Here is a 111,759-nt window from a genome sequence, read left to right as displayed (position 1 = left end):
CAGCTGGGCGGGGCGGGGGTCGCGGGCAACCTGGACCTGTTGCAACGGGTGCGGCGGGCCGAACCCGACGCTCACATCATCTACCGCCCTCATCCCGATGTGCAGGCGGGGCTGCGGCGCGGACACCTGAGCGATGCGATGGTGCATCGGCATGCCGACGTCCTGGATACCGGCGCGCCACTGATGACGCTGGTTCAGACGGTGGACGAGGTGCATGTGCTGTCGTCCCTCACCGGGTTCGAGGCGCTGCTGCGCGACCGGCCGGTGACGGTGCATGGCATGCCATTCTATGCGGGCTGGGGCCTGACGCGTGACCTGGCCCAGCCGAATGAACGGCGCGGGCGCACGTTGACCATCGACCAGCTTGTCGCCGCCGCCTTGATTCTCTATCCTCGCTATCTGGACCCGGTAACCCGGTTGCCCTGCGGCCCCGAAATCATGGTGGAACGCTTGGGCAGCGGATCGACGTCACCTATTTCATGGCTCATCCGGCTACGGACGCTACAGGGGAAAATACAAAGATTTATGACATTGTCCGCCGAGTATCTTCATGGCTGACAGCCAGACCAAGACCTTCCTTTTCCTGCAGGGCCCACACGGACCGTTTTTTGCGATGCTGGCCGACGCGCTGCGGATGCGGGGGCATGCAGCGCTGCGGATCAACATCAATGGCGGCGACAAGGTCGATTGGCCGGGGGAAGCGACGGACTATCGCGGCTCCTTCCGCAACTGGCCGCTCTTCTTCGACGATTTCATCGTCCAGCATGGCGTCACCGACCTGATCCTCTATGGCGACTGCCGCCCCTATCATGCGTCTGCGCACAAGATGGCGCGGTTGCGGGGCCTGCGCGTCCATGTGCTGGAGGAAGGCTATATCCGCCCGGACTTCATGACGTTGCAGAAGGATGGCGTGAACGGCAACTCCACCCTCCCGCTCGACCCGCAATGGTATCTGGATCAGGCGCGCGACCTGCCGCCGGAAGGCGGACGGGAACCGCAGGTTCCATCGACCTTCCGGCAACGTGCGGTCAACACCACGCGCAACGGGCTGGCGTCGGCGATGATGTGGCCGATCTTTCCCTTCTACCGCACGCACCGGCCGCACAGCTTCCTGCTGGAGGCTGCCGGATGGTTGAAAAAACTGATGCTGCGCAAGAGCGACGTGCGCGCCTCGCACATCGAGTGGGAGAAGGTGAAGGACAAGGCTTTCTTCACCCTGCCGCTGCAACTCGATTCCGATTACCAGATCCGCGTCCACTCGCCCTTCGGCAATATGCGCGCTGCGCTGCGCTTCGTGATCAAGAGCTTCGCCCGCTATGCGCCGGAGGGCACATCCCTGCTCGTGAAGCGGCATCCGCTCGATTCGGGGCTGGTCGCTTGGGAGCGGCTGACCCGCCGCCTTGCCGCTCGCTATGGCGTGGAAGACCGCGTCTATTATCTGGCTGATATGGACATTGCCCAGGTGGTGGGGCGGTCACTCGGCGTTGTCACGGTGAACAGCACAGTGGGCACACTGGCGCTCAACAAGGGCAAGCCGGTGCTGGTGCTGGGCCATGCGGTCTACAAGGTGCCGGGCGTCGTCTACAAGGGCACGTTGGACGAATTCTGGATCAATCCTGGCGCTCCCGACCAGGCGCTCTATGCCGCTTTCCGCCGGGTGCTGATCGACCGCTGCCTGATACGCGGCGGGCTGCTCAGCGATCAGGGCCTTGCGATGCTGGTGAGCAATGCGGTGCAGCGTCTTTGCGCGGAGCCGCCGTCTGCGGAAGGGGCGTGGCAGGCGCGTGTCAGGCGCGGCAATCTGGCCAGCGTCAGCTGATCGTTGGCAGCCCGGCGCTGCGCAGCGCCTTATTCAGATAGCGGTGAAAGGCGGCGGCGCGGACTGGCGGCCGCGCCCTCATCCAGGCGAGCGCGACCACGGGCCGCCACAGGCGCAACTCATCCTCTCCGACACCGCTTTCCCGGCGATAGGCTCTGCCCAGATAGCGCGCCGCCCAATCGCGCCATAGCGTAGTGATCGGATCGGCAGGTCCCTCGCCAAAGCGCATCAGCATCTCGCTACGCACCGCATCGGCGGCAGGGGCTCCCGTCGCGGCCTTCGCCCAATCCAGGATGACCAGATCGCCGTTGCTGACGAGAATATTGTCGATATGAAAATCGCCATGCAGCAGCTGGCCGGCGTCGGGCAGGCGATGCAGATATTCGATCGCCGCCCGCTTGATGGCATCGGGGGCCGGGCCATAGTCGATATCGGTCCGCAGCACCGATTTCACGCTCCGCAATCCTGACACGGGCTGGCGATGGACGGCGTGGAGAAGGCTGGCCATGCCGCGCAGCAGGCTGGCCGCCGACAGCGGTTTCCTGCGGATCGCCGCTGCAACCGACACGCCGCTGACCTCCGGGTAGATCAGCGCTGGCTTCTGCCCGACAGTGACGCGGATACGCGGCGCGGCGGTCGGCAGGCGCAGCGATGCCGCCATTCCTGCCGCGGCCATTTCCCGCGCTATCATCTCTTCGGACACGGCGGCGTGGAAAATCTTGATGACCTCTCCCCCGCCGATCCTGAACACTTCGGAGCTTTTCCCGCGGCCCAGCAGCGTCCAGTCGCTCCCTATCTCATCGAACATGCGCTGCGTCATTTCCTTGGGCCTATGGATTTGCCGATCCGCCAATTGATGGTAGCTGCGGCCGACAAGGATTCCAGGAGCTTGCCCCCATGAAAGAGTTGATCGCCTTCGATCTCGACGGAACGCTGGCGGAAAGCAAGCAGCCTCTTGAGCAGGAAATGGGCGATGCGCTCGCCGATCTGCTGACGGTTGCCCATGTCGCGGTGATTTCGGGCGGCGACTGGCCGCAGTTCGACAAGCAGGTCGCCAGCCGCCTTCCGGCCCGCGCGGATCTGGCGCGGCTATGGCTGATGCCGACCACGGGCACGAAGCTCTACACGCATCGGAACGGCGCATGGTCGCCGGTCTATGCCGAACTGTTCGACGACGCGCAAAAGCAGAAGATTCTCACCGCCTTTGACGAATCGCTCGAAGCGACCGGCTTCGTTCCACAGGAAACCTGGGGCGATCGGATCGAGGATCGCGGCAGCCAGATCACCTTTTCCGCATTGGGACAGCAGGCGCCGGTCCATGCGAAGGAAGGATGGGACCCGGACTTCGCCAAGCGCCGCATCATCCAGGCCGACCTGCGTGAACGCCTGCCCGGCCTGTCGATCAACATGGGCGGCGCGACGTCGATCGACATCACGCGGGAAGGGGTGGACAAGGGCTATGGCCTCAAGAAACTGCGCGACGCGAGCCGCATCGCGCTGGACGCCATGATGTTCATCGGCGACGCGATCTTTCCCGGCGGCAATGACTATCCTGCCAAGCAGATTGGCCTGGACACCGTGCGCGTGCGTGATCCGCAGGAAACGCTGTCCGTCGTCGCCGCGATCGTCGCGTGCCAGAAATGACCCGGCCCGGCTGACGCAGGCTGATGGCTATCGTCCGAACGCTTTGCGGTCAGTGCGCGGTCGGTTGTGGCGTGCGCGCCGTGACGGACGAAGGGCGCAGCCTGTCCTTCGAAGGCGATCCGGTGCATCCGGCCAATGGCGGGCTGCTGTGCCCGCAAAGCGATGCGCTCGCCGCGATGTCGTCCCTCGATGGACGGCTGCTTCACCCGATGCTGGATGGCCAGCGCATCGGCTGGCAGCGCGCGATCGGCCATGCGGTCCGGCGCCTGAAGGATGTACTGGCCAGGCATGGCCCCGACAGCGTCGCGATGCATGTCGCAGGCAATCTGCTGACCGAAGACTATTATGTCGCCAACAAGCTGATGAAGGGCTTCGTCGGCTCTGCCCATATTGACGGCCCCAGCTGGCAGGATGGTGGCATGGAGGCCGCCTATCGCGCTGGGCTGGGCGAAGATGTCGTGCCCGGAAGCTATGAGGATGTGGACCGGGCCGACCTGATCCTCGCCGTGGGCGCTTCTACGCTGCTGCGGCATCCGGTGCTGGTTGATCGCATTCGGATGGCGCGCGAGCATGGGGACGCCAGGCTCATCCTCTTGACCGATGGGCAGGATGCGCCGGAAGTTGCGGCGGATTTGCACCTGTCCATCGTGCCGGGCAGCGCCGCCGCCATGCTGTCCGGCCTGCTGCTGCACGGCCATGACAGCGGTCTGCTGGCGGTCGATTTTCTGTCGCGCCATGTGTCCGTATCGGAGGATTTCTGGACCCGCTTGCGGCCCGATCATGATCTCTGGTCGGTGGGCCGCCGCTGCGGACTGGCCCCTGCCGACGTCCGCGCCTTCTACGATCTGTTCGCCTCAACGCGGCGCGTAGTGACGCTATACGGCCCGGCTGCGGGGGAGGAGCATGACCAGCGCCTGCCCCAGGCGATCCTGAACCTGTATCTGGCGATGGGCTGGATCGGAACCCCCGGCGCCGCGCCGATCGGCATCGCCCGCGCGCCCAATGCGATGGGCGAGCGCGAAGTGGGGTGCGACAGCGGGCAACTCGCCGCGCATCGGGACTTTTCCACCCACTCAATCGCCCAGGCCGCGCGCTTCTGGGGCGCGCAGCGGATGGCGGAGCAGCCCGGCCTGACTGGCGCGGCGCTGGCTGGAGCGATCGGGGATGGGCAGATAAAGCTGCTCTGGCTGCTGGGCGGTCTGCCGCCCCTTGGCAATCCGCTGCGCGCGACGCTGGGCAAGCTGCCCTTTGTCATCCTGTCCACGCCCTGGCTTGAACCGGGCCTGCCGCCGGAGGGCCTGCTGGCTCTGCCTTCGCCCGTCTGGATCGAAAAGGATGGCACCGTAACGGGCGCCGACCGGCTGATCAGCCGTCAACGCCGCCTTTTCCCCCTGCCTGGTGAGGCAAGGCCGGACTGGTGGAGCCTGACCCAGGTCGCGCGGTCGATGGGATGGCATGACGCCTTTCACTATGAGCGGCCCGCCGAAATCTATCGTGAGCATGCGCGGCTGACCGCTTATCGGAATGAGGGCGAAAGGCTGCTGAACCTGCGCCGTCATGCGCCGATCTCCAACCCGGCCTATGATGAACTGACGCCATGGCGCTGGGGCGAGTTGCCGTTTGACGGCGGGCATTTCCTTAACCCCGATGGCAAGGCCCGGCTGCTTATCTAGCCGCCCCGCGCGATGCCCTTCAGGTGGTGGAGCAGCAGGTCGCCATTCGCTTCCCAGGTGAAACGCAGCGCCGTGTCGCGCACCGCTTCCCGTTCGGGCGGGTGCGTCAGAAGGTCGCCGATGGCCGTCGCGATGGCATCCGGATCCCGATCGACGATATGGCCCGCTTCCGGCCGGTCGAGCAGTTCGCGCGCTCCGCCCACATCCGTAATGACGATCGGCGTGCCGCAGGCGAGCGATTCGACCCAGGCATTGGCCAGCCCTTCGGACGAGGAGGGGAGGGCCATGACATCGGCGGCGGCGTAGATACGTGGCAGCCGGTCATGCGGAACGGATCCCAGAAAGCCTATGCGCCGATCGACGCCCAGTTCCTCCGCCTGTTTTTCCAGCGCGCGGCGATATTGCCCCTGTCCCGCGAACAGCAGCGTGACGCCCGGCAGGCGGGGAAGCGCCTGCACCAGCAGTTCCTGGCCCTTGCGAGGGATAAGCGCACCGACGCAGAGGATCACCGGCCCTTCAAATCCCAACGCTTCCTTGGCCGCGGCGCGATCGGCGATCTCGAAGCGGTCCAGATCGACCCCGGTATAATGGACGCGGATTTTTTCGGCATCCATGCCCATCTTGATCATCGACCGGCGCATCGCGCTGGATACCGCCAGCAGGCCGGACGCGCCGTCCCCGGCTCGCTTGACCAGGCCGCGCGTGTCCCTGCGCCTGCCCCAATAATGGATGTCCGCGCCGCGCGCCTTGACCGAATAGGGGATACCGAGCGCGCGCGACAGGCGCTGCGCGACCGGGCCATCGGGAAAGAAGAAGCTGGCGTCGATGACGTCGAAGGGCTGCTGTTCGTGCAGATGCTGGATCAGCGGCAATATGGCCCGCGTCATGTTCCGCACGTTGATGCGCGCGCCGATCTTGGGAATGGTGGAAAAAAGCGGGCGATAGACGGTCAGGTCCTGCCATCTTTCCTTGCGCGGCAGGGCGCGGAGGGCGGCATAGTGATCGGAAAGCCCGATCGGCCAGATGGGGACGCCCAGCGGCGCTACGACCGTCACCGTCACATCCGGGCGGCTGGCTAGCTCGCGGGCTTGGCGCTCGACGAACACCCCGAAATTGGGCCGGCTCATGTCCGGGAAGAGCGTCGATAGCGTAAGGACATTCAGCGTCATGCCGTCTCCCTTATGGCATCGCGGTTAATTGAGAGTTAGGGCTGAAGCATCGCCTTGGCTATAATTGTCTCACCAACTGCACTGCGACTGCGCCCCAGGGTGGGTCGCTGATCACCTGCTGGCGGCTGCCGCTGCCCAGCGGCAGGATGTGCAGCCTGTCGCCTTCGCGGCCGATCAGCCTGCCGAACAGGAAGCGCCCGGCCTGTCGCGGCAACAGGATGTCGCGGTTGAGCGCGCTGGCAAATTCATCGGGGCCGATCCGGCGGCACCAGATTTCGTCGCCGCTGCGATAATCGCCGATGCTCGCCGACACCTGCACGCCGATCATGGCGTCGGCAGGCACGGGCGGCGGAAAGGACAGGCTGCGGGTCGGCGCTCGCGCGCCTTCCGGGCCTAGAAGCGCGGCGACCGGCACGATGCTTTGCCCCGGCAGCGCCACCAGTTCGGATGATCCCACGCCCAGCGCCTGGGCTATGCGGTTCAGCCAGTTGACCGATACGGTTCGCGTGCCCGTTTCCAGCCTGCCGATCGTCTGCGCCGTGGTCGGCGGCTGGCAAAGGGCAGCGACCTGCTCCAGCGTCAGCCCCTTTGCCTTGCGAACCTCTCTGATGCGGGTAATCATGCCTGTTCCAGATTTTACCTATTTGGTTTTTCGACTTTCCTACAAATGGTTCGTCATGGCAAGGCGATTCCTGTCATTCGTCTATCAGGAGGGCCAGATGCGGAATCAGTGCGTGGAGCAGAAGATCGAGGACCCGGCCGGACATGTCCAGACAGTGGCCATCAATATCGGCGAATCGCCGATCTCCTGGCTTCACGCTCGCGGGCATTTGAGCGAACGCCAATATCGCGCGGGCGAACTGCTGCGCGCGGACTGGGAAAGGGCGGGACTTGGTCCTCGCGTCACGATGCGATGGGATGCCGCGCCCGCCAGCGGCAGCCGAAGGGGCGGGACAGGTGCGCCCGACCCGACGGTGGCTCAGATGTCGGCCCGCGAACGCTTCCACGCCGCCATCGCTGCGGCAGGACCGGGGCTGAGCGACATATTATGGCGCGTCGCCTGCGCGGGCGAAGGGCTGGTCGCGGCGGAACGCGCGCTCGGCTGGCCCAGCCGGGCGGGCAAACTCGTGCTGACCCTGGCGCTGGATCGGGTGGCGAACTGGTACAGGGTGCCCTAAGCCGCCTAACGCGCTATTTCAGCGCCCAATAGCAGCAGCAGCTTTACGTCGATCGCAAAACCCTCGGCGCGCCAGGCGGCGATCTGGCTGGTGATGTTGGCGAGGGGCACGCGGTGGACGCGAATATCCTCACCATCCACGCCGCCGCCTTCGCCGGTCTTGCGCAGGTCGTGGGCGCGGAACAGGCAGAAGCTTTCCGACACCATGCCGGGCGAACTGTAGAAATCGCCCGCCGCTTCCATCCGCCCCGCGCGATATCCCGTTTCCTCCTCCAACTCGCGCGTTGCGGCCAGGGCGGATTCCTCGCCTTCCTCATCATCGCCGACAAGGCCAGCGGGCAGTTCGATGCAACGGCGGCCCAGCGGCACGCGGAACTGATCGACCAGCAGGACATGGCGCGTGCCGTCCGCGTCCTCGTCGATCGCCAATATGACGGCGGCGTGGATGCCACGTGCGCGTCCGACATATTCCCACCTGCCGCGTCGCTTGGCAGTGATGAAACGGCCCGACCACATGATTTCCTCTGCGGCGGCCATGTCCTGTTCGCTCATAATTCGATCAGCCTGTCTGGCAATTCATTGGGATTGTCGGCGCTGCGCGGGAAATGGCGGGCCAGCACGGCGCCCACCTGCCGGACGGCTTCCGCCATGCCATCGCCAGTGCGGCCGTCGCGCACGGCATCGATCATCGCCGCCATCGCATCGCCCCAGACGTCCGGGGTCACTTTCTGATTGATCGCCGCGTCCGCGATGATTTCGGCGCGGTGCTCATCAAGGGAAAGATAGATGAGGACGCCCGTCTGCGCCTTGGTCCGGCCCAGTGCCACCGCACGGAACAGGGTCATCGCCCGTCGCCGCACCCGCCGCGCCTTGGTCGTCCGGGGCGTGAGCGCAAGCCGCAGCGGCATCCAGGCAAGGATGTAGCGCACGGCCAGGAATGTCACGAGGAGCAGTCCCAGCAGGACCGTCAGCAGTTTCCAGTCTTCAACCTCATGCTCCCAACTGAGCAGCAGCCAGGAGCAGAGTGCCCGGAAATGCGCGGGGAATGCGGCCGCGATGGAAAGCGCCACGAATACCGCGCCGATGGCCCAATGCAGTCCGGCGTCATGATAGGCGTCGGATCGCCGGGCGACGATCGTCACGATCTCGCCATCGGTTTCCTGTTCCGCCTGGGCCACCGCATGGGTGACCAGATCATGGTCGGCCTGGCTCAAACGAAGACGCATCACCATCCCCCCGACGCGCCGCCGCCGCCGCCACTGCCGCCGCCGCCGGAAAAGCCACCGCCTCCCCAACCGCCGCCACCGCCGCCCCAGCTGTCGCCCGATCCCCAGCCAGATCCGCCGACGCCCGGGCCCCAGATGACGATCGGCCCCGCGCCGCCGCGATAACGCCTGCCGCCGCGCCGCCCGAAGATCGTCGGCACGATGATGAAGGCCGCAATAGCGATCCAGAAGATCAGGATGAGGGGGCTGCCGCTGCCCCGGTTGCCTTGCTGTGCCTTTTCCGCCGCCAGCGCCTGTGCCCGTGCCTCATCGGGTGGCAGGCTGAGAAGGGTTATGAGAGCATTGGTCCCGGCCTCAATGCCACCCGCCATGTCGCCCGCCTTGAAGCGCGGCGTGATGGAATTGCGGATGATCTGGGACGACAGGGCGTCGGTCAATATGCCCTCCAGCCCATAGCCCACCTCGATGCGTACCTTGCGCTCCCTGGGCGCGACGATCAGCAGCGCGCCGTCATTGCGCTCCTTGTCGCCGACGCCCCATGCACGGAGCAGGCGGTAGCCATAATCGGATATGTCATAGTCCTGCAGGCTGGGCAGCGTGGCGACCACCACTTGTCGGCCGCTTTCCTTTTCCAATGCCGCCAGCCGTTCCGTCAGCGCCTGTTCCTGCGCGGGTGAAAGCAGCGCGGCGTCATCCACCACCCGCCCCGTCAGCTTGGGAAATGTCTGCCCTTGCGCCGCCGGTATCCACACCAGCAGTGCAAGGATCAGGATCAGGCGGCGGATCATGCGCGCTTCAGTTGCCGAAATCGACCTTGGGCGCTTCATCGGCTCCCGGAGTAGTCGCCTGGAACGGCGTCATCGGTTTTGCGCCATGGATGATCTTGGCGCCGATCGCGTCAGGGAAGGTGCGAATGAGCGTATTATAGGCGCGAACCGCTTCATTATAGTCCCGGATGGATACGGCGATGCGGTTCTCCGTTCCTTCCAGTTGCGACTGGAGGTCGAGGAAATTCTGGTTTGCCTTCAGGTCTGGATAGGCCTCCACCGAAGCGAGCAACCGGCCCAGCCCCTGACCCAGTTGCGCCTGGGCCTGCTGGAACTGCTGCACCTTGGCCGGGTCCGACAGGTCGTCGGCGCTGACCTGGATGGAGGTCGCCTTCGCGCGGGCCTCGGTCACGCCGATCAACGTGTCCTGCTCCTGCTTGCCGGCCGCCTTGACGGTTGCGACCAGATTGCCGACCAGGTTGGCGCGGCGCTGATATTGGGCCTGGACATCGGCCCATTTCGCCTTGGCCTCTTCCTCGGCCGCCGGAACGCTGTTGATGCCGCAGGCGGACAGCGCGAACGCCGACAGCAAGGGCAAGAGAAACGCAGGGGAAAAACGGCGCAGGATCGTCATGGAACATCCTCGTCTTGTTACGAGGACGGAAATAGGTGGTTGTGGATGCGGGCGCAACGGCTCATCCTGTTAAACATGCAATCACGACAAGGGGTTCGTAAATGGGGCTGATTTCCGAATTCAAGACATTCATAAATCGCGGTAATGTCATCGACCTGGCGGTGGGTGTCATCATCGGCGGGGCCTTTGCCACCATCACCAAGTCGGTGACCGATGATCTCATCATGCCGTTGATAGGCTTCCTGTTCGGGGGTGCCGACTTTTCCAGCTACTTCATCCGGCTCGGCGATATTCCGCCTGAGTTCAAGGGCGATCCCGGCAGCTATGCCGATTTGAAGGCTGCTGGCGTCGCCATGCTGGGATGGGGCGAGTTCCTGACCGTGCTCGTCAATTTCCTGATCCTGGCGTTCATCATCTTCCTGCTGGTGAAGGCGGTGAACAGGCTGATGCCGAAACCCGGCGAAACCGCGCCCGCAGCCACGCCGGAAGACATATTGTTGCTGCGGGAAATTCGGGACAATCTGAAAAAATAAGTCGTTTCTGCGACGAAAGGAGTCCTGCGATGGGAACCATCTGCCGTGCGACCAGTTGATCGCGGTCAGAGTTCCGGGTGCACTGTGCTGCCGGGCCTCTTGCCGAATGACGTCAGCCCCTGGGGGGCGCAACAGGAGAAAACGCCGTGAAAACCATCGTCTCAGTTCTTGGCCTGGCCAGCTTGATCGCGCTTGCTGCATGCGATTCCAAGCAGGAAAACCAGGTCGAGAACGCATACGAGAATCAGGCGGACGCCATCGACAACCAGGCCGATAATATGGAAGAGATGGCCGATAACCTGTCCGGCAACGCCGAAGAGGCTGCTGAAAATGCCGCCGACGCCCTTGAAAACAAGGCTGACGCGACCCGCGAAGCGGGCGAGGCGGCCGGTGACGCCGTTGAAGACAAGGTCAACTAAGCCTTCGCATAACAAGCAAAAGGGCGTCGCGATAAAGGTCGCGGCGCCCTTTTTGCTGCCGGGGCAACGTCTTTAACGGGCCTTTAACCACGCTCTCCCCATGGTGCCGACGCGCGCATCCGTGAAGGCCAAGGGAATGGACGAGTTACTTCAGGAATTCATAGCTGAAACGCAGGAAACGCTGGAAGCCTTGGCAAGCGAGGTCGTCGCGTGGGAAGCGGACCCCGGCGATCGCGACCGGCTGGACGCCATTTTCCGCTTCTTCCACACGGTCAAGGGTAGCTGCGGCTTCCTGAACCTGCCGCGCTTCGAGCGATTGAGCCACGCGGCTGAGGATGTGCTGTCGGAAATCCGCAATGGCAATCGCACTGCCGATCCCGGCACCGTCAGCGCCGTGCTGGGCATCATGGACCGCATCGCCGAACTGGCTGAAGCGGTGGCGATCGGTGCGGCGCTGCCGGACGAAAATGACGATTATCTGATCGGCGCCCTGACGCAGCCGGTGCAAGGCGCAGCGCCCGAGGCGGCGGCCCCTGCGGTGGAAACCACGCGGCAGGGCGGCGCGCAGGCCGTGCCCCGCACCATTCGCCTGCCGCTGTCGCTGATCGACCAGTTGATGAATGGCGTGTCCGACATGGTGCTGGCCCGCAACGAACTGTCGCGCAAGTTGCGGGAGCGGTCGGGCGACCCGGAACTGGAAAGCGCGTTCGAACGGCTGTCGACCTGTGTGGCCGACATGCGCGACGCCATCTCCAAAACCCGTATGCAGCGTGTCGATCGCCTGTTCACCGCCATCCCCCGCATGGTCCGGGATCTTGGCCGCGAACTGGGCAAGAAGATCGACCTGGTCCTTGAGGGCGGCGACGTCGAGATGGACCGCGAAATGGTGGAGATGGTGGTCGATCCGCTCACCCATATCGTGCGCAACAGCATCGACCATGGCATCGAAACGCCCGAGGAGCGCCGTGCGCTGGGCAAGCCGGAAGCGGGCACGCTGAGGTTGCAGGCCCGGCAGTCGGGCAACCAGATCGTCATCGAGATCAGCGACGATGGCCGTGGTATCGACACGGCTCGGCTTGTGGAAAAGGCGGTGGGCGGGGGCAGGCTGTCGCGCGACGCGGCGGTGAAGATGAGCGAGGCCGAAAAGCTGGACCTTATTTTCCATGCGGGCCTTTCGACCGCGCAGGCAGTCACCGCGATTTCGGGCCGTGGCGTCGGAATGGACGTGGTGCGCGCCAATGTCGAACGAATCGGCGGCGTGATCGCACTTCATAGCGAATTTGGCCGCGGGTTGCGCATCATCCTGCGCGTGCCCCTGACGCTGACGATCATTCCTGGCCTCATCATCCGTTCGGGTGGGCTTCATTTCGCGATACCGCGCGCGGCTGTCGTGGAAATATTGCACGATAATAATGAAACGCTGCACGTCGCCGAAGTCGGCGGTGCCAAGATCGCGACGATCCGGTCCGTGCGGCATTCCATGATAGATCTGGAAGATGTTCTGGGGATGCAGAAGCTGGCGCAGGCTGGCCCCCGCGCGATCATGGTCGTGCGTTCCGCGACCGGCGTTCCCTTCGCGCTGGGCGTTGCCGCCGTCGATAATCATGAGGAACTGGTTATCCGGCCCGCTTCGCCGCTGGTGATGGCCACGGGCGTCTATGCCGGCATGACGCTGCCGGACAATGGCAAGCCGATGCTGCTGCTGGATGCGGCGGGGTTGGCGAATGCCGCCTGCCTGCCGAACATTGCCGACGACCGGGCCGACCGTCAGGCGGAAGAAGAGGATGTGCGTGCAGCGCGGACGGAGATGGTCTCCGCGCTCCGCTTTGAAGAACTGTCGGGTGAAAAGCGGCTGATCAAGCTGTCGCTGGTCGAGCGGGTCGAGGATGTCGATGTGACGCTGTTCGGCCGGTCGGGCGCGCGCGCCTTCGTGCGTCTCGATGGCAGGCTGGTGCCTGTCGTCAACGGCGTTCACGCCTTTGCAGCGGACCATGTATCGGCGCTGCGCCTGCGCGATGGCACGCGGGAAGCCTGCTATCCGGTGGCAGCGGTGCTCGATATCGTGGAGATGCCCGCCGTGCCCGACATGGTCGCGATGCACGGCTTGCTGAGCGGCGTTGCGGTGATCGACGGCGAACATCTGGAAGTCATCAATCCCTTCGCCCTGTTCGCCGCCTTGCCCGACGGCCCGCTTGTGGAGCGGACGCGCGGACGCTGCGTGCTGGCGGACAGTCAGGATGGGTGGACGCGCGAGATATTGGCGCCGCTGCTCCGGCAGGCCGGGCACGAGGTCATTCTGGGGCTGCCGCAGGATGAGGCGGTCGATCCGGCCGACATCGTGCTGTGTTCGGACGGCGATTCGTCTCAGGCGGCGGAGATATTGGGTTGCCGCGTCGTGCAGTTGCGCGCCTCGCCACGGCCCACGGGGCCGCAGGACAGCAGCATTTACCGTTATGATCAGGATGCGCTGATGGCCGCCATCGCTGGCGCGCGGCGTTAAGGAGACAGTCGATGGAGCAGCTTTATCTTCTGGCGACCCTGGCCGGCACCCGCGTCGCCGTTGCTGCGCAAGAGGTGGAGGCGGTGGTGAAACTCGCCGATATTTCGCCTGTGCCGGGCATGCCCGCCCATGTGGCGGGGCTGTCGGCACTGCGCAGCCGCGTCCTCACGATCATCGACGTGCCCGCCTTGATACGCGGCACGCCCACGCCATCGGCCCAATGCGGCCTGGCGATCATCGCCGACATCAGCGGGCACAGCTATGGCCTGATGGTCGATGCGGTCCACGACATCTGCCAGGTGCCTGAAGGCGAGCTGCCCCTGCGCGGCCAGCTCGACCGTGCATGGTCGCCCTATGCGCGGGCAATCGTCGAACAGGACGGCCAGCCGCACCTTCTCGTATCGCTCGCCAGCTTCATCGAATCCGGTTTCCTCGCGCAAGCGGCATAAATTTCCGGGCCGTTTACGAATTACTCGGCTTTGGCGGCTAATCTCTTCTTCGCAGGAAGAAAAATCAAAGGGACGCTTCATGAAAAACTGCCTGGTAGTCGATGATTCCAAGGTTATCCGCAAAGTTGCGCGGCACATATTGGAGTCGCTGGACCTGACGGTGACCGAAGCGGTCGATGGACAGGATGCGCTGACCCAATGTGAGGCTTCGGCGCCCGATGTCGTGCTGCTGGACTGGAACATGCCGGTCATGAGCGGCATGGAATTTCTTCAGGCGCTTGCCACGGCGAAAGTCACGGCCCGGCCCAAGATCATTTTCTGCACCACGGAAAATGGCATCGGTCACATCAAGGCGGCGGTGGAAGCAGGGGCCGACGAATATGTCATGAAGCCTTTCGATCGCGAGACGCTTGAAAGCAAGCTGGCGATCGTCGGCGTCATTTAGCGCCTGTTTTTCTCCATTCTCGCTCTTCGTTTCCCATTTTCGTTCGAAAGTCCCCAGATGACCGCCGTCATGCCGATCATGGCCAGCCACAGCAGACCACCGGTCCGCACGATGGTTGTCGATGATTCGGTCGTTGTGCGGACGGTCATCGAACGGATATTGAACGGCGATCCCGCCTTTTCCGTGGTTCACAAGACCAGCAGCGCCGAACAGGCGTTGGGCTTTCTCGCCGGGAATGATGTCGATCTGGTTCTGCTGGACATCGAACTGCCGGGGCAGAGCGGGCTGTCGGCTCTGCCAGCCTTCCTGCGTGCCAATCCGCGTGGGAAGGTGGTCATCCTTTCGGGCAATTGCCAGGAAGGCAGCGCGGCGGCGATCGAGGCGCTGGCGCTTGGCGCAAGCGACATTCTTGCCAAACCCGGCAGCGGCAGCTTTGGTGAGACGTTTCCCCAATCGCTGATCGAACGCCTGTCCCGCCTGTTCGGCGGCAATACCGCTACCCAGGGCGACGCGCAGCCCCTTCAGATGGCTGCGGCGCAGGCGAATGCGCCGCTCGCCTGCCTGGGTATCGGGGCATCGACCGGGGGCATCCACGCGCTCAGCCAGCTGTTTGCCGGCATGTCCGCGCCGCTCGGCGTGCCGATCCTGCTCACGCAGCATCTGCCGGTCAGCTTCACATCCTATTTCGTTCAGCAGCTTGCGCGGATGACCAGCCTGCGGGTGAAGGTCGCCGAACAGGGAGAGATTCTGAAGCCCGATACGGTCTATGTCGCGCCGGGCGACGCCAATCTTCAGGTGCGTCGCGGTCTTTGTGATCGCGTAATGGTCGTCTTGAGCCCTCAGCGTACGGCCGCGGGCAATCTGCCCGGCGTCGATCCGATGTTCGCCAGCATGGCGGAAGCCTATGGGCCAGGTGCGGCGGGAGTCGTGCTTACCGGCATGGGGCGCGACGGCACCGTGGGCGGACGCGACATCGTCGCCGCGGGCGGCTGGATCGTCGCCCAGAATGAAGCGAGCAGCGTCGTATGGGGCATGCCCGGATCGGTAGCGACGGCGGGGCTGAGCTGCGCGCTGCTGGACCCCTATGCCATCATGGATTTCGTCGCGAGACGCGGAAAGAGCAGAGGTTTGACACATTGACCCTTTCGACCGATTCATCCTCGCGCGGCTCGGCTCGTATCTTTTCCGCCCTGCTGGAGGCGCGTACGGGACAGATTCTGTCCGAAAACCGCGCCTGGCGCATGGAAACCGCGCTGAAGCCGGTCATGCGCAGTCGCGGCATGGCCGACATGGACGAACTGGCCGCCGGGCTGCTGGGCAATCGCGATCCGGCGCTTGAGAATGAAGTAGTCAATGCGCTGCTCAACAATGAAAGCAGCTTTTTCCGTGATCTCCAGATTTTCGACATGATCCACCGCAGCATCCTGCCCGCCTTTCATGCGGATCGGCGGGACCGGGTCCTGCGGATCTGGAGCGCGGGTTGTTCGACCGGCCAGGAAGCCTTTTCGCTCGCCCTTCAGTTGCGCAACGACATGGCGCGCTGGCGCGGGTGGCGCATAGAGATACTGGCGACGGATATTTCAGGCGCAGCCATAGAGCAGGCGCGCAACGGCATCTTTTCGCAGATGGACGTTCAGCGCGGCCTGGCGGTCGGCGACCTCATCAAATGGTTCGAGCCGGTGGGCGATAATTGGCGCGCCAGTCCCGAATTGCGTCGGATGATTGATTTTCGCACGGACAACCTGTTCGACGCCAAGGCGCCGTCGGGCGAATATGACCTGCTGCTCTGCCGCAATGTGCTGCTCTATTTCACGCAGGAGCGGCGGCAGCAGGTGTTCCACTTGCTCACCCGCCACAGCAGCGAACGATCGGTGCTGCTGCTGGGGGCGGGCGAGACGGTGATCGGCCATAGCGACGATTTCATCCCCCATCAGGAATTTCGCGGCGCCTATGCGCGTCGCCCCCAGGGTAGCCGGATCGCGGTCACGCCTCTTCGCCGCGCAGTCTGACGCCGCCCATCGCGGCGCATCTGTTCATCGCATAGCCCACATGAAACGCGCTCGCGCTTGATCGGCTGGGCGCTCTCGGCCATTGTCCGCCCTGCGGCTGTGCGCCCTGCCGTGGCGCGACGAATATATGTGGTGGTGATTGCTTTTCCGATGACCGATATGCCGATGATCGACACGCCGTCGCCCAATTTCGACGACCGCAAGCTGCCCATATCCATGCTGGTGCTGCACTATACCGGCATGCCGGACGCGCCGAGCGCGATAAACTGGCTGGCCAGCGGCGAATCCAAGGTGTCTGCCCATTATGTCGTGACCGAGACGGGCGAGATCGTCCGCATGGTCGATGAAGGCAAGCGGGCCTGGCATGCGGGCCGGTCGCACTGGCGCGGCATCAACGACGTCAATTCGGCGAGCATCGGGATAGAGATCGTCAACCCCGGCCATGAATGGGGCTATCGACCCTTCCCGGACGCGCAGATCGGATCGCTTGTCCCGCTGATGCACGACATCGTGCAGCGCCACGGCATCACCCGCGGCAATATCGTGGGCCACAGCGACGTGGCGCCAGCGCGCAAGCAGGATCCGGGCGAGCTTTTCCCCTGGTGGCAACTGGCCAGGTTGCGGCTTGCCCTGCCGCGCCCGACCCGCAATCTCATGGACCCGCATTGGAGCGACGGGGGCTTCATGCTCGCGCTGGAGCGTTTCGGCTATGACATTACGGAGCCGGAGGCGGCGGTCGTCGCCTTCCAACGCCGTTTCCGCCCCGAACTGATCGACGGGATCATTGACGGGGAATGCCGCGCGATCCTGCTCGCCCTGCTGCTGCCCAAGCCGAGGGGGGATGACTAAGGCGGCAACCCTGTGTATAGCGCGTGACGCCAGAGGGCCGGGCGGCCGCGGCGTGGCGGGTAACTTCCACGGCGAGGAAAGTCCGGGCTCCACGAAATGACGGTGCCGGCTAACGGCCGGCTGGAGTGATCCAAGGGACAGTGCAACAGAAAGCAGGTCGCTAAGGCTTAGGCCCAGCGAAATTGAAAGGGTGCGGTAAGAGCGCACCGCGTCTCCGGCAACGGAAGGCGGCACGGTAAACCCCACCGGGAGCAAGACCGAATAGGGGCGGCGCGCAGCTCGACTGCTAGGCTGATTTCGGCTGAGACCGCCCGGGTTGGTTGCTTGAGGGCCGGAGCAATCCGTCCCCTAGAGGAATGGTCGCCACTCTCCGTCAGGGGAGGACAGAACCCGGCTTACAGGCCCTCTGGCAATGAAGATTCCGCCTTTCCATGTGACGATGGAAAGGGCCAGCAACCGGCTTTCAACGCTTTGCGTAAGCTGAAAAATCAACCGCCGGGGTGGCGTTCCGCCTGCGGCCTGCCTAATTTGGAACCATGGCAAGAAGCAGCCGATCAAATGACTGGGGTTTTCCGCGCTGGCGCAGCTACGGCGCTTCGCGAGAGGCGCAGCAGGTGCGCCTGTGCGACCGGCACGGTTGCGACAAACCCGGCGGCTGCCCTGCGCCAAAATCGCCCAACAGCCCTGAGCGCTGGTATTTCTGCACCGATCATGCGGCCGAATATAACCGCAACTGGGACTATTTTCAGGGCCTGGACAAGGAAGAGCGGGAACAGCGCGAGCGGGATGAACGTCGCGATGCGAACGGGTTTCAAAGCAGCGCCTATCATGGATGGGGCGGGCCGGGCGACGGCAGTCGATCGCGCGACGAACTGCACGCGCTCAAGGCGCTGGAGCTTGAGGACGACGCCGATTTTGAAGCGGTGAAGAAAAGCTGGCGCCGTCTGGCCAAGGAAAATCACCCGGACGTCAAGCCGGGTGATGCCGATGCCGCAGTGCGTTTCCACACGATCCAGGCCGCTTACGAAGTCCTGCGCTCGGCGGAGGAACGACGCAGTTGGAAGCCGCGCGAGGCGGCCGATTGAAGGATCATGTCCGCTCCAACTGGCACCATGCCGTGCTGGTCTGCCGCAAATGCTCAAAAAAGCTCGACGGGGGCTTTGGTCCCGATGGTGACGAGCGGCTGGCCAAGGCTCTGCGCAAGCATCTTTCCCTGAAAAAGGGGCGCAAGGCAGCCGCAGGCATCATCGAGGTCAACTGCCTGGGCGTCTGTCCCAAAGGGGCGGTGACGGTCGTCAACGGTGCGCAGTCGCGGGACTGGCTGCTGGTCAAGCGGCACGCTGATCTGGCCGAACTGGCCGCGATGCTGGGCCTCGCCCCGGCGGACAGTGGCGTCAGCCCGCCCGCCTGATCTGGGGCGCTTTCAGCGCCGCCTCGGTCGACAGGGCCTTGAGCAGCCGGTTTTCCTTGTCGATGCGACGCATGATCGCTTCGATCATGTCGCGGGTTTCGCGACAGAAACTGCGCCAGTCGCGCGCGATCCGGTCGTCGTTCCACTGCGCCATATATTGGGAAAATAATTGGGCCAGCGGCGCCACCTCGACCTGCAACTGCGCCGCTGTTTCGCGCAGTGGATCATCAGGTCGCCGCTTCATGGAGGGGTAGAAGATGTGATCTTCCAGGGCGAGGTGCGCCATCAGTTCGCGGGCAAACTGCCAGCGCAAGGTGCCTAGCGGCTGGGGATTGCCATCATCGGCAACGGCCAGGAGGAGCTTTTCCGCCAACGCGTGAAGCGCGTGATGCTGGCTTTGCAACAGCTCGATGTTCATGCGACGCTTCCTCTTTTTAGGAAGCCTTGTCCGCCAAACGCGTTAAGAAACCGTTGGGAAAGAGGCAGAATTTTTTCAGCGATGCCGCCCGCCGCACATTTGCGGCGGCGGGCGGCGGCACGGATCAGCCCGGCTGGTCGGCGCGGCTCACGCCTTCGCCGTCCAGATTCTGCGCGACGAAATCCCAGTCGATCGCTTCCTTGAGCACCCGGTCGGCATAGCTGGGGCGCAGGTTGCGATAGTCGATATAATAGGCATGTTCCCACACATCGAGGATCATCAGCGGCGTATGGCCATGCGCGACGGGGGTATCGGCGTCATGATAGCTGGTCACTTCCAGCTTGCCGTCCTTCAGGATCAGCGCGGCCCAGCCGCTGGCGAAGTGCCCCACGGCCTCGGCCTTCAGCTTTTCGATCAACCCATCGACAGAGCCGAAGCCCTCATTGATGAGGTTGAGCAGCGTGCCGCTCGGCTGCTTCTTTTCGGGTGAGAGCGACAGCCAGTAGAATGTGTGGTTCCAGATCTGGCCAACCTGGTTGAACAGCCCGCCCTTGCTGGTCTTGATCAGTTCGACCAGCGACTTGCCCTGCAAGGCGGGATCGGCGGCGACCAGTTCATTGGCCTTCGTCACATAGGCATTGTGGTGCTTGCCATGATGATAGTCGAAGGTTTCGGCGGAAAGAATGTCGCCAAAGGCGTCCTTGGCATAGGGAAGGTCAGGCAGAACAAAGGCCATGTCGGAACTCCTCGGGTTCTTGGATGGATGGCCGCATAACGAGGGTGCGGCCGGAAGGCTCCCTGCCCCTAGCAGTCTTATTGCACCGCAGAAAACACGATATTTTCTTTTAAACGCACGGAAATATCCATGTGACAGGTGCGAAATGATGACCTAGCATCATCGGTCAGGCAACCCGCAAGCGGTCGCCGGACATGGGGGTAGGATCAATGGCAAAATTCTTCGGTAATCTGCATCTTGTGCTGGCCGCGGGGCTGGTGCTGTCACTGGTGGTAATTTTCGCGGTTCCCGCCAACACGATCCCGGAACAGGCGATCCTTCGCTGGCTGCACCTGTTCTTTGGCGTCACCTGGATCGGCCTGCTTTATTATTTCAACTTCGTCCAGATCCCGACGATGCCCAAAGTGCCGGCGGAACTGAAGCCGGGCGTGTCGAAATTCATCGCGCCGTCCGCTCTTTTCTTCTTTCGCTGGGGCGCGGCGTTGACGGTGCTGACCGGCGTCATCATCGCATGGCGCAGCGCTTATCTGGTGGAATCGCTGACCTTGACGCCCGGCTTCGTGCTGATCGGCATTGGCATGTGGCTGGCCCTGATCATGGCCTTCAACGTCTGGTTCATCATCTGGCCGAACCAGAAGAAGGCGCTGGGGATCGTGCCCGCCGAAGACGCGGCAAAGGCAAAGGCTGCGACCACCGCGATGATCTTTTCGCGCACCAACACGCTGCTCTCGCTGCCGATGCTGTATTGCATGATCAACTTCAACGGCGGCTGAACTTCGCATGCGGGCGGGGTCGGGCGCGTCCCAGCTTCGCCCGCCTAGCCCTGCGGCGGGGTCGTTTCGCCGATTTCCTCGCTGTCGAGCTTGTTGCCCAGCGCAAGCCCGTGCCGCATCAGCATGGGAATGTTCGCGGCGGCAAAGACGACCGACACGACCGTCACGCCCCACACCTTGATCGCCAGCCACGCGTCGAAGCTCATCGACCGGCGCATAGCCTCATTGGCGATGGCCATGCCGACGAAGAATATGGCCCAGTTGCGCGACAGCTTGCGCCAGCCTTCGTCGCTCAGTCCGTCATAGGCCGCCTGCAACAGATATTTGAGCAGCGCCTTGCCGCGCATCAGCCCGCCAAACAGCATCAGCGCGAAGAAGCTGTAGATGATCGTCGGCTTGATCTGAATGAACCGCTGGTCGTGGAAATAGATGGTAAGGCCGCCGAAAAACAGGATCAGCATCGCCGAAAGCCACAGCATCGGCGACACGCGGCCCAGCTTTACCTTGGAAATGATGACGGCGATGATGATCGCGGCCATGAAGGCGGCGGTGCCGATCGACATGGCGGTGATCGGATTGCCGCCGCCCCATATCCAGCCGACGCCCTTGTAGGTCAGGAAAAAGACCAGCAGCGGGCCGAAATCGAGCGCGAGGCTGAGATTGCCGCCATGGGCGGGCTTGGTGTCGGCCATATGAATTTACTCCGTCATCCCGGCGCGAACCGGAATCTCGTGCGGCAGGACAGTGCCAGACAGGCACAAGGCCCCGGTTTCCATCGGGGCGACGAAAATGGATTCAGCGCGCATAGGCCGTCCCCGCGATCGCCCGCGCCATGTCGCGAGCGTCGAAGGGCCGCAAATCCTCGATCTTCTCGCCCACGCCGATGGCATGGATGGGCAGGCGGTATTTCTCCGCCGCCGCGACCAGAACGCCGCCGCGCGCCGTGCCGTCCAGCTTGGTCATGACCAGCCCCGTCACCTGCGCGACTTCCTTGAAAACCTCGATCTGGCTCAACGCATTCTGTCCCGTGGTGGCATCCAGCACCAGAACAACGTCATGCGGGGCCGCCGGGTTCAACCGGCCAAGCACGCGGCGGATCTTCGCCAGCTCGTCCATCAACTCGGTCTTGTTCTGAAGCCGCCCCGCCGTATCGACGATCAGCACGTCGATGCCCGTTTCCGTCGCCTGCTTGACCGCGTCGAACACGATGCCCGCCGCGTCGCCGCCTTCCTTGCCCGCGACGATGGGGATGCCCAGCCGCTCGGCCCAGACCTTCAGCTGCCCGATCGCCGCCGCGCGGAACGTGTCGCCCGCCGCCAGCATCACGCCATAATCCTGCTCCAGCAGCAGGTTGGCGAGCTTGGCGATGGTGGTGGTCTTGCCCGAACCGTTGACGCCGATGACCAGTATGACCTGCGGACGCGGAAAGGCTTCGATTTCCAGCGGCCGGGCCACCGGGGCCAGCACCTTCTCGATTTCCTCCGCGATGATCTCGCGCAGATATTCCTCGGTCAGTTCGCGATTGTAGCGACCTTCGGACAGGCGGTCGCGCACGCGGGCGGCCATGGCGGGGCCAAGGTCGCTGACGATCAGCGCCTCCTCGATCTCGTCCAATGTCTGGTCGTCGAGCGCGGCCTTGGAGAAAAGGCCGGTCAGATTCTCGCCGAGCTTGTCGGATGTGCGCTTCAGTCCGCCGAACAGGCGGTCGCGCCAGCTGTTGCCGGGTTCAGTCATCAGCCGCCTCTTGCGCGATCAGGACGCCATTCTCAAGCGCCGTGATGCGCGCGCGGATGATGGAGGAGGGGGATTGCGGCGCGGCGAAGCGAACCGGGGCGAAATTTTCGGCATGGCCGGTCGTCGCGTTACGCTCGACCAGCACCGACTGCGATGATCCGATCAGGCCCCGGAGCCAGTTCTGCCGCTGCGCCTCGCACGCTGCGCGCAGGCGGGCGGCGCGGGATTTGATGATGGCGCGATCGACCTGCGGCATGCGCGCGGCGGGCGTGCCCTGACGCGGCGAATAGGGGAAGATATGGCCGTGGACGATGTCGCACTGCTCGACCAGCTTCAGGCTGTTTTCGAACATCGTCTCATCTTCGGTCGGGAACCCGGCGATAATGTCCGCGCCGATGCTGATCGCCGGCCGCGCAGCTTTCAGCCTTTCGACGATGCCGATGGCGTCGGCCCTGCCATGGCGGCGCTTCATGCGCTTGAGGATCATGTCATCGCCAGCCTGTAGCGACAGGTGCAGATGCGGCATCATGCGCGGCTCGTGCGCCAGCAGGTCGAACAGCCGTTCGTCTATCTCGACGCTGTCGAGGGAGGAAAGGCGCAGGCGCGGCAGGTCCGGCACGGCCTTCATCAGCCGCTCGATCAGCAGGCCGAGCGACGGCGCGCCGGGCAGGTCGGGACCGTAGCTCGTGACATCCACGCCGGTCAGCACGATTTCCCGATAGCCCGCATCGACCAGCTCGCGGGCCTTCTCGATCACCGCGCCTGCCGGGACGGATCGGCTGTTTCCCCGGCCATAGGGGATGATGCAGAAGGTGCAGCGATGGTCGCACCCATTCTGCACCTCCAGAAAGGCGCGGGCATGTTCGGCAAAGGCGCTCGCCATGTGCGGCGCGGTTTCGCGCACCGCCATGATATCGGACACGCGGACCTTGTCCGTCACCTCAAGGCCGTTCGCCACTCCGGCCGCGCCATAATCCGCCACCCCGGCAACGTCATCCGTCACCCCAGCGAAAGCTGGGGTCTCATTCCCCACCCCGCACCCCATGGCGGCAGATCCCGCCGTCCGCCGCGACGACGAATAGTGACGGGCTTCCATCTTCTCCCGGTTGCCGATCACCGCGTCGACCTCCGCCATCGCCGCGAAGGTCTCCGGCTCGGTCTGCGCCGCGCAACCCGTCACCATGATTCGCGCGTCGGGTCGCTCGCGCCGCGCCCGCCTGATCGCCTGGCGCGTCTGCCGCACCGCCTCTGCCGTGACCGCGCAACTGTTGACGACGATCAGGTCATCCTGATCGCCCGCCATCTCGCGGATCGCCTCGCTTTCCGCGATGTTGAGGCGGCAGCCCAGGGTGATGATCTGCGGGCCACTCATCGTCAAAAGCGGGCCCAGTCAGCCTCGCCATCAAAGACATGGGTGGCAGGCCCGGTCATCAGGATATGGCCCCCCGGCGTCCAGTCGATCACCAGATCGCCGCCGGGCAGGGTGACGCGGGTGGGACCGCTCACCAGCTTGCGCCGCACGGCGGCCACAGCGGTCGCGCAAGCGCCTGTGCCGCAGGCGCGCGTCAGGCCAGCGCCGCGTTCCCACACGATCAGGCGGATTTGATTGTCACCGACGACCTGCGCGAAATTCACATTCACCCGCGCCGGGAAAAGCGGATCGGTCTCGATCATCGGCCCCAACCGCTCGATATCCACTGCATCCAGGTCGTCGCAGAAGAAGATGACATGCGGGTTGCCGACATTGACTGCGGCGGGTGCGGGCAGATCCTCCCAGCTCACCGGCATGGCCAGCGTATCCATGGCGTAGGCGAGGGGGATGGCGTCCCATTCCAGCCGGGGCGCGCCCATGTCGACGCTCGCGCCGCCATCCACGCCTTTTGCGTCCAGCAGGCCCGCCTTCGTCTCGATCAGCACGTCGCGCCCGACGAACAGGGGCACGCAGCGCGTGGCATTGCCGCAGGCTTCCACTTCGCCGCCGTCGCTGTTGAAGATGCGCATCGACACATCGGCGCGATCCGACCGGCCGATCAGGATCAACTGGTCGCACCCGATCCCGGCATGGCGGTCGGCAATCGCCTGCGCGCGCGCCTGCGTCATCGCGACATCGCCATCCCGCGCGTCGATCACGACAAAGTCATTGCCCAATCCGTGCATTTTGGAAAAACGGCCCATAAGGGCGCGCATGTAGGGATTATGCGGGCAAAAGGCCAGCCTGTATGCCTGCTTTCGCGGGCCAGGCTACCGTTTGAGCAGGCGCTCGATGGTCGGGGCGATATTGGCAGGAGCCATTGTGGGGGCGTAACGCACGACGGGCTTGCCCGACCGATCGATCAGGAACTTGGTGAAGTTCCATTTCACTGCATTGCTGCCCATGATGCCGGGCGCAGCCGCCTTCAACCACATATAGAGGGGATGCGCTTGCGGTCCATTGACGTCGATCTTCTGGAACATCGGAAAGCTGACCCGATATTCGTTGGTGCACATGGCCTGGATATCCGCGGCGGCGCCTGGCTCCTGCTTGAAGAACTGGTTGCATGGGAAGCCCAGCACGACAAAACCCGCATTTCCATAATCTGCATAAAGCTGCTGCAGGCCGTCATACTGCGAGGTGAAGATGCATTTGCTGGCTGTGTTCACCACCAGTACGACTTGTCCGGCAAAGCGCGACAGCGGCGTGGGGGCTTCGTTGATATCTACCGCCCAAAAGTCCGATAAAGTAGTCAAAAGCATCCTGCCCTTTGTTTGATGGCGCCGCCCAATAGCGAATAGTGGTGACCAATTCGTCAATGGTCAGCCGTCTGGCGCGCCGACAGCCGCCTGTTCCCGTTGCATCCCGGTCCTCCTTGCGCTAAAGGCGCCCTGCAATCGGACGGTCCGCCGTCTGAATCCTGGCAAATCCATGGCGCTCGACAGGGGCACCGGATGGACGCTGGCCGGCGAGTTTTCGCCCGCCGGCGATTTTGTCGTTTGGCGGGATAGGCAGTATTTCCGGGTCTTTCCGGCCCAAATGAGGTGATAATGTTCGATTCGCTAAGCGATCGTCTGAGTGGGGTATTCGACAAACTGCGTGGGCGCGGTGCGCTTACGGAGGACGATGTCCGCGCCGCGATGCGCGAGGTGCGAATCGCGCTGCTTGAAGCAGACGTCGCCCTTCCCGTCGTGCGCCAGTTCGTCGAGCAGGCAACGGAGCGCGCGGTCGGCAGCGATGTGCTGCGGTCGGTCACGCCCGGCCAGATGGTCGTCAAGATCGTCAGCGACACGCTCACCGAAACGCTGGGGTCGGAAACGTCCGACCTGATGATCGACGTCTCCCCGCCCGCCGTCATCATGATGGTCGGCCTGCAGGGGTCTGGCAAGACCACCTCCACCGCCAAGATCGCCAAGCGCCTCAAGGAAAAAGAGCGCAAGAAGGTGCTGATGGCGTCGCTCGACGTCCAGCGTCCCGCCGCGCAGGAGCAGTTGGCGGTGCTGGGCACCCAGGCCGATGTGGCGACGCTGCCGATCGTGCCGGGCCAGCAGCCGGTCGAGATCGCCAGGCGCGCGTTGCAGGCCGCGAAGCTCCAGGGCTTCGACGTCGTCATGCTCGACACCGCGGGCCGCCTGCATGTCGATCAGGCGCTGATGGACGAGATGAAGGCGGTCGCCGACGTTTCCGATCCGGCTGAAATCCTGCTCGTCGTCGATTCGCTGACCGGCCAGGACGCGGTGAACGTGGCGAGCAGCTTCACCGCTCAGGTGCCGCTGACCGGCGTGGTGCTGACCCGCATGGACGGCGATGCGCGCGGCGGCGCGGCGCTGTCGATGCGCGCGGTGACTGGCCGCCCGATCAAGTTCGCGGGCACCGGCGAAAAGCTGGACGCGATCGAGCAGTTTCATCCCGCCCGCGTGGCGCAGCGCATTCTTGGCATGGGCGACGTCGTGTCGCTGGTCGAACGCGCCGCCGAGACGATCGACGCGGAGGAAGCCGACAAACTCGCCAAGAAAATGGCGAAGGGTCAGTTCGACATGAACGACCTGCGCAGCCAGCTGAACCAGATGCGCCGCATGGGCGGCCTTGGCGCGCTGGCGGGCATGTTGCCGGGCCTGAAAAAGGCGCAGGCGGCGATGGCCAACAGCGGCGCGAACGACAAGACGCTGGTGCATCTGGACGCGATGATCGGGTCGATGACGCCCAAGGAGCGCGAAAAGCCCGCGCTCATCAACGCCAAGCGCAAGATCCGCATCGCCAAGGGTTCCGGCCGCACCGTGCAGGAAGTCAACAAGCTCCTGAAAATGCATCAGGAGATGGAAACGGCGATGAAGAAGATCCGCAAGATGGGCGGCCTGAAAGGGCTGGCCAAGATGTTCACCGGCGGCGGGCTGGACGGCATGCTGGGCGGGGGCGGCGCGCCTCCGCAGGGCCTGCCGGGGCTGGGCGGCAACATGCCCAACCTGCCCCCCGGATTTCAGAATTTCATGAAGAAATAGCCCGTCATCCCAGCGAAGGCTGGGATCTCAGGCACAAGATCCCAGCTTCCGCTGGGATGACGAATTGAAGCTAAGTAGATTACAGTAGAAAGGTCAAAATTCCATGGCAACGTCCATTCGTCTTTCGCGCGGTGGTTCCAAGAAGCGTCCCTATTATCGCATCGTCGTGGCCGACAGCCGCGCGCCGCGTGACGGCAAGTTCATCGAGCGCATCGGCAGCTACAACCCCGTCCTGCCCAAGGGCGATGAAAAGCGCGTCGTTCTGGACGTTGAGCGCGCAAAGCACTGGGTCGCCGCCGGTGCCCAGCCGACCGACCGCGTTGCCCGCTTCCTCGACGCCGCGGGCGTGAAGGAACGCGCCGCCCGCAACAACCCGAACAAGGCTGAGCCGGGCCAGAAGGCCAAGGACCGCGCGGAAGACCGCGCCACCAAGGCCGCTGAAGCTGCCGAAGCCGCTGAAGCCGCCAAGGCCGCCGCTGCCGAAGCCGCCGCTGCTCCGGCTGCCGAAGAAGCTGCGCCCGCCGAGGAAGCTGCTGCGCCTGCCGAAGACGCCGCTCCGGCTGAAGAACAGGCCGAAGGCTGAATCCTTTGACCGACAAGCCCGTCACTCTGGCCGTGATCATCGGCGCTCATGGAGTGGCGGGCGAAGTTCGCCTGAAGCTCTTTGGGGAAGGGGCGGAAACGCTCAAATCCTACAAGAGCTTCGAGGCGGCGGGTAAGGTGCTGACGCTGAAGTCGGTGCGCGCCGGTCCCAACGGGGCTGTCGCGCGTTTCGACGGGATCGGCGATCGCAGCGCTGCCGAAGCCCTGCGCGGGACCGAATTGACGGTGCCGCGATCCGCTTTGCCTCCGCTGGAGGAGGGCGAATATTATCATGCCGACCTCATCGGCTTGCCCTGTTCCTCCAGCGATGGCGAAGCACTGGGCACCCTTGTCGCGGTCGAGAATTTCGGCGCTGGCGACATCATCGAAGTCGAACGGCCACCCGTTGACGGGCAAAAGGCCAAGCGTTTCATGGCCCCCATGCATGCCGTGACGATCGACGAGACGCACGCCGTCATCGACGCCGCCTTCGTGGTCTGACGGCCGGTCGCGCCCATGTCCACGCTCCTTGCCGTGCTCTATCTGCTGCTGATGGCCGCTTTGGGCTGGCGGCTGTTCCTGATGGCATGGTCGCGCGCATTGAAGATCGCTGTGGCGGCCACTCTGGTCCTGCCCGTCCCGGCGTTGTTCCTGTTGCCAGCCTTGACGCACCCTGATCGCCCCTTTGCCGATCTGCTCGGCATGATCGGTGCTGCGCTGGCTATCAGCGGGGTGGCGGCGCTGCTGCTTGGCATGACGGGCGCGCGGCTGAAGGCGGGCAGGGGATGAGCTTCCGCGCTCAAATCCTGACGCTCTATCCTGAGATGTTTCCAGGGCCGCTGGGCACATCGCTCGCCGGTCGGGCGCTGGCCGAGGGGAAGTGGGCCTGCGATCCCATCCACATCCGCGACTTTGCAACCGACAGGCATCGCACCGTCGATGACACGCCAGCAGGGGGTGGCGCGGGCATGGTGCTGCGCCCGGACATTCTGGGCCTCGCCATCGACCATGCGCTGGAAAAGGGGCCGAACCTGCCCGTCATCGCCATGACGCCGCGCGGCGCGCCCATCACGCAGTCCCGCGTCCGCGCACTGGCGGCGGGGCCGGGGGCCACCATCCTGTGCGGCCGGTTCGAGGGATTTGACGAGCGTATTTTCGATGCCCGCCCGATCGAGCAGATCAGCATGGGCGACATCATCCTTTCCGGTGGAGAGATGGGCGCGCTGATGCTGCTGGATGCTTGCATTCGCTTGCTTCCCGGAGTAATGGGCGCGGCTTCAAGTGGGGATGAAGAAAGCTTCGAAAGCGGCCTTCTGGAATATCCGCACTATACCCGGCCCGCTCTGTGGGAAGGGCGCACGATCCCTGAAGTGTTGCGATCGGGGGATCATGCGAAAATCGCCGCCTGGCGGAAACAAAGGGCGGAGGAAGATACACGGCTAAGGCGGCCGGACCTTTGGGAACGTCATGTCGGCGTTCGGGACCAGCCGCCCTCTGGTGCGCAACGCGAAAAGTAGGACTTGAGTAATGAACTTGATCCAGCAGATCGAGGCCGAAAACATTGCGGCCCTCGCCAAGGATATCCCCGAATTCCGCCCCGGTGATACGCTGCGCGTCGGCGTGAAGGTGGTCGAAGGCGAACGCAGCCGCGTCCAGAATTATGAAGGCGTCTGCATCGCCCGCTCCAACAAGGGCATGGGCAGCAACTTCACCGTGCGCAAGATTTCGTTCGGTGAAGGCGTGGAACGCGTATTCCCGCTCTATTCGCCGAACATCGATTCGATCACGGTCGTCCGCCGTGGCGTCGTGCGTCGTGCAAAGCTCTATTATCTGCGTGGCCGCACCGGCAAGCGCGCTCGTATCGCCGAGCGCCGCGACGTGCGCACCGAGTATTGATTCCTCGCAGCCATCGCTGATGGATTACAGACAGGCGGCGCTCACCGGAGCGCCGCCTGTTTTCGTGTGGGCCATTGCTCGGTGCGAAAGCCGGGCCGGACGACTGCCGTTTTGGCGTCGCGCGTGTGTCCTTGAGGCTCAGGCAGCCAGGAACATGTCCGGGTCGATCGCCATCAGGCTTTCCGCCCCGCTCTCGATCTTGCGGCGCAGCGCGCCCGCGTCGGGCATGATGCGCTCGGCAAAGAAGCGCGCGGTGACGAGCTTCGTCTCCAGATAGCGCGCATCGCCTTCGCCCGCCTCAAGCAGGCTCGCCGCCGCCTTCGCCATGCGCAACCACATCAGGCCAGTGGCGACGATGCCCAATATGTGCATGTAATGCACCGCGCCCGCGCCCGCATTGTCGGGATTCTGCATGGCGTTCTGCATCAGCCACATGGTCGCCGCCTGCAATTGCCCGCTCGCCTTCTCCAGCGCCTCGGCGAAGGGTGTGAGCTTTTCATTGCCCTTGGCTTCCGCGACTTCGGTGGCGACCATCTTCAGGAAGGCTTGCAGCGCACGGCCGCCATGCATCGCCAGCTTGCGGCCGACCAGGTCCATCGCCTGAATGCCGTTCGTGCCTTCGTAGATCTGGGCGATGCGGGCGTCGCGCACATATTGTTCGGCGCCATTTTCCCATATGTATCCATGGCCGCCAAAGACCTGCTGGCACATGACCGCGACGTCGAAACCCTTGTCGGTGCCATAGCCTTTCAGGACCGGGGTCAGCAGTTGCGCCATGTCATCGGCGGTCTGCCTTTCTTCCTCGGCCGCGGCATGCTGGGCCAGATCGACCTGCAACGCACCCCATAGCATCAGCGCGCGTAGCCCTTCGGTCAGCGCCTTGGCTTCCATTAGCATCCGGCGAACATCGGGATGGACGAACAGCGTGTCCGCCTTTTCCTCTTTGTCCTTGGGGCCGGTCAACGCGCGGCCCTGCCGCCGCTCGCGTGCGTAATGGACCGCGTTCTGGAACGCCAGCTCGGCCTGGCCCAGCCCCTGCATGCCGACCCACATGCGCGCGGCGTTCATCATGATGAACATGGCGGCAAGGCCCTTATTCTCCTCACCCACGATCCATCCGGTCGCCCCGTCATAATTCATGACGCATGTGGCGTTGCCGTGAATGCCCATCTTGTGCTCAAGCGACCCGCAGGACACGGCGTTGCGTTCGCCCAGCGACCCGTCTTCGTTCACCAGCACCTTGGGCACCACGAACAGCGAGATGCCCTTGCTGCCTTCCGGCGCGTCCGGGGTCTTGGCTAGGACCAGGTGGATGATATTTTCGGTCAGGTCCTGCTCGCCCGACGAAATGAAGATCTTCGTGCCTGTGATCGCATAGCTGCCTTCATCCTGCGGCACGGCCTTGGTCTTGATAAGGCCAAGGTCGGTGCCCGCATGCGGTTCGGTCAGGTTCATCGTGCCGGTCCATTTGCCCGACACCATGTTGGGAATATATTTCTGCTTCAGCGCGTCGCTGCCCTTGGCCAGCAGGGCGGAAACCGCGCCGCTGGTCAGGCCATGATACATTTCAAAGCTGTGATTGGCCGACAGCACATATTCACCCACGGCCGATGCGACGACGTTGGGCAGGCCCTGTCCGCCATATTCGACCGGCGCATGCAGCGTCGTCCAGCCGCCCTCCACATAGGTATCGAATGCCTGCTTGAAACCGGGCGGCGTCGTCACGCTGCCGTCGGGATGACGGATGCAGCCTTCCTTGTCGCCCACCGCATTCAGGGGGAAAAGCACTTCCTGCGCTATTTTCCCGCCTTCGGTCAGGATCGCCTCCAGCAGATCGGGCGTCGCATTTTCGAAACCGGGCAGATTGGTGTAGCGATCGAGACCCACGACATGATCCAGCACGAAACGGGTTTCGCGAAGCGGGGCGGTGTAGCTGGGCATGATCTTCTCTCCGGGCTTATCTTTTCTGTCGGGCGTCGGGGTTCAGGACTTGTCGATCGCCGCTATGAAGTCGGACAGTTCGGCGATCGCGGCGTCGATATCGGCCTTCTGCCGGGTGAGCAGTTCGATCCGCGCCCGGCATTTGGCAACAGTGACGCGCCGCTGCTCCTCATGTTCCTCGTCCGCGTCGTACAGGTCTATCATCTCGCGGATGTCGGCCAGGCTGAAACCCACCCTCTTGCCCCGCAGGATCCAGGCGAGGCGTGCGCGGTCGCGGCGCGAATAGATGCGCGCCAGGCCGTGGCGTTCAGGCGCGATCAGCCCTTCATCCTCATAGAAGCGAAGCGCGCGCGCGGTCACGCCGAACTCTTCGGACAGGTCGGTGATGCTGTAGCTCTGCCGTTCCTCATGATCGGGCAATTCGATGCCCGCAATGCTGCTGCGCTGGTCCATGGCCCCTAGCTAGGAGACGTTTACGTTAACGTCAAGTATGATCCTGCCACCCGCCAGAACCGTTTCATTTCGCTATTTCATTCATTAATTCACAAATCCCGGACAATATGCCCTGATGACATCACCTCCCCCCATCGCTAAGCGGTCCGCATCATGTTGGGGGCAATTAGACAGTCGGAAAGCGCACGTGGCCTGCTCGCCGCGCTGGCTCTGCTTGTCCTTGCCATCCAGCTGATCGCCCCGTCCGGCTTCATGCCGGTACGCACAGAGCGCGGCGTGGTGGTGACGCTCTGCACGGGGCAGGGCGCTATCAACATGATCGTCGATCGCGATCAGGCGCCCCATCGTCAGGATGATGGCGCGCAGGTTCAGCAACATTGCGCCTTCGCCGCGTCCGTCCAACCCGTAGTCCCGCCGTTGGTGCTGGCCGACCTGCCGCTGCCAGCGTGGCAGCTTGCGTCCGGGCCTATCGCCTTTGCCCTCAAGACCGGGTTGATCGCGCGTCTGGCTGCGCCTCCGCCGCCTTCATCCGGGCCGCCTGTAGCTTCCTGAAGATCGGTTTTCCTGCGCGTTCGTGCGCGCGCCCGTTTTCTTGAGGTTTGTCATGTCTGCTATTCTGGTTGCGCGCGGCGTTTCGCTGTGCGCCCTTGCCTGCTCGTTCCTGTCCGTTCCCGCCCTGGCCGATGAAGCGGCAGAACAGAGCGGCATCATTGTCACCGCCAACCAGGTCATCGACGCCGCTGCCGAGCGCGTCCACGGCACCGCAGGGGGGGCGAATGTAGTTTCTGCACAGGAGTTTGACGACAAGCTGGCCGTGTCTCTTCGCGATGCGCTGAGCTTTTCGGCCGGGGTCTACACGCAGCCACGCTTTGGTCAGGAAGTGCGTATCTCCATACGAGGCTCTGGCCTGTCACGCGGTTTCCACATGCGCGGCCTGACCCTGTTGCAGGATGGCATCCCGATCAACATGGCCGACGATAACGGCGATTTCCAGGAGTTGGACCCACAGGTTTTCCAGCATCTGGAGGTTTATCGCGGCGGCAATGCGTTGCGCCTGGGCGGATCGACATTGGGCGGCACGATCAACGCCGTGACGCCCACGGGGAGAACTGCTCCGGGTGCTGAGCTTCGGATCGACGGCGGCTCCTTCGACACGCAGCGCGCCAAGGCCGCCTATGGCTATGCCGATGATCGGGGGGATGCGTGGGCGGCGATCACCGCCGACCGGTCCGATGGCGACCGCGACCATGGGCGACGCAAGGCGCTGCGCTTCAACGGCAATGTCGGCATCAGGATCAGCGACCGCGTGGAGACGCGCTTCTACGCAAGCGTTCAGTCTATTCGGCAGGAATTGTCCGGCGCTCTCACCGAGGTCGATGCGCTGAACAACCCCGCCAAGGGCAATTCCGTCGGCGATCAGGCGCGCGACATCGATTCGATGCGGTTGCAGAACCGCACCACCGTGCAGCTGGAACGCGGCCAGCTGTCCTTTGGCATCTATTATAACAGCAAGTCTCTTGACCACCCGATCTATCAGGTGGTGGACCAGAAGTCGGAAGATCGCGGTCTTTTCGCCAGCCTCGACCTGGCAGGCGAGGTCGGCGGGCTCCCTGTTATGCTGACGCTGGGCAGCCAGGCTCGCTTTGGTCGAGGCGATTTCCGGCAGTTCGTCAATATCGACGGCAAGGCGGGAGCGCTTACCTCGTTCCAGAAGGCGCGCGCCAGGACGATCAACAGCTATGGCGAGGCGCGGGTTGCACCGCTCCGGGGGCTATGGCTGATAGCAGGTGGCATCTACACCCATGGCGAGCGACAGTTGGATAATCGCCTTGCCCCGGCGCGCAGCGGCGAAGCGAAGTTCGATAGCTTCGCACCGAAATTCGGTCTGCTGTTCGAACCGTCCCAAGCCATGCAATTTTATGCGAACTACAGCCGGTCGGTGGAGCTGCCCGGCTTTATCGAGCTGGGACAGCCCGTGATTGGCCCCGGTGGCGTGACGCTGCCTGGTTTCACGCCGCTGGAACCGCAGAGGGCGTGGACGGCGGAGATTGGTACGCGTGGGAACCGGGGCATAGCGCGGTGGGACGTCAGCCTTTACCGCGCGGACATCAAGGGAGAGCTGCTGCAATATAATGTGCAGGCAGGGGTGATTCCGGCCGCCACCTTCAATGCCGGTCACACGCGCCATCAGGGCATCGAAGCGGGGCTGGACCTGACGCTCGCGCCTTGGGCGGTGCTGCGGCAGGTGTATCAGTATAATGACTTCCGCTTTCGGAGCGATGCGCAGTTCGGCGACAATCGGCTGCCGGTGATCCCGCGTCATATGTATCGTGGGGAAATCCGGCTGGGGACTGAGCAGATGCGCATTTCGCCCGCCGTTGAATGGGTGCCACAGGGCGCGTGGGTCGATTACCGGAATAACAAGCGGGCGAACGGCTATGCGACGATCAACCTTGGTGCGCAGGCGCAACTGCAACCGGGTGTGACCCTGTTCCTCGATGCGCGCAATCTGACGAAGAGACGAGCGGTCGGCGACATCGGGGCTGTGGTGAACTACAGCGGTCAGGCGGTTTTCTATCCCACCGAACGGCGCGCCATCTATGGAGGGCTGCGCGCCAGTTTCTGAGGGGGGCGTCTCTGAAAGGCGGCGGCATATCCTCTTGAGGGGGTGGAGCGGGGCGGGGAATAGGGGTAGAGGCGGCGCCATGTTGCGTCTAACTGGCCTGAAACTCCCTCTCGACCACCCGGCCGAGGCAATGCCCGCCGCCATCTGCGAAAGGCTGGGCATCGAGGCTGCGGAACTGATCCGCCATGTCGTCTTCCGGCGGGGCAATGACGCGCGTCGAAAGAACGCCATTCAGCTTGTCTATACTGTCGATGTCGAACTGACTGATGAGCAGGCTGTGCTGGAGCGCCTTGCGGGCGACCATGATGTGCGGCCGCGCCCTGACACCGACTATCGCTTCGTCACGCAAGCGCCGCAGCATTGGTCGGGCAAGCGTCCGGTCGTGGTGGGTGCGGGGCCGTGCGGGCTTTTTGCGGGCCTCATCCTCGCCCAGATGGGATTCCGCCCCATCATCCTTGATCGCGGAAAGGTGGTGAGGGAGCGGACGAAAGACACATGGGGCCTGTGGCGCCGGGGGGAACTCGATCCCGAAAGCAATGTGCAGTTCGGAGAGGGCGGCGCGGGCACCTTTTCCGACGGCAAACTCTATTGCCGGGTGAAGGACCCGCGTTTTTTGGGCCGCAAGGTGCTGGAGGAGTTTGTCGCGGCCGGCGCTCCCGATGACATATTGACCGAGGCACATCCGCACATTGGCACCTTTCGGCTGGTCACCATGGTCGAAAGCCTGCGCCGCCAGATCGAAGCGCTAGGGGGCGAATATCGCTGGCAGCACAAAGTTGAGGAATTGGAACTGGAACGGCAGGGCGATGGGGCGCAGCGTCTGCGCGGCCTCCATTTGTCTGATGGCAGTTTCATCGAGACGGATCATGTCGTGCTGGCGGTCGGGCACAGCGCGCGGCCAACCTTTGAGATGCTGCACAGACGGGGCGTGCATATCGAAGCCAAGCCCTTTTCGATCGGCGTGCGGATCGAGCATCCTCAGAGCTGGATCGACCGCGCGCGTTTCGGCAAATGCGCAGGGCATCCGGGGCTGGGCGCGGCCGCCTACAGCCTGGCGCACCATTGCGAGAATGGTCGCACGGTCTACAGTTTCTGCATGTGTCCCGGCGGCCGCGTGGTCGCCGCCACGTCGGAAGAAGGCCGGGTCGTCACCAACGGCATGAGCCAGTATAGCCGCGCCGAGTTTAACGCCAACTCTGGCCTGGTCGTCGGCATCGAGCCGCAGCGGGATTATCCCGACGGGCCGTTGGCGGGCATAGACCTTCAGCGGCGATGGGAAAGCGAAGCCTTCATCGCAGGAGGAGCTTCCTACTGGGCGCCCGCGCAGAAAGTAGGCGATTTCCTGGCCGGGCGTGCTTCAACCGAATTGGGGGAGGTCGTTCCCTCCTACAAACCCGGTGTTACAATGACGGACCTGTCGCGCTGCTTGCCTCCCTTCGTGATCGAGGCTTTTCACGAAGCGCTGCCAGCGTTCGGGCGTCAGATCGCCAATTACGATCATCCAGATGCCGTCATGACGGGAGTGGAAACCCGAACATCCTCTCCGATCCGGATTACGCGCGGCAAGGATTTTCAGAGCTTAAACGTCGTGGGGCTTTATCCGGCGGGGGAAGGGGCGGGATATGCCGGGGGTATTTTGTCAGCAGCGATCGATGGGATCAAGGTCGCGGAAGCCGTAGGACTGGCGATCACCCGTTGAGGCCAGGAAAGATTCTCACCGATTCGGTCCAGCGTTCAACGAAGATCTTCCAAAAATGTAGCCGCTCCCGTAACTTAGAGGCGGGTCCTCAGGTCAAGCCGAGAATTCTTGAATTGGGTATGTTTACTCGAGAAATTAGGCATTGATGAAATAGTGGTATGTCGATGACATTGCTACGGTATATTTATTACCATCTGACTTCTCTTTGTCATATATAGGCATCGCTGCTCTCGGCCGGCTCGATGCCGCCGCAGCGGCTCTCAGTGAAAATCGAAAAACAGACAGAGGAGGCCTTTATGCATGCCAAGCCTGTGTTAGCGGCGCTTTGCGCCTGCTTGATATTGCCCGTGGCTGCAGTCGCGCGCCAAGGAGCGGGTCAACTGACCGTCGTCGCGTCGGATAAAGACGCAATAAGTCATGATGAATGGACGGACCGGGCAGCTTCAAGGCTTTCACGGAGCATCCGTCAGGCGACGTCTCTCTACCGGGAAAGTGCTTCGACCGGCTATGCCCGCGTCCAGTTCAGGCTGGGAGAGGAGGGTAGGCCGGAGAATATCGCCTTGGCCGGTTCGTCCGTGTCAAGGAACGTCAATCGCATATCGATGCGCGCGATCCGTACCATGGGTTCACTCTACCCGTTGCCGAAGGATGTCCGGCCAAATGCCAAGTTCGAAGCATGGGTCATCGTCGCCAATGATGCGGCGGAGCGAGAAGTCATGTTGACCAGCCTGCGTGCCGAGCACCGGGCGCAGACATTGGCGCAAGCGAAAGAGGATCGCCCGATGCTGCTCGCGCTCCGCTGAACATGGACCGTCAACGGCTGAGATGTATCCCGCGCCTCTCGGTCAACCGTGAAACTTCTGCCAGGGGGCGGCGTTCTTCCCGCCATGCGCCGCCTTCATTTTGACCTCCATAACGGCACCGGCTTCACCGCGGACGAGGAGGGGCGCGAAATGGCCGACCACGACGATCCCCGCACCTTCGCCATTCGCAGCATTCGCTCGATCCTGAGCGAGGAAGTAATGATGGGCGTCGTCGATCTTACGGGTTGGATCGACATCAGGAGCGAGACCGGTATACAGTTTGGACGAGTTACTTTCAGCGAGGCTGTGTGTCTCCGGCTCGACCCAGGAGGCACCGATGATAGAGGCGCATCTCGCCAAGCTTAGGTTCCGGCACCCGGTTTCCGATGAGGAAGAGCAGGCGATCCGCGCTATTGTTCCCCCTGGGCGACATGTCGAGCGCAACACCACCGTAGTGCATGAAGGCGAACGGTTGGAAGCAAGCACCCTGCTGCTCGATGGCATGATGTGCCGTATGAAGGATTTGGCAGACGGAAAAAGGCAGATCACGCAAATCCATGTTGCGGGTGACTTCGTCGATATTCACGGGTTCACGCTGAAGCGCCTTGAACATGAAGTAATGGCGCTGACCGACTGCAAGATCAGCCTCGTTCCCCACGAACATATCCGTCAGTTGATTGAACGATGGCCCCGCCTGGGCCGGCTCTATTGGTTCAGCACCAATCTGGACGCATCCATGAACCGCGAATGGGAATTGTCCTTAGGGCAGAGATCGGCGGTGGAGCGATTGGCCGCGCTGTTGTGCGAACTCCATGTCCGGCTGGGCGTGGTGGGCAAGGCTAATGGGCGTTTTAACCTGGGGATGAGTCAGGCTCAGCTGGCCGATAGCCTGGGAATGACGGCGGTTCACGTCAATCGCACATTGCGCATGTTGCGCGACCAGCGCCTGCTTGCCTATCGGCGGGGAGAGGTGGAGATACTCGACCTAGAAGGGTTGAAAGCCGTGGCGGAGTTTGACGACCGCTATCTTTACCTGAACCCGGATCCACTTTGAGGCGGACGAGTAAGCGGGAGCGTTCGATCTGAGAGATGCCCATCGGCAGGGATGTAGTCGCCGAGCCCCGGGCGATGCGGTCGTTTCCCGGAGAATGGAGCGAGCGGCTTGGGCTGACGCGACGGATGCGCAGAAAAAGGGCGGCATCCGAAGATACCGCCCCATTCCAGCTGTGCTGGATCGGTCAGCTCCGCACGAGGCGGAGCCGGGCCGATTACTTGAGCTCGACGGTCGCGCCGGCTTCTTCAAGCTGCTTCTTGAGCTTCTCGGCTTCGTCCTTGCTGACGGCTTCCTTGACAGCCTTGGGCGCGCCTTCGACGAGCGCCTTGGCTTCGGTCAGGCCCAGACCGGTGATGGCGCGGACTTCCTTGATGACGTTGATCTTCTTGCCACCGTCGCCGGTGAGGATCACGTCGAATTCCGACTGCTCTTCAGCGGCCGGAGCGGCAGCGGCAGCGGCCGGGCCAGCGACGGCGACGGCAGCGGCGGCCGAAACGCCCCACTTTTCTTCCAGAGCCTTCGAGAGTTCAGCGGCTTCGAGGACGGTCAGGGCCGAGAGCTGATCGACCAGTGCGTTGATGTCTGCCATGTTAATATTCCCTTCTGGGTGGGGCATGTGCCCCTAAATCAAGAGTTGAAAACGTGATTTCGGAAAAAGGCCGGGCCAATCAGGCCGCGTCCTTCTCCGCATAGGCGTTGAAGACCCGCGCGAGCTGCGCAGCCGGTGCCTGGGTGACGGTCGCGAGCTTGGTCGCGGGCGCAACGAGCAGCCCAACGATCTTCGCACGCAGTTCATCCAGCGACGGCATCGAGGCGAGCGCCTTGACGCCCTCCGCGTCCAGCAGCACTTCACCCATCGCGCCACCAACGATCTCAAGCTTGTCGTTGGTCTTGGCGAAATCGACCGCAACCTTGGCGGCTGCGACCGGATCGGCCGAGGTGGCAAGGCCGACTGGGCCGGTCAGCAGTTCGCTGAGGCCGGTATAGTCAGTGCCATCAAGGGCGATGCGGGCGAGGCGGTTCTTCGTAACCTTGTAGGACGCACCGGCTTCGCGCATCTTCTGGCGCAGGACAGTCGACTGAGCGACGGTCATGCCGAGGTTGCGGGTCACGACGACCACGCCAACTTCTGCCAGTTCTGCGTTCAGCGCGGAAACGACCTCAGCTTTCTGATTACGATCCATGCCATTCTCCACTTCATGTCCATCGGACGACCCGATGAACGGCAAAAACCCGCGACGAATCGCAGGGCAAATGTCCGAAGGGGAGAGATCGACTGGCCCGCATCCTCATGGGAAAACAGGCAGACCCGGACAGGGCAAAAGGCCCGGCCGGTAAAGAACTTTTCCCCGTCTAGGCCGGAAATTAAGAAGGGCAGATTCCCTTCACCGACTGTCTCGGACGGAAGACCGTCGACATTGCTGCCGCAGGTCCGCTGCGGGCGCCCCTACAGATTTGTAGGAGCCCTGTCACGCGGAATCTGAATGTTGGGACCGGTGGGTCGCGGAAAAGCGCGGTTTTTCGGCAAAGTTCACACCATATGCGCGCGCGTGCGCAGGCGCGCGTAAGCATTGTGAGAAGCGGTTCGACATTTCAAAGACCGGCGTGGGGTAGGCAGGTCAGGGGGATGTAGGACAGGGAAAAGTGGCGACCGGATGGAGAATAGGATGTTTTTTGCGCAGGGCGTGGCGTGGCGGTTACAGTTGACAGAGCAGGGGCGGTTTCCCGGCCGCTTAGTCACATGCCCGTCTTGTCAGCCCGGGCTTGCCCCGGAGCCTGCTTGTTCTACTAGCTCAAGGGAGCGGGATCCCGGCTCAAGGCCGGGATGACGGATGGAGAGCTTGGAAATCGAACGTTTTTTGCGGACGATGGTTCTTAACGATCAATTGCGGACCTCATCCCCCCTCCCGCAAGCGGGCGGGGAATGAGTAAGCGGCCGGTCCCGCAAACCACCCTTCGCGGTTCTACACCCGATCCGCCTGCGCTACCGCATCCAGCGCGCGGAGGGCTGACAGAATGCGGTTCAGATGCTGGGCGTCGGCGACCTCGAGGTCGATGATGTCCGTATGAAACGGACCTTCGCGGTTCACCAGTTGCAGATTGAGGATATTCGCCTTGGTCGCGCCGAAGACATTGGCCACCGCCGCCAGCGCGCCTGGCTGGTTCTTCACGATCACCTGAAGACGCGCGGTCCCGCCCTTCGACCTGCTGTCCCAGGCCAGATCGATCCAGTCGTCATCCTGGCCAGCTTCAAGCGAGCGACAGTCGATCGTATGCACTTCGATCGGTTCACCGGTGCGCCGTACACCAACGATCCGATCGCCCGGTACGGGGTGGCAACAGTCACCCAGATGATAAGCGATGCCCGGCGTCAGGCCGCGGATTGACACTGGCGCATGCTGGCGCGGATGCGCTTCTTCCATGCCTTCCGCGCTCGTCGACCCGGGCACAAGAGCTTCCATGACCTCTGAATCGCGCAGGCGATGGGTAGCGATGGCGATCATCAGCGCGCCGCGATCTTCGAGCTTCAGGCGCTTGAGCGCGGCCTTGAGGGCCTTCTCTCCCAATTCACTGGCCAGTTCCGGGGAAAGGCGGCCGATGATTTCGTCATACAGCTTTTCACCGAGCGCGATTTCCTCGCCGCGCTGCTTCTGCCGGATGAAGCGGCGGATGGCCGCCCGCGCCTTGCCCGTGACGGCGAAGGTCAGCCAGCCCGGTTGCGGTTCCTGGCCTTCCGATTTCAGGATCTCGACCTGATCGCCATTTTCCAGCGGCGTGCGCAGGGGAACGACCCGGCCATTGACCTTTGCACCGACCGTCTGGTTGCCCAGCGACGTGTGGACGGCATAGGCGAAATCGACCGGGGTCGATCCCTTGGGCAGCTGGTGCAACTCGCCTTTGGGGGAAAAGGCGAAGATGCGGTCCTGATACATCGCCATGCGGGTATGTTCGAGCAGCTCGTCGGCGTCCTGGCTCTGTTCCAGAATCTCGACCAGGTCGCGCAGCCATGCTGCATGATGGTCGCCCGCATCGCCCTTCTGCTTGTATGCCCAGTGCGCCGCCAGCCCCAGTTCCGCGTCATGATGCATGTCGCGGCTGCGGATCTGTACCTCGATGCGGGCATTGTCCTGATGGATCACCGTCGTGTGGAGCGAGCGGTAGCCGTTGCGCTTGGGGGTGGAGATATAATCTTTGAACCGTCCGGGGACCATCTTGTAGGTCTGGTGGATGACGCCCAGCGCCCGGTAGCAATCCTCGGCCGTTTCGGTGATAACACGGAAAGCCATCACATCCGTCAGCTGTTCGAAGCTGATGTGCCGCTCCTGCATCTTCTTCCAGATGGAATAGGGATGCTTTTCCCGGCCGGATACGGTGACGGACAGGTCGTTGCTGCCCAACAGCAGCTGCAATTCGGCGCCGATCCGGTCGACCTTGTCATGGCCGCCTTCCTTCAGCTGCTCCAGTCGCTTGGTGATGCTGTCATAGGCTTCCGGCTCCAGCTCGCGGAAGGAGAGGAGCTGCATTTCGCGCATGAAGTCGTACATGCCGATCCGCTCGGCGAGCGGCGCATATATGTCCATCGTCTCACGGGCGATGCGGCGGCGCTTGGTCTCATTCTTGATGAAATGCAGCGTACGCATGTTGTGGAGGCGGTCGGCGAGCTTGACCAGCAGCACGCGGATATCGTCCGACATGGCGAGCAGGAACTTGCGGAGATTCTCCGCCGCCCGCTCATTTTCTGACATCGCTTCGATCTTGGACAGCTTGGTGACGCCATCGACCATGCGCGCGACATCCTTGCCGAACGCATTCTCAATCTCCTCATAGGTGACAAGCGTGTCTTCGATCGTATCGTGCAGCAGCGCCGTAACGATGGTCTGATCGTCCAGGCTGAAATCGGTGAGAATGCCAGCGACCTCAATGGGATGACTGAAATAGGGGTCGCCGCTGGCGCGTTTCTGGGACCCGTGTTTCTGGACGGAAAAGACGTAGGCGCGGTTGATCATCGCCTCGTCCGCATCCGGATCGTAGCGCTTCACTCGCTCAACTAGTTCATATTGACGCAGCATCGTAAACCCGATTGTCCGGGAAGCATCTTGCTGCGCAACAAAAAAATCCCATCTTGCGTAAAATGGCTGCGCTTTTGCAACGGCTGTGGCTTTGAGCTATCTAGGCAGGACGATGAAGCACATTCTGGCGCAGGATCTGGAACAATGCGCGCTCCCAAGCGCGCTGGAAGCTATGGGCGAACGCTGGTCATTTCTCATCTTGCGGGGCGCCTTGTCCGGCATCCGGCATTTTGAGGAATTTCAGTCGAGCCTTGGCATAGCCCGCAACATCCTGGCCAATCGCCTGGCGCGTCTGGTGGAAAATGGCATCATGCTGCGTCAACCGATGCAGTGCGACCGGCGCAAGATCGAATATCGCCTCACCGAAAAGGGCCGCGAACTCGCTCCCGTGATGATCGCATTGCGGCAATGGGGGGAAAAGTGGGGCTGTGGTCCGGTGTCCTGTCAGGTGCTGGCGGACCGGCGTGATGGCCAGCCGATCCGGAAGATGACAATCCAGGCGCATGATGGGCGGCCGCTTGAACTGAGCGACCTGGTATGGCTCTGCCCTGACGAGATCACTCCAATGGATGAGGAACCGGCCGCAGCCGCGTGACGCGGCGACGGAGTGCAGTCGAAGACCTGCCCATTCTATTGAGCCGCTGATCCCTTCATAAAAAAGCGGTTCCCACTTTTTTGCCGGATGTTCTAGGCTGGCACCAATGTCTGTGCATCGCATCCAGCCTCAGCCCTTCTTCGCTGACAAGAACCGCGCCTTCTGGAACCTGCAATCGGCGGGATGGGCGGGCGCTTTCCTGTTGCGGGGCTCATCGACCATCGCCAATGGCCAGCCGCTCTCCAGCCTGATCCCGGTGATGATCTCCACCGTGACGGGCTATTCGGTCACGTTGCTGATCGCGGTGATCTTCCGGTTTTTGCAGAAGCAGCGCCCCATCGTCACCTGGGGCGCCTCGATCGTGACCGTAGTCGTGGCGGCGGGGCTGGTCGCGTTCATTGATGCCTGGGTCTTTTCTACACAGAATCGCGGTAGCGATACGGCCGGGCTCCAATTGTTCCTAGGCGCCTTCTATCTCAGCATCACCCTGCTGGGGGCTTGGTCGGCGCTCTATTACGCCATCAACTTCTACCTGACGGTAGAGGAACAGGCAGATCAGCTGCTGCGCCTTGAAAATCAGGCTTCCAGCGCGCAACTTGCGATGCTGCGCTATCAGCTCAATCCCCATTTTCTGTTCAATACGCTCAACAGCATATCGACACTTGTGCTATTGAAGCAGACGGACCGGGCAAATGCGATGCTCTCGCGCCTGTCCTCATTCCTGCGCTATACGCTTATCAACGAGCCCACCGCGCAGGTCACGATCGAACAGGAGGTGGAGACGTTGAAGCTCTATCTAGAGATCGAGAAGATGCGGTTCGAGGACAGGTTGCGGCCCGTCTTCAACATTGACCCTGCAGTGGCCCAGTCGCGGCTGCCTTCGCTGCTTCTCCAGCCGCTGGTCGAAAACGCGATCAAATATGCGGTCACCCCGAAGGAAGAAGGGGCGGAAATATCCATTACGGCGCAGCCTGCCGGTGAAAACGTCCGGGTCATCGTATCGGATACCGGTCCGGGATTGAACGAGGGGTTCATGCGTCCGAACACTCCTGTGAGCGAAGGGACGGGCGTTGGCCTGGCAAACATCCGCGATCGCCTGATTCAAGCGTTCGGGGAACGACAGAGCTTAGAAACGCGTTCCACGCCAAGCGGCTTTTCGGTCCAGATCGAAATGCCGCTTAATCTGGATGAACCATCGAAAGTGGCCGCATGACCATAAGAACAATCCTCGTCGACGACGAAAGCCTGGCTATCCAAGGCCTCAAGCTGCGTCTGGAAGCGCATGAGGATGTCGAAATCGTAGAGACTTGCTCGAACGGCCGCGAAGCCATTCGCGCCATCAAGACGCATAAACCCGACCTTGTGTTCCTTGACATCCAAATGCCTGGATTCGACGGATTTTCGGTCGTTCAGGGATTGATGGAAGTCGAACCGCCGCTGTTCATTTTCTGCACCGCCTATAGCGATCACGCTATTCGCGCCTTTGAAGCGCAGGCGGTCGATTATCTGATGAAGCCGGTCGATGAAGGGCGGCTTGCCGATGCGCTTGACCGTGTGCGGCAGCGCCTGTCCGAGAAGAAGCAGGTGCAGGAAGCCGAAAAGCTGCGCGAGGTGCTGGCCGAGGTCGCGCCGGATGCGATGAACGAGTTCAACGCTGGCGGCGACGAGGATGCTCCGTCTTCCAATCGCTTCGAAAAGCTCATCAACATCAAGGATCGGGGCCAGATTTTCCGTGTAGATGTCGATTCGATCGAGCGGATCGACGCGGCCGGCGATTATATGTGCATTTATACCGCCGATAATTCGCTGATTTTGCGCGAAACCATGAAGGATTTAGAGAAAAGATTGGATCCCAGGAATTTCCAGCGGGTGCATCGGTCGACGATCGTCAATCTGAGCCAGGTGCGGCAGGTGAAGCCGCATACCAATGGGGAATGTTTCCTGGTGCTGGAGTCCGGCGCGCAGGTGAAGGTCAGCCGTTCATACAGGGATGTGGTCGCCCGGTTCGTGCATTGAGTTTCAACGGAAAACCCATTGGCGGTTGAGGCCGAACATCACCGCCGGGGTCACGAAAATCATGGCCGGGATGGGCGACCATTCCGGCCATCGCATATGGGTGACGCACAGGAATACCCATAGGGCGTTCAGCGCATAGCTAAGCAGCGAGACGACGACGAACTTCACGCCCCGCGCGGCGTGATTGCCACCATTGCTCTGGCCGCGGAAGGTGAAGGCGCTGTGCGTGACATAGCCGATCATGACGGCGGCAAGATAGCCGATGACGTTGGCGATCTGCGGATGCCATCCGGCCAGCGCGGCGAGCGTCCAGTAGACCGTTGCCTGACAGGCTGTGATGAACAGGCCGCTGATGCCGTAGCGCACGACTTGCCAGAACAGGGCCTGTCTTTCCGGCGGCATGCGTGACAGCAATTTCATGAAGGCCCCGTTGCGATTTGATGCGGAGCCTCTAATCCACCCGCCATGAACTTGCAAAGCAGCCTTGCCCTGCGCGGCACCATCCTGCGCGTCCTGACCTGCCTGTCCGCCTGGGCGGAGCGGCACTGGAAATGGCTGACCTTCCTGATGTGGGTCGCGGCCGTGGCGTGGCTGCTCTATTCGCGCTGGCCTTCGGTCCATTGGCTGACGCTCAACGATACGGACGATAATATCCGTTTCGTGCAGGTGAAGGATTGGCTGGCGGGGCAGGGCTGGTACGACCTGCGGCAATATCGGCTGGACCCGCCCGCAGGGTTCAATATTCACTGGTCACGGCTGGTCGATCTGCCGCTCGCTGCCCTGATGCTGTTTTTCCGCGCGTTCGTGGAGCAAGGGCTTGCCGACCGGCTCGCCTGCGCGATTGCGCCGATGATCCCGCTATTGCCGCTGATGCTGGCGCTCGGCTTCATCGCGCGGCGGCTGGCCGGGGGCAATGGCTGGATATTGGCCGCGCTTGCTCCCTTCGCCGCGCAGATGGGCATCAGCATGTTCGTGCCGATGCGCATCGACCATCATGGCTGGCAATTGGCGCTGGTCGTGACGATGCTGGCGGGGCTGATCGACCGCAACTGGCTGCGTGGCGGGGTGATCGCCGGGGTTAGCAGCGCGCTGTCGATCGCCATCGGCATGGAAATGATCGTCTATCTGGCGGCCGGGGGGGCGCTGATCGCGCTGCGGTGGGTGTTCAAGGAGGGCGCTGGACGACGGATGCTGCCCTATGCGCTGAGCCTTGCCGGATCGGTTTCCATTCTCTTTCTGCTCTTTGCAAGCTACGCCAATCGCCAGATGGTATGCGATGCCATCTCGCCTATCTGGGTCGCGATTTTTGGCGCGGTAGGCGCGGGCATGACATTGCTGGCGATGCTGCCGCTGCGCAGCTGGCCCGCGCGGCTGGCTGCTGGCGTGATCGTTGGCGCAGCGGTCGCGGCTTTCGCATGGCTCAACTGGCCGCAATGCCTGACCGGCGCCTATCAGATCTCGCCTGAACTGGAGCGGCTCTGGCTTTCCAACATCCGCGAGGCCAAGCCCATCACCGTGCAGGCGCGCAGCCTGGTCGTGCCGCTGATGGCGATCCCGGTGGCGGGTCTGTTCGGCCTGATCTGGGCGCTGTGGGAATCGCGCCGGGACAGCGACCGGCTGTGGGCGTGGGCGACGGTTGGGCTGATGATGCTCTTTTCCACCGCATTGCTTTTCTGGCAGCTGCGCGCGGGTCCGGCGGCGCAGTTGATGGCGATACCGGCGGCGGCATGGGCCGCGCATCGGGTGATCCGGGCGGTCATCTTCGGGCGACCATTGGTTCGGCTGCTGGGCGTCTGTGGAATCGCGCTGATTGCAACGGCGGCCTTTGCGACGCCGCTTTATCCGCAGATGAACCAGCTTTGGGCGGCCATATCCGGTGAAAGGCCCAAGGCCGAGCAGCCGGGGCGCAAAGCCCGGCGCCAGGCGATCAACAAGGCCAATGGCCGTTGCCGGTCGTTGCCCGCGCTGGAGGTGCTGAACCAGCTTCCGCCTGCCACCATCTTCACCATGGTCGATCTGGGGCCGCGCATCATCGCCACTACACATCACAGCGCGCTGGCTGGCCCCTATCATCGCAATGGCAAGGTGATCCTGGACCTGCACCATGCCTTTGACGGATCGCCGGATGCCTTCCGACCGATCGCGGCGCGCCACCATGCCACTTACCTGCTGATCTGCCCCGGTTTCCCCGAAGGCACCGTTTATCAGGCGCGTAGCCCGCGCGGCTTTTATGCCGGACTGATGCGGGGGGGGAGGCCGGGCTGGCTGCACCCGGTCTCGCTCAAGAGCGGCTTTGCCCTGCCTTACACGCTCTATCGGATCGACTATTCAGCGCCGGGCGGCGAAAAAGTCCCTCAGCAGCGCTGAGGCCTCTGTTTCGCCTATTCCGCCATAGACTTCGGGCCGGTGCAGGCATTGGGGCTGGGCGAAGAGACGCGGGCCTTGTTCTATCGCGCCGCCCTTTGGATCGGACGCGCCGTAAAAGAGGCGGGCAATGCGGGCGTGGGAAATGGCCCCGGCGCACATGGGGCAAGGTTCCAGCGTCACCCAAAGGTCGCAGCCGGTGAGGCGGAAATCGCCCAGTTGGGCGGCTGCCGCGCGCAGGGCGACGATTTCCGCGTGGGCCGTGGGATCATTGTCGCGCCGGTTGCGGTTTTCGCCTTCGCCAATGATTTGCCCGTCGCGGGTCACGACCGCGCCAATGGGGATTTCGCCCGCGCTCTCCGCCGCGTTGGCCAGATCAAGCGCGCGACGCATGGGGGCGGGTAGGGGGAAGGGCGGACTCATCGAGACCGCCTTTACAGCATGCTGGTCGCCTGCGGAATGATCAGGGTTTTTCGACGTCTACCGTCGGCACTTCCACCGTTTCGTTGCGCGTGCCGACCTCGACCTTGGCCACATCCGCCTGGAATTTGGGCAATTGGCCGCCTTCCACCGCGATTTTCGGCAGGCTGCCCTCCTGGGTTTTCTGCAGGTCGATGAAGCCGGTGGCGATACCCCCGGCCAGAACCAGCAGCACAATCAGTAACAAGCCGCCAATGAGTCGCATTGCGCTCTCCTATCGTCTATGGGCAACAAACGTCCCAGGGTTGAAAAGGGTTGCGAAAGCGATCCGATCCTGGGGCAGGGCGGCTTGACGGGGACCGGGAATCCGGTTAGTGGCGCCGCTTTCCGAACGAACATGAACTACAAGGTTGATTGACTATGTCGCGCATTTGCGAGTTGACCGGCAAGGGCCGCCAGGTGGGTCACAATGTTTCCCACGCCAATAACAAGACCAAGCGCGTGTTCCTGCCCAACCTGCAGAACGTGTCGCTCATTTCCGAGACGCTGGAAACGACCGTGAAGCTGCGCGTATCGACGCACGGCCTGCGTTCCGTCGAACATAATGGCGGCCTCGACAACTGGCTGCTCAAGACCAGCAACGAGAAGCTGTCGCTGAAGGCTCGCCGCCTGAAGCGCGACATCGTGAAGAAGCAGGCTGCCGTCGCCGCCTGATTGCTTCGATTCGTTTCGGCTTAAGAAGCGGCCTGGCAACGGGCCGCTTTTTTGCGTGGTGGCTTCGCGCTGATGGTCAGCGGGAGCGGAGCGCGAATTTCAGCAGCAGGGTGCGCTGAAAAAATTCGTGATTGTCGTCAGAGACGATCCAGACGATCGTCCGTCCGCCTTCGCGGGTGACCGCGATCCCTTCGAAATTGTCGGCTAGCAGCGGGGGCGCGAGCCTGGCGATGGGTTGCGCCCACAGGCGGTCCTCGGGCCTGGGCGTGGCGGGCAGTTCAATGATGGCGAGGGTGGCGGTGAACAGCTTCTGTAGCGTAACGCGGCGATTGAGCACCAGCAGGCGGCGATCATCCAGCGCAACGACGTCGGTGGGTCTATAGCCCCTGGGTGGCACATAGCGCAGATGCAGGGGCGATGGCGTGGCGTTGTCCGCCGGGTCTCCATCAAACAACAGCGTGTCATGGCTGCCGTCCCCGCGCATTCCCATCTCCGCGATGACGAGAAAACGGCCATCTGGCAGGCGCGCCATGGATTCGATGGACCCGGTTTCCGGCCATGCCTCGATCTCCGGCCAGGTGCGGCAGGCCTCCACGCGCGAGAAGCCGGGTGCATAGCGGCAGATGCGCTGGAGCATTTCAAATCCCACCCAGTAGCGATCCGTGGCCGGGTCGTGGGCTATCGCCTCTGAATCCCACGCCCACCATGGCTGGGACGCATCCTGGCGTCGGACGGGTAGGGGGGCGATGAAGGGGCGACGGCTGTTTCGACCCGGATGAGGCGTAAAGCCCATCAGCGTGCCGGAGTCGCTTAGCGCAAGTACCTGGCCTTCGCCCTGCACCAGAAGGGAGGAGATGCCGCCAAAGCCGCGATGGGGGCTGCCAAGCTGCCAGCCGTCAAGATAGTCGAGCATCCCGACACTGCGGACAGTCGGGTCCGATGCGTTCAAGGGTAGCGCCCGTGCCGTCACCAGCAGCGGACCTGGGCCGAACAGTTCGGGCTTGTTCTTGTGCGGCGCTGGCAGCAGCAGGATCGCAAGAAGCAGGACGATCAAAATTCGGCGCATCGCCTCGCCATAGGCAAATCACGCCTGCTTACCAATGGCCTTGCCCGACCAGCCCGTCCGGGGACGGGACATGGGCCGCTTTTTGCCTGGACAGGCGCTTGGCCGGAGGAGGGAGCAGGCTATGGCAAGCGCGTGGACGCGGGACGGTTTTTGCTGAATGGTGGCTGACACGGCCATTCAGGCTCGGCTCAATGCGAATCAGGCAAGAAGGGTGCAATCGATGGTGCAGCCTTGATGAAAGCACCCGGATCGATGGCAAGATTTTGAGGAGCAACGCCATGAAAACCAAGTTTCTGATCAATATGGGGGCGGCGCTGGCAATGGGCGCTGCATCTTTCGCGGTTACTGCGGCTCCGGCCCAGGCGCGCGATGGCTGGGGCCGTTATGAGCGCGGCGATTATTATCGCGGCGACCGCGGTCATCGTGGTTACCGGGGCGATTATTATCGCGGCTATCGCGGCGACCGCTATTACCGGAACAACTATTATCGTGGCTACCGGGGCGGCTATCGCTGCCGCGACAATGGCACGGGCGGCACCATCATCGGTGCGATCGCGGGCGGCTTGCTCGGCAACGAGATCGGCAAGGGCAGCGGCCGTTATGGACGCGGCGACGGCACCACGGGCGCGATTGTCGGCGCTGGCGTGGGCGCACTGGCCGGCCGGGCGATCGATCGCAATTGCTGATCGGGCTTACGGTAATGTGAAGAAGAAGGGCTGCCCGATCGGGTGGCCCTTTTTTCATGGCGGCCCGGCGTCGGGCGGCATGATGGGCAGCAGCGGCCGTCGCTCGCCTCGAAGCCATAAAAAAGGGCCGCTCCGTCGCCGGCGCGGCCCTGTTTCCATAATATCCCGAAAGGGAAATTACATCGCGTTCGAAACGGCGTTGCCGGCAGCGTTGCTGGCGTTTTCAGCAGCGTTCTCAGCGCTCATGGCGGCGTTTTCAGCGGCCATCATGGCGTTGTCGGCAGCGTTCACAGCGTTGTCGGCAGCGTTGTCGGCAACATTGGCGGCATTGTCGGCATTGCCCGAGCAAGCAGCGAGGCCGAGCGACGCGGCGAAAACGAGCGAAAGAGCAATCGACTTGGACATGGGCAAACCCCTCTCAGAGATAAAAACAGTGCAGACCACTCTCGGAGAAAAGTTCACCCCCCTTTGCGCCTGCGGGGCCGATTCGTAATGAATTGGGCTACGCATGGCAATCCCATTCATGCGACTCGCCAATTTACGGGCTTTGGTGCAGGCAGATGGCGCAAGCCGGGGCATCGCCATTGACGTATATAAAGATTTCTTTATATGCATAGGCCATGAGCGCCGCACTCGACATCTTCAGGGCCTTGAGCGATCCGACGCGGCTGCGCATCATCTATCTTTTGCGCGCGATGGAGTTGGCGGTCGGCGAAATCGCGCAGGTCGTGGGGCAGAGCCAGCCGCGCGTGTCCCGCCATGTTCGCATCCTCGCCGAAGCCGGTCTGGTCGAGCGGCGCAAGGAAGGCAATTGGGTTTTTCTGCGGTTGGGCCAGGGCGCGGCGACCGTGCCCTTTCTGAAGCTGTTTGATGAACTGGTCCCATCCGAGAGCGAGGAGTTGTGGCAGAAGGCGGACCTTGCCCGGCTGGCGGCGGTACGGGCGGACCGGTCGCGCGCGGCGGAAAGCTATTTTGCCGAACATGCCGAGGAATGGGACGCGATCCGATCGCTTCATGTTCCCGACGTCGATGTAGAGGCGGCGATGACGGCGCTGCTGGGGGCCGAGGCAATCGGGCACCTGCTGGATATCGGCACGGGTACGGGCAGGATGATCGAACTATTCGGGCCTGTCGCGGATCAGGTGACGGCGCTGGATCGCAGCCCCGACATGCTGCGGCTGGCACGGGCCAAGCTGCCCGAGGATGCGGGCGGGAAATACGGCCTGGTGCTGGGCGATTTCGGTGCCCTCCCGCTGGAGCCGGGGAGCATCGACACGGTGGTGTTGCATCAGGTCCTGCATTATGCGCGGGCGCCCGAGACGGTGATCGCAGAGGCTGCGCGCGTCACGGCGACGGGGGGGCGGGTTCTCATCGCGGACTTCGCGGCGCATGAACGGGAAGAGTTGCGGCTGCGCGATCAGCATGCGCGGCTGGGCTTTTCCGACGAGCAGATCGAAAGCTGGTTCGCGCAGGCGGGCCTGGAACTGGAGCGGGTAGAGGTGCTGCCCGGCCAGGAATTGACGGTAGTATTATGGCTGGGACGCCGCGCAGGCGCGCGCATCCTGCGACATGAAGGACGACTTTCCGCATGACACTTTCCTTCCCTTCCATCGAAGAGGACCGGCGGGCCTGGCAAGCGCCGCTCTATGCCGATCTGGCAGGCGATATTCATGTCAGCTTCGAATTCTTCCCGCCAAAGACGGAGAAGATGGAGGAGCAGCTGTGGTCGGCGATTGAAACGCTGACGCCGCTGGCGCCGAAATTCGTGTCGGTAACCTATGGTGCGGGCGGATCGACGCGCGAGCGCACGCATAATACGGTCGCGCGCATCGCCCGTGAAACACCGCTGGCGGCGGCGGCGCATCTAACCTGCGTGGCGGCGAGCAAGGCCGAGATTGACGAGGTCGTGGACGCCTATTGGGAAGCGGGCGTGCGGCACATCGTCGCGTTGCGCGGCGATCCGCCCGAAGCGGGCACGAAGTTTCAGCCGCATCCTGAAGGGTATAAGGGCGCGGCCGAACTGGTCGAGGGACTGCGCAAGCGTCACCCGTTCGAGATTTCCGTGGCCGCCTATCCCGAAACCCACCCCGATGCGCTGAATGCGCAGAGCGACATCGATAATCTGAAGCGCAAGCTGGACGCGGGGGCCAGCCGGGCGATCACGCAGTTCTTCTTTGAGCCGGACACCTTTTTCCGCTTTCGCGACACCGTCGCCGCAGCCGGAATCAATGCGGAAATCATTCCGGGCATCATGCCGGTCAGCAATTTCGCCGCGGTCCAGCGCATGTCGGCCATGTGCAATACGAACGTACCGGGATGGATGGGCAAGCTGTTCGAGGGGCTGGACGACCTGCCCGCCGCGCGGCAACTGGTGTCCGCGACGCTGGCGGCTGAACTGTGCCGCAAGCTCTATGCGGGCGGGGTACGCGACTTTCATTTCTATACGCTCAACCGGGCGGAACTGAGCTATGCGATCTGCCATCTGCTTGGACTGCGACCCGCCACATTGGAGAAGACGGCATGACCGCCGAGGAACGCTTCCGCGCCGTTGCGGCGGAAAAGATCATGATTTTCGACGGCGGCTACGGCACGTCGATCCAGAAACATGGGCTGACCGAGGCGGATTATCGCGGGAATCTGGACCTGCCCAAGGACCAGAAGGGCAATAACGACCTGCTGTGCCTGACGCGGCCGGACATCGTCGAGGGTATCCATACCGCCTATCTCGACGCCGGCGCGGACATGATCGAGACCAACACCTTCTCGTCCACCAAGATCGCCATGGCCGATTATGGTTGCGAGCATCTGGTGCGGGATATCAATATTGCCGCTGCCAAGATCGCCCGGCGGGCGTGTGAAGCGGCGACGGCGAAGGACGGGCGACCGCGCTTCGTGGCGGGGTCGATTGGCCCCACGAACAAGACGCTGTCGATATCGCCCGATGTGAACGACCCTGCCTATCGCGAGGTCGATTTCGATACGCTGAAGGCGGACTATCGTGAACAGTGCGACGCGCTGATCGAGGGCGGGGTGGATTTCCTGCTGGTCGAAACCTGTTTCGATACGCTGAACGCCAAGGCGGCGGGCATGGCGGCGCGGGAGGCCGAGGCGGCGGCGGGGCGGCCGGTTCCGCTGATGTTGAGCTTCACGATTACCGACATGTCGGGGCGCAACCTGTCGGGGCATACGATCAACGCCTTCTGGTATTCGCTGCGGCATTTGAAGCCGCTGACCATCGGGGTGAATTGCGCGTTCGGGGCGGACTTGCTGCGGCCTTATTTGAGCGAACTGGCGAAGAATGCCGATACGCTGATTTTGGCCTATCCCAATGCCGGGTTGCCCAATGAGCTGGGGCAATATGACGAGTTGCCGGAGACGACCGCTTCGCTGATCCGTCAGTGGGTGGATGAGGGGCTGGTCAACATGGTCGGCGGCTGTTGCGGCACGACGCCCGCGCATATCGGCGCGGTGGCGAAGGCGCTGGCGGGACACAAGCCTCGGGTTGTGCCGGAACTGCCGGTCGTGACGCGGCTTGCGGGGCTGGAGCCCATGCATATCGCGGCGTAAGTTTTAGCCCTCTCCCCTTGGGGAGAGGGTTGGGAGAGGGGGCAGCGCGCTTCCTCTTGAGGATGATAATCGAGGGGTGGCGCGTCTCCCCCTCTCCCCGGCCCTCTCCCCAAGGGGAGAGGGGGAAGGCAAAGACATGACCACGCAATCTACTGCCACCTTCGTCAATATCGGTGAACGCACCAACGTCACCGGTTCGGCCAAGTTCAAGAAGCTGATCATGGCGGGCGACTATGCCGCAGCCATCGACATCGCCCGCGATCAGGTGGAGAACGGCGCGCAGATCGTCGATGTGAATATGGACGAAGGGCTGCTCGACGCGGTCGAGGCTATGACGACCTTCCTCAAGCTCATGACTTCGGAGCCCGACATCAGCCGCGTGCCGGTCATGATCGACAGTTCCAAATGGGAAGTGATCGAGGCCGGGTTGAAATGCGTTTCCGGCAAGCCGATCGTCAATTCGATCAGCATGAAGGAGGGCGAGGAGGCCTTTCTGGGCCATGCGCGCAAATGCATGGCCTATGGCGCGGCGGCGGTCATCATGGCCTTTGACGAGACGGGCCAGGCCGACACGAAAGAGCGCAAGGTCGAGATTTGCGAGCGCGCCTACAAGCTGCTGATGACCATCGGTTTTCCGCCGGAGGATATCATTTTCGACCCCAATATCTTCGCCGTGGCGACGGGGATCGAGGAGCATAACAACTACGGCGTCGATTTCATCGAGGCGTGCCGCGAGATCAAGAAGCGCTGCCCACATGTCCATATTTCGGGCGGGCTGTCCAACTTCTCCTTCTCCTTCCGCGGCAATGAGCCGGTGCGGCGGGCGATGCATTCGGTGTTCCTCTACCACGCCATTCCGGCGGGGCTGGACATGGCGATCGTCAATGCGGGGCAGTTGGACGTTTATGACGCGATCGACCCGGCGCTGCGCAAGGCGTGCGAGGATGTGCTGTTGAACAGCGATCCCGAAGCGGGGGACCGGCTGGTCGCGCTGGCCGAAAGCTACAAGGGCAAGGATGCGGCGTCCGAAAAGGCGGCGCAGGAATGGCGCGGATGGCCGGTCGCCAAGCGGCTGGAGCATGCGCTGGTCAAGGGCATCGACATGTATGTGGTTGAGGATACCGAGGAAGCGCGCCTTTCGGCGGTCAAGCCGATCGAGGTGATCGAAGGCCCGCTGATGGACGGCATGAACGTTGTTGGCGACCTGTTCGGCGCGGGCAAGATGTTCCTGCCGCAGGTGGTGAAATCCGCGCGCGTCATGAAGAAGGCGGTCGCGCACCTGCTGCCCTTTATCGAAGCGTCGAAGGAACCGGGCGCCAAGGGCAAGGGCAAGATCATCATGGCGACGGTCAAGGGCGACGTCCATGATATCGGCAAGAATATCGTCGGCGTCGTGCTCCAGTGCAACGGCTTCGACGTGGTCGACATGGGCGTCATGGTGCCGTGGCAGGACATCATCAGGGCCGCGAACGAGAATGACGCCGACATGATCGGCCTGTCCGGCCTCATCACCCCTTCGCTGGACGAGATGGTGACGGTGGCGCAGGAAATGCAGCGGGCGGGCATGACCATGCCGCTGCTGATCGGCGGCGCGACGACATCCAGGGTTCACACCGCGCTGCGCATCGACCCGGCGTTCGAGGGGCCGGTGGTGCATGTGCTGGACGCAAGCCGGGCGGTGGGCGTTGCCACGGCGCTGGTGTCGGAGACGCAGAAGGATGACTTCGTCCGCAAGACCAAGGACGATTATGAGCATGTCCGCGTTGCCCGCGCCAACAAGGGGCAGAGCGCGCTGGTCAGCATCGAGGATGCCCGCGCCAACGCTTTCGAGATCGACGAGAGCCTGAAGCCCGGCAAGCCGCGCCTGCCCGGCGTGCATCGCTTCCCGGACTGGGATCTGAAGGATCTGCGCGACTATATCGACTGGACGCCATTCTTCCGGGCGTGGGAGTTGGCGGGCAACTATCCGGCGATTCTCGAAGACAAGGTGGTGGGCGAGAGCGCGACCAGCCTGTTCAACGACGCGCAGGCGATGCTCGACCGCCTTATCGACGAAAAGTGGCTGACCGCGCGGGGCGTGGTGGGTCTGTGGCCCTGCCGTCGCGAGGGCGATGACATCATCGTCCATGTCGAGGATGAGAAGCACGTTACCCTGCCCATGCTGCGCCAGCAGATCCAGAAGCGCGAAGGGCGGGCGAACATGTGCCTGGCGGACTTCATCAGCCCCGACGGCGACTGGATGGGCGGCTTTGCCGTCTCGATCCATGGCATCGAGCCGCACCTGGCGCGGTTCAAGGCGGCGATCGACGATTATTCGGACATCCTGCTGAAGGCGCTGGCGGACCGACTGGCGGAAGCCTTTGCCGAGCGGCTGCACCATTATGTGCGTACGGCGCTGTGGGGCTATGCGGAAGGGGAGCAGCTGACCAACGAGGCGCTGATCAGGGAGCAGTATCGCGGCATTCGCCCGGCGCCGGGCTATCCGGCCTGCCCGGAGCACAGCCTGAAGCCGCTATTGTTCGACATGCTCGACGCGCATCATGCGACGGGAATCACGCTGACGGAAAGCTTTGCCATGCTACCGACGGCGGCGGTCAGCGGCTTTTACTTCGGTCATCCGCAGGCGGAATATTTCGGCGTTGCGCGGGTCGGGCGCGACCAGCTGGAGGATTATGCCCGGCGTCGCGGCGTCGATGTGGAAACGGCGGAGCGCTGGTTGCGGCCCAATCTGGACTGAGGGACGGCGGAGGAACCGCCGTCCTGCGCGTCTGGCTACCGCTTTTCGTGATTGGCGGCGACAGCCCTGGCCACTGCCTGCATCAGTTCCCAACGCGCCGGTATGGGTTCGGTCGTGCTGCCGATCATGACCGCCACGGCATAGCTGGTGCCGTCAGGCGCGGTCATGATGCCGACATCATTATAGCCGGTCGAGCGCGCGCCCAATACCTGGCCGGTGCCCGTCTTGTGCATATAGCGCCATCCCGCCGGCACGCCGCCCTTGATCCGTTGCGGCCCGGTTTTGGCCTCGCTCATGATCGACATCAGTAACCGGGACGATGCGGGGGAGAGCATGTCGCCTTCCTTGAGCTTCGCCAGCGCATGCACGATAGCGGAAGGGGCCGCTCCATCTGGCGGGCTGGCGAGATAATTGTCGAGCGCCCTTTTGCGCGCTTCGATGGGCAGCCGGGAGCGGGCCGCGTAGAAATTGCGGCCTATCGAATAATCCTGCCGCCATTCCAGGCCCGCCGCGGTCGCCTGCAGCAGCCGTTCGCCGGGGCCGAAGCGGACATCCTTTATAAAGCGGCGGGCGAGATAGGAGCGCACAGCCTCCGGCCCGCCGACAGAGCGCAAGAGCGTGTCGTTCGCCGTATTGTCGCTGTTCATCATGGCGCGGCGCATGAGGTCGGAATAGCTGGTGGTCCATCCCGTGCTGCCGACGAGTCCCGCGGACGGCTGATGGAAAAGGGTGAGATCCTTGCGGGTGATCGTGGTCGTGTCGGAAAGGCGCAACTTGCCGCGATCGACCGCATCGAGGACGGCCATCGACACCCAGAGCTTCGACACGCTCTGCTGCGGGAAGAGAAGGTTGCCGTTCCAGGCGACGGTCCAGTCGCTGCCAATGCGGCGGACCGCGATGCCAACCTTTCCATTGAAGCTTTGGCCGAGGTTGCGGACCACGCTGACCAAGGCGGGCGGCGGCGTTTCGCGCTGATCGACGGCGAGCGCCTGATAGGGCTTGGGCGGATTGGCGACCGGCTTGATCGGGAAGGTCGATGTCGTCGGTTGCACGCGCTGTGGGGCGCGAGCCTGCGGTTCCCCCGGCGCGCTGACACAAGCCGAAAGCGCCGCGATCAACAAGACAAGGCGGGCAGTACCGCCATCAGGGCGCAACCCGCGCCCGTTATTTCCATCACTCATTTGCGTCCCCGCTCTCCCACCCTTCCTCTTCGTGGCGCGGACCTTCTGGCTGGCAAGTTTCATGCGACGAATGATTCCACATTTGCGATGTAAGGAGCATGAACGGCGTACTGCTTGCGCTCAGTCAAGGTTAAGGCGGTACGCCTATGAGGGTGCAATGACTGGCGAATTTCTGGATAGGCGGACGCTGCTGCTGAGCGGAGCGGCGTTGGCAGGCGGGTTGATGCTGGGCGGTCCGGCGATGGCTGCGCCCTTCACCTCGCGGCGGATCGCGGTGACGGTTCGGGGGACGGGGCGCGACGTGCTGTTGATTCCGGGGCTGGGGAGCGGGCCGGGCATCTGGAACGGTGCGATGGCGGCCGTGCCGGGCCATCGCTGGCATCTGATCCATGTGCGGGGGTTTGGCGGGCTGGCGGCAAACGCCAATGCGGCCGGGCCGCTGGTGCAGCCGCTTGCTGACGAGATCGCGCGCTATATCGGCGCGGCGGGACTGCGGCGTCCTGCCATCGTCGGTCATTCAATGGGCGGCACGCTGGCCATGATGGTGGGATTGAAGGGGCTGGCCGGGCGGCTGATGGTTGTCGACATGCTGCCCGAAGGCGCGGCGATGGTCGGCGGCACGGCGCAGGGCATGGGCTATCTGGCCGACCAGATCAGCCAATATTTCACCGGGACCAGGGCGGGGCGCGCCTATCTGGGGCAGATATTGGCGCAGGCGCCGGGCGCGAAGGGGAGTGACCCGGACGTCATTGCCAACGCGCTTCGGGATCTGGCGAATATCGACCTTGGGCCGCAACTTGCGCGCATCGATGCGCCGATGGATGTGGTCTATGCGGTGGGGTCCGACCCCGCGCAGGCGACCGCGATCAGCCGCAATTTCCGCGCCGCCTACGCCGCCAAGAAGGGAGTGAGGCTGCTGCCGATCGGTCCCAGCGGGCATGTCGTGATGGCCGACCAGCCGACACGCTTTGCGGGCATGCTCAAGGATTTCCTGCGGGTCTGATCAGGGCGCCAGCACGGTGTCCACGGCCACGGGCAGCATGTCGGGATAATCGAGCGTATAGTGCAGCCCCCGGCTTTCCTTCCGCTTGAGCGCTGAGCGGACGACCAGTCGCGCGACTTCCAGCAGGTTGCGCAGTTCGATGAGGTCCGCGGTCACCCGGAAATGGCCGTAATATTCATCCACTTCCTTGGAAAGCAGGTCGATGCGGTGCTGCGCCCGCTCCAACCGCTTGGTGGTGCGGACGATACCGACATAATCCCACATGAAGCGGCGAATTTCCTTCCAGTTATGCTGGACGATGACCTCTTCGTCGGAATTGGTGACGCGGCTTTCGTCCCACGGAAGAACCGGCGGCGGCGGGGGCAGGCTGTCCCAGTTGGAACGGATGTGCCGGGCGGCCGCTTCGCCGAAGACGAGGCATTCGAGCAGCGAGTTGGAGGCCAGGCGGTTTGCGCCATGCAGCCCGCTTTCAGTGACTTCCCCTGCGGCATAGAGGCCGGGCAGGTCGGTGCGGCCGTCGAGGTCGATCACCACGCCGCCGCAGGTATAATGCTGGGCCGGGACGACCGGGATCGGTTCTTTGGTGATGTCGATGTCCAGGTCCAGCAGCCGCGTGTAGATGGTCGGGAAATGCTGGCGCACAAATTCGGGCGGCTTGTGGCTGATGTCGAGATGGACATAGTCGAGGCCGAGCCGCTTGATTTCATGGTCGATCGCGCGGGCGACGACATCGCGCGGGGCCAGTTCGCCGCGCGGGTCGAAGCGGTCCATGAAGCGCTGGCCGCCGCCGGGTACGCCGGGGGGGAGTTTCAGATGGCCGCCCTCGCCGCGCACGGCTTCGGTGATCAGGAAATTCTTGACCTCCAGATTGTAGAGGCAGGTGGGGTGGAACTGGTTCATTTCCATGTTGGAAACACGGCAACCCGCGCGCCAGGCCATGGCAATGCCATCGCCGGTCGCCCCGCGCGGCGCTGTTGAGAAGAGATAGGTGCGCCCCGCGCCGCCGGTGCAGAGGATCGTCGCCTTGCCCAGCAGAGCGTCGACATGCTTGGTTTTCTTGTTGAAGGCGTAGACGCCCCAGACATGGCCGTCGCCCGAATAGTGTTCGCCATGGCGGCTGGTGATGAGGTCGATGGCGACCAGATCCTCCAGCAAGGTGATGTTGGGATTGGCGCGCGCGGCCTTGAGCAGCGCGACCTGAACCGCATGGCCGGTGGCGTCATCGACATGGACGATGCGGCGGTGGCTGTGGCCCCCTTCGCGCGTCAGGTGCCAGCGTTCGCCAAATTCGTCGCCGCCGTTGAAGGGCACGCCAAGCTGAGCCAGTCGTTCGATCGCGGCCGGGGCTTCGGAAACGACGAACTCCACCGTTTCACGATTGTTGAGGCCCGCGCCCGCGACCATCGTATCTTCGATATGCGCTTCGAAACTGTCGCCCCCGTCGAGCACCGCGGCAATGCCGCCCTGCGCCCAGTTGGTCGAGCCGCTGTCGAGCGCGGCCTTTGCCAGCACCACCACCTTGCGGTCCTGCGCCAGGTTGATCGCGGCAGTGAGACCGGCTGCGCCGGAGCCGATGATGACGACATCGTGAGTGGTGGTAGGCATTCGGAACCTTACTCCCCTCCCGTTGACGGGAGGGGCTGGGGGTGGGCCAGCGCAAGCGTCGCTTCAATGTGAGACACCACGCCTTCAAGATTTTCCATCACATCCACATTGCGAAAGCGCAAGATTTGATAGCCTAGGGAGCGACAGTAATCTTCTCGGCGGGCATCATAATCAACGCCGTGGTCGTGGCTCGCTCCGTCTATTTCGATGATGAGGTTCAATTCCCGGCAGAGGAAGTCGGCGAAGTAAGGGCCGATGGGCATCTGGCGGCTGAACTTATGGCCGAGTTTGCGGGCGCGGAGGTGTTGCCACAATAGCCGTTCGGGTGTTGGTGCGTTGTTTCTTAGTTGCTTTGCGCGGACTGTGTTGCGGGGTTGGAAAGGTTGTGCCAGCCCACCCCCTAGCCCCTCCCGCTAGCGGGAGGGGGAACATGCGAATCTTCCGTCACTAAGCCGCCGTTGTCAGGCTGAGGAACACATCCTCCAGATCGGGGTCGCGCGTGATGACGTCAACGATGGACAGGCCGCTCGCCTGAACGGCGTTCAGCACCTGGCCTGCATTGGCGCGGTCCTTCATATAGGTGATCGTCAAGGTGCGCGGGTCGGAAAGCTCCACCTTCTCGAAACAGGGCGCGTCCGGCGTCGTGGCGATGTCGCGGTCAACGGTGACCTGCACCACCTTTTCCTGCGCCATCGCGATCAGTTCGCGCGTTGGTTTGTCAGCGATGACGCGGCCATGGTTGATGATGCCGATCCGGTCGCACAGCTCCTCGGCTTCCTCAAGATAGTGCGTCGTCAGCACGATCGTCACGCCGAGCGTGTTGAGTTCGCGCACATATTCCCAAAGCTGCTGGCGAAGCTGCACATCGACGCCCGCGGTCGGCTCGTCCAGCACCAGGATCGGCGGGCTGTGCACCATGGCCTTTGCCACCAGCAGCCGCCGCTTCATGCCGCCGGACAGGGTGCGGGCATAGGCGTGGGCCTTGTCCTCCAGATGGACGGCGCGCAGCAATTCCATCGAGCGCCGCCGTTCCTTGGGCACGCCATAGTAGCCCGCCTGGTTTTCCAGTGTTTCAAAGGGTGTGAAAAAGGGATCGAAGACGATTTCCTGCGGCACGATGCCGATCGAATTCTTGGCATTGCGGGGGTTCTGGTCGATGTCGAAGCCCCAGATCCTTGCCGACCCGCTGGTCTTGTTCACCAGCCCTGCGAGAATGTTGATCGTCGTGGACTTGCCCGCGCCATTGGGGCCGAGCAGGCCGTATATCTGGCCGCGCGGGATCGAAAGGCTGATGTCGTCCAGTGCGCGCTTGCCGCCCGCATAAACCTTGGTGAGGTGGCTGATTTCGATGGCGGGGGGGATAGCGTCGGTCATGGCTGCCTATTGTGGGGAGGGCACGGCCGAAAGGGAAGGGCGTGCGCGCTAGAAGTCGTCGGCAATGTCCATGAGGCCAAGCAGCTTCCGGGGCGCCACTTCGCGCCAGCTTTTGTGCAGCCTGTCCTCGATCTGGTCCCAGTCCGTATCGCCCAGGTCGAGGCGGATGCCGACCCAGCCGTCGCCGAAATAGGCGGGGCGGAAATAGCGCGCGGGGTCGCTGTCGATCAGCATCGCCTGTTCTTCCGGCGCGGTTGTCTTGACGAGCAGGGCAATGACGCCGTCGCCATGATGATCCTGGCGGAAATAGGCGAATTTCTTGCCCTTTTCTATGCCGAAGCAGGGCATGCCATGAGACATGACCTCGGCCGCCTGAGGCAGGGCGAGGGCATGTTCCCGTACCTTGTCCAGCAGCCAGCCGGGCTGCCGATCGCGCGTCACGAAGTCGGCAAGGGTGCGCGAGTAAAGCTGATGCTCGGCGATCAGGATGCGGGCGGCCAGCGTTTCGGCGCTGTCGCCGGGCAGGATGGCGACTTCCGTTTGGGCCAGCACCGGGCCGTCATCCAGTTCGCTGGTCACGACATGGACAGAGCAGCCCGCATGGCTGTCGCCCGCGTCCAGCGCCTTTTGATGGGTATCGAGGCCCTTATATTTCGGGAGCAGGCTGGGGTGGATGTTCAGCATCCGGTTTTCCCAGCCAGTGACAAATTCAGGCGAAAGCAGGCGCATGTAACCGGCGAGCGCCACATATTCCACGCCCGCCTTGCGCAGTTGTGCGTCGATGATCCGGTCGAATTCGGCGCGCTTGAGGCCCTTGTGGCTTTGCGCGAAGGTGGGGACGCCTTCGGCCTGCGCCAGCGTGAGGCCAGCGGCTTCCGGGTCATTGGCGGCGACCAGCACGATCTTATAGGGGCAGGACGGATGCTTGGCGGCATAGAGGAGCGCCGCCATGTTGGACCCGCGCCCGGAAATCAGAACGCCGACCTTTGCCTTCGCCATATAGTCCCCGTTCCGGCTGAGCCTGTCGAAACCCAGCTTTTTCTACTAACCTTAACCCGCATTTAACCCAGATGCGTCGCGGTCCAGTCGGCCTTTGCGCTCCAGGTTTCCTGGCTTCCCCTGACGGTGCAGCCCTTCTCGCCCGCTTCCACGATTCCGACGCGAACCACGGTTTCGCCTGCCGCTTCCAGTTCGGCCGCAACCGCATCCGCTGCGTCTGCATCGACCGCCAGCACCATGCCGACGCCGCAGTTGAAGGTGCGCGCCATTTCTTCCGGCTCGATATGGCCCTGGGCCTGGAGGAAGGCCATCAGCCGTGGCTGTTCCCAGCCATCGGCATCGACAATGGCATGGCAGCCATCGGGCAGGACGCGCGGGATATTTTCCAGCAGGCCGCCGCCCGTAATGTGGGCAAGCGCGTTGATCTTGCCATCGCGGACGAGCGGCAACAGCGCCTTCACATAGATGCGCGTCGGCGCCATCAGCGCGTCGATCAGCAGCACTTCATTGTCGAAAATCGCCGGACGATCAAGCTTCCAGCCCTTGTCTGCGGCAAGGCGGCGGACCAGTGAGAAGCCGTTGGAATGCACGCCCGAGGAGGTGAGGCCCAGCAGGACGTCGCCAGCCTTCACGCGGTTACCGGTCAGCGCCTGCGACCGTTCTACGGCGCCCACGCAGAAACCGGCAAGGTCATAGTCGCCTGCGGCATACATGCCCGGCATCTCGGCCGTTTCGCCGCCGATCAGGGCGCAGCCCGCCTGGCGGCAGCCCTCGGCAATGCCTGCGATCACGCGCTCGGCGACGCCGCTCTCCAGCTTGCCGGTGGCGTAATAGTCGAGGAAGAAAAGCGGTTCCGCGCCCTGCACGATCAGGTCGTTGGCGCACATGGCGACCAGATCGATGCCAACGCCATCATGCCGGTCATGATCGATCGCGAGCTTCAGCTTGGTGCCCACGCCGTCATTGGCCGCGACCAGCAGCGGATCGTCATAGCCAGCCGCTTTCAGGTCGAAAAAGCCGCCAAAGCCGCCTAGCTCAGCGTCGGCGCCGGGACGGCGGGTGGCCTTGGCGAGCGGGGCGATGGCGCGGACCAGCGCATTGCCCGCGGCGATATCGACGCCAGCCTTGGCGTAGCTGTAGGATTCGGTGTCGCTCATGGGCCAGCGCCCTAAAGCAATGAGGCGGAAAACGGAACGGGAAATGGGTTGCCGCTTGGCAGATCGGGCAAATCTCGCCAAAAGGGCGCGCGTGAGCCTGTCGCCAGCCTTGTCCCGCCTGAATTTCCGGCCCTTGCGGCTGCTTCGCCTGTTGTCGCGACCGGCCCAGATTATCGGCGCGATCGCGTTCGGACTCGCCGCAGCGGCGCTGTTCGCACAGATGGAAGGCGAACGCGGCGTGCCGCCGATCGCCAGCGGCGGCGATTATCAAGTGAGCGGCATCAAGGTCGATGTGCTGGGCAAGGACGCCAGCAGCGCGCGGCTGGCCGGATGGCGGCTGGCGCAGCGGCAGGGTTGGCGGATGCTGTGGACGCGCACCCACGGCAATGCGGGCGTGCCCAACCTGTCCGATTCGCAGCTGGAGGCGATGATTTCCGGCGTGGAAATCGAATATGAACAGATCGGTCCGACCCGTTATGTCGCGACGCTGGGCATCCTCTTCGACCGGGCGCGCACGGGCCAGTTGCTGGGCGTGTCGGGCAATGTCATGCGCTCGCCGCCGTTGCTCGTCATCCCGGTGATGTGGGACGGCGGGTCCGCCGTGTCCTATGAACGGATCAATGAGTGGCAAAAGGCGTGGGCGCGGTTTCGTACCGGCGAGAGCGCCATTGATTATGTGCGGGTCAGCGGGTCGATCGCGGACCCGATACTCCTCAATGCCGGACAGGTCGGACGGCGCGGGCGCCTGTGGTGGCGCGTGCTGCTCGATCAATATGGCGCGGCCGATGTGGTGGTGCCCATCGCCCGGCTGGAACGGCAATGGCCGGGCGGTCCCGTCACCGGAACCTTCACGGCGCGCTACGGACCCGACGATCATCTTATCGGCAGCTTTTCGCTGCGTGCTTCGGCTGAAAGCGCGATCCCGCAGATGTTGGACGAAGCCACGCGCCGGATCGACCAACTCTATACCACCGCACTCAACGATGGTCGCTTGCGGCCTGACCCGTCGCTCATCATCGAGGAACCCATCGACCCGGATGCCCTGGCGATCGAAAATGGGACCGACCTGCCCGTGGAAGTGCTGGACGGGCCGACGACGACTGCTGCCACCGCCAGTTTCTCGATCCAATTCGACACGCCTGACGTTGGATCTGTGACGCAGGGCGAAGCGGCGGTGCGGTCAATTCTGGGCGTCCGTTCGGCGGCGACCAGCAGCCTGGCGCTGGGCGGCACATCGGTGATGCAGGTCAGCTTTGACGGCACGGCCGACGCTCTGCGCGCTGCGCTGCAGGCGCGCGGCTTTACCGTGTCGGGATCCGGCAACGCCCTTCGCATCCGGCGTGGCGGGGCGTCCCCTGCGGGAGCAGCGCCGCCGCAATGAGCCAGATCAGCCTGCCGTTCGAATGGCCAGGGCAGGGGGCGGACGGCGATTTCCTGGTCAGCGACGCCAACAGCGTCGCCGTCCGGCATCTGGAAGGCTGGCGCGACTGGCCGCTGGCGACGAGCGTGTTGAGCGGGCCTGCCTTGTCTGGTCGATCCATGCTGGGGCGGCGCTTTGCCGCCATGAGTGGCGGCCGGGTGATCGACGATGCGGAGGGGCAGGATGACCGGCTGCTGTTCAACGCGTGGAACGATGCGCAGACAAGCCGACGACCGCTGCTGCTGATCGGCCGGGATGCCCCGACCCGCTGGGATGTCGCCTTGCCTGACCTTCGTTCGCGGCTGGCAGCGGCGCCTCATGTCGTCATCGCGGAGCCTGACGAACCCCTTGCCCGCGCCTTGATCGAACGGGCGTTGGGGGCGATGGGCGCGCATTATGCGGCGGATTTGCCCGACTGGTTGCTCCGCCGGATCGAGCGCAGCTATACGGTGATCGCGCAGGTCACGCGGTTGCTTAATGAGGCCGCCCTGTCATCGGCGCGTAAGATTTCTGTCGCTATGGCGAAAGAGACCCTGCAAGACGCTGGATACTTGCCTATAGTGCCGGATGATCCGCAGCCCTGATCAACGTGAGAGAGACGTGGCCGAAGCCGACCCCTCCGCCAGCCTGACCCTGCCCAGCGACCGCTATTTCAATCGGGAGCTGTCCTGGCTGGCGTTCAACCAGCGGGTGTTGGAGGAGGCGATGAACCGCGCGCATCCGTTGCTCGAACGGCTGCGCTTCCTGTCGATTTCCGGCGCGAACCTTGATGAATTCTTCAGCGTGCGCGTGGCCGGGCTCAAGGGGCAGCAGTTGCAGGATGTCGACATGCGCTCCGCCGACGGGCTGACGCCGGGGCAGCAGCTGGCCGCGATTGCCGATGAAACGACGCGGTTGATGGCGGCACAGCAGAAGGTGTGGGGCGCGCTGCATGGCGAATTGACGCAGGTGGGGATCGAGGTGATCGGCCCTGGCAGCCCGATCGATCCAGGAAGCGAGACATGGCTGCGCGAGCATTTCCTGACGCAGGTATTTCCGATACTCACGCCCCAGGCGCTCGATCCGGCGCATCCTTTTCCTTTCATACCCAATCAGGGCCTGTCGATCGTCTTCGACCTGGAGCGGCTGTCGGACAAGCAGCCTATCCGCGAACTGGTGATGATCCCGTCCTCGCTTGCCCGCTTCGTCCGGATGCCGGGCGAACCGGCCCGCTACATGGCGCTGGAGGCGGTGATCCGGCGCTTTTCGGCTGATCTTTTTCCTGGCTATCGGGTGCGCAACAGCGGCGTGTTCCGCATCATCCGCGACAGCGACATCGAGATTGAGGAAGAGGCGGAGGATCTGGTCCGCTATTTCCGCAGCGCCATCAAACGCCGCCGCCGGGGGCGCGTGATCCGGCTGGAGATTGAGGAGCGCATCCCCGAGCCGGTCGAGGAAATGTTGCAGGACATGCTGCAGGGGCATGAAGCGATGATTGCGGAGGTCGAGGGGTTTGTCGGCATCGGCGACCTGTCAGGCGTCGTGGACGAAGATCGCCCAGACCTGAAATTCGAACCCTATGCGCCGCGATTCCCGGAACGAATCCGCGAATATGGCGGGGATTGCTTTGCGGCGATCCGGGCGAAGGACATCGTTGTCCATCACCCCTATGAAGCCTTTGACGTCGTCGTTTCGTTCCTGAAACAAGCGGCTTCCGACCCAGATGTCGTGGCGATCAAGCAGACGCTGTATCGCGCGGGCAAACAGTCGGCGATCATCCGCGCGCTGATCGACGCGGCGGAGGCGGGCAAGTCGGTGACGGCCGTGGTCGAGCTGAAGGCGCGGTTCGACGAGGAGCAGAATCTGATGTGGGCCGACGCGCTGGAGCGTGCGGGCGTGCAGGTGGTCTATGGCTTCATCGACTGGAAGACCCACGCCAAGGTGTCGATGATCGTGCGGCGCGAGGGCGAAGCGTTCCGCAGCTACTGCCATTTCGGCACCGGCAATTACCACCCGGTGACGGCGCGTATCTATACCGACCTCAGCTTCTTTACAGCGGACCCGGCCTATAGCCGCGATGCCGCCGCGCTGTTCAATTACATCACTGGCTATGTCGAGCCGGAGCGCCTTGAAAAGCTGGTCATGAGCCCCCGCGACCTGCGCAACCATCTTTGCGCGCTGATCGATGCGGAAATCGACCATGTCCGCGCGGGGCGGCCCGGCACCATCTGGGCCAAGATGAATTCGCTGGTCGATCCCGCGATCATCGAAAAGCTCTACGCCGCCAGCAATGCTGGCGTTCAGATCGACTTGATCGTGCGTGGCATATGCTGCCTGCGTCCGGGCGTACCGGGCATGTCGGAAAATATCCGGGTCAAGTCGGTCGTCGGCCGCTTCCTGGAACATAGCCGCATCACTGTGTTCGGCAACGGCAAGGCGTTGCCCAACAATGGCGCGAAGGTGTTCATCAGCTCGGCCGACTGGATGCCCCGCAACTTCGACCGCCGCGTCGAATTCCTTGCCCCTGTGGAAAACCCGACCGTGCACGACCAGATTCTGGACCAGGTGATGGTGGCCAATCTGATCGATACGGAACAGAGTTGGGAGTTGGACAGCGAGGGTCATTATGCCCGCGTGGATTCAGCTGGAAGGCCGTTCAACCTGCACCGCTATTTCATGACCAACCCGTCGCTGTCGGGCCGGGGCGCGGCGCTGGACAGCGAAGCCGTCCCGACATTGCGCCTGCGCGGTCGGGCCTGAGCGCCGCATGAACTCCATGCTCAGCCAGGTGCGCGCCATCGCCGGGACGATGGCGACATCGCCTGAACATGCCAAGGCGCGTACGGCTATCATCGACATCGGGTCCAACAGCGTCCGCCTGGTCGTTTATGATGGCCCGCGCCGCATCCCCTTCATCCTCTTCAACGAAAAGGTGATGGCGGGGCTGGGCGCGTCGCTGGGCAAGACGGGGCAGATCGAACCGGAGGCGATGGAGCGCGGGCTGCGCGCGGTCGGCCGCTTTGCGCACCTGTGCCGCGAAATGGACGTGCGGGAGGTGCGCTGCGTCGCCACGGCGGCGGTGCGCGATGCCGCCAATGGCGATGAGTTTCTGCGCCGCGCCAAGGCGATAGGGCTGAATGTCGAGCTGCTTTCGGGCGCGCAGGAGGCGATCGCCGCGGCCTATGGCGTGCTGTCGGGTATTCCGGGCGCCGACGGGATCGTGGGTGACTTGGGCGGAGGCAGCCTGGAGCTGGCGCGAATCCGCGATGGCGCGGTGCATGAGACGATTTCGCTGCCGCTGGGGGTGCTGCGCCTGCCGCAGATCCGGGCGAAGGGGCCGGGCGTGCTGGAGCGGCAGGTCAAGAAGATGCTGGCCAAGGCAGGCTGGATCGTGGAGCCGGAACTGCCATTCTATCTGGTGGGCGGATCGTGGCGCGCGCTGGCCCGATTCGACATGCAGCTCACCAACTTTCCGCTGCCGGTCGTCCATCAATATGCGATGCCGGCGTCGCGCGCCGAGCAGTTGACGCGGATCGTGTCGCATGTCGGTCGCGCGCGGTTGAAGGATATTCCGGCCATGACCGGATCGCGCGTGCCGACGCTGCCGGATGCGGCTGCGCTGCTGTCGGTTATCGTGCGGCAATTGAAGTCGCGCGACCTGATCGTGTCCGCCTATGGCCTGCGCGAAGGATTGTTGTTCGAGGATCTGCCCCCCGATATCCGCGCGCACGACCCGCTGCTGGTCGCGGCAGAGGCGGAAGGGGAAGCGCAGGGCCGCTTTGCCGGTCATGGCGACATGATCGACCGCTGGATCGCCCCTGTGTTCCAGGATGACGATCCGGCCCGCCGCCGCATCCGCCGGGCGGCATGCCTGTTGGCCGATGTGGGATGGCGCGCCAATCCGGATTTTCGCGCCGAACGCGGCGTGGAGATTGCGCTGCACAGCAATTGGGTGGGCATCACCGCGCCCGAACGCGCCATGCTGGCGCAGGCGTTGCACAGCAATTTCGGCGGAGGGGCGGGTATCGCCACTGCTATCGACGGTCTTGCTTCTCCAGCGGCGCTGAAACGGGCGACCCTGTGGGGCTTGGCGATCCGGCTGGGCCAGCGATTGTCGGGCGGGGTCGAGGGGCCGTTGCTGGGATCGAAGCTGGAAATGGCGGGCGACACGCTGGAATTGCGGCTGCGGGGCGTGGATGCCGACCTGTTCGGCGAAGCGGTCGAGCGGCGGCAGCGCAATCTGGCGCAAGCCATGGGGGTCAAGTACCGGATGGCCTGGTGAGGGCGAGGCTTGACCGGTTTTTGCTTACGCAGAGGCGCAGAGGATGCGGAGGAGTAAATAGCTTCCCGAACCGTTCGGGCTGAGCCTGTCGAAACCCATTCCTGTTGTTGTAACGAACAGCCCTGCGACAAGCTCAGGGCGAACGGAGGGACGGCGTTCGATTCCCTTCATCCCCTGCGCGAAACCAGCACAGCCCAAAACTTGCCCCCGCACGCATATGGCCCTATTGCGCGCGCGCATGAACAGCAAGCACGCCCCCGATCCCGCGCTCCTCGCGAAGGCCGAAACCCTTGTCGAGGCGTTGCCCTATATGCAGCGTTATGCGGGGCAGACATTTGTCGTGAAATATGGCGGCCACGCCATGGGCGATCCCGAAGCGGCGCGCGATTTCGCCGAGGACGTCGTGTTGATGAAAGCGGTCGGCATCAATGTCGTCGTCGTTCACGGCGGCGGTCCGCAGATCGGCGCGATGCTGCAGAAGCTGGGCGTCGAATCGCAGTTTATTGGCGGGCTGCGCGTGACCGACAAGGAAACCGCGCAGATCGCCGAAATGGTCCTGGCGGGTTCGATCAACAAGGAAATCGTCGGCTGGATCGCTGGCGCGGGTGGCCGGGCCGTGGGCATTTCCGGCAAGGATGGCGGTCTGGTCCTGTGCGAAAAGGTGCTGGGCAAGCGGCAGGCCGATCCCAATTCCGGGATCGAGCGCAATGTTGATCTGGGCTTTGTCGGCGATCCGGTGAAGGTTGACCGCAGCATCCTCGACACGCTGACGCAAAGCGGCATCATCCCCGTTGTCGCTCCTGTAGGGATCGGCGCGGACGGCCACACCTACAATGTCAACGCCGACACGATGGCGGGCGCGATTGCGTCGGAACTTCAGGCGTCGCGATTCTTCCTGCTGACCGACGTTCCGGGCGTGCTGGACAAGCAGGGCCAGTTGCTGACCGACCTCGATCCGGCGGCGATCAGGGTGTTGCAGGAGGATGGCACGATCAGCGGCGGCATGATTCCCAAGCTGGAAACCTGCGTGAAGGCGGTCGAGGGCGGCGTGGACGCCGCCGTCATCCTGGACGGCCGCGTGCCCCATGCGATGCTGCTGGAAATCTTCACAAGACGCGGTGCGGGCACTTTAGTGCGCCGGTAAGTTGCCTGTTGGTGGATGAGCCTTTGTATTTCGTGGATTAACCCGGCTGCCCGCTTGTAGCGCGGCGTCTGCCTCGGCTAGAGCATCCGCAGTCAATTTGGAGACCACATGGCCTACGCGCTTTATCAGATCATCGTCATCCTGCTCGATGTGCTGTGGTGGATCATCATTATCCAGGCGATCATGAGCTGGCTGATTGCCTTTAATGTCATCAACACCTCCAGCGACGTGGTCCGCACGGTCATGGTCGCGCTCGACCGGATGACCGCGCCCATCTATAACCCGATCCGCCGCGTCATGCCGGATCTGGGCGCCCTGGACCTTTCGCCGATGGTTGTTCTGCTGGCGATCCTTATCATCCGCCAGGCCATATTGCCGCCGATCTTCGGATTGGTGTGAGCGTCTGGAAGCAAGACGGAAACGACCTGCTGGTCAGCATTCGCCTGACACCCGGTGCCGCGCGCGATGAGTGGGGCGGGTGCTGGACGGACGAGAAGGGCGAGGACTGGTTGCGCGCTCGCGTCCGCGCGGTGCCCGAAAAGGGCAGGGCGAACGCGGCGCTGATCGTGCTGCTGGCCAAGGGGCTGGATTGGCCGCGGAGCGCGATTTCGCTGGAATCGGGGGACAGCAACCGGCTAAAGCGGCTGCGGATCAAGGGCGGGGGTGAAGCGTTGGCGCTGGAGCGCCTGTCCACCATCATCAGGGAACGGGTTGAGGCAGCATGACCATCGGCAAGATCATCGACGGCAAGGCTTATGCCGCAACGCTGCGGGGCAAGGTGGCGGACGGCGTCGCCGCCTTCGTCAAAAGCACGGGGCGCAAGCCCGGTCTGGCGGTTGTGCTGGTGGGCGAGGACCCTGCCAGTTCCGTCTATGTCCGCAACAAGGGCAAGATGACGGTCGAGGCAGGCATGGAAAGCCTGGAGTTCAAACTGCCCGCGAGTATCGGTGAAGAGGAATTGCTCGACCTGGTCGAGGAATTGAACGCCGATGACCGCGTGGACGGCATATTGGTCCAGTTGCCGCTGCCCTGCCATATCGACGAGTCGGCGGTGATCGGCGCGATCGACCCGGCCAAGGATGTGGACGGGTTCCATGTCGTCAATTCCGGGCGGCTCGCCACGGGGCAGGAGGCGCTGGTGCCCTGTACGCCGCTGGGCTGCATCATGCTGCTGAAGGACGAACTGGGCGACCTGTCGGGCATGGAGGCGGTGGTCGTGGGCCGCTCCAACATCGTTGGCAAGCCGATGGCGCAGCTGCTGCTTGCTGAAAATTGCACCGTCACCATCGCGCACAGCCGGACGCGCGATCTGGCGTCGGTCGTGCATCGCGCCGATATCGTGGTGGCGGCGGTAGGACGCCCCGAAATGGTGAAGGGCGAATGGATCAGGCCCGGCGCGACCGTGATCGATGTCGGTATCAACCGCGTCACCGATACCGAAGATGGCAAAAGCCGCATCGTGGGCGATGTCGCCACCGCCGAAGCGCTGGCCCATGTCCGGGCGATCACTCCGGTGCCGGGCGGTGTGGGGCCGATGACCATCGCGGTGCTGCTGCGCAATACGCTGGTCGCCGCCCATGCGCGTGCGGGGCTGGCGAAGCCGGAGGGGCTGTGAGGACAGCGGGGGCGCTGCTGCTCGCGGCCAGCCTGGTGGGGCTGGTGGCCGCGCGACCCCCGATGCGTTACCAGCCTGACCCCAGCTCCGTATTTGCCGCCGAGATCGCCTTCAACCGGCTGGCGAGGGACAAGGGGCAATGGACCGCCCTTCGCCAGACCGCCGCCGATGACGCCGTGATGTTCATGCCGCAGCGGGTGCTGGCGAAACAGTGGCTGAAAGGACGGGATGATCCGCCCAAGCCGGTGAGCTGGACGCCATCGGTCGTTCATGTTTCCTGCGACGGCAATCTTGCCGCGAGCACGGGCAACTGGCAACGGTCGGACGGATCGGTTGGCTATTTCACCACGATCTGGCGGCGCGACAAGAAAGGCGCGTGGAAGTGGATCCTCGACCATGGCGACAGGCTGGCGGAGCCGCGCAAAGCGCCGGAATTTCTGGTGGGCAAGGTCGCGACATGCAAACGGCGCGAGCGTGGGCCGGAGGGTAGCGCGAAGCCGTCCGCTCCGCCGTCCGACGAAAGCCTGACCTGGAGCGCGGATGTCGCTGACGACGGTAGTCGCCGCGTCACCGTGCGCGTCTGGAATGGTGGCGATTATGAAACGGTGATCGACGACAGGGTGGCCGCGCCGGGCGCATGATCGAGCTGTTCATCTCCGCCTTCGTCACGCTGTTCGTGGTCATAGACCCGCCGGGATGCGCGCCCATCTATGCCAGCCTGACGACGGGCGCGACCCATGCGCAGCGGCGCGCCATGGCGGTCCGGGCGGTGGGGATCGCGGCCGCCATTTTGTTGGTATTTGCGCTGTGGGGGAAGCAGTTGCTGGGCGTGCTCGGCATCGCGCTCGACAGTTTCCGAATCGCGGGGGGCATCATGCTTTTCATCATCGCCATGGACATGGTGTTCGAAAAGCGCACCCAGCGGCGCGAGGACCGGGCGCACAAGATCGCCGAAACGCCGGAAGTGGAGGATGTGTCGGTCTTTCCCATGGCGATGCCGATGATCGCGGGGCCAGGATCCATCGCCACCGTGATGCTGCTGATGTCGCAGGCCGAAGGGATCAGCGAGCGACTGGTCGTCGTCGCGGCGGTGGTGGTGACGCTGGCGCTGATGCTGGGTTCGCTGCTGGCGGCGGGGCCGATCATGGCGCGGCTGGGCAGCAAGATCGAGGCGGTGATTACCCGCCTGCTCGGCGTACTGCTGGCGGCGCTGGCGGCGCAGTTCGTGATCGACGGGCTGAAAGCCAGTTTCTAGGCGGCCTTGCGCCCCATTCGGGCGCGCGCCGTCAGGAACGGGCCGACTGGATCGAGCGGCGGGGCGAAGCGGCTAAAGCCCATGGGCGCGGGCATGTTGGCGTAGAGCGCCTCCATCGCGCCGTTGCGCGCATAGGTTTCGTGCCAGAAACCCGCGCCATTGCTGAGTTTGGCAAAGTCGCGCCACCAACCCGCATGTGGCGCGGAGCGTGTGAATCGCTCCAGGCTTTCGAGGTCGCGCCAATATTGGCGGATGCCGACATGGTTAAGCGCGAAAAGACACTGTTCGTGCGCCAGCAATCCTTCGGGCGGGCTAGCCGCAATGGCGCGCAGGCCTTTGCCGATGCCGAATAGCGACGCGACCCCCCGCAGGGTGGAGACGCGAAAGCCCAGCATGATGACGATAAGGTCCGTATAAGCGGACAGATCGACGGACTGGCGGGATTGCATCGAATCGCTCCTTCCTGTTTATGCTGTAAACATAACTCTCATGGATTACAGTGTAAACATGGTTTCGGCAGATAGTCCTTCGCTTCATGATCGTCTGGTTGATCGCGCGCTTGCATTGGTGGAAGAGGGCGGCGCTGACGTCAGCCTGCGGGCGGTGGCGCGGGCGGCGGGGGTGTCGGCCATGGCCCCGTATCGCCATTTTGAGGACAAGGCTGCGCTGTTGGCGGCGGTCGCCCTGCGCGGTTTTGGGTTGATGGAAGCGGTGGCGAGGGAGGCTGACGCGGTTCACGATCCCGCTGAGGCGCTGACGGCGCAGGGGCTGGCCTATATCGGCTTTGCCCGGACGCATCCCGCCCTGTTCCAACTGATGTTCGCGGATAATGCCGGGCTGGCCCTGCCCCATGACGAGTGCCGAGGGGCCTACCGTTTGATGGCCCGACGAGTCGAACAGCTATGTCCGGCGGATGCGGATGCGGGAGCGCTTGCCTGCTGGGGGTTGGTCCATGGGCTCGCGACGCTGGCGCTGGATGGCCGATTGCCGCCCGATCCAGTGCTGGAACGGGCGGCGCTTGGCATTATGACGCGAGGCCTTGCCAAATGACGCGAGGCCTTGCCAACCCCGCTTGAGCGGGTCAGCTGCGCAGGTCGCTTTCCGTCACCGGCGCGATCTTGATTTCGACGCGGCGGTTGCTTGCCTTGCCCTCAGCCGTTTCGTTCGAGGCGATTGGCTGGGTTTCGCCGAAGCCACGGGTCGCCATGCGCGCCGACTGGACGCCATGGGTGGTCAGGTAATCCGCCACCGACTGGGCGCGGCGTTCCGACAGGGTCTGGTTATAGGCGTCCGAACCGTCGCTGTCGGTATGGCCGTACACGTCGATATAGGTTTTGGGATATTGGGAGAGGACGGAGGCGACGTCGTCCAGCGTCGGACGGAATTGCGGCTGCACGGTCGCGCTGTCGGTGGTGAAAGTGATGCCGGACGGCATACGCAGCAACAGATTGTCGCCGTCGCGAATCACATCGACGCCGCTGCCGGCGGTTTCTTCCCGCAGCTTGCGTTCCTGTGCGTCCATATAGGCGCCGATGCCAGCGCCCGCGACCGCGCCGATGCCCGCACCCAGGATCTTTTCCGTCCGGTCGCGCCGGCCGCCGACCAGGTCGCCCAGCAGATAGCCGCCCAGCGCGCCGCCTATGCCGCCGATGGCGGCCTTCGAAATCTGCCGCTGCCCGGTGTTGGGATCAGTCGTGCAGGCTGTTGTCGCCAGCATCGCGGCCAAACCCGCCGCCCCCATGATGCGATGAGAAATCCGCATAGAATCAATTCCCTTTTTATCGTGCCCGAAAGCTTCGGATGCTTCACCAAATCGTCGGCAAGGGCATTTGTTCCACAAGCGAACTGAACGCGAGGTGAGGGGATGGTTGTGAAATTGCAAGCAACGGGGTTATAGGGCGTAGTTGACCACCATGGCCATGATCCCCCCGCACGCTCCGACGCCCTTCCCCTGGGCAGACCTCGTCATCATTTTGGCGCTGGTGGCGCTGAACGGCGTCTTTGCGATGTCGGAACTGGCGATCGTGTCCGCCCGCCGTCCGCGATTGCAGGCGATGGAGAAGGCGGGACGGCGCGGCGCTCGGACGGCGCTGATGCTGGGAAGCGATCCGGGCAAGTTTCTTTCGACCGTTCAGATCGGTATCACGTTGATTGGCATCGTCGCGGGCGCCTATTCGGGCGCGAGTCTGGGCGGACCGGTGGGCGAGCGCCTGGAATGGTTGGGCCTGTCACCCAGCGCTGCGGCCAATCTTGGCTTTGCGCTGGTGATCGGCCTTACCACCTACGCCTCGCTGATAGTTGGCGAACTGGTGCCCAAGCAGTTCGCACTGCGCGCGCCGGAACCCATCGCTGCAGTGGTGGCCGCTCCGATGCTGTGGCTGTCGAAGATCACCGCCCCTATCGTCTGGGTGCTGGACGGGTCGAGCGCGATCATCTTTCGTGTGCTGGGGCTGAAACGCGAATCCGAAAGCCATGTGACGGCCGAAGAGCTGCACCTGATCGTCGCGGAGGCCAGCAGGTCGGGCGTGATCGAGGAAAGCGAGCGGGCCATCATTTCCGGCGTGGTGCGGCTGGCCGACCGCCCGGTGCGCGAGGTGATGACGCCGCGCATGGACGTCGACTGGATCGACATCGGCGCGGATGATGAAACGATCCGCGCCCGATTGCTCGAAACGCCCCACACCCGGCTGCCGGTAGGGCGCGGCACGGTTGAGGACATTATCGGCGTCGTCCAGGCGCGCGACATCATGACCGCTCTTTTCCGTGGCGAGAGGCTCGACCTTGGCGCGTTGATGCGCCGGGTGGAGGTGGTGCCCGATCAGGTCGACGCCATGGACGCGCTGGAAGTGCTGCGCCGCGCCGACGTGCCCATGGTGATGGTCCATGATGAATATGGTCATTTCGAAGGGATCGCGACGCCTGCCGATCTGCTGTCGGCCATTGCAGGGCATTTCGCATCGGATCGTGACGGTCATGACGAACCGGATGTCGTCGAACGCGAGGACGGCAGCTTGCTGGTGTCGGGCCAGATGCCCGTCGATCTGCTGGCCGACAGGATCGGCATCGATCTGCCGGAGGACCGGGACTATGCGACCGTCGCTGGCCACGCACTCTGGTTGTTGAAGCGCCTGCCGGAGGTGGGGGATTTTGCGGACTATCAGGGATGGCGATTCGAGATCGTCGATATGGATGGCCGCAAGATCGACAAGCTGCTGGTGGCGGCGCGGTAAGGACCGCTGGTTCGACCAGCCTACCTTTCTTCATGCTAGAAAAGGCTGCCATGTCAGGCGGCAGGGCGCGACCGGGAGAGCAGATGCCAGCTTTCGCGGGCATGACGTTGTGGGCAGCCGGTCTGCTGTGATCCCGAAGGGTTCCTGCTAGCGGGGATGTAGAAGTCGGTAGGTATTCGTGGGCAGCCCGATCTGCCCGGCCCATAAAACAACGGGCGCGGCAATCGCTGCCGCGCCCGTCAAACTTCATTAACGGGTGGTTGGCCCCGCCTTACTTGCCGGTGGTCGGGGCGGCCGGACCGCCTGCCGGGGCGGCGTTGGCCGGAGCCGCACCTTCGACGCTTTCAGCAGCGTTGGTGGCGTTTGCGGCTGCTTCGGCTGGTGTCGCGCTGGCTTCGGCAGGGGCGGCATCCGCAGCGGGCAGGGGCAGGTTCGAACCCTGCGTGTTCAGCCAGGCGATGAGGTTGGCGCGGTCAGCCGGGTTGCCAAGGCCCGCGAAGGTCATCTTCGTGCCGGGGGCAAATTCGCGCGGGCTCGTCAGCCAATGGTCGAGATTCTCGAAGGTCCAGGCGCCGCCCTTGCTCTTGAGTGCGTCCGAGAAGGCAAAACCGCCCCGGCCCTGGCCGATGGCTTCGCCCACGGTGCCGAAGAGATTGGGGCCGATGCCGTTTGCGCCGCCCTGGTTCACGGTGTGGCACGCGGCGCACTTGGCGAACACCTTTTCACCGGCCGCGACGTCCGCGCTGGCGAGCAGGGTGTTGAGACCCGGGCCGGCAGCGGCGCCTTCGCCCTCCGCTTCCACGCCCTCAATCGCATAGCCCATTTTCTCGGGCCGTTCGGAGTGGAAATATTTGGAGCTGACGATACCGCCACCCAGCGCAACGATCCCCGCAAACAACGCCCAGCCTGCAACTGTGTTGAAACGATCGGCCATTTCGCTTGGATTCCCTTGAATTTCTGTTCTGGCGGCTTGGTGTCCGCGCCCCCCATTAGCGCGCTGCCATAATGGCGCAAGAGCGAACGCGCAAGCATGGTTGAACGCATTATGGCCCGCTTTTGCTGGGCTACTGTCTTGCGCATGCTTGCGCGCGTGCGAACGAGTGCCTAAGCGCGCTCCAGCCCATGGAAAACTATCCTGCCCCTGCCCGCGTCATCGTCGCCGACCTGGCCGCCAAGGCTGCGGCTGATCCTGCGCGCGCCATAGCCTATCAGGGTGCGCCCGGCGCCAATTCGCACCTTGCGGCGCTGGGCTATGCGCCTGATTGCGTGCCGTTGCCCTGTTTCGCCTTTGAAGATGCGATTGATGCGGTGCGCAATGGCCAGGCGGCCCGGGCGATCATCCCGATCGAAAACAGCCTGCACGGCCGCGTAGCCGACATGCATTTCCTGCTGCCCGAATCGGGGCTGCACATCATCGACGAATATTTTCTGCGCATCCGCCATTGCCTGATGGCGATCGACGACGCACCGGTCAAAAGTGCGATCAGCCATCCGCAGGCGCTGGGCCAGTGCCGCCATTACCTGCGCGAACGCGGCATCCAGCCGGTCGCCTATGCCGACACGGCGGGCGCCGCAGCGCTGGTGGCGGAATCGAAGAAGTCAGGGGAAGGGGCGGTCGCGCCCTATCTGGCCGCGGATCTTTATGGCCTGAAGCTGGTCGCGGAGAATATCGAGGATAGCGACGACAATATGACGCGCTTCCTGGTGCTGTCGCGGGAGCCCAAGATGCCGGAACCCGGAGCAGGCCCGGTGATGACGACTTTCCTGTTCGAGGTGAAAAATGTCCCTGCCGCGCTTTACAAGGCGATGGGGGGCTTTGCGACCAACGGCGTCAATATGACGAAGCTGGAAAGCTATCAGCGCGGGGCGAGCTTCGCCGCGACCGAGTTTTTCTGCGACATAGAGGGCATGCCGGGCGATCCGGCGGTTGACCGCGCGCTCGCTGAACTGGAGTTTCACACCAAGTGGGTGCGGATGCTGGGCAGTTATCGCCAGGCGCGTCCGCGTACCTGATGCGACCGGGGTGACGGGGCGACCCGCGCTCCCTATAGTCCGCTACGATGGCTTCCGCGCTTATCCTTTCCGCCCTTGCCATGAGCTTCATCGTCGGCGTGCGCTATCTGCTGACCAGCGGCGGATTCGCGCTGGCGACGCATGTGCGGCAGCCGGGGCTTTACACGCATCTTGGCCCGCAGATACGGCGCGAGATCGGATGGTCCATGGCGTCGGCGCTGATCTACGGCATCCCGGCAGGCGTCGTCGCCTGGGGGTGGCAAGCGCATGGCTGGACGCGGATATACACCGACATTCATGCTTTCCCGATCTGGTATCTGCCGGTGTCGGTGTTGCTCTATCTGGTCGCGCATGACAGCTGGTTCTATTGGACGCATCGCTGGATGCACCGGCCCCGTTTGTTTCGCGTCGCCCATGCCGTCCATCATGCGAGCCGCCCGCCGACAGCCTGGGCCGCGATGAGCTTTCACCCCTGGGAAGCGTTGACCGGCGCCATCGTGATCCCGGCGCTTGTTTTCATTATTCCGATTCATGTCGCGGCGCTGGGCGGGGTGCTGGTGATCATGACAGTCATGGGCGTGTCCAACCATATGGGGTGGGAGATGTTTCCGCGCTGGCTGGTCCAGGGGCGAGCTGGACGCTGGTTGATCACCGCCAGCCATCATCAGCGGCATCATGAGCTATATAGCTGCAATTACGGGCTGTATTTCCGTGTATGGGACCGGCTGTGCGGCACCGACCGGGGGTTGGGCGACTTTGGAAAGACGTGTGCATGAGAATGGGGTTGTTGTTTCTGGGCGGTATGATGGCTGTGCCGCCCGGCGCTGCGCCCGTCAGTGAGCCGCAGCCATTGAGCATGAGCGTGCAGAATTTACGATCGGACAAAGGCAAGCTGCTCGTCTGCATCACCCGTTCGCCCGCCTATTTCCCCGATTGCAGCCATGATCCCGACAAACGGCATCTGAGCGTAGCTGCCGGGACCGCAATGATCCCGTTGGGGGAAGTGATGCCCGGCGATTATGCCATCGCGATCATCCATGATGAGAATGGCAACGGAAAGCTCGACACATTTGCGGGCATTCCGCGCGAGGGCGTCGGGTTTTCGCGCAATCCCGCCATCCGCTTCGGCGCCCCCAGCTTTCGCTCGGCACAATTCCAGGTGGCGGGATCAGGGGTGCGGCAGGAAATAAAGATCAAATATTTCCTGTAATTGACTATCGGTGGAACCGTAAATGGCAGCGAAACATTCAGTCTGCTGACCATATTCGCGGAACAGGGGATCTATGAATCATCGCCAAATTCTCGTCGCGGGCCTTGCTTTCGTTGCAATGGGCGGCGCTCATCCTGCTTTGGCTCAGGTTGAGGACAGCAACGTCCTGACGGTGGGCGTGGGTGCGGCTGTCATCCCAAGCTATGAAGGGTCGGACGATTATCGCGTTATCCCCGTTCCTCAGCTGCGCGGTAAGGTCAGCGACTTCGCCTTCTGGACGCGGGGACCAAATCTTTATGTCGATGCTATTCCCAACACCGGTGACGGCATAGATTTCCAGCTGGGGCCAGTTGTGGGCGTGCGTTTCGACCGTTCCAGCCGCAAGAGCATCAAGGACGACGCCGTCCGCGCGCTCGGCAAGCGGGACGTCGCGGTGGAAGTGGGCGGCTTTGTCGGTATCGGCAAGACCGGGGTTCTGACCAGCGACTATGACAATCTGTCCGCCCGCGTCGCAGTGACCAAGGATGTGGCGGGCGCGCATGAAAGCTATGTCGTGACCCCGGCGATCGAATATTTCGCGCCTCTGTCGACCCGCACCTTCGTGGGTCTTGGCGTGTCAGCGGATTATGTCGGCAAGAAATATGGCCGCTATTATTTTGACGTGGATGACGCAGGAGCGCTGGCGTCCGGGCTTCCGGCATATGCCGAGGCGGGCGACAAGGCTGGTTTCAAGCGGATCGGCGTAAACCTGACCGGTGGGCTGTCGCTGTCGGGCGACCTGCGCAAGGGTTGGGCGCTGTTCGCTCTGGGCGGCTATTCGCGGATGCTGGGCGACTATGCGGACTCGCCGGTGGTGAGCATTACCGGGTCGAAGAACCAGTGGGTGGGCGCGGTCGGCATCGGCTATACCTTCTGACCTGCTGATCTTGTGCGGACAGGGTGACGCCCCACATAAGTCGCTGTATGGAAGCGGCACCCAACCGCATCGAGGCAGGAGACTAGGACAGTGGCGACCCTTGGACTGAGTGACGGCGACAAGGCGGCGGTGGAAGCTTTCCGCCGCGATGTGGTGGATCCGTCGCGCACCAGCCTGATCATCGTCGATTTCTGGGCCGAATGGTGCGGCCCCTGCAAGCAGTTGACCCCCGTGATCGAGAAGGTCTGCGCGGAATATGAGTCCAAGGGCGTCAAGCTGGTCAAGATCAACGTCGATGAGAACAAGTTCATCGCCGCACAGTTTCGCGTCCAGTCGATCCCGACCGTCTATGCCGTGTTCCAGGGACAGCCGGTCGCCGACCTGAGCCAGGCGCGGACCGAAGGCCAGCTCAAGCAGTTCCTTGACCAGTTGCTGGCGCAGTTGCCGATCGAATCGGATGAGAAGGCGCAGCTTCAGGAAATCGCGCCCCTGATCGAGATGGGTGAGGAATTGCTGGTCGCCGGTGATCATGAACGGGCGCTGTCGGTGTTCGAGCAGGTCGGCGCGATGGTCCCCGACAATGCGGAGGTCGCATCGGGCCATGCCCGCGCCCTGGTTGCTCTGGCGCGGCTGGACGAGGCGGAGGCCGTGCTGGCCGTGCTGCCTGCCGATGTGGCGAAGGATCAGGCCGTTGATCGCGCGCGCGCAGCCATCGCTTTGGCGCGGGATGCGAAGCCGGTGAGCGACCTGTCGGGAATCGAGGCGAAGGTCGCCGCGAACCCGGACGATCATGAGGCGCGGTTTGAACTTGCCGGCGGGCTGATGGCCAATGGCGACCGCGACCGCGCGGCAGACGAGCTGCTGGAAATCGTCCGCCGGGACCGGGAGTGGAATGAGGGCGCGGCGCGGGCGCAGCTGGTGAAGCTGTTCGAAGCGACCGGCCTGGAGGACCCCTGGGTGGCGGCGCAGCGCCGGAAATTGTCGCAGATCCTCTTTGCCTGACGGCGCGAAGGTGAACGTCGCCCGCGTCTCCATCTTCCCGCTGTCGGGCGCGCTGCTGCTGCCCGGCATGGAATTGCCGCTGCATATATTCGAGCCGCGTTACCGGGCGCTCATCCACGATGCGATGGCGCGGGACCGTCGCATCGGCATGATCCAGCCGCGTGAGGATGGGCCGAAGCCTGCGCTGTTCGATGTCGGTTGCCTGGGCCATATCAGCCAGATCGAGGCGCTGGACGACGGGCGTTTCAACATCATCCTGAAAGGGCTGGCGCGCTTTCGCGTGATCCGGGAACTGGATGTCGCCACCGCATTCCGCCAGATCGAGGCCGATGTGGAGCAGGCCCCCGAGGATGAGGTGCTGCACGCCGTCGAGCGCGCCGCGCTGGAACAGGAATCGAGGCGCTTTGCCGAGGCGTTGGGCTATGTCGTCGATTGGACGGCGGTGTCGCGGCTGGACGACATGTCGCTGGTCAACGGCATCGCCCAGATTGCGCCTTTCGACCCGGCGGCGAAGCAGACGTTGCTGGAAGCCGATAGTTTGGGCGAGCGTTCCGAAAGGATCATTCAGCTGATGCAGATTATCGGCCGCATGGAGCGCGATGGCGGGACCACCATGCAATGAGCGCCACGCTTGATCCCTATCTGCTTGCGAAGCTGGTTTGCCCGGTGACGCGAACGCCGCTGCGGTGGGATGCGCAGCGAAGTGAATTGATATCCGAGGCGGCGGGACTTGCCTATCCGGTGCGCGATGGCGTGCCCGTGCTGGTCGTCCGCGAGGCGCGGGCGCTCTAAAGCTTCGTCATCCCAGCGAAAGCTGGGATCTCGTTAGTGCGGGCTGCGCTGGAGCCACGAGACCCCAGCTTTCGCTGGGGTGACGGTGTTGGGGTAGGACGGAAAAAGCCGGCTCCGTTTCCGGAACCGGCCTTCCTTCGCGACCCGCAGGAGTTTTCTAGAACTTGAAGTCCAGTCGAGCGTAATAGTAGCCGCCCGACGTGCCGTAGGGCCCGTGTCCATAATAGCTGTTATAGGCGCCCGAGCCGTTCTGATAAGGAGACACGCCGACCGGGACGGTTACGCCATCGATTGTCTTGGGCACTTCAGGCCGCTTGCTGAACAGATTGTTTGCACCGACCGAAAATTTGACGAAGTCGGTGAAGTCGTAGCCCAGTTCCAGGTCGGTGATCGCAGCCGCCTTGACCACGCCGTTGAAGTAGAGCTGGTCCGCGCCACCTGCGCCATCGGCGATCAGGAAGCCGCCATCAGGTATGATGATTGCGCCATTTCCGTCTCGTGACGTGAAGGCAGGACGAACCAGTACGCTGGTCTTGCCGTAGAAGGTTTCGCGCAGGTTCAGCGTGAACTTGCCGCTCTTGAACAGGGCGTTCGCAACGATCTTGTAGTCGGGGTTCGACCGTTCGATATTGCTTTCCGATGCCGCGTTGAAGATCGGATAGCCGACCTTGTTGTCGGTGATCTTGGTCTTGTTGTAGTTGGCGGTCAGCGAGAGGTTGAGCGTACCGAAGTCGAGCGCCACCGGATAGCTGGCGGAGAAATCGATGCCCCAGGTGCGGGTGTCGATGCCGTTGGTGAAGCTCGACACGCCGATCGTGCCGCTGGTCAGGAGGGCGCTGTCGAGGACGATGCCCGCTGCGTTGAGGGCGTTGAGGATATCGGCGGCGCCCGGCTGGATAACGCCGTTCAGCACCGCGTTGCGCGCCGCAGTCCCGGTAATGCGGTCCTTGATCTTGATGAGATAGCCATCGACCGTGATGGCCAGTTTCGGCACCGGACGTAGGACGATACCGGCGGAGAAATTCTTCGACTTTTCAGGCTTCAGATTTTCAAAGCCAAGCAGCGCGGCGGCAGGCGTACCGGCGGGCAGCTGGGCGACGGCGCTGGTCGGGCCGACGTTGATGGTCGAATATTTCTGTTCGGCAAGGGTCGGCGCGCGGAAGCCTGTGCTGACGGTGCCTCGGACCGCGATCGCGTCGGAAAAGTCGTAGCGGGTCGTGGCCTTCCAGATCGCCGTATCGCCGAAGTCGGTATAATCTTCATAGCGCCCGGCAAGATCGACGCTCCAGCCATCGACCGGTTCGGTGATCAGGTTGGCGTATACGGCCTTGGAGCTACGCTGGAAATCGCCAGCGTCGGTCGCCTTGTAGCCGGGGAAGGACTGTACGCCGGTCTTGTAGGTCGAAACGGCATCGCCCTGAAGGATTTCATATTCGTCCTTCCGGTATTCGCCGCCGAACGCCAGCGTCAGCGGGCTGGCCAGGCCGACTTCGAATTCCTTGCGGATGTCGGTGGTGATGGTCGTCTGGGCCAGCTTGAAACCGCCGTCATAGGCGCTGCTGGGGGTGATGGCGGTGGCTGGCCCGCCAGCGGCATAGCTTTCCTGCCAGAGTTCGCGGTGAGCCGACCGTTCGGTATAGATGCTGTCTTTCTGTGCGCCGTAAGTGCCGCTGATGTCATAGTTCCAGCCGCCGCCGAATTCGCCCCTTGCCCCGATGGTGAAGCTATATTCGTCCTCGACCACATGCTGCAGGGGGACCATGCCCCAGACGCCGGTGTCGCTGTAGCAGATGCTGGGATCATAGGCGGCCGGGGTGATGCTGCCGCCCAGGTTGCCGGTTTCGTAGCAGATGCGCTTGGGGTGGCGATAACCCTGATTCGCCCAGCCTTCCCGGCGGGCATAGTCGCCGAAGCTGTAGAGTTCGACGCCGCCGAAGTCATAGCCCATATTGTAGAAGCCCAGCGTCAGCTTCGTGCGCGGCTGGCCGCCGTTGATGCCGGACAGGGCGTCGCCCGCAAGGTTCGACCATTGCGCAGGCGTGTTGGGTTGGAGCGTGCCGTCGGCCTGGGTGATCTGAACCTGACCGGTGCCAACCGTGGTGTAGTCTTGCCGCCGGTGGAACAAGGTCAGATTGATGAAGCCGTCTTCGCCCAGCTTGAAGCCCATGTTGCCGGAGACGGAGAAAAGTTCGCCTTCGCTGTCATAATGCTGGCCCCCGGTGATCTTGAAGCTGCCACCTTCATCTTCATCCTTGAGGATGAAGTTGATGACGCCTGCGATCGCATCGGTGCCGTAAACTGCCGCGGCGCCTTCCTGAAACACTTCGACGCGTGCGACCGAATCGGGTGGAATGAGGTCGATGCTGGGCGCGGCCGACCCCTGGAAAGCGCCCGATATGACCTGAAGAATGCCGTTGCCGTGACGCCGCTTGCCGTTCACCAGCACGAGCGTGTGATTGGGACTGAGGCCGCGCAGCCGAGCGGACAGCGAGAAGCTGGAAAGGTCGGTGCCCTGCGTCTGAGCCGTGAAGCTAGGGACGATCTGCGTCAGAACTTGATTGAGGTTGGGCTGGCCGACATGGCTGATGGCTTCTTCGCTCAACACCTGAATGGGCGCGGCGCTCTCGGCGGCTTGCATGCCGATTGCGCGCGTGCCTGTGACGATGATCGCCCCACCGTCATCGGCTTGCGGTTCCTGGGCTGCTTCCTGCGCAATCGCGGCCGCGGACCAGGAAGATGCGAGAATGAGAGAAAGTCTTAAAGCGGATAGTCGTTTCATCTCTTGCCCCCTGCTTTTACGTTTTTCGTGCAGTGGGAGAGACGAAGGGGCCGCCTTAAGCCGCTATTGCAGTGCACAATAGCGTGATTGAGAAACGTGCAATCGCTATGCTCAGTTTGCAATCAGACACGATGGCGGGTTTGGCTTTGTCGTTCGTATAGTCAGTCTTATTTCAAAGCCGCCACCACTTGCCCGGCAACGGACGGGCGCTTTACGATGCCAGTGCGGCTTCGATCAGGTCACGACCTTCCTTGCTGTTCCAGTCCAGAGCGCCAACCACGCGGGCGATTTCCTTTCCCTGCGTGTCGTAGAGGACGGTCGTTGGCAGCATGCCGGTGGCGTAATGAAAGCCGAACTGGTTTTCGGGGTCGATCCAGCCCTTGAGATTGGGCAGCTCATGCTTCTGGAAAAACGCCTTCACCACGCTTTCCCCCTGGCTGTCCTGCGAGATGGTGAGGACGGCGAGCCGCTTTGCACCATAGTTTTTCGCGACGGCATCCAGTGTTGGCATTTCCGCAACGCAGGGCGCGCACCATGTCGCCCAGAGATTGACCAGCATCGGCTTGCCCGCAAAGTCGTTGAGCGTGGCATCCGCGCCGTCTTCCCCGGTGAAGGTGAAATCGGGGGCGGGCGTTCCCGCTTTCGACCGGTCGATCGTGTAGCTGAAAGCTCCTTCCTTGCCGCTCGCCACAGGGCCGCGGGCCTCGCCACTGACGACCGGAGCCTCCCCGTTGCTATTTGCTTGACCTTGCCCCGGAGCCGGTGATTGCCTATCGCACGCGCCGAGGCCAGCCAGCAGGAGCAGTGTCATTACGCAGGGCAAGGAAGTTCGCACGGAGGATGGCTCCAACAGCATGTGGGGCGGGCGCTTTGCAGCCGGCCCGGCTTCGGTCATGCGCGAGATAAATGCCTCTATCCCGTTCGACAAGCGATTGTGGAAGCAGGACATCGCCGGATCAAAGGCGCATGTCGCGATGCTGGCGAAGCAGGGTATCGTCGAGGGTGAGGATGCGCAGGCGATCACCGAAGGGCTGAACCGGATCGCCGCGGAATATGAAGCCAATGGCGTGCCGGTGAACCTGGACCTGGAAGACATCCACATGGTCACGGAGTCACGGCTGGCCGAATTGATCGGTCCGGCGGCGGGACGGTTGCATACGGCGCGTTCGCGCAACGACCAGGTGGCGACCGACTTTCGCCTTTGGGTGCGCGACGCGATAGACGAGGTGCAGGCGGGGCTCAACCTGTTGCAGCAGGCGCTGCTTGCGCGGGCGGAGGAGCATGCAGATGCGGTCATGCCCGGCTTTACGCATCTTCAATCCGCGCAGCCGGTGACACTGGGCCATCATCTGATGGCCTATCATGAGATGATCCGCCGGGATCGCAGCCGTTTTGCCGATGCGCGCGACCGGCTGAACGAATGCCCGCTGGGCGCGGCGGCGCTGGCCGGCACGGGCTTCCCGATCGACCGGCATGCGACAGCGGCGGCGCTGGGCTTTGCCAAGCCGACCGACAACAGCCTCGACAGCGTGTCCGACCGTGACTTCGCGCTCGACTATCTGATGGCCGGGACGCAGCTGGCTCTACATCTGTCACGGCTGGCGGAGGAGTTCATCATCTGGGCAAGTCAGCCCTTCGGCTTCGTCAAGCTGTCCGACGCTTATTCGACCGGCAGCTCGATCATGCCGCAGAAGCGCAATCCCGATGCCGCTGAACTGGTGCGCGGCCATGCGGGGCGGATCATGGGCTGCATGACGGCGCTGTGCGTGACGATGAAGGGCCTGCCGCTCGCCTATTCAAAGGACATGCAGGACGACAAGCCGCCGGTATTCGAGGCGCACGACCTGATCGGCCTGTCGATCGCCGCAATGACCGGGATGATCGAGACGGTTACCTTCCGCACCGATCGCATGCGGGCGCTGGCGGAAAGCGGCTTTGCGACGGCGACGGACCTGGCCGACTGGCTGGTGCGCGAGGGGGATATTCCGTTCCGCGAGGCGCATCATATCACCGGGCGCGCGGTCGCGGCGGCGGAAAGCGCGGGCACACCGCTCGCGGACCTGCCGATCGAGACGCTCAAGGCCATTGACCCACGCATCGATGAGCGCATCTATGCGGTGCTGACGGTCGATGCTTCGGTCGCCAGCCGCAAGAGCCATGGCGGCACCGCGCCCGATCAGGTGCGGGCGCGGATCGCGCAGGCGCGGGAGGAGAAGGCATGAGGATCACGCTTGGTCGTGGACTGGCGCTGGGCGCGTTGGCGCTTGCCCTGGCATCCTGCGGCGGCAGACAGCCATTGAAGCCGGTCGAGGGCCAGAAAATACCGGCGGTGCCCGTAGGGGCGGCCGCCGCGCCGACCGCGCAGCAGTTGATGACCCCCTCCACCCAGGCGCGGCCGGAGCGTAATGTCGAACTGCTCACCCAGTCACAGGAGCGTCGGGATGATCCGTTCGACCTGCCGCCCGAACGCCAGCCTCAATAAGACCCGCTAGGACATACAGCCCTTGGACCATTTCGACTATGTGAACGGCGCCATGCATGTGGAGCAGGTGCCGATGGCGGAGATCGCGCAGGCGGTCGGTACGCCTGTCTATATCTATTCGACCGCGACGCTGACCCGCCACGTCAACGTGTTTCGCGATGCTCTGGCGCAGTTGGACGATCCGCTGATCGCCTTTGCGGTCAAGGCCAATCCCAATGGCGCTGTGCTGGCGACGCTGGCGAAACTTGGCCTCGGCGCGGATGTGGTGTCGGGCGGCGAGCTGTTGCGCGCCATCGCGGCGGGCATTCCGGCCAGCCGCATCGTCTTTTCCGGGGTCGGCAAGACGGCCGAGGAAATGCGCCTGGCGCTGGAACATGGCATTTTCCAGTTCAATCTGGAGAGCGAGCCTGAGGCGGACATGCTGTCCGAAGTGGCTATGTCCATGGGAAAGAAGGCTCCGGTCGCCTATCGCATCAATCCCGATGTCGACGCGGGAACCCACGCGAAGATTTCGACGGGAAAGTCCGAAAACAAGTTCGGCATTCCCTATGATCGTGCGCTGGAAAGCTATGCTGCGGCGCGCGACCTGCCGGGGCTGGATGTGCAGGGTGTGGCCGTCCATATCGGCAGCCAGCTGACCGACCTCACACCTCTGGAAGCCGCTTTTACCAAGGTTGGCGCGCTGATCGAGCAGTTGCGTGCGGCGGGCCACAGCATCCGCACCGCCGACCTGGGTGGTGGTCTGGGCGTGCCTTATGATCCTTCGCTGCCGATCCCGCCGCTGCCCGCCGTCTATGGCGAGATGGTGACGCGGATCACGAAGGGTTGGAATGTCCGCCTGATGTTCGAACCGGGCCGTGTCATCGTCGGCAATGCGGGCGCGCTGCTGTCGCGCGTGGTGCGGGTGAAGCAGGGTGCGCAGGCGCCCTTCGTCATTGTCGACGCCGCGATGAACGACCTGATGCGGCCCAGCCTTTATGATGCATGGCATGACATTCGCGCGGTCGATCCGGTTGGCAGGCGGGAGACCGCCAATGTGGTTGGTCCAGTATGCGAAACGGGCGACACATTCGCGATGCACCGCGACATGGATGTGGTGCAGGCGGGGGATCTGGTCGCCTTCATGACTGCGGGCGCTTACGGCGCGACCATGGCGGGCACTTACAACAGCCGTCCCCTGACGCCCGAGGTGCTGGTGTCGGGCGACAAATGGGCCGTGGTCCGCGCCCGCCCGCCCATCGAAGCACTGATCGAGGGGGACAGCATTCCCGATTGGGTCCGCGACTGATGCAGAGCCTGCCCGTCTTCCTGATATTGAAGGGCAGGCCGGTTATCCTGACGGGAACCGGGGAGGCGGCGGAGGCGAAGCGGCGGCTGCTGGAGCGGGCAGGGGCCTGCATTGTCGGAGAGGATGGCGACGCGGCGCTCGCGATCGTCGCCGACGGCGATGAGGCGACGGTCGCCCGGCTGAAGGCGCGGGGCGTGCTGGTAAATGCGACCGACCGCCCCAGCCTTTGTGATTTCACCTTGCCCGCGATCATAGACCGCGACCCGGTGCTGATCGCTATCGGTACTGGTGGAGCGTCGGCAGGCTTGGCCAAGGCGCTGCGGCAGAGGATCGAGGCAATATTGCCGCAGAAGCTGGGCGCATTGGCCAGCGCGCTGCACGATGCGCGCGCCGCCATTAGAGCCCGCTGGCCCGATGCAGGCGCGCGCCGCCGGGCGATTGACGCGGGACTGGCGTCGGGCGGACTGATGGACCTCTTTCGCGATGACGCCGCCGATGCGGTGCCGTTGTGGCTGACGGGGCAGGACGATGCGGCTGCGTCCCGCCTTGTCCACATCCCATTGCTGTCCGGTGATCCCGATGATCTGACGCTGCGTGCCGCGCGCCTGCTGGGTGAGGCGGATCGCGTTTATCACGCCGTCGATGTGCCCTCCGTCATTCTCGACCGCGCGCGCGCCGATGCGGTGCGCTTGCCTGCGGACGCGCCGCCTGTCGATCCGGGCGAGGGGCTTTCGCTTTGGCTGGAGATGCCGGAATGAGCCGGGTTCTCGTCAGCGATCGCGGTCAGGCACGGGAGATTTCACTCGATGCCTTTTGCGCGGAGGCCGATCACGCGGCATTCAGCTGGATCCACGCCGACGGCTGGCGGGAAGATGCGCGAGCCATCGTGTCGCGCTGCGATAATCTGCCGGGAGCGGCGCTGTCCGCGCTGCTGGCACAGGAAACGCGCCCGCGCTGCACTTTGATGGCGCATGGCGCGCTGGTCAACCTGCGAGGGCTGGGGGCGGAGGAGGATGCAGAGGGCGATCCGCTGGTTTCCATCCGCTTGTGGGCGGAGCATGCGCGCATCATTTCGGTGAGCTACCGGCGGCTCGCGGCGATCGACCCAGTAGTGCAAAAAATGCTGGCCGGGGCGATTCAGGATCCCGGCGACCTGATCGTCGCTTTCGCCCAGGAGATCACCGAAGCGCTCGACCCGGAAGTCGCCGAGCTCGGCGACACGCTGGACGAGATTGAAAGCTCGCTCAGCGACAGCGGCACGGCCGAAGTGCGGCGGGAAGCATCTAAAATCCGCGCGACGGCGATCAGCTACCGCCGCTTCATTTCGCCCCAGCGGCAGGCGCTCGAACGGCTGTCGGCAGCCGACGCGCCATGGCTTCAGCCCGATGACCGTCTGCATCTTCAGGAGGCGGCGGATCGCTGCGCCCGCATGGCCGAGGAATTGGAGGCGGTGCGCGAACGGTCGGCGCTGGCGCATGAGGAATTAACCGACCTGCGCGCTGAACAGATGAACCGGCAGGCGCTGATAATTTCCGTCGTGGCGCTTGTGTTCCTGCCGCTGACCTTCCTGACCGGCCTGCTCGGCATGAATGTCGATGGCATTCCATTCGCCCATGAAGCCTGGGCATTTTGGGGGGTGGTGGGCGTCTGTGGCGTCATGGCGGCAGGGATCGCCGGGTGGTTCGCAGCGACGCACTGGCTGCGCTGACTTCAGTTGCGAGCGGCGTTTAACCGGGCGATCTCATCATTCAGGGCCTGGATCGACGAGACCAGTCGCGCCCTGTCCGCTTGCAATAGCTCAAGCGCGTCGCGTGTTTCGCCCAGTTCGAGGGCGCGTCGGGCAATGCGGGCGTCCAGTTCGGCATTGTGCCGGGTCAGCGCGCCAATTTCGTCTGCCCGCTGGCAAAGATAGCGCAGCCGCGCGTCCAGCACATCGAAGTCGAACGGCTTTGCGACATGATCGTCGGCACCCGCCTCAAGCGCTTCGATTGCGCTTACGCTGTCCTGCCTGCCGGTAATCATCACGAAGCTGGCCCGGCCTGCAAGCCCTGCCGCGCGGATCTTCTTCATCGTGGCAATGCCTGGCAGGATCGTCAGGCCCATATCGATAAGGATGATATCGACCGGTCGGGAGAGAAGGCGGTTGAGCGCCACAAAACCGTTTTCCGCCAGCGCGACATCATAATGCAGGTGTGAAAGGCGGCGGGCGATGACAGCGCGCGCGGTTTCATTCTCGTCGACCAGCAGCAGGCGACGGCGTCGCGCCGGTCGTGCGCTCTCGATCCTGTCGCCGTCATCTTTGCGTTGAAGGGCATTGGCGTTGAAAAACTGCATGGCGCGCATCTCCTGGCACGCCTTGATCTAGGATAGTCCCGCAAATAAATGGTTAATGCGCGCTTGACGGCGCAGGCTTCCCCCCTTCGGGTGCATAGGTGCGCAGGAAGCAATCCACGGCGAATGCGACATCCGCCTCGATCTGTTCAGGCTTGGGCGGGGCCATATTGCCCCAGATCATTTGTTGATGACAGCCGGACAGGGTCAGGACGATGAGCATTCGGGCCGCCAATTGCGGATCGGCGGGGCGCAACTCGCCGCGTTGCATGCCGCCCTGCAGAAAGCGAGCGAGCAGATTGCGCGTATGCAGGGGCGCCAGTTCGAAGAAGATCGCGCCCACTTCCGGGAACCTGCTTGCCTCTGCCGCTACAAGCCGGTGCAGCCCGATGGCTTCGGGTGAGGTAACCTTGCGCAGCAGGTCATGGCCGAAGCGAAGGAGTGTCGGCGCTATCTCGCCGCGCGCGTCAAGAAGCTGGAGCAGGTCGGCATGGTAGGTTTCCGTCGCATTGCGCAACACTGCGGCGAACAGCTCCTCCTTGCTGGGGAAATAGCTCCACAACGTCCCCTTTGACCCCCCCAGCTCTGCGGCGATCGAGGACATGGTCGTCGCCGCATAGCCGGTTTCCAGAAACGACCTGCGCGCAACGCGGATGATTGCGTCGCGGCGATCACGCCTTTTCGCCTCGCGCCGCGACAATTCGGGCATATCGATTTGATCTGTCATCAAAGCGTACCATATAGTACGATATTCTTGTTGACAAGGCGTTGCAGCAGGCGCAATGCCGGTTTTCATACCATTCGGTACGGTTTTATATGTCCTTGAGTCGCTTTATTCATTCCCTGCGCATTGGCGGCTCTGCCGCCGCGATGTTGGCCCTGGCGGCTTGCGCGTCGATACCTGACCTTGGGTCTGCGCCGGAGCCTCGCACGGCGCAAACAATCGCCGCGTCCCAGAGCCTGGGGCAGGGCGACGGCCTTTGGCCGGCCGAGGGTTGGTGGAAAGTCTATGGCGATGCTCAACTAGACCGCCTGATGGAGGAAGGACTCGCCGCCTCGCCGGACATGGCTGCGGCGGCTGCCCGCTTCCGCCAGGCTTCGGCCGCCGCGCAGCAGGCTGGCGCGCCGCTCCTGCCCTCGCTCGACGCCAATGGATCGGCGGCTGCGACCAAGCAAAGCTATAATATGGGCTTTCCCAAGGATTTCGTGCCGAAGGGATGGCTGGGCACGGGGCAGGCCACGCTCGACCTGAATTTCGATCTTGATCTGTGGGGCAGGAACCGCGCCGCCCTGGCCGCCGCCACCTCTGAAGCCGAAGCCGCGCGCATCGACGCGCAGCGGGCGCGGCTGGTGCTCACCACCGGGGTTGCGGATGCCTATGCCGATCTGGCACGACTGTTCGACCAAAGGGCCATTCAGGAGCGGGCGCTCGACATCCGAAGCGCGAGCCAGAAGCTGGTGGCGCAGCGTCAGCGCAACGGCCTGGAAACGCGCGGCAGCGTGCGGCAGGCCGACGCCACGGTCGCCTCCGCTCGCGCGGCGCTTGCCGGTATCGATCAATCCATCGCCATTCGACGCCACCAGATCGCCGCGCTGATCGGGGCCGGGCCTGATCGCGGGCTGGCCATCGCGCAGCCGCGTCTTGGCGATCCCGCTCCCCTCGGCTTGCCTGCCGACGTCACCACCAACCTGGTGGCGCGGCGCCCCGACATTGCCGCTGCGTTGGCCCGGACCGAAGCCGCAGCCAAGCGGATCAAGGCTGCGCGCGCCGATTTCTTTCCGGCCGTCCGCCTGAACGCGCTCGTTGGCGTCCAATCGCTTGGCTATAACAGCTCGTTCACGGATCCTTCGGCTACCGGTGCGCGCTCCTTCCTCGATACGCTGTTCAGCAAGGATTCGCTGTTTGGCACGGTCGGCCCCGCAATCAGCCTGCCGATCTTTCACGGCGGGGAGCTTAGCGGTCGTTATCGCGGGGCGCGGGCGGTGTTTGACGAGGCGGTCGCCAATTATGACAAGACAGTGCTCGGCGCGTATCAGGAAGTCGCCGACGCCGTCACCGGCCGCCGCATTCTCTATCAGCGGCTGACAGAAGCGCGTGCCGCCCAGACCGCGTCGGAGGAAGCCTATTCGATCGCACAGAAGCGGTATCAAGGCGGCCTCTCGACCTATCTCGACGTCCTGAACGTCGAGGACCAGTTGCTCGCGGCCCGCCAGTCCGTCGCGGAGCTGGAAGCCAGCGCCTTTACGCTGGACATCGCCCTCATTCGCGCGCTGGGCGGCGGCTTTGCCGACAGCGGCGCTTCGTCCAAGGACTTTCCCAATGGCTGATGCAGTCCCCGAATTCACAGCCGATACCGGCGTTGCGGACCGGAAGGAGCGGATGATGACACAGCGCAAGAAATGGCTGGTCCGCCTCGGCCTTGCCGTGCTCATCATCGGGGCGGTCTATGCCATTTGGTATCTGCTTGTCGGCCGTAATCATGTCGGGACCGACAATGCCTATGTGAATGCGGAGATCGCCCAGGTCACGCCGCTGATTTCGGCGCAGGCGATCGAAGTGCGGGTGACGGACACGCAGGCGGTGAAGCGCGGCGACATATTGGTGCGATTGGACCCGACCAATGCGCGCATCGCCCTGGCGCAGGCGGAAGCGGACCTTGCCGAAGCACGCCGCCGTTTCCGTCAGACCGCCGCCACCAGTACGTCGCTTGCCGCGCAGGTGCAGGCCAGAGCCGCGGATATCAACCAAGCCAGCGCCCAGCTGGCGGTGGCCCAGGCCGATTTCGACAAGGCGCGCATCGACCTGCAGCGGCGCGAGGCGCTGGCGCCCGAAGGGGCGGTTTCGGGTGACGAGGTGACCAGCGCACGCAAGGCGTTCGCCGCCGCGCGGGCGGGGCTGGAGCAGGCGAAGGCCGGCGTGGCGATGGCGCAGGCGACGCGCGGCGCGGCCGAAGGGCAGCTTGCCGCCAATAACGCGCTGGTGCGTGGATCGACGGAGGAAACCGACCCTGCCGTGCTGACAGCCAAGGCGAAGCTGAAAAATGCCCAGCTCGATCTTGAGCGAACCGTCATCCGGGCGCCGATCGACGGGGTCGTGACACGCCGTCAGGTGCAGGTCGGTCAGCGCGTCGCGCAAGGTAACCCGATCATGAGCATCGTGCCGTTGAGCCAGGTCTATGTCGATGCGAACTTCAAGGAACGCCAGTTGCGCCAGGTGCGCATCGGCATGCCCGCGAGGGTCGTGGCGGACATTTACGGTGGGGATGTGGTCTATCATGGCAAGGTCGTCGGTTTTTCTGGCGGCACCGGATCGTCCCTGGCGCTGATCCCGGCGCAGAATGCGACCGGCAACTGGATCAAGGTCGTCCAGCGACTGCCGGTACGCATCGCGCTTGACCCCAAGGAATTGGCCGCACATCCGCTTCGCGTCGGGCTGTCGACCGAGGTCGAAATCGACCTCTCGGCCGACTGAGGCGTCTTGCGGTGAAACACGCAACCGAGAGCTTCAATCTGACCCCTCGGCAGCGGACGCTGGCCGCCGTCGTTCTGGCGTTGAGCAATTTCATGGTCGTGCTGGACCTGACCATCGCCAATGTGTCAGTTCCGCATATTGCCGGGAATCTCGGCATAACGCCTGACCAGGGTACGTGGATCATTACCTCTTATGCGGTCGCGGAAGCGATCTGCGTGCCGCTGACCGGCTGGCTTGCCCAGCGATTCGGCACGGTGCGCCTCTTTATCGGTGGCATGATCGGCTTTGGCATATTTTCGCTGCTGTGCGGCCTGTCAATGACGCTCGGTATGATCGTCGTCTGCCGCATTGGGCAGGGGCTGTGCGGAGGGCCGCTGATGCCGATGTCGCAGACCCTGCTGATGCGCATCTTTCCGCCCGAACAGCGGGCCAAGGTGATGGCGCTTTGGGCCATGACGACGCTGGCAGGTCCGGCGTTCGGGCCGATTATTGGTGGTTATATCAGTGACAATTGGAGCTGGCACTGGATATTCTTCATCAACCTGCCGATCGCCGTCGTCTGCGTGTTCGCGGCGATGGCGCTGCTGCGTCCGGTGGAAACTGAACGGCAAAAGCTGCCCATCGATTATATCGGGCTGGGGCTGCTGGTCTTCTGGATCGCCTGTCTTCAGATGATGCTCGACACCGGGCGTGATCGCGACTGGTTCGGCGACCCGATGATCGTGGCGCTTGCCATAATGGCCGGCATCGGCTTCCTCGTGTTCATCATATGGGAATTGACGGAGGAGCATCCGATCGTTGATTTGCGGGTGTTCCGCCACATTGGCTTCACGTCCGGGGTGGTGACGCTTTCCCTATGCTTCGGCGCCTATTTCGCGGGTATCGTCATCATTCCGCAATGGCTTCAGTTATCCATGGGCTACACCGCCTATTCAGCCGGTTTCGTCACCGCCTTCACCGCCATGACCGCGATCATTGCCGCGCCTTTCGCGGGACGCGCAGTCGGGAAGATCGACGTGCGAATCATGATCTCGGGAGCGGTCTTCTGGATGGGCTTCGTCACATTGTGGCGTTCGGAATGGGCCACGACTGCCGATTTCTGGACGCTGTCCCTGCCCCAGGTCGTGCAGGGATTTGCCATGCCCTTCTTCATGATCCCGCTGACCACGTTGACGCTGGGTTCCGTACCGCCGGAAGAGACCGCCTCGGCAGCAGGGATGCAGAATTTTCTGCGCACGATGGCCGTCGCCATCGCCACCTCGCTCGTTTTGACAGGCTGGGGCAACGGTCAGCGCGTGGCGCGCAATGACATTGTGTCCACGCTTGATCCGGGCGCGGGATCCGTGCTGGAAAAGGCAGGGATTCACGCGGCCCAAACACCTGAGATGCTCGCCAATCTGGTTGATCAGCAGGCGACCGTGATGTCGATGAACAATGTCTTCCTGATAGCGGCGATGGTACTATTCCTCGCCGGGGCTCTGGTCTGGCTCGCCCCTAAGCCGGTCGGTCAGGTGGACATGTCTGCGGCGCATTAGCCAAGGCGAACTCGCGGTCGATGCCGATGGCGCGCAGGAAGGCGTGGTCATGGCTGACGACAATCAGCGCGCCGTCATAGCCCAGCAGTCCCTGCTCGATCGCCGCGATACTATCGAGATCGAGATGGTTGGTCGGCTCATCCAACATCAACAGGGGCGGCGCCGTAGCGCCCCCGAGTACGCAGGCGAGGCCGGCGCGCAACAATTGTCCGCCGCTCAGATGCCCGGCCCGTTGTAATGCAAGGTCCGCGCGAAACCGAAAACGGGCCAGCGCCGCTCGCACCTCATTATGGCTGGCCTGCGGATGCAGCCGCGCGAAATTGTCGGCCATGCTGGCGCGTGGATCGAGCAGGTCCACGCGCTGATCGAGCAAGGCGCAGGCAGCGACCCGATCAACACGACCGGCGAGCGGGAGCAGCGTGCCCGCCATGACATGCAGCAGCGTCGATTTGCCAGCGCCGTTGGGGCCGGTAATGGCGACCCGCTCGGGTCCGGTGATGGTGAGTGACAGGTCGCGCAACACCGGATTATCCGTGGCATGACCTGCCGTGACCTTGTCGAGCGTCACGATGCGTCGGCCCGGCAGCACGCCGGTGGGTGGCAATGCGACGGTCAGGCTTTCGACAAGTTCGATCCGTTCGCGCGCGGCCTCCGCCGCCTGCACCGCGTCGCGGCGGAGGCGTTCGGCAAGACGAGCCGCTTCGCCGCCTGAACCCTCCGCGCGATCCTTTCGCATGCCGATCAGGATGCGCGGCATGTCGCCCTTTGCTCCCTTGCGTGCCCCGGCCGCATCGCGCCGCTGCTTGCGTTCGGCGGCAACCTGGGTCCGCTTGGCGATTTCTCTCATTTGCCGTTCGGCATGGGCAAGATCCTGCTCGGCAGCGGCGAGTTCGATGGCCTTGCGCGCCTGCCATGAAGAATAGTTGCCGCCGTGGCGGCTGATCCCCAGGCTGGTCAGCTCCGCGATCGCGTCCATCTCCTCAAGCAGGGTGCGGTCATGACTGACGACGATGGCGCCCGCGCGCCAGCGCCTGAGCAGCGCCATGAGCGCCGTGCAGCCCTCTGCGTCCAGATTGTTGGTGGGTTCGTCAAACAGCAGGAAGTCGGGCTGGGCAAAGACCGAGCCGGCGAGCGCCGCCCGGGTCCGCTGCCCCCCCGACAACTGGTCGAGACGCGTTTCCGGGGTAGCGGTCAAGCCGACCTCGGCAAGGGCTTCTTCGATCCGGGTGGGCAGCCTCCAGTCGCATGCTGCCAGCTCGTCCATGTCCGCCAAACCGCTTTCGGCCTTGGCAAGAAGCGCAATGGCGTGTCGGACGCAGAAAAGGTCAGCGATTGTATCGCCGGGCCTGACCTGCACCGTCTGGCGCAGCTCTGCCACGGTGCCGCCGGTCTGGATATTTCCGCCGCCCGCTTTCAGCCGACCAGCGATGAGTGCAAGCAGCGTCGATTTGCCGACGCCGTTGCGCCCGACAAGGCCGATCCGCTCGGATGTGAAACGAAAATCGAGGTCCGAAAGGACGGCTGTTCCGTCAGGCGCAGACCGGCTGAGATGAGAGAGAATGATGGCAGGCATGGACAAAAAACTTCCTGAAAGCAGAGCGTTGGGGCTGTGCGATCAGCTGCATGTCCATGGTGACGATCCTTCTTGAGTCCGAGCGCTGCGATATAGGAGGGGCTGGTTGCTGACAACCGGGCCGTCGGCGCCCGATTGACGCGGCGCAGCATCAAGGTCACTGAAGGGCCAAAAGGGCTGGGTCCAATGCGAATCGTCATCATCGATGACAGCGGCCTGCGTGCGACGGTTCTGGAAGATGGACTGCGCGAGGCAGGCTATGACGATATCCATATCGTTCCCCCGCGTGGCGGCTTCGTCGCGCGGCTCGAACGCATGGCGCCCGACGTCGTGCTGATGGACCTGGGTAGCCCCAGCCGCGACACGCTGGAGGAAATGCTGTCGGTCAGCCGTGCGCTGGCGCGTCCGATCGCTATGTTTGTCGATCAATCCGACGAAGCGATGATCGGGGCGGCGATCGACGCGGGCGTGTCCGCTTATGTGGTCGATGGCCTGCGCAAGGAGCGGGTGAAGCCGGTGCTGGAACTGGCAGTACGGCGGTTCAACGCCTTTGCGCGTCTCCAGAGCGAGCTTGATGATGCGCGCACCGCGCTGTCCGACCGCAAGATCATCGACCGCGCAAAATCCATCCTGATGAGCCAGCGCGGCCTGACGGAACCGGATGCTTACGCATTGTTGCGGTCGAGCGCGATGAATCAGGGGAAGAAGATAGTGGATGTTGCTCAGGCACTGATAACAGCCAGCGATTTGTTGGGAGGTGGCCTGTGACGACATCGCTGCGTATCGCCTATCTGCCGCTGACCGATTCCGCCGTGCTGGCGGTGGCGCGGGAAAAGGGCTTTGCGGAGGAAGAGGGGATTGCCCTCGACCTCGTCCGAACGGTCAGCTGGGCCACCTTGCGCGACCGGTTGATCTTCGGTCAGGTGCAGGGCGCGCACATGCTCGCCCCGCTCGCCATCGCGGTGACGCTGGGTTTGAGCCAGCAGCCCGCGCCCCTCGCCGCGCCCTACAAGCTCAACGTCAACGGCAATATGCTGGTGATGGCGCGGGAGTTCGCGCAGGCGCTTGAGCCGGATATCGCAGCCCGGCTCGACGATCCGCTGGGCACCGCGCATGATTTCGCGACGGCCATCGGCCTTTGGAAGCGCAAGCCGGTGATCGGGGTCGTCCATCGCTTTTCCAGTCACGCCATCATGCTGCGCTACTGGCTGGCGAGCGCGGGCGTTGATCCTGATCGCGATGTGCTGTTGCGCGTCGTGCCGCCGTCCCTGACGGTCGAGGCGATGCGGGCGGGGGAAATTGACGGCTTTATCGCAGGAGAGCCATGGGGCAGCGCGGCAGTCGATGCTGACCTTGCCGAAGCTGTGGCGATCGGCGAACGCATCTGGCGGCGCGGCGTCGAAAAGGTGCTGGCGTTCCGCACGCCATGGCTGGAAGAAAATCCGCAGGCGGTCGATGCCCTGATCCGCGCGTTGGTGCGCGCCGCCGCCTGGTGCGACGAGCGGGAAAATCACGAGGCGCTGGCGCACCTCCTGTCCCAACCCCATTTCGTCGATCAGCCCGCAGACCTTATTGCACGTGCATTATCGGGCCGCATCGTCGCTCGAACCGGCATGCCACCGCTCGATATGCCGGACTTCATGCTCTTTTCGCGGGAGGCCACGCCATTCCCCTGGCGCAGTCAGGCACTCTGGCTCTATTCTCAGCTGGTCCGCTGGAAAATGGTCGAGCACACGCCCGAAAATGCCGCCAAGGCCGCATCGGTTTTCCGCCCCGACATTTTCCGCCGCGCGCTGGCCGAGAGCAATGTGCCGATTCCAGGCGCCAGCATGAAGGTGGAAGGTGCCGTGGGCCAGCCGCTGGCCGTGGGATCCAAACGCGGCGAGCTTACGCTTGGGCCGGACCGGTTTTTTGACGGCCGCGTGTTCGACCCCGAACGGTTCGATGATTTTCTCGCGAGTTTCTAAGGCTTGGCCGATTGCTCAATGCGGCCGGCAAGCGCGAAAATTGTGCCTTGCAACATAACGCGAATCATTAGATAAGGAAAAGGTCGCGCGACGATGCGCGTACATGGATGAGCACGCCCAAGGATGGGATCGCGCTCTCCTCAGACAGATTTTGCAGCAAAGCCGCTGGCCGGACCCCGTCAATAACGGGCCTCCGGAGAGCGGCTTTTTTTGTGTCCATTTCACAAGATTGAGGGACGTCATCATGGCAACTGCTTATTGGGACCGCGAGAAAGGCGGCGAAGGGGAAGTCGGCCAGACCAGCTTCTGGAAAGCGGGCCATACGCCCACTCTGATCGCCGCATTCCTGTATTTCGACCTCGCTTTCATGGTGTGGGTGCTGCTTGGCCCCCTCGCTCCGTCCATTTCGCTGACGTTGGGGCTGACCCCTGCGGAAAAGGGGCTGATGGTCGCTGTCCCGACGCTGGCGGGCGCTTTGCTTCGCGTCGTCAACGGCCTGCTGGTCGATTGGATCGGCTGTAAGCAGGCGGGCGCGATCAGCCAGGTGATCGTCATCGTCGGCTTGTTCATGGCGTGGCTTATGGGCGTGAACAGCTTTGGCGGCACGCTGGCGCTGGGCGTCATTCTGGGCTTTGCGGGCGCCAGCTTCGCCATTGCCTTGCCGCTCGCGAGCCGCTGGTATCCGCCCGAACATCAGGGCAAGGCCATGGGTCTGGCAGGCATGGGCAATTCGGGCACGGTGCTTGCGTCACTTTTCGCCCCGGTTCTGGCCAAGTTTTTCGGTTGGAACTCAGTGCTGGGTCTGGCCTGCATTCCGCTCACCATCGTCTTCATCGCTTATATGTTCATGGCGAAGAACGCGCCTAACGCGCCCGCCCCCAAGAAGCTGGTCGACTATTTTCGGCCGCTCAAGACCGCTGACGCCTGGTGGTTGATGGGCTTTTATTCAGTGACGTTCGGCGGTTTCGTCGGCCTTGCGGCGTCGCTGCCCATCTACTTCACTGACCAGTTCGGCCTGACCCCGATCGTTGCGGGCTACTGCACGGCTGGGTGCGTGTTCGCCGGGTCGCTGATTCGTCCGATGGGCGGTGCGCTGGCGGACAAGATCGGCGGCGTCAAAGCGTTGATGATGGTCTATGTTGCCGCTGCGCTGGCCTTGGCCGCTGTGGCCTATGCGCCGACGCTAGTATCGGCGCTTGCCTTCTTCGTCGCCGCGATGCTGGCGCTGGGCGCTGGTAACGGTGCGGTGTTCCAGCTCGTGCCCCAGCGCTTCCAGGAAGAGATTGGTGTCATGACCGGGCTGGTCGGCATGGCTGGCGGCATTGGCGGCTTCTACCTCGCCTCGTCGCTGGGCATCGCAAAGCAGTTCACCGGCAGCTTCGCGCCCGGCTTCCTGATCTTCGCGGGCCTGTCGGTGGCTGCTTTCCTCGGCATCTCGCTGGTCCGTGCCCGCTGGCGCGCGACCTGGAGCAGCGCTGCCCGCATCTGAAAAGGTTGACAGGAGGGGAGGCGGCGGCACTCGAAAGAGGAGCCGCCGCCCTTAATTTCGTACGGTTTCCGTGCGTAGAGGGGCGAGCAAATCGTATCGGAAAGACGAAAAACTTTCCACGAATCGCTTGACCCACCCCGCCTTTCATTTATGCTGCAGTGCGAAGGACAAGGTTGTCCTCCACCTACATAGCTGACCTGGTCCATGGACGGACCGCGGGAAGCGTGAATGATGGCAAGGCCGCCATCCAGACTTTTGGGTTCAAAACCCAAGAGTCCGGATGGCGGCCTTTTTTTATTCTGGAGTCAAGGGATGGATTTTCAGAGCAACGCCGGACCGGCAACGGCCAACGAAGAAGAGATCTTCGTACCGTCGGAAGATGTTCGTGAACATCTGGTGGTTGTTGGCAACGGCATGGCCGGTTGCCGCGCGATCGAGGAACTGCTGGCGCGGGATGCGGGGCGCTATCGCGTCACCATCTTCGGCGCAGAGCCTTATGTGAATTATAACCGCATCATGCTTTCGCCGGTTCTGGCCGGGGAAAAGAGCTTTGACGACATCGTCATCAACAGCCGCGAATGGTATTCGGACAATAATATCGAGCTGATCGCGGGTGATCCGGTGACGGGTATCGACCGCGTCGCCAAGACGGTCACGAGCCAGTCTGGTCGCACCGTTGGCTATGACAAGCTGCTGATCGCGACGGGTTCCGATCCGTTCATCATTCCGGTGCCGGGCAAGGACCTGCCCGGCGTCATCAGCTTCCGCGACATGAAGGATGTCGATACCATGTTGGAGGCCGCGAATGGCGGCGGCCCAGATGGGGAGCAGGGACGGGCGGTAGTGATCGGCGGCGGCCTGCTTGGCCTGGAAGCCGCGCATGGCCTGACCCTGCGCGGTATGAAGGTCACGGTCATCCACCTGATGGACACGCTGATGGAGCGTCAGCTGGATGAAGCGGCGGGATGGCTGCTCAAGAGCGCGCTCGAAGCACGCGGCCAGACCATTTTGACCGGCGCCAACACCGAAGCCATCTATGGTGACGGCAGGGTCGAGGGTGTCCGCCTGAAGGACGGGACGGAAATTCCGGCGAGCCTGGTCGTCATGGCAGTGGGCATCCGCCCATCGACGGCGCTGGCCCGAGAAGCCGGTCTGGAAGTCAATCGCGGCATCAAGGTCGATGACCATATGGTCACGAGCGACCCCGATGTCCTGGCGGTCGGTGAGTGCGTCGAGCATGACGGCAATGTCTACGGTCTCGTTGCCCCTCTGTGGGACATGTGCCGCAGCCTGGCCGATGGCCTGACCGACCAGCATACGGGCTACAGGGGTTCGGTTACCTCGACCAAGCTCAAGGTGGCGGGTCTGGATGTCTTTTCCGCCGGTGACTTTTCGGGCGGCGAAGGTTGTGAGGACATCGTCCTGCGCGACGCCTCGCGCGGTGTGTACAAGCGTGTCGTGGTCAAGGAAGACAAGGTCATCGGCGCGGTCCTGTACGGCGACACGGCGGACGGCGGCTGGTATTTCGACCTGCTCAAGCGTGGCGAGGACGTCGGCGAAATCCGCGACTTGCTGATCTTCGGCCAGGCTTTCGCCTCTGGAGGAGGCGCGCTGGACCCTAAGGCGGCCGTTGCGGCGCTCTCGGATGATGCCGAGATCTGCGGCTGCAACGGCGTCAGCAAGGGCCAGGTCGTCGCTTGCATCGAAAAGGGCGCATGCAGCCTTGATGCGGTGCGCGGCACTTGCAAGGCTTCGGCCAGCTGCGGCAGCTGCACCGGCCTTGTCGAAAATCTGCTGGCGGTGGTGCTGGGCGATGACGTTCAGTCTGGTCCCAAGACTATGTGCAAGTGCACCAGCTTTGGCCATGACGATGTCCGCCGCGAGATCGTGGCGCAGAATATGCGCTCGATCCCGGAAGTGATGCAGAAGCTGCACTGGTCGACGCCCGATGGCTGCTCGTCCTGCCGCCCGGCGCTCAACTATTACCTGCTTTGCGCGCTGCCCGGCGAATATGTCGACGACCAGCAGAGCCGCTTCGTCAACGAGCGCATGCATGCCAATATCCAGAAAGACGGCACCTATTCCGTCGTCCCGCGCATGTGGGGTGGCCTGACCAACCCGCGTGAATTGCGCGCGATCGCCGATGTGGTCGAGAAATATGATGCGCCCATGGTGAAGGTCACCGGCGGCCAGCGTCTCGACATTTTCGGCATCAAGAAGGAAGACCTGCCCGCCGTCTGGGCCGACCTGAATGCCGCGGGCATGGTATCGGGCCATGCTTATGGTAAGTCGCTGCGCACGGTGAAGACCTGCGTCGGGTCCGAATGGTGCCGCTTCGGCACACAGGACTCGACCGGCCTTGGCGTCAAGATCGAACGGATGACCTGGGGGTCGTGGATGCCCCACAAGTTCAAGATCGCGGTGTCGGGCTGCCCCCGCAATTGCGCGGAAGCCACGATCAAGGATTTCGGGGTGGTCTGCGTGGACAGCGGCTATGAGCTGCATGTCGGCGGCAATGGCGGCATCCATGTCCGCGCCACCGACCTGCTGTGCAAGGTCGCGACCGAGCAGGAGGCGATGGACTATTGCGCCGCCTTCACCCAGCTCTACCGCGAGGAAGCGCGTTATCTGGAGCGGACGGCGCCCTGGATCGAGCGTGTCGGCGTCGAGTATATCAAGCAGCGGATCGTGGAAGACGACGCAGGCCGCGAAGCGCTGCGCGCTCGCTTCCTTTATTCGCAGAGCTTCAGCCAGGACGACCCCTGGGCTGAACGCGCCGCGGGCCAGCATGCTGAACTGCATCAGCATCTTGAACCCATCGCCATCGCTGCGGAGTGAACGACATGACCGACTGGATCGACATCGGAACGCTGGCCGACATTCCCCAGCGCGGCGCCCGCACGGTGCAGATTGCCGGGGAGAAGGAAATCGCCGTATTCCGCACCAGCGACGACACCGTCTTTGCGCTGGTCAATGAATGTCCGCACAAGAAGGGACCGCTGAGCCAGGGCATCGTCCATGGCCACAGCGTCGCCTGTCCGCTGCATAACTGGAACATCGCCCTCAAAACGGGCGAGGCGCAGGGCGCGGACGAAGGCTGCACGCCGACCATCGCCGTGAAAGAGGAGGGCGGTCGCATCCTGATCGCCCGCCCCACGGCGCTGAAAGCGGCTGCGTGAGCTTCCGGTCCCCAGCCACAACGGCGGGGACCCGGGTGGGGGCGCCATGCTGGCCATCCCTTGCGGCAGGCGCCTCCACCCAATTCTTGTTCCTCGGGAAGAAGAGGTAAGAGCATGGACCAGGCCATCCGCACCACCTGTGCCTATTGCGGCGTCGGTTGCGGCATTTCGGCCACGCCGACCGGGCCCCGGTCGGTTATGATCAAGGGCGATGAGGCGCACCCGGCCAATGCTGGCCGCCTCTGTTCCAAGGGCACGCATCTGGGCGAGACAGTTGGGCTGGAAGGCCGCCTGCTGCATCCGATGATCGGCAACAAGCGCGCCAGCTGGGACAAGGCGCTGGATCTGGTAGCGAAGAAGTTCCGCGAGACTGTGGATCGCTACGGTCCCGACAGCGTTGCCTTTTATGTCTCCGGCCAACTGATGACCGAAGACTATTATGTCGCCAACAAGCTGATGAAGGGCTTCATTGGCACATCGAACATCGACACCAACAGCCGCCTTTGCATGTCGAGCGCCGTTGCAGGCCACAATCGCGCCTTTGGCGAGGATGTTGTGCCCGCCACCTATGACGATCTGGACGAAGCGGATCTCATCGTGCTGGTCGGCTCCAACACCGCCTGGTGCCACCCGATAGTCTATCAGCGCATCCAGGCAGCGCGCGCCGCGCGTGGGACCAAGCTGGTGGTCATCGACCCGCGCCGCACCGAAACCTGCGAAGGCGCGGACCTGCATCTGGCCGTAAAGCCCGGCACCGACGTCGCGCTGATGAACGGCCTGCTTGCCTGGTGCGACCAGGAGGGCGTCACCGATCCCGCCTACATCGCTGATCATGTCAATGCACCCGAAGGTTTTTGGGAGCATATCCGTGAGCATCACGACCTTTGGACCACCGCCAAGACCTGCGACATCGCGCCTGCGCTGCTGGAACAGTTCTTCAAGCTGTTCGCCGCGACCCCGCGCACCGTCACCATGTTCAGCCAGGGCATCAACCAGTCGATCCGCGGCACCGATCAGGTGAACGCAATCATCAACGTCCATCTCGCCACCGGCCGCATCGGCAAGCCGGGAGCCGCGCCATTCTCGATCACCGGCCAGCCCAACGCCATGGGTGGCCGCGAAGTCGGCGGGCTTGCCTCGACGCTGGCCAGCCACATGGACTTCGCGCCCGAAAATGTGGAGCGGGTAGGCCGCTTCTGGGCTGCGCCGCGCATGGCGACCAAGCCGGGCCTGAAAGCCGTCGATCTCTTCCGCGCGATCAATGAAGGCCGGGTCAAGGCGCTCTGGGTGATGGCGACCAACCCCGCCGTCTCGCTGCCCGATGCCAATAGTGTGCGCGAGGCGCTGGAGAGCGTGCCCTTCCTCGCCGTGTCCGACATCATGGCCGACACCGACACCAGCGTTCATGCCGATGTGCGCCTGCCCGCTGCTGGCTGGGGGGAGAAGGACGGCACCGTCACCAATTCGGACCGGACCATCAGCCGCCAGCGTCCCTTCCTGGACTTGCCCGGCGAGGCCAGGCCCGACTGGTGGATCGTCACCGAAGTTGCCCGCCGCATGGGTTGGCGCAACGCCTTCGCCTATGACCGGCCCGCGGACATCTGGCGCGAGCATGCGCGCCTGACCGCCTATCAGAATGACGGCCAGCGTGTGCTTAACTTGCGCAGCTATGCGACCATCGGCAACGATGCCTACGAGGCGATGGAGCCGTTTCGCTGGGGTGAAGAAAGGCCGTTTTCGGATGGGCATTTTTCGACGCCCGACGGCAAGGCGCGGTTCGTCCTGACGAAGCAGATGGATATTCAGGAGCCACTGAAGCAGTGGCCAATGACGCTCAACACCGGGCGCTATCGCGACCAGTGGCACACGATGAGCCGCACTGGCCTCTCGCCCAAGCTGGCGCGTCACCGCGAGGAGCCGCTGGTGGAAATCCATCCGCGCGACGCCGACGAACTGGGCATCGTCGATCGCGATCTGGCGCGCGTCCAGACCGCGCAGGGCAACAGCATCTTCCGCGTCGCGATCAGCGATGGCCAGCGCCCGGGCGAAATCTTCACGCCGATCCACTGGACCGACCAGATGTCGAGCGGCGGCCGCACCGGCCTGCTGCCCCGGCCCCTCGTCGATCCTCATTCGGGCCAGCCGGGCTTCAAATCGACCCCGGCCAGCGTCGAGAAGGTCGCGACCGAATGGAAGGGTTTTCTGATCCTGCGCGGATCGGAGCCGGTGAAGCTGCCCTGCCTGTGGGCGACGAAGATCAGCGTGCCCGGTGGCGCCCTTTACGAGGTGGCGGGCAATGGCGATCCGGCGCGGCTGGAGGCTTTCCTGCCCAACGGCGACCGGGTCGAGGCGATGGACGCATCGCGCGGCACCCGCCGGATCGCGACCATCAGCGAGGGCAAGCTGTGCGGCGTGCTGTTCGTGACGCGTACCGGCTTGCTGCCCTCGCGCGACTGGCTGATCCGGCAACTGGAGGCCGACGGCGTGGGCGGTTCGGTGCTCGCGGCGCGCGGGCCGGGCAGCCAGCCGGACAAGGGCGCGACGATCTGCGTCTGCTTCGATATCGGCCTCAACCAGATCATGACCGCCATTCGCGAGCAGAGCCTGGTCGATGTGCCCGCCATCGGCAAGGCGATCGGCGCAGGAACCAATTGCGGCTCCTGCCGGCCCGCACTCGCCAACATCCTTGCCCAAATCCCGCAGGAGGCCCTCCATGCAGCAGAATGAACTGATTGCCCCCGGTGAGGTCTGGCTGGTGGGCGCTGGCCCCGGCGATCCCGACCTTCTCACCCGCAAGGCCGAAAAGCTGATCGCCGCGGCAGATGTCGTCTTTTATGACGCGCTCGTCGGTCCCGGCGTCCTTGATCTCATCCCTGCTAGCGTTGAACGCATCAGCGTCGGCAAGCGTTCTGGCCGCCATAGCAAGGCGCAGGAAAGCATCAACGATCTGCTGCTCGCCGCCGCGAAGGCTGGAAAGCGTGTCGTGCGCCTCAAGGGCGGCGATCCATCGATCTTTGGCCGCTCCGCCGAGGAGATGGAGCATCTGGCCGCGGACGGCGTCCGTTTTCGCATCTGTCCGGGCATCACCACCGCCAGTGCTGCTGCTGCGAGCGGCAGCGCCTCGCTCACCCTGCGCGGCGTCGCGCGCGGGCTGACGCTGGTGACGGCGCATCTGAAGGCAGGCGAGCCGCTCAAGCTGGACTGGGAAGCGCTCGCGCGCCCCGGCGGCACGCTTGGCATCTATATGGGCCGCGCCGCCGCCGGAGAGATCAGCCGGCAGCTTATCGCTGCTGGCCGCGATCCGGAAACGCCGGTGATGGTTGCGGTCAACGTCTCGCTGCCCACCGAACGCCTCATCCGGGGCAAGCTTTCCGCGCTCGCCTTTCTGGTGGCGACCATCAGCGATGAAGACCCGACCCTGCTTTTGATTGGTGAAGCCGTGGCGGGCACGGCCATGCCTGTGGATGTCGCCGCGAGCGTCGCCCTTCAGGTCTGAGGCCCTGCCTCCATGTCTTCTCCTTGAGCTTGTCGATGCCTCTGCCTTAGTTGGAAGGAAGGTGAGGGGCATCGACAAGCTCAGACATTGCCCAACCTGTTCAGATCTTCCTGCCGGTTGATATTGGGCAGCACAATATCCGTCCGATCGACAATGCGGGCGCCGATCCGGTCCAGCCAACCATATATGGACCGGTTGTTGTCCTCTGCCAGATGTGCGTCCATCCCGACTGCGAGGGATGCAGGCCAGAAGCCCGCCAGTTGCTGACCCTTGAGCACCGCCGCACAATCGCCGACCAGCGCTTCGGCCAGTGCCACCGGATAGACCGGCATGTCGCACCCGGTGGTCAGCACCGCGTCAAACCCCTGTTCGGCCGCATGATGCAGCGCCGCGTTCAGCCCGCCCAGTGGCCCCATGTCAGGCGCTGGCCGGTCGGCAAGGCATGTCATGCCTTCGATATCCCGCCCGCAGACGACGACAGCTTCCACGTGCGGAGTTATCGCCGCCACGGCATGATCCAGCAGCGTGCGCCCGTCTGGCAGAAGGGCCGCCGCCTTGTCGCTTCCGAACCGGCTGGATCGTCCTCCGGCAAGCACTGCGCCCAGCAATCGCATCCAACCACTCCTTGGCAGAACCCTGTCTTTCCCCTATGGCGCGCCGCGTGAGCGGGCAACCGTTGACATGAAGAAGATCGCGCCGGTGCCCATTTGGGCTTGAAAGGGAATGCGGTGCGGATGGCTTGCCCATCCAACTCCGCGGCTGTCCCTGCAACTGTAAGCGGCGAGCGCGATGCACGGGGGACCTGCGCTTTCGAAAGGGGAAGGCGAAGGGACCAGCCACTGGGCGTCAGCCCGGGAAGGCTTGTGCATCGCTGCCTTGACCCGCGAGCCAGGAGACCTGCCGGCGCATGGTCGCTCTTGCCTTGGGCCCAGGGATCGGCCCGGGCACGGTGTTTTCCGTCTGAGCGACGCAGCGGCGGGAGCCGCATCGGTGCGCGGGGCGGGACACTGGCGTCTGTCCTTCCCGCATGCCGACCGTTTGCGCGGATGCTCCTGCCTGAAGTCGCGTGACGCTCAGGGAAGACAATATAATGTTGAAAATCGGAATATCGCTCGTGGCGCTGCTGGCTGCCACGCCCGCACTCGCGGAACAGTCGGACAGCATCGTGGTCACCGCGCTTGGCATTGAACAGCCGCGGGATGAAGTCGGTCAGGCGGTTTCCGTCATTGATGCGCAGACCATCGAGACGCGCCAGAATGTCAGCGTGGCGGACCTGATCGCGACCACGCCCGGCATTCGCTTCAATCGCGCTGATGCTGTTGGCGGAGTGACCGGCATTTCAATCCGGGGCGCTGAAACGACGCAGACGCTGGTGCTGTTGGATGGCGTCAAGATCAACGATCCCAGCGGCATTGGCGACGCTTATGATTTCGGCAATCTGCTGACGGGCAATATCCGGCGGATCGAGATACTGCGGGGTTCCAACTCGGTCGTTTATGGCAGCCAGGCAATCGGCGGCGTCGTCAACATCATGACCGGAGAACCAGGCGATGGCTTTGGCGGGTCCGCCTCGGTGGATTACGGCTATGCCGATACGGTGAATGCAAAGGCGGACGTTTCGGGCAGTAGCGGCATCGTGTCGGGAAGCGCGGGGGCCGTATGGTTCCGCACCGACGGCATTTCGGCTGCGCAGGGTGGCACGGAAAAGGATGGCTATGAAAATATCGCCGCCCACGCCAAGCTGAAGTTTAGCTTGGCCGATAATCTGAGCCTCGACCTGCGCGGCTATTATATCCACGCCGACCTCGACACCGATATTTTCTTCGCCGAGCCGATGGAGTCCACGGACAGCAGCAAGCTGAACCAATATATCGGCTATGCGGGCCTTAACCTTGCCCTGCTTGACGGCAAGCTGACGCAGAGGGCGGCGGTCACCTGGTTCCGCAACGACCGCGACTATTTCTCGTCCTTCGGGGACTATGGTTATTCGGGCACCAATCTGCGTTTCGAGTATGAAGGCGTCTACCAGCCCTTCGATCAGGCGAAGCTGGTGTTCGGCTATGAGCATGAGAGCCCGGATTACGACTTTTACGGCTTTGGATCGGGAGGCGCGAAGGCGAACATCGACAGCGTCTTCGCCCTTGCCGTCGTCAAGCCCTTTATCGGGCTGTCGCTGACTGGCGGCGTGCGTCATGATGACCATAGCCAGTTTGGCGGCGCGACCACCTTAGGCGCGAACGCCAACTACACCCCCAATGACGGCGCGACCAATATCCGCGCCAGCTACGGCGAGGGTTTCAAGGCTCCCTCGCTCTATCAGCTTTACGATGGCTTCAACGGCAACCCCGCTTTGCAGCCTGAAAGGTCGAAGAGCTATGATATCGGCTTTGACCAGAGCCTGGACGGAGGGCGCGCGTTGTTTTCCGTCACCGCTTTCCGCCGCGACACGCGCGACCAGATCTATTTCGACGGCGTCATCCCGCCGTTCGGGCAATATATCAACCTCACCCGCACCCGCGCCGAGGGTATCGAGGCGGCCGTGACGCTGAAGCCGGTCGATGCGCTTACGGTCACCGCAGCATACAGCTATGTCGATGCGGTGGATCGCTCCGAAGGCGGCATCAACGAAGGAAAGCTGCTGCCCCGCCGCGCCAAGGACGCTGTCAGCGTTTCGGCTGACTACATATGGACTTTTGGCCTGTCAGCCGGAGCGACCCTGACGATGGTGGGCGACAGCTTCAACGACGCCGCCAACACGCAGTCACTTGATGGCTATGCGCTGCTGGGCGTGCGCGCATCCTTGCCCATTACCGGCAGTCTCGAAATCTATGGCCGCATCGACAATCTGTTCGATGAGGAATACGCGACCGTCTATGGTTACAACACTTATGGGCGTTCGGCCTATGGCGGCGTGCGTGTTCGTTTCTAAAGTCTGGCGAGAGGGGCGGGCGTGAGCCTTTGCCCCTCAGCGTCCGGGCGTAGCGTTGACCTGCGCCTTGGCCCTGTGCCTGGCGTCGCGAAGCTGCGCCACGATGCTGCGTGCCGCCTTCACATAGGCAGGCCCGCCGCACACCGTCCACGCCTGCGGCAGGCGGATGCGTGGGATCGAGCGCAGGGCGGGATGGTGCAGCATCTCCGTCCCTTGATCGACGATCTTCTCGCTGCCGCTTTCCACGATCAGCCAGTCTGGTCTGGCCGCGATCATCTGCTCCAGCGGCACCTGGGCCAGCGCTGGCTTGCCCAGCCTGGCGGCAAGATTGGTCAGCCCGGCGCGGCGGATCAACTCATCGACCAGCGTGCCCGTACCGGTCATGTACCCGCGCCGCTGGTAATAGGCAGCCACGCCGCCGCGCGGGACGGGGGGCAGGGCGGCAAGGTCGCGCTCCATGGCGCGGATAAGGGTTTCGCCGCGCTCGGGATGACCCACGGCGGTCGCCACCTCGCGGATTTGCGCCCGTATGGTCGCGAAACTGTCCGCGCTCGGCAGGCCCAGCCTGCGCCATTGCCCCGACGGCGCACCTACGACGCCGCCAGCGCCATCGGGAAAGCCGATCAACAGGTCGGGCCGGATCGCCAGCACTTCCTCCGCGGGACGCCGAAGGACGCGAAACTTGCGTGCCCGCGCCACGGCGGCCGACAGTTCCGGATCATGTCCATAGGGACTGAGCGCCGCGATCTGTTCGGGATCGGCGAGCGCCAGCACATATTGATCGGCGCAGGTGTTGAGCGACACGATTCGCCGGGGAGCGGGGGATGCCGCTCCCGTCAAGCCAAGCGCACAGAGCGCCGCGATCACCATTTTTCCGCGCATGAAACGGGCCTTATCAAGCAACAGCCGGGACGCAAG

114 protein-coding genes, 1 other RNA gene and 1 riboswitch (1 of these 116 running past the window's edge) are annotated in these 111,759 nt (G+C 63.5%); of the genes, 75 read left to right on the top strand and 40 right to left on the bottom strand.

The features are described from left to right. Together K663_RS14120 and K663_RS14115 are read left to right on the top strand one after the other, a co-directional pair. Positions 1–558, top strand: the final stretch of a protein-coding gene (locus K663_RS14120) for a capsular polysaccharide export protein, LipB/KpsS family (protein WP_062118838.1). It extends 1,041 nt beyond the left edge of the window; the window shows 558 of its 1,599 coding nt (coding positions 1,042–1,599); its start codon lies off the left edge, out of view; the stop codon is at positions 556–558. Continuing rightward, the gene (locus tag K663_RS14115) at positions 551–1,819 is read left to right on the top strand and encodes a capsule biosynthesis protein (protein ID WP_062118835.1); all 1,269 of its coding nucleotides are present in this window, start codon (positions 551–553) and stop codon (positions 1,817–1,819) included. Before K663_RS14120 ends, K663_RS14115 begins: the two co-directional genes overlap by 8 nt. Here the strand turns inward: K663_RS14115 and K663_RS14110 are convergent. After that, positions 1,812–2,627 carry a phosphotransferase family protein gene (locus tag K663_RS14110; RefSeq protein ID WP_145902279.1) on the bottom strand — a complete coding sequence of 272 codons (816 nt, stop codon included), beginning with the start codon at positions 2,625–2,627 and terminating at the stop codon, positions 1,812–1,814. The genes K663_RS14115 and K663_RS14110 overlap by 8 nt on opposite strands. 89 nt (positions 2,628–2,716) lie before the next feature. On the opposite strand from K663_RS14110, the gene K663_RS14105 reads away from it, so the two are divergent. Continuing rightward, positions 2,717–3,463, top strand: a complete 747-nt coding sequence (locus tag K663_RS14105) for an HAD-IIB family hydrolase (protein WP_062118829.1) — start codon at positions 2,717–2,719, stop codon at positions 3,461–3,463. A 23-nt stretch (positions 3,464–3,486) separates the two neighbouring features. Beyond that, the gene (locus K663_RS14100) at positions 3,487–5,136 is read left to right on the top strand and encodes a molybdopterin-dependent oxidoreductase (RefSeq protein ID WP_062118826.1); all 1,650 of its coding nucleotides are present in this window, start codon (positions 3,487–3,489) and stop codon (positions 5,134–5,136) included. Here K663_RS14100 and K663_RS14095 read toward each other — a convergent pair. Both K663_RS14095 and K663_RS14090 read right to left on the bottom strand, forming a co-directional pair. Beyond that, positions 5,133–6,305 carry a glycosyltransferase gene (locus tag K663_RS14095; RefSeq protein ID WP_062118823.1) on the bottom strand — a complete coding sequence of 391 codons (1,173 nt, stop codon included), beginning with the start codon at positions 6,303–6,305 and terminating at the stop codon, positions 5,133–5,135. The two genes, K663_RS14100 and K663_RS14095, sit on opposite strands and share 4 nt — an antisense overlap. A gap of 58 nt (positions 6,306–6,363) precedes the next feature. After that, complete coding sequence (locus K663_RS14090) at positions 6,364–6,927, bottom strand: helix-turn-helix domain-containing protein (RefSeq protein ID WP_062118820.1); 564 nt, start codon at positions 6,925–6,927, stop codon at positions 6,364–6,366. 97 nt (positions 6,928–7,024) lie between these two features. On the opposite strand from K663_RS14090, the gene K663_RS14085 reads away from it, so the two are divergent. Beyond that, complete coding sequence (locus tag K663_RS14085; RefSeq protein WP_062120980.1) at positions 7,025–7,483, top strand: DUF6456 domain-containing protein; 459 nt, start codon at positions 7,025–7,027, stop codon at positions 7,481–7,483. Positions 7,484–7,488: 5 nt separating this feature from the next. Here K663_RS14085 and K663_RS14080 read toward each other — a convergent pair whose 3' ends face one another. From K663_RS14080 to K663_RS14065, 4 genes are read right to left on the bottom strand one after another with little or no spacing between them, the layout of a single operon-like run. Continuing rightward, complete coding sequence (locus K663_RS14080) at positions 7,489–8,034, bottom strand: NUDIX hydrolase (protein ID WP_062118818.1); 546 nt, start codon at positions 8,032–8,034, stop codon at positions 7,489–7,491. Beyond that, entirely contained in the window at positions 8,031–8,708 is a 678-nt protein-coding gene (locus K663_RS14075) for a TPM domain-containing protein (protein ID WP_062118815.1), read from the bottom strand. Before K663_RS14075 ends, K663_RS14080 begins: the two co-directional genes overlap by 4 nt. Then, complete coding sequence (locus K663_RS14070; RefSeq protein ID WP_062118812.1) at positions 8,708–9,496, bottom strand: TPM domain-containing protein; 789 nt, start codon at positions 9,494–9,496, stop codon at positions 8,708–8,710. The genes K663_RS14075 and K663_RS14070 overlap by 1 nt, the downstream gene beginning before the upstream one ends. Positions 9,497–9,503: 7 nt before the next feature. Next, a complete protein-coding gene (locus K663_RS14065; protein WP_062118809.1) occupies positions 9,504–10,109 on the bottom strand; it encodes a LemA family protein in 606 nt (201 codons plus the stop codon). Positions 10,110–10,210: 101 nt separating this feature from the next. Here K663_RS14065 and mscL point away from each other — a divergent pair, with 101 nt between their 5' ends. The 11 genes from mscL (at position 10,211) to K663_RS14010 (ending at position 18,724) form a co-directional block, all read left to right on the top strand. Next, on the top strand, positions 10,211–10,642 hold the full coding sequence (mscL, locus tag K663_RS14060; RefSeq protein WP_062118806.1) for a large conductance mechanosensitive channel protein MscL: 432 nt from the start codon (positions 10,211–10,213) through the stop codon (positions 10,640–10,642). A gap of 146 nt (positions 10,643–10,788) precedes the next feature. After that, the gene (locus tag K663_RS14055; RefSeq protein WP_062118803.1) at positions 10,789–11,061 is read left to right on the top strand and encodes a hypothetical protein; all 273 of its coding nucleotides are present in this window, start codon (positions 10,789–10,791) and stop codon (positions 11,059–11,061) included. A gap of 136 nt (positions 11,062–11,197) precedes the next feature. Continuing rightward, positions 11,198–13,561 carry a chemotaxis protein CheA gene (locus tag K663_RS14050; RefSeq protein ID WP_062120977.1) on the top strand — a complete coding sequence of 788 codons (2,364 nt, stop codon included), beginning with the start codon at positions 11,198–11,200 and terminating at the stop codon, positions 13,559–13,561. 11 nt (positions 13,562–13,572) lie between these two features. After that, the gene (locus tag K663_RS14045) at positions 13,573–14,010 is read left to right on the top strand and encodes a chemotaxis protein CheW (RefSeq protein WP_062118801.1); all 438 of its coding nucleotides are present in this window, start codon (positions 13,573–13,575) and stop codon (positions 14,008–14,010) included. Positions 14,011–14,089: 79 nt separating this feature from the next. After that, on the top strand, positions 14,090–14,455 hold the full coding sequence (locus K663_RS14040) for a response regulator (RefSeq protein ID WP_062118798.1): 366 nt from the start codon (positions 14,090–14,092) through the stop codon (positions 14,453–14,455). Positions 14,456–14,512: 57 nt separating this feature from the next. After that, positions 14,513–15,595, top strand: a complete 1,083-nt coding sequence (locus K663_RS14035) for a chemotaxis protein CheB (RefSeq protein WP_062118795.1) — start codon at positions 14,513–14,515, stop codon at positions 15,593–15,595. Next, positions 15,592–16,464 carry a CheR family methyltransferase gene (locus tag K663_RS14030; protein WP_062118791.1) on the top strand — a complete coding sequence of 291 codons (873 nt, stop codon included), beginning with the start codon at positions 15,592–15,594 and terminating at the stop codon, positions 16,462–16,464. The genes K663_RS14035 and K663_RS14030 overlap by 4 nt, the downstream gene beginning before the upstream one ends. A gap of 150 nt (positions 16,465–16,614) precedes the next feature. Continuing rightward, positions 16,615–17,313 carry an N-acetylmuramoyl-L-alanine amidase gene (locus K663_RS14025; protein ID WP_062120974.1) on the top strand — a complete coding sequence of 233 codons (699 nt, stop codon included), beginning with the start codon at positions 16,615–16,617 and terminating at the stop codon, positions 17,311–17,313. Between the two features lie 29 nt (positions 17,314–17,342). Beyond that, positions 17,343–17,727: RNase P RNA component class A (gene rnpB / locus K663_RS14020), an RNA gene on the top strand. Between the two features lie 122 nt (positions 17,728–17,849). Beyond that, positions 17,850–18,398, top strand: coding sequence for a J domain-containing protein (locus K663_RS14015; protein ID WP_062118788.1), 549 nt, complete (start codon positions 17,850–17,852; stop codon positions 18,396–18,398). Continuing rightward, positions 18,371–18,724, top strand: a complete 354-nt coding sequence (locus tag K663_RS14010) for a hypothetical protein (RefSeq protein WP_062118785.1) — start codon at positions 18,371–18,373, stop codon at positions 18,722–18,724. Before K663_RS14015 ends, K663_RS14010 begins: the two co-directional genes overlap by 28 nt. Here the strand turns inward: K663_RS14010 and K663_RS14005 are convergent. Beyond that, positions 18,708–19,142 (bottom strand): hemerythrin domain-containing protein, encoded by a 435-nt coding sequence (locus K663_RS14005; protein ID WP_062118781.1) that lies wholly within the window; start codon positions 19,140–19,142, stop codon positions 18,708–18,710. The two genes, K663_RS14010 and K663_RS14005, sit on opposite strands and share 17 nt — an antisense overlap. A 124-nt stretch (positions 19,143–19,266) precedes the next feature. Continuing rightward, positions 19,267–19,878 carry a superoxide dismutase gene (locus tag K663_RS14000; protein WP_062118778.1) on the bottom strand — a complete coding sequence of 204 codons (612 nt, stop codon included), beginning with the start codon at positions 19,876–19,878 and terminating at the stop codon, positions 19,267–19,269. Between the two features lie 209 nt (positions 19,879–20,087). Here K663_RS14000 and K663_RS13995 point away from each other — a divergent pair, with 209 nt between their 5' ends. Further along, positions 20,088–20,651 carry a urate hydroxylase PuuD gene (locus K663_RS13995; protein WP_062118774.1) on the top strand — a complete coding sequence of 188 codons (564 nt, stop codon included), beginning with the start codon at positions 20,088–20,090 and terminating at the stop codon, positions 20,649–20,651. A 44-nt stretch (positions 20,652–20,695) separates the two neighbouring features. On the opposite strand, the gene ispZ is transcribed toward K663_RS13995, so the two are convergent. From ispZ to K663_RS13970, 5 genes are all read right to left on the bottom strand, one after another. Then, the gene (gene ispZ, locus K663_RS13990; RefSeq protein WP_062118772.1) at positions 20,696–21,343 is read right to left on the bottom strand and encodes a septation protein IspZ; all 648 of its coding nucleotides are present in this window, start codon (positions 21,341–21,343) and stop codon (positions 20,696–20,698) included. A 103-nt stretch (positions 21,344–21,446) separates the two neighbouring features. Next, positions 21,447–22,385: a signal recognition particle-docking protein FtsY gene (ftsY, locus tag K663_RS13985; protein ID WP_062118769.1), complete on the bottom strand. Its 939-nt coding sequence runs from the start codon at positions 22,383–22,385 to the stop codon at positions 21,447–21,449. Beyond that, a complete protein-coding gene (mtaB, locus tag K663_RS13980; protein ID WP_062118765.1) occupies positions 22,378–23,757 on the bottom strand; it encodes a tRNA (N(6)-L-threonylcarbamoyladenosine(37)-C(2))-methylthiotransferase MtaB in 1,380 nt (459 codons plus the stop codon). The genes ftsY and mtaB overlap by 8 nt, the downstream gene beginning before the upstream one ends. 2 nt (positions 23,758–23,759) lie before the next feature. Continuing rightward, on the bottom strand, positions 23,760–24,560 hold the full coding sequence (gene dapF / locus K663_RS13975; RefSeq protein ID WP_062118763.1) for a diaminopimelate epimerase: 801 nt from the start codon (positions 24,558–24,560) through the stop codon (positions 23,760–23,762). 66 nt (positions 24,561–24,626) lie between these two features. After that, positions 24,627–25,112 carry a glutathione peroxidase gene (locus K663_RS13970; protein ID WP_062120971.1) on the bottom strand — a complete coding sequence of 162 codons (486 nt, stop codon included), beginning with the start codon at positions 25,110–25,112 and terminating at the stop codon, positions 24,627–24,629. Positions 25,113–25,406: 294 nt separating this feature from the next. Here K663_RS13970 and ffh point away from each other — a divergent pair, with 294 nt between their 5' ends. From ffh to rplS, 6 genes are all read left to right on the top strand, one after another. Next, positions 25,407–26,855, top strand: a complete 1,449-nt coding sequence (gene ffh, locus K663_RS13965) for a signal recognition particle protein (protein WP_201026638.1) — start codon at positions 25,407–25,409, stop codon at positions 26,853–26,855. A gap of 103 nt (positions 26,856–26,958) precedes the next feature. After that, on the top strand, positions 26,959–27,438 hold the full coding sequence (rpsP, locus tag K663_RS13960) for a 30S ribosomal protein S16 (protein ID WP_062118759.1): 480 nt from the start codon (positions 26,959–26,961) through the stop codon (positions 27,436–27,438). Positions 27,439–27,443: 5 nt separating this feature from the next. After that, on the top strand, positions 27,444–27,938 hold the full coding sequence (gene rimM, locus K663_RS13955) for a ribosome maturation factor RimM (protein ID WP_062118757.1): 495 nt from the start codon (positions 27,444–27,446) through the stop codon (positions 27,936–27,938). A 15-nt stretch (positions 27,939–27,953) separates the two neighbouring features. Beyond that, positions 27,954–28,226 carry a hypothetical protein gene (locus K663_RS13950; RefSeq protein WP_062118754.1) on the top strand — a complete coding sequence of 91 codons (273 nt, stop codon included), beginning with the start codon at positions 27,954–27,956 and terminating at the stop codon, positions 28,224–28,226. Next, positions 28,223–28,954 carry a tRNA (guanosine(37)-N1)-methyltransferase TrmD gene (gene trmD / locus K663_RS13945; RefSeq protein WP_062118751.1) on the top strand — a complete coding sequence of 244 codons (732 nt, stop codon included), beginning with the start codon at positions 28,223–28,225 and terminating at the stop codon, positions 28,952–28,954. The genes K663_RS13950 and trmD overlap by 4 nt, the downstream gene beginning before the upstream one ends. Positions 28,955–28,964: 10 nt before the next feature. Then, positions 28,965–29,333, top strand: coding sequence for a 50S ribosomal protein L19 (gene rplS, locus K663_RS13940; protein WP_062118746.1), 369 nt, complete (start codon positions 28,965–28,967; stop codon positions 29,331–29,333). Between the two features lie 138 nt (positions 29,334–29,471). Here the strand turns inward: rplS and K663_RS13935 are convergent, their stop codons facing one another. After that, on the bottom strand, positions 29,472–31,274 hold the full coding sequence (locus K663_RS13935; protein ID WP_062118736.1) for an acyl-CoA dehydrogenase C-terminal domain-containing protein: 1,803 nt from the start codon (positions 31,272–31,274) through the stop codon (positions 29,472–29,474). A gap of 42 nt (positions 31,275–31,316) precedes the next feature. Continuing rightward, on the bottom strand, positions 31,317–31,727 hold the full coding sequence (locus tag K663_RS13930) for a MerR family transcriptional regulator (protein ID WP_062118733.1): 411 nt from the start codon (positions 31,725–31,727) through the stop codon (positions 31,317–31,319). A gap of 153 nt (positions 31,728–31,880) precedes the next feature. Between K663_RS13930 and K663_RS13925 the strand changes: the two genes are divergently transcribed. The 6 genes from K663_RS13925 (at position 31,881) to K663_RS13900 (ending at position 37,909) form a co-directional block, all read left to right on the top strand. Next, a complete protein-coding gene (locus K663_RS13925) occupies positions 31,881–32,279 on the top strand; it encodes a DUF2946 family protein (RefSeq protein ID WP_062118730.1) in 399 nt (132 codons plus the stop codon). 52 nt (positions 32,280–32,331) lie between these two features. After that, positions 32,332–34,353, top strand: a complete 2,022-nt coding sequence (locus tag K663_RS13920) for a TonB-dependent receptor family protein (protein ID WP_062118727.1) — start codon at positions 32,332–32,334, stop codon at positions 34,351–34,353. A gap of 79 nt (positions 34,354–34,432) precedes the next feature. Next, complete coding sequence (locus K663_RS13915; RefSeq protein WP_062118724.1) at positions 34,433–36,052, top strand: NAD(P)/FAD-dependent oxidoreductase; 1,620 nt, start codon at positions 34,433–34,435, stop codon at positions 36,050–36,052. Between the two features lie 347 nt (positions 36,053–36,399). Beyond that, positions 36,400–36,855 carry an energy transducer TonB family protein gene (locus tag K663_RS13910; RefSeq protein ID WP_235589452.1) on the top strand — a complete coding sequence of 152 codons (456 nt, stop codon included), beginning with the start codon at positions 36,400–36,402 and terminating at the stop codon, positions 36,853–36,855. 84 nt (positions 36,856–36,939) lie between these two features. After that, positions 36,940–37,221 (top strand): DUF6894 family protein, encoded by a 282-nt coding sequence (locus K663_RS24365; protein WP_062118721.1) that lies wholly within the window; start codon positions 36,940–36,942, stop codon positions 37,219–37,221. Next, positions 37,193–37,909 (top strand): Crp/Fnr family transcriptional regulator, encoded by a 717-nt coding sequence (locus tag K663_RS13900; protein WP_062118716.1) that lies wholly within the window; start codon positions 37,193–37,195, stop codon positions 37,907–37,909. The genes K663_RS24365 and K663_RS13900 overlap by 29 nt, the downstream gene beginning before the upstream one ends. A 214-nt stretch (positions 37,910–38,123) precedes the next feature. Here K663_RS13900 and rplL read toward each other — a convergent pair whose 3' ends face one another. The 3 genes from rplL to K663_RS13885 form a co-directional block, all read right to left on the bottom strand. Further along, the gene (gene rplL, locus K663_RS13895) at positions 38,124–38,498 is read right to left on the bottom strand and encodes a 50S ribosomal protein L7/L12 (protein WP_062118714.1); all 375 of its coding nucleotides are present in this window, start codon (positions 38,496–38,498) and stop codon (positions 38,124–38,126) included. Positions 38,499–38,577: 79 nt separating this feature from the next. After that, positions 38,578–39,093, bottom strand: coding sequence for a 50S ribosomal protein L10 (rplJ, locus tag K663_RS13890; protein WP_062120962.1), 516 nt, complete (start codon positions 39,091–39,093; stop codon positions 38,578–38,580). 780 nt (positions 39,094–39,873) lie between these two features. Then, the gene (locus K663_RS13885) at positions 39,874–41,979 is read right to left on the bottom strand and encodes a RelA/SpoT family protein (RefSeq protein WP_062118712.1); all 2,106 of its coding nucleotides are present in this window, start codon (positions 41,977–41,979) and stop codon (positions 39,874–39,876) included. Between the two features lie 112 nt (positions 41,980–42,091). Between K663_RS13885 and K663_RS13880 the strand changes: the two genes are divergently transcribed. From K663_RS13880 to K663_RS13870, 3 genes are all read left to right on the top strand, one after another. Beyond that, a complete protein-coding gene (locus tag K663_RS13880; protein ID WP_062118709.1) occupies positions 42,092–42,574 on the top strand; it encodes a winged helix-turn-helix transcriptional regulator in 483 nt (160 codons plus the stop codon). Positions 42,575–42,680: 106 nt separating this feature from the next. Then, positions 42,681–43,787: a sensor histidine kinase gene (locus tag K663_RS13875; protein ID WP_062118706.1), complete on the top strand. Its 1,107-nt coding sequence runs from the start codon at positions 42,681–42,683 to the stop codon at positions 43,785–43,787. Next, positions 43,784–44,590, top strand: a complete 807-nt coding sequence (locus K663_RS13870) for a LytR/AlgR family response regulator transcription factor (protein WP_062118703.1) — start codon at positions 43,784–43,786, stop codon at positions 44,588–44,590. Before K663_RS13875 ends, K663_RS13870 begins: the two co-directional genes overlap by 4 nt. 3 nt (positions 44,591–44,593) lie before the next feature. Here the strand turns inward: K663_RS13870 and K663_RS13865 are convergent, their stop codons facing one another. Further along, positions 44,594–45,010 (bottom strand): GtrA family protein, encoded by a 417-nt coding sequence (locus K663_RS13865; RefSeq protein WP_062118700.1) that lies wholly within the window; start codon positions 45,008–45,010, stop codon positions 44,594–44,596. Between the two features lie 45 nt (positions 45,011–45,055). On the opposite strand from K663_RS13865, the gene K663_RS13860 reads away from it, so the two are divergent. Continuing rightward, positions 45,056–46,957 (top strand): hypothetical protein, encoded by a 1,902-nt coding sequence (locus K663_RS13860; RefSeq protein WP_062118697.1) that lies wholly within the window; start codon positions 45,056–45,058, stop codon positions 46,955–46,957. On the opposite strand, the gene K663_RS13855 is transcribed toward K663_RS13860, so the two are convergent. Then, entirely contained in the window at positions 46,919–47,377 is a 459-nt protein-coding gene (locus K663_RS13855; RefSeq protein ID WP_083535913.1) for a nucleoside deaminase, read from the bottom strand. The two genes, K663_RS13860 and K663_RS13855, sit on opposite strands and share 39 nt — an antisense overlap. A 40-nt stretch (positions 47,378–47,417) precedes the next feature. Beyond that, positions 47,418–47,639 (bottom strand): hypothetical protein, encoded by a 222-nt coding sequence (locus tag K663_RS13850; RefSeq protein WP_062118692.1) that lies wholly within the window; start codon positions 47,637–47,639, stop codon positions 47,418–47,420. Positions 47,640–47,794: 155 nt separating this feature from the next. Here K663_RS13850 and rpmB point away from each other — a divergent pair, with 155 nt between their 5' ends. Next, positions 47,795–48,088 (top strand): 50S ribosomal protein L28, encoded by a 294-nt coding sequence (gene rpmB / locus K663_RS13845; protein ID WP_062118689.1) that lies wholly within the window; start codon positions 47,795–47,797, stop codon positions 48,086–48,088. A gap of 76 nt (positions 48,089–48,164) precedes the next feature. On the opposite strand, the gene K663_RS13840 is transcribed toward rpmB, so the two are convergent. Beyond that, on the bottom strand, positions 48,165–49,154 hold the full coding sequence (locus tag K663_RS13840; RefSeq protein ID WP_062118686.1) for an esterase-like activity of phytase family protein: 990 nt from the start codon (positions 49,152–49,154) through the stop codon (positions 48,165–48,167). Between the two features lie 278 nt (positions 49,155–49,432). Between K663_RS13840 and K663_RS13835 the strand changes: the two genes are divergently transcribed. Beyond that, positions 49,433–49,840: a glycine zipper 2TM domain-containing protein gene (locus tag K663_RS13835; RefSeq protein WP_062120959.1), complete on the top strand. Its 408-nt coding sequence runs from the start codon at positions 49,433–49,435 to the stop codon at positions 49,838–49,840. A 177-nt stretch (positions 49,841–50,017) separates the two neighbouring features. Here K663_RS13835 and K663_RS13830 read toward each other — a convergent pair whose 3' ends face one another. Continuing rightward, positions 50,018–50,245: a hypothetical protein gene (locus tag K663_RS13830; protein ID WP_062118684.1), complete on the bottom strand. Its 228-nt coding sequence runs from the start codon at positions 50,243–50,245 to the stop codon at positions 50,018–50,020. A gap of 215 nt (positions 50,246–50,460) precedes the next feature. Here K663_RS13830 and K663_RS13825 point away from each other — a divergent pair, with 215 nt between their 5' ends. From K663_RS13825 to metH, 4 genes are all read left to right on the top strand, one after another. Further along, on the top strand, positions 50,461–51,432 hold the full coding sequence (locus K663_RS13825; protein WP_062118681.1) for an ArsR/SmtB family transcription factor: 972 nt from the start codon (positions 50,461–50,463) through the stop codon (positions 51,430–51,432). Next, positions 51,429–52,364 (top strand): methylenetetrahydrofolate reductase, encoded by a 936-nt coding sequence (gene metF / locus K663_RS13820; RefSeq protein ID WP_062118678.1) that lies wholly within the window; start codon positions 51,429–51,431, stop codon positions 52,362–52,364. Before K663_RS13825 ends, metF begins: the two co-directional genes overlap by 4 nt. Beyond that, positions 52,361–53,407: a homocysteine S-methyltransferase family protein gene (locus K663_RS13815; protein ID WP_062118675.1), complete on the top strand. Its 1,047-nt coding sequence runs from the start codon at positions 52,361–52,363 to the stop codon at positions 53,405–53,407. Before metF ends, K663_RS13815 begins: the two co-directional genes overlap by 4 nt. 136 nt (positions 53,408–53,543) lie before the next feature. Beyond that, positions 53,544–56,144 (top strand): methionine synthase, encoded by a 2,601-nt coding sequence (metH, locus tag K663_RS13810; protein ID WP_062118672.1) that lies wholly within the window; start codon positions 53,544–53,546, stop codon positions 56,142–56,144. Between the two features lie 35 nt (positions 56,145–56,179). Here the strand turns inward: metH and K663_RS13805 are convergent, their stop codons facing one another. Beyond that, a complete protein-coding gene (locus K663_RS13805; protein WP_062120956.1) occupies positions 56,180–57,325 on the bottom strand; it encodes a serine hydrolase in 1,146 nt (381 codons plus the stop codon). 157 nt (positions 57,326–57,482) lie between these two features. Here K663_RS13805 and K663_RS13800 point away from each other — a divergent pair, with 157 nt between their 5' ends. After that, complete coding sequence (locus K663_RS13800; RefSeq protein ID WP_062118669.1) at positions 57,483–58,328, top strand: alpha/beta fold hydrolase; 846 nt, start codon at positions 57,483–57,485, stop codon at positions 58,326–58,328. Here K663_RS13800 and nadB read toward each other — a convergent pair whose 3' ends face one another. From nadB to purM, 5 genes are all read right to left on the bottom strand, one after another. After that, a complete protein-coding gene (nadB, locus tag K663_RS13795) occupies positions 58,329–59,933 on the bottom strand; it encodes an L-aspartate oxidase (protein ID WP_062118666.1) in 1,605 nt (534 codons plus the stop codon). An 8-nt stretch (positions 59,934–59,941) separates the two neighbouring features. Beyond that, entirely contained in the window at positions 59,942–60,247 is a 306-nt protein-coding gene (locus tag K663_RS13790) for an endonuclease domain-containing protein (protein WP_235589451.1), read from the bottom strand. A gap of 133 nt (positions 60,248–60,380) precedes the next feature. Further along, the gene (locus K663_RS13785; protein WP_062118660.1) at positions 60,381–61,307 is read right to left on the bottom strand and encodes an ABC transporter ATP-binding protein; all 927 of its coding nucleotides are present in this window, start codon (positions 61,305–61,307) and stop codon (positions 60,381–60,383) included. A gap of 48 nt (positions 61,308–61,355) precedes the next feature. After that, the gene (gene purN / locus K663_RS13780; protein WP_062118657.1) at positions 61,356–62,306 is read right to left on the bottom strand and encodes a phosphoribosylglycinamide formyltransferase; all 951 of its coding nucleotides are present in this window, start codon (positions 62,304–62,306) and stop codon (positions 61,356–61,358) included. Between the two features lie 62 nt (positions 62,307–62,368). Next, entirely contained in the window at positions 62,369–63,463 is a 1,095-nt protein-coding gene (gene purM / locus K663_RS13775) for a phosphoribosylformylglycinamidine cyclo-ligase (protein ID WP_062118654.1), read from the bottom strand. Positions 63,464–63,506: 43 nt separating this feature from the next. On the opposite strand from purM, the gene K663_RS13770 reads away from it, so the two are divergent. From K663_RS13770 to K663_RS13725, 10 genes are all read left to right on the top strand, one after another. Next, positions 63,507–64,844, top strand: coding sequence for a heavy-metal-associated domain-containing protein (locus K663_RS13770; protein WP_443018952.1), 1,338 nt, complete (start codon positions 63,507–63,509; stop codon positions 64,842–64,844). Further along, complete coding sequence (locus K663_RS13765; RefSeq protein WP_062118651.1) at positions 64,841–65,467, top strand: hypothetical protein; 627 nt, start codon at positions 64,841–64,843, stop codon at positions 65,465–65,467. Before K663_RS13770 ends, K663_RS13765 begins: the two co-directional genes overlap by 4 nt. Before the next feature lie 16 nt (positions 65,468–65,483). Then, positions 65,484–67,622, top strand: coding sequence for an RNA degradosome polyphosphate kinase (locus tag K663_RS13760; protein WP_062120951.1), 2,139 nt, complete (start codon positions 65,484–65,486; stop codon positions 67,620–67,622). Positions 67,623–67,629: 7 nt separating this feature from the next. Continuing rightward, on the top strand, positions 67,630–69,144 hold the full coding sequence (locus tag K663_RS13755; RefSeq protein ID WP_062118647.1) for a Ppx/GppA family phosphatase: 1,515 nt from the start codon (positions 67,630–67,632) through the stop codon (positions 69,142–69,144). A gap of 238 nt (positions 69,145–69,382) precedes the next feature. Continuing rightward, positions 69,383–70,288 carry an acetylglutamate kinase gene (gene argB / locus K663_RS13750; protein ID WP_231567983.1) on the top strand — a complete coding sequence of 302 codons (906 nt, stop codon included), beginning with the start codon at positions 69,383–69,385 and terminating at the stop codon, positions 70,286–70,288. A gap of 108 nt (positions 70,289–70,396) precedes the next feature. Next, entirely contained in the window at positions 70,397–70,687 is a 291-nt protein-coding gene (locus K663_RS13745; protein ID WP_062118644.1) for a YggT family protein, read from the top strand. Beyond that, positions 70,684–71,013, top strand: coding sequence for a DUF167 domain-containing protein (locus K663_RS13740; RefSeq protein WP_062118642.1), 330 nt, complete (start codon positions 70,684–70,686; stop codon positions 71,011–71,013). The genes K663_RS13745 and K663_RS13740 overlap by 4 nt, the downstream gene beginning before the upstream one ends. Further along, positions 71,010–71,903 carry a bifunctional methylenetetrahydrofolate dehydrogenase/methenyltetrahydrofolate cyclohydrolase FolD gene (folD, locus tag K663_RS13735; protein WP_062118641.1) on the top strand — a complete coding sequence of 298 codons (894 nt, stop codon included), beginning with the start codon at positions 71,010–71,012 and terminating at the stop codon, positions 71,901–71,903. Before K663_RS13740 ends, folD begins: the two co-directional genes overlap by 4 nt. Beyond that, positions 71,900–72,544 carry a hypothetical protein gene (locus K663_RS13730; protein WP_062118640.1) on the top strand — a complete coding sequence of 215 codons (645 nt, stop codon included), beginning with the start codon at positions 71,900–71,902 and terminating at the stop codon, positions 72,542–72,544. The genes folD and K663_RS13730 overlap by 4 nt, the downstream gene beginning before the upstream one ends. Then, on the top strand, positions 72,541–73,158 hold the full coding sequence (locus K663_RS13725; protein ID WP_062118639.1) for a MarC family protein: 618 nt from the start codon (positions 72,541–72,543) through the stop codon (positions 73,156–73,158). Before K663_RS13730 ends, K663_RS13725 begins: the two co-directional genes overlap by 4 nt. Here K663_RS13725 and K663_RS13720 read toward each other — a convergent pair. Beyond that, on the bottom strand, positions 73,155–73,607 hold the full coding sequence (locus K663_RS13720) for a monooxygenase family protein (RefSeq protein ID WP_062118638.1): 453 nt from the start codon (positions 73,605–73,607) through the stop codon (positions 73,155–73,157). The two genes, K663_RS13725 and K663_RS13720, sit on opposite strands and share 4 nt — an antisense overlap. 40 nt (positions 73,608–73,647) lie before the next feature. Here K663_RS13720 and K663_RS13715 point away from each other — a divergent pair, with 40 nt between their 5' ends. Next, positions 73,648–74,208 carry a TetR/AcrR family transcriptional regulator gene (locus K663_RS13715; protein WP_235589450.1) on the top strand — a complete coding sequence of 187 codons (561 nt, stop codon included), beginning with the start codon at positions 73,648–73,650 and terminating at the stop codon, positions 74,206–74,208. A gap of 31 nt (positions 74,209–74,239) precedes the next feature. Here K663_RS13715 and K663_RS13710 read toward each other — a convergent pair whose 3' ends face one another. Beyond that, entirely contained in the window at positions 74,240–74,920 is a 681-nt protein-coding gene (locus K663_RS13710; RefSeq protein ID WP_062118633.1) for an OmpA family protein, read from the bottom strand. Between the two features lie 151 nt (positions 74,921–75,071). Between K663_RS13710 and K663_RS13705 the strand changes: the two genes are divergently transcribed. Beyond that, positions 75,072–76,388, top strand: coding sequence for a hemolysin family protein (locus tag K663_RS13705; protein ID WP_062118617.1), 1,317 nt, complete (start codon positions 75,072–75,074; stop codon positions 76,386–76,388). A 271-nt stretch (positions 76,389–76,659) separates the two neighbouring features. On the opposite strand, the gene K663_RS13700 is transcribed toward K663_RS13705, so the two are convergent. After that, positions 76,660–77,322, bottom strand: coding sequence for a c-type cytochrome (locus K663_RS13700; protein ID WP_062118614.1), 663 nt, complete (start codon positions 77,320–77,322; stop codon positions 76,660–76,662). A 188-nt stretch (positions 77,323–77,510) separates the two neighbouring features. On the opposite strand from K663_RS13700, the gene K663_RS13695 reads away from it, so the two are divergent. The 7 genes from K663_RS13695 (at position 77,511) to K663_RS23360 (ending at position 82,321) form a co-directional block, all read left to right on the top strand. Then, positions 77,511–78,401, top strand: a complete 891-nt coding sequence (locus K663_RS13695; protein WP_062120949.1) for a prephenate dehydratase — start codon at positions 77,511–77,513, stop codon at positions 78,399–78,401. A gap of 47 nt (positions 78,402–78,448) precedes the next feature. Continuing rightward, the gene (locus K663_RS13690; RefSeq protein WP_062118611.1) at positions 78,449–79,177 is read left to right on the top strand and encodes a sterol desaturase family protein; all 729 of its coding nucleotides are present in this window, start codon (positions 78,449–78,451) and stop codon (positions 79,175–79,177) included. Beyond that, a complete protein-coding gene (locus tag K663_RS13685) occupies positions 79,174–79,611 on the top strand; it encodes a DUF2141 domain-containing protein (RefSeq protein WP_062118607.1) in 438 nt (145 codons plus the stop codon). Before K663_RS13690 ends, K663_RS13685 begins: the two co-directional genes overlap by 4 nt. Positions 79,612–79,684: 73 nt before the next feature. Continuing rightward, positions 79,685–80,527 carry a MipA/OmpV family protein gene (locus tag K663_RS13680; RefSeq protein WP_062118604.1) on the top strand — a complete coding sequence of 281 codons (843 nt, stop codon included), beginning with the start codon at positions 79,685–79,687 and terminating at the stop codon, positions 80,525–80,527. A 90-nt stretch (positions 80,528–80,617) separates the two neighbouring features. Further along, positions 80,618–81,529 (top strand): tetratricopeptide repeat protein, encoded by a 912-nt coding sequence (locus K663_RS13675; RefSeq protein WP_062118601.1) that lies wholly within the window; start codon positions 80,618–80,620, stop codon positions 81,527–81,529. A 10-nt stretch (positions 81,530–81,539) separates the two neighbouring features. Continuing rightward, positions 81,540–82,151 (top strand): LON peptidase substrate-binding domain-containing protein, encoded by a 612-nt coding sequence (locus K663_RS13670; RefSeq protein ID WP_062120945.1) that lies wholly within the window; start codon positions 81,540–81,542, stop codon positions 82,149–82,151. Then, the gene (locus K663_RS23360; RefSeq protein WP_083535912.1) at positions 82,148–82,321 is read left to right on the top strand and encodes a Trm112 family protein; all 174 of its coding nucleotides are present in this window, start codon (positions 82,148–82,150) and stop codon (positions 82,319–82,321) included. The genes K663_RS13670 and K663_RS23360 overlap by 4 nt, the downstream gene beginning before the upstream one ends. A gap of 157 nt (positions 82,322–82,478) precedes the next feature. Here the strand turns inward: K663_RS23360 and K663_RS13665 are convergent, their stop codons facing one another. Both K663_RS13665 and K663_RS13660 read right to left on the bottom strand, forming a co-directional pair. Further along, the gene (locus K663_RS13665) at positions 82,479–85,100 is read right to left on the bottom strand and encodes a TonB-dependent receptor plug domain-containing protein (RefSeq protein ID WP_062118598.1); all 2,622 of its coding nucleotides are present in this window, start codon (positions 85,098–85,100) and stop codon (positions 82,479–82,481) included. 211 nt (positions 85,101–85,311) lie between these two features. Then, entirely contained in the window at positions 85,312–85,911 is a 600-nt protein-coding gene (locus K663_RS13660; RefSeq protein WP_062118594.1) for a TlpA family protein disulfide reductase, read from the bottom strand. A gap of 43 nt (positions 85,912–85,954) precedes the next feature. Between K663_RS13660 and argH the strand changes: the two genes are divergently transcribed. From argH to K663_RS13635, 5 genes are read left to right on the top strand one after another with little or no spacing between them, the layout of a single operon-like run. Further along, the gene (gene argH / locus K663_RS13655; RefSeq protein WP_062118591.1) at positions 85,955–87,322 is read left to right on the top strand and encodes an argininosuccinate lyase; all 1,368 of its coding nucleotides are present in this window, start codon (positions 85,955–85,957) and stop codon (positions 87,320–87,322) included. Continuing rightward, complete coding sequence (locus K663_RS13650; RefSeq protein ID WP_062118589.1) at positions 87,319–87,582, top strand: hypothetical protein; 264 nt, start codon at positions 87,319–87,321, stop codon at positions 87,580–87,582. Before argH ends, K663_RS13650 begins: the two co-directional genes overlap by 4 nt. Positions 87,583–87,604: 22 nt before the next feature. Next, the gene (gene lysA, locus K663_RS13645) at positions 87,605–88,870 is read left to right on the top strand and encodes a diaminopimelate decarboxylase (protein ID WP_062118585.1); all 1,266 of its coding nucleotides are present in this window, start codon (positions 87,605–87,607) and stop codon (positions 88,868–88,870) included. Then, positions 88,870–89,628: a precorrin-2 dehydrogenase/sirohydrochlorin ferrochelatase family protein gene (locus K663_RS13640; protein WP_062118580.1), complete on the top strand. Its 759-nt coding sequence runs from the start codon at positions 88,870–88,872 to the stop codon at positions 89,626–89,628. The genes lysA and K663_RS13640 overlap by 1 nt, the downstream gene beginning before the upstream one ends. Next, a complete protein-coding gene (locus tag K663_RS13635) occupies positions 89,625–90,578 on the top strand; it encodes a zinc transporter ZntB (RefSeq protein WP_062118578.1) in 954 nt (317 codons plus the stop codon). Before K663_RS13640 ends, K663_RS13635 begins: the two co-directional genes overlap by 4 nt. A gap of 2 nt (positions 90,579–90,580) precedes the next feature. Here K663_RS13635 and K663_RS13630 read toward each other — a convergent pair whose 3' ends face one another. Then, positions 90,581–91,204, bottom strand: coding sequence for a response regulator transcription factor (locus K663_RS13630; RefSeq protein ID WP_062120942.1), 624 nt, complete (start codon positions 91,202–91,204; stop codon positions 90,581–90,583). A gap of 52 nt (positions 91,205–91,256) precedes the next feature. After that, the gene (locus tag K663_RS13625) at positions 91,257–91,928 is read right to left on the bottom strand and encodes a TetR/AcrR family transcriptional regulator (protein ID WP_083535910.1); all 672 of its coding nucleotides are present in this window, start codon (positions 91,926–91,928) and stop codon (positions 91,257–91,259) included. Between the two features lie 89 nt (positions 91,929–92,017). Between K663_RS13625 and K663_RS13620 the strand changes: the two genes are divergently transcribed. The 3 genes from K663_RS13620 to K663_RS13610 are packed head-to-tail and all read left to right on the top strand — an operon-like array spanning position 92,018 to position 96,208. After that, the gene (locus tag K663_RS13620) at positions 92,018–93,529 is read left to right on the top strand and encodes an efflux transporter outer membrane subunit (RefSeq protein ID WP_062118576.1); all 1,512 of its coding nucleotides are present in this window, start codon (positions 92,018–92,020) and stop codon (positions 93,527–93,529) included. Continuing rightward, the gene (locus K663_RS13615) at positions 93,522–94,673 is read left to right on the top strand and encodes an EmrA/EmrK family multidrug efflux transporter periplasmic adaptor subunit (protein WP_062118574.1); all 1,152 of its coding nucleotides are present in this window, start codon (positions 93,522–93,524) and stop codon (positions 94,671–94,673) included. Before K663_RS13620 ends, K663_RS13615 begins: the two co-directional genes overlap by 8 nt. Positions 94,674–94,684: 11 nt before the next feature. Then, entirely contained in the window at positions 94,685–96,208 is a 1,524-nt protein-coding gene (locus K663_RS13610) for a DHA2 family efflux MFS transporter permease subunit (protein ID WP_062118571.1), read from the top strand. Here the strand turns inward: K663_RS13610 and K663_RS13605 are convergent. Further along, complete coding sequence (locus K663_RS13605; protein WP_201026637.1) at positions 96,168–97,781, bottom strand: ABC-F family ATP-binding cassette domain-containing protein; 1,614 nt, start codon at positions 97,779–97,781, stop codon at positions 96,168–96,170. The two genes, K663_RS13610 and K663_RS13605, sit on opposite strands and share 41 nt — an antisense overlap. A 186-nt stretch (positions 97,782–97,967) precedes the next feature. On the opposite strand from K663_RS13605, the gene K663_RS13600 reads away from it, so the two are divergent. From K663_RS13600 to cobA, 7 genes are all read left to right on the top strand, one after another. Next, positions 97,968–98,549 (top strand): ANTAR domain-containing response regulator, encoded by a 582-nt coding sequence (locus tag K663_RS13600; protein WP_062118565.1) that lies wholly within the window; start codon positions 97,968–97,970, stop codon positions 98,547–98,549. Beyond that, the gene (locus K663_RS13595; protein ID WP_062118562.1) at positions 98,546–99,748 is read left to right on the top strand and encodes a CmpA/NrtA family ABC transporter substrate-binding protein; all 1,203 of its coding nucleotides are present in this window, start codon (positions 98,546–98,548) and stop codon (positions 99,746–99,748) included. The genes K663_RS13600 and K663_RS13595 overlap by 4 nt, the downstream gene beginning before the upstream one ends. A 244-nt stretch (positions 99,749–99,992) precedes the next feature. Next, entirely contained in the window at positions 99,993–101,237 is a 1,245-nt protein-coding gene (locus K663_RS13590) for a nitrate/nitrite transporter (RefSeq protein ID WP_062118559.1), read from the top strand. 312 nt (positions 101,238–101,549) lie between these two features. After that, a complete protein-coding gene (nirB, locus tag K663_RS13585) occupies positions 101,550–104,075 on the top strand; it encodes a nitrite reductase large subunit NirB (protein WP_062118555.1) in 2,526 nt (841 codons plus the stop codon). Between the two features lie 5 nt (positions 104,076–104,080). After that, positions 104,081–104,416: a nitrite reductase small subunit NirD gene (gene nirD / locus K663_RS13580; protein ID WP_062120935.1), complete on the top strand. Its 336-nt coding sequence runs from the start codon at positions 104,081–104,083 to the stop codon at positions 104,414–104,416. 114 nt (positions 104,417–104,530) lie between these two features. Beyond that, positions 104,531–107,143, top strand: coding sequence for a nitrate reductase (locus K663_RS13575; RefSeq protein WP_062118552.1), 2,613 nt, complete (start codon positions 104,531–104,533; stop codon positions 107,141–107,143). Further along, positions 107,130–107,912: a uroporphyrinogen-III C-methyltransferase gene (gene cobA, locus K663_RS13570; protein ID WP_062118549.1), complete on the top strand. Its 783-nt coding sequence runs from the start codon at positions 107,130–107,132 to the stop codon at positions 107,910–107,912. The genes K663_RS13575 and cobA overlap by 14 nt, the downstream gene beginning before the upstream one ends. A gap of 80 nt (positions 107,913–107,992) precedes the next feature. On the opposite strand, the gene mobA is transcribed toward cobA, so the two are convergent. After that, positions 107,993–108,526 (bottom strand): molybdenum cofactor guanylyltransferase, encoded by a 534-nt coding sequence (gene mobA / locus K663_RS13565; protein WP_062118548.1) that lies wholly within the window; start codon positions 108,524–108,526, stop codon positions 107,993–107,995. Between the two features lie 66 nt (positions 108,527–108,592). Beyond that, positions 108,593–108,831, top strand: a riboswitch (cobalamin riboswitch). A gap of 171 nt (positions 108,832–109,002) precedes the next feature. Here mobA and K663_RS13560 point away from each other — a divergent pair. Further along, the gene (locus tag K663_RS13560) at positions 109,003–110,841 is read left to right on the top strand and encodes a TonB-dependent receptor plug domain-containing protein (protein WP_062120932.1); all 1,839 of its coding nucleotides are present in this window, start codon (positions 109,003–109,005) and stop codon (positions 110,839–110,841) included. 36 nt (positions 110,842–110,877) lie between these two features. Here K663_RS13560 and K663_RS13555 read toward each other — a convergent pair whose 3' ends face one another. Beyond that, complete coding sequence (locus K663_RS13555) at positions 110,878–111,723, bottom strand: ABC transporter substrate-binding protein (protein WP_062118545.1); 846 nt, start codon at positions 111,721–111,723, stop codon at positions 110,878–110,880. Positions 111,724–111,759 lie beyond the last annotated feature (36 nt).

The sequence above is a fragment of the Sphingobium sp. MI1205 genome, from assembly GCF_001563285.1.
GTDB lineage: Bacteria > Pseudomonadota > Alphaproteobacteria > Sphingomonadales > Sphingomonadaceae > Sphingobium.
This window is presented reverse-complemented; position numbering and strand designations above follow the sequence as displayed.

Coding starts and splice junctions, on each gene's coding strand:
- K663_RS13920 (WP_062118727.1), top strand. CDS start 32,332: ATGTCTGCTATTCTGGTTGCGCGCGGCGTTTCGCTGTGCGCCCTTGCC.
- K663_RS14040 (WP_062118798.1), top strand. CDS start 14,090: ATGAAAAACTGCCTGGTAGTCGATGATTCCAAGGTTATCCGCAAAGTT.
- K663_RS14025 (WP_062120974.1), top strand. CDS start 16,615: ATGACCGATATGCCGATGATCGACACGCCGTCGCCCAATTTCGACGAC.
- K663_RS13855 (WP_083535913.1), bottom strand. CDS start 47,377: ATGAGTCCGCCCTTCCCCCTACCCGCCCCCATGCGTCGCGCGCTTGAT.
- K663_RS14005 (WP_062118781.1), bottom strand. CDS start 19,142: ATGAACATCGAGCTGTTGCAAAGCCAGCATCACGCGCTTCACGCGTTG.
- mobA (WP_062118548.1), bottom strand. CDS start 108,526: ATGCGATTGCTGGGCGCAGTGCTTGCCGGAGGACGATCCAGCCGGTTC.
- K663_RS13620 (WP_062118576.1), top strand. CDS start 92,018: ATGTCCTTGAGTCGCTTTATTCATTCCCTGCGCATTGGCGGCTCTGCC.
- argB (WP_231567983.1), top strand. CDS start 69,383: ATGAACAGCAAGCACGCCCCCGATCCCGCGCTCCTCGCGAAGGCCGAA.
- nirD (WP_062120935.1), top strand. CDS start 104,081: ATGACCGACTGGATCGACATCGGAACGCTGGCCGACATTCCCCAGCGC.
- K663_RS13995 (WP_062118774.1), top strand. CDS start 20,088: ATGGCAAAATTCTTCGGTAATCTGCATCTTGTGCTGGCCGCGGGGCTG.
- K663_RS13630 (WP_062120942.1), bottom strand. CDS start 91,204: ATGCAGTTTTTCAACGCCAATGCCCTTCAACGCAAAGATGACGGCGAC.
- ftsY (WP_062118769.1), bottom strand. CDS start 22,385: ATGACTGAACCCGGCAACAGCTGGCGCGACCGCCTGTTCGGCGGACTG.
- folD (WP_062118641.1), top strand. CDS start 71,010: ATGACCATCGGCAAGATCATCGACGGCAAGGCTTATGCCGCAACGCTG.
- rpmB (WP_062118689.1), top strand. CDS start 47,795: ATGTCGCGCATTTGCGAGTTGACCGGCAAGGGCCGCCAGGTGGGTCAC.
- K663_RS13835 (WP_062120959.1), top strand. CDS start 49,433: ATGAAAACCAAGTTTCTGATCAATATGGGGGCGGCGCTGGCAATGGGC.
- K663_RS13560 (WP_062120932.1), top strand. CDS start 109,003: ATGTTGAAAATCGGAATATCGCTCGTGGCGCTGCTGGCTGCCACGCCC.
- K663_RS13695 (WP_062120949.1), top strand. CDS start 77,511: ATGGAAAACTATCCTGCCCCTGCCCGCGTCATCGTCGCCGACCTGGCC.
- rpsP (WP_062118759.1), top strand. CDS start 26,959: ATGGCAACGTCCATTCGTCTTTCGCGCGGTGGTTCCAAGAAGCGTCCC.
- K663_RS14035 (WP_062118795.1), top strand. CDS start 14,513: ATGACCGCCGTCATGCCGATCATGGCCAGCCACAGCAGACCACCGGTC.
- K663_RS13600 (WP_062118565.1), top strand. CDS start 97,968: ATGCGAATCGTCATCATCGATGACAGCGGCCTGCGTGCGACGGTTCTG.
- K663_RS13950 (WP_062118754.1), top strand. CDS start 27,954: ATGTCCACGCTCCTTGCCGTGCTCTATCTGCTGCTGATGGCCGCTTTG.
- K663_RS13915 (WP_062118724.1), top strand. CDS start 34,433: ATGTTGCGTCTAACTGGCCTGAAACTCCCTCTCGACCACCCGGCCGAG.
- ispZ (WP_062118772.1), bottom strand. CDS start 21,343: ATGGCCGACACCAAGCCCGCCCATGGCGGCAATCTCAGCCTCGCGCTC.
- K663_RS13705 (WP_062118617.1), top strand. CDS start 75,072: ATGGCCATGATCCCCCCGCACGCTCCGACGCCCTTCCCCTGGGCAGAC.
- K663_RS13660 (WP_062118594.1), bottom strand. CDS start 85,911: ATGACACTGCTCCTGCTGGCTGGCCTCGGCGCGTGCGATAGGCAATCA.
- K663_RS14065 (WP_062118809.1), bottom strand. CDS start 10,109: ATGACGATCCTGCGCCGTTTTTCCCCTGCGTTTCTCTTGCCCTTGCTG.
- K663_RS14085 (WP_062120980.1), top strand. CDS start 7,025: ATGCGGAATCAGTGCGTGGAGCAGAAGATCGAGGACCCGGCCGGACAT.
- K663_RS13925 (WP_062118730.1), top strand. CDS start 31,881: ATGTTGGGGGCAATTAGACAGTCGGAAAGCGCACGTGGCCTGCTCGCC.
- K663_RS13900 (WP_062118716.1), top strand. CDS start 37,193: ATGATAGAGGCGCATCTCGCCAAGCTTAGGTTCCGGCACCCGGTTTCC.
- mscL (WP_062118806.1), top strand. CDS start 10,211: ATGGGGCTGATTTCCGAATTCAAGACATTCATAAATCGCGGTAATGTC.
- K663_RS14015 (WP_062118788.1), top strand. CDS start 17,850: ATGGCAAGAAGCAGCCGATCAAATGACTGGGGTTTTCCGCGCTGGCGC.
- ffh (WP_201026638.1), top strand. CDS start 25,407: ATGTTCGATTCGCTAAGCGATCGTCTGAGTGGGGTATTCGACAAACTG.
- K663_RS13815 (WP_062118675.1), top strand. CDS start 52,361: ATGACCGCCGAGGAACGCTTCCGCGCCGTTGCGGCGGAAAAGATCATG.
- cobA (WP_062118549.1), top strand. CDS start 107,130: ATGCAGCAGAATGAACTGATTGCCCCCGGTGAGGTCTGGCTGGTGGGC.
- argH (WP_062118591.1), top strand. CDS start 85,955: ATGTGGGGCGGGCGCTTTGCAGCCGGCCCGGCTTCGGTCATGCGCGAG.
- rplL (WP_062118714.1), bottom strand. CDS start 38,498: ATGGCAGACATCAACGCACTGGTCGATCAGCTCTCGGCCCTGACCGTC.
- K663_RS14050 (WP_062120977.1), top strand. CDS start 11,198: ATGGACGAGTTACTTCAGGAATTCATAGCTGAAACGCAGGAAACGCTG.
- K663_RS13720 (WP_062118638.1), bottom strand. CDS start 73,607: ATGCAATCCCGCCAGTCCGTCGATCTGTCCGCTTATACGGACCTTATC.
- K663_RS13725 (WP_062118639.1), top strand. CDS start 72,541: ATGATCGAGCTGTTCATCTCCGCCTTCGTCACGCTGTTCGTGGTCATA.
- metF (WP_062118678.1), top strand. CDS start 51,429: ATGACACTTTCCTTCCCTTCCATCGAAGAGGACCGGCGGGCCTGGCAA.
- K663_RS13710 (WP_062118633.1), bottom strand. CDS start 74,920: ATGCGGATTTCTCATCGCATCATGGGGGCGGCGGGTTTGGCCGCGATG.
- K663_RS13665 (WP_062118598.1), bottom strand. CDS start 85,100: ATGAAACGACTATCCGCTTTAAGACTTTCTCTCATTCTCGCATCTTCC.
- K663_RS13785 (WP_062118660.1), bottom strand. CDS start 61,307: ATGACCGACGCTATCCCCCCCGCCATCGAAATCAGCCACCTCACCAAG.
- K663_RS13805 (WP_062120956.1), bottom strand. CDS start 57,325: ATGAGTGATGGAAATAACGGGCGCGGGTTGCGCCCTGATGGCGGTACT.
- metH (WP_062118672.1), top strand. CDS start 53,544: ATGACCACGCAATCTACTGCCACCTTCGTCAATATCGGTGAACGCACC.
- K663_RS13680 (WP_062118604.1), top strand. CDS start 79,685: ATGAATCATCGCCAAATTCTCGTCGCGGGCCTTGCTTTCGTTGCAATG.
- K663_RS13605 (WP_201026637.1), bottom strand. CDS start 97,781: ATGCCTGCCATCATTCTCTCTCATCTCAGCCGGTCTGCGCCTGACGGA.
- dapF (WP_062118763.1), bottom strand. CDS start 24,560: ATGGGCCGTTTTTCCAAAATGCACGGATTGGGCAATGACTTTGTCGTG.
- K663_RS24365 (WP_062118721.1), top strand. CDS start 36,940: ATGCGCCGCCTTCATTTTGACCTCCATAACGGCACCGGCTTCACCGCG.
- purN (WP_062118657.1), bottom strand. CDS start 62,306: ATGGCGAAGGCAAAGGTCGGCGTTCTGATTTCCGGGCGCGGGTCCAAC.
- K663_RS13885 (WP_062118712.1), bottom strand. CDS start 41,979: ATGCTGCGTCAATATGAACTAGTTGAGCGAGTGAAGCGCTACGATCCG.
- K663_RS13870 (WP_062118703.1), top strand. CDS start 43,784: ATGACCATAAGAACAATCCTCGTCGACGACGAAAGCCTGGCTATCCAA.
- K663_RS14090 (WP_062118820.1), bottom strand. CDS start 6,927: ATGATTACCCGCATCAGAGAGGTTCGCAAGGCAAAGGGGCTGACGCTG.
- K663_RS13615 (WP_062118574.1), top strand. CDS start 93,522: ATGGCTGATGCAGTCCCCGAATTCACAGCCGATACCGGCGTTGCGGAC.
- K663_RS14100 (WP_062118826.1), top strand. CDS start 3,487: ATGGCTATCGTCCGAACGCTTTGCGGTCAGTGCGCGGTCGGTTGTGGC.
- K663_RS14095 (WP_062118823.1), bottom strand. CDS start 6,305: ATGACGCTGAATGTCCTTACGCTATCGACGCTCTTCCCGGACATGAGC.
- K663_RS13880 (WP_062118709.1), top strand. CDS start 42,092: ATGAAGCACATTCTGGCGCAGGATCTGGAACAATGCGCGCTCCCAAGC.
- K663_RS13800 (WP_062118669.1), top strand. CDS start 57,483: ATGACTGGCGAATTTCTGGATAGGCGGACGCTGCTGCTGAGCGGAGCG.
- K663_RS13555 (WP_062118545.1), bottom strand. CDS start 111,723: ATGCGCGGAAAAATGGTGATCGCGGCGCTCTGTGCGCTTGGCTTGACG.
- rplS (WP_062118746.1), top strand. CDS start 28,965: ATGAACTTGATCCAGCAGATCGAGGCCGAAAACATTGCGGCCCTCGCC.
- nadB (WP_062118666.1), bottom strand. CDS start 59,933: ATGCCTACCACCACTCACGATGTCGTCATCATCGGCTCCGGCGCAGCC.
- K663_RS13930 (WP_062118733.1), bottom strand. CDS start 31,727: ATGGACCAGCGCAGCAGCATTGCGGGCATCGAATTGCCCGATCATGAG.
- K663_RS13625 (WP_083535910.1), bottom strand. CDS start 91,928: ATGACAGATCAAATCGATATGCCCGAATTGTCGCGGCGCGAGGCGAAA.
- K663_RS13690 (WP_062118611.1), top strand. CDS start 78,449: ATGGCTTCCGCGCTTATCCTTTCCGCCCTTGCCATGAGCTTCATCGTC.
- K663_RS13745 (WP_062118644.1), top strand. CDS start 70,397: ATGGCCTACGCGCTTTATCAGATCATCGTCATCCTGCTCGATGTGCTG.
- K663_RS14115 (WP_062118835.1), top strand. CDS start 551: ATGGCTGACAGCCAGACCAAGACCTTCCTTTTCCTGCAGGGCCCACAC.
- K663_RS14045 (WP_062118801.1), top strand. CDS start 13,573: ATGGAGCAGCTTTATCTTCTGGCGACCCTGGCCGGCACCCGCGTCGCC.
- K663_RS13650 (WP_062118589.1), top strand. CDS start 87,319: ATGAGGATCACGCTTGGTCGTGGACTGGCGCTGGGCGCGTTGGCGCTT.
- K663_RS14080 (WP_062118818.1), bottom strand. CDS start 8,034: ATGAGCGAACAGGACATGGCCGCCGCAGAGGAAATCATGTGGTCGGGC.
- K663_RS13715 (WP_235589450.1), top strand. CDS start 73,648: ATGGATTACAGTGTAAACATGGTTTCGGCAGATAGTCCTTCGCTTCAT.
- trmD (WP_062118751.1), top strand. CDS start 28,223: ATGAGCTTCCGCGCTCAAATCCTGACGCTCTATCCTGAGATGTTTCCA.
- K663_RS13700 (WP_062118614.1), bottom strand. CDS start 77,322: ATGGCCGATCGTTTCAACACAGTTGCAGGCTGGGCGTTGTTTGCGGGG.
- rplJ (WP_062120962.1), bottom strand. CDS start 39,093: ATGGATCGTAATCAGAAAGCTGAGGTCGTTTCCGCGCTGAACGCAGAA.
- K663_RS13755 (WP_062118647.1), top strand. CDS start 67,630: ATGAACTCCATGCTCAGCCAGGTGCGCGCCATCGCCGGGACGATGGCG.
- K663_RS13860 (WP_062118697.1), top strand. CDS start 45,056: ATGAACTTGCAAAGCAGCCTTGCCCTGCGCGGCACCATCCTGCGCGTC.
- K663_RS14070 (WP_062118812.1), bottom strand. CDS start 9,496: ATGATCCGCCGCCTGATCCTGATCCTTGCACTGCTGGTGTGGATACCG.
- K663_RS14105 (WP_062118829.1), top strand. CDS start 2,717: ATGAAAGAGTTGATCGCCTTCGATCTCGACGGAACGCTGGCGGAAAGC.
- K663_RS13635 (WP_062118578.1), top strand. CDS start 89,625: ATGAGCCGGGTTCTCGTCAGCGATCGCGGTCAGGCACGGGAGATTTCA.
- K663_RS13850 (WP_062118692.1), bottom strand. CDS start 47,639: ATGCGACTCATTGGCGGCTTGTTACTGATTGTGCTGCTGGTTCTGGCC.
- K663_RS13765 (WP_062118651.1), top strand. CDS start 64,841: ATGAGCCAGATCAGCCTGCCGTTCGAATGGCCAGGGCAGGGGGCGGAC.
- mtaB (WP_062118765.1), bottom strand. CDS start 23,757: ATGAGTGGCCCGCAGATCATCACCCTGGGCTGCCGCCTCAACATCGCG.
- purM (WP_062118654.1), bottom strand. CDS start 63,463: ATGAGCGACACCGAATCCTACAGCTACGCCAAGGCTGGCGTCGATATC.
- K663_RS13590 (WP_062118559.1), top strand. CDS start 99,993: ATGGCAACTGCTTATTGGGACCGCGAGAAAGGCGGCGAAGGGGAAGTC.
- K663_RS13830 (WP_062118684.1), bottom strand. CDS start 50,245: ATGTCCAAGTCGATTGCTCTTTCGCTCGTTTTCGCCGCGTCGCTCGGC.
- K663_RS14110 (WP_145902279.1), bottom strand. CDS start 2,627: ATGTTCGATGAGATAGGGAGCGACTGGACGCTGCTGGGCCGCGGGAAA.
- K663_RS13575 (WP_062118552.1), top strand. CDS start 104,531: ATGGACCAGGCCATCCGCACCACCTGTGCCTATTGCGGCGTCGGTTGC.
- K663_RS13935 (WP_062118736.1), bottom strand. CDS start 31,274: ATGCCCAGCTACACCGCCCCGCTTCGCGAAACCCGTTTCGTGCTGGAT.
- K663_RS13770 (WP_443018952.1), top strand. CDS start 63,507: ATGGGTTGCCGCTTGGCAGATCGGGCAAATCTCGCCAAAAGGGCGCGC.
- nirB (WP_062118555.1), top strand. CDS start 101,550: ATGGATTTTCAGAGCAACGCCGGACCGGCAACGGCCAACGAAGAAGAG.
- K663_RS13640 (WP_062118580.1), top strand. CDS start 88,870: ATGCAGAGCCTGCCCGTCTTCCTGATATTGAAGGGCAGGCCGGTTATC.
- K663_RS14075 (WP_062118815.1), bottom strand. CDS start 8,708: ATGCGTCTTCGTTTGAGCCAGGCCGACCATGATCTGGTCACCCATGCG.
- K663_RS13875 (WP_062118706.1), top strand. CDS start 42,681: ATGTCTGTGCATCGCATCCAGCCTCAGCCCTTCTTCGCTGACAAGAAC.
- K663_RS13865 (WP_062118700.1), bottom strand. CDS start 45,010: ATGAAATTGCTGTCACGCATGCCGCCGGAAAGACAGGCCCTGTTCTGG.
- K663_RS13825 (WP_062118681.1), top strand. CDS start 50,461: ATGAGCGCCGCACTCGACATCTTCAGGGCCTTGAGCGATCCGACGCGG.
- K663_RS23360 (WP_083535912.1), top strand. CDS start 82,148: ATGAGCGCCACGCTTGATCCCTATCTGCTTGCGAAGCTGGTTTGCCCG.
- K663_RS13685 (WP_062118607.1), top strand. CDS start 79,174: ATGAGAATGGGGTTGTTGTTTCTGGGCGGTATGATGGCTGTGCCGCCC.
- K663_RS13840 (WP_062118686.1), bottom strand. CDS start 49,154: ATGCGCCGAATTTTGATCGTCCTGCTTCTTGCGATCCTGCTGCTGCCA.
- K663_RS14000 (WP_062118778.1), bottom strand. CDS start 19,878: ATGGCCTTTGTTCTGCCTGACCTTCCCTATGCCAAGGACGCCTTTGGC.